Source organism: Micromonospora sp. GCM10011541 (genome assembly GCF_042650725.1).
In the GTDB taxonomy this organism is placed as follows: domain Bacteria; phylum Actinomycetota; class Actinomycetes; order Mycobacteriales; family Micromonosporaceae; genus Micromonospora; species Micromonospora sicca.
Window position 1 is genome coordinate 169,392 of sequence record NZ_JBHSBP010000049.1, and the last position, 111,485, is coordinate 280,876.

Below are 111,485 nucleotides of genomic sequence, written 5' to 3' on the forward strand. Positions count from 1 at the left end.
TGCTGCTGTCGGCCAGCAAGGCCGGACCCGCCTCGGCGCACGCCTCGATCTGGTGCCGGTAGACGGCGACGATGAGGTCGGCTCGCGTCGGGAAGTGGCGGTAGATCGTGCCCACGCCGACGCCCGCCCTGGCGGCGATGTCGCGCACGGGCACGTCGACGCCGGAGGCGACGAACGCCGCAGCGGCAGCGTCCAGCAGGGTCTTCTCGTTGCGCCGCGCGTCGGCCCGCTTGCGCGAGGCCGGTCGCTCCGAGCCGCTGTCGATGTCGGCCAAGGCCCCGTTACCTCCATCACACCGCTTGGCATCCGGAACGCCGTTCCGTATCTTGGTTATCGGAACACTGCTCCGCTTGTTCAGCATACTGATCAGGCGCGCCACCACCAAACGATGCAACGCTGCACGGTTTCCAGGAGGAACAGTCATGCAGTACCGCACCTTGGGCCGCACGGGTGTGCAGGTCAGCACCCTCGTGCTCGGCGCAATGAACTTCGGCAAGATCGGCAACACCACCCAGGAGGAAGCCACCGCCATCGTTGACGCGGCGCTCGATGCGGGGATCAACCTCATCGACACCGCCGACGTCTACAGCGGCGGCCAGTCCGAGGAGATGGTCGGCAAGGCCATCGCCGGCCGCCGCGACGATGTCGTGCTGGCCACCAAGGCGACCCTGCCGATGGGCGACGAGCGCAACCACCGGGGCGGTTCGCGCCGCTGGCTGGTCACCGCGCTGGACAACAGCCTGCGCCGCCTCGGCGTCGACCACGTCGACCTTTACCAGATGCACCGGTGGGACCCGACGAGCAGCGACGAGGAGACGCTGTCGGCGCTGACGGACCTGCAGCGCGCCGGAAAGATCCGCTACTTCGGCTCCTCGACCTTCCCGGCCTACCGCATCGTCCAGGCGCAGTGGGCCGCCCGGGAGGGGCACCTGAGCCGTTACGTGACCGAGCAGCCGAGCTACTCGATCCTGCAGCGTGGCATCGAGACCCACGTGCTGCCCGTGACACAGGAGTACGGCATGGGCGTGCTCGCCTGGAGCCCGCTGGCATCGGGCTGGCTGTCCGGCGCGATCCGTGCCGGCCAGGAGATCAGCACGAACCGCTCGGGCTTCATGCAGCAGCGCTACGACATCAGCATCCCCGCCAACCGCGCCAAACTCGACGCCGTCGAGCAGCTCGCCAAGGTTGCCGACGAAGCCGGCCTCAGCATGATCCAGCTCGCGCTCGGCTTCGTCACCGCGCACCCGGGCGTGACCAGCGCGATCATCGGCCCCCGCACGATGGACCACCTCCGCTCGCAGCTCGCCGCCGCGGACACCGTTCTCTCCACCGACGTGCTGGACGCGATCGACGCGATCGTGGCTCCCGGCGTCGACCTCGCCGCCCACGAGAAGAACGACACCCCGCCCGCCCTGCTCGACCCGGCGCTGCGCCGCCGCTGATCACTTGGCACGTCAGTGACCAGGCGGCAGACGGGCGGCGGCTTGCGCGTCCCCCTGCCGCCTGACACGCCGCAAGGCCATGCCTTCCCAGGCTCACGTCGAAAGGACGATCGGACCCATGCCACTCACACCCCGGCCCAGCTTCGGGATCATGACCGCCCCGATGCAGGTCGGCTACCACGACATCCTGCGGGTCTGGCGCGAAGCGGACGCCATTGCCGACATCGAGCACGCGTGGCTGTTCGACCACCTCATGCCGATCGTAGGCGACCTGAGCGGACCGACGTACGAAGGCTGGACCCTGCTCTCCGCCCTCGCCGCTCAGACCGAGCGGCTACGCCTTGGCGTGCTGGTGACCAGCAACCGCTTCCGACCACCCGCGATGCTGGCCAAGATCGCCACGACCGTCGACATCGTCTCCGGCGGGCGCCTCGATTTCGGCATCGGCGTTGGTTCGCGGCCCGGTCACCCACTCGCAGCGCGTGAGTACGCGGCGCACGGCCTGCCCTTCGCCGACACTGCCGACGCCGTGGGCAGCCTCGCCGAGGCGCTCACGGTCATCCGGCGGCTATGGACCGAGAACGAGCCGTTCGACTTCCACGGCACGTACGTCAACCTCACCGGAGCGTTCGGCAGCCCCAAGCCCGTGCAGCGCCCTCACCCGCCGATCATCATCGGTGGCCGCTCCGCCGCGACTCTGCGGGTGGTCGCCGAACACGCGGACGTATGGAACAACCCCAGCGGCGATCTCGACGACGCCGTTAGCCGCACCGCCCTGCTGGAACGCTACTGCGCCGAGGTCGGTCGCGACCCCGCGTCGATCACCCGCTCGATCAACCTGCCCGTCTCCTACAACCAGCCGGGCATCACGAGGGATGCCATCGGCAAGGCGATCGACGCCGGCTTCGGGCACATCGTGCTCGGGCTGCCGGCGCCCTACCCCGACGGCGTCGCGCACTGGATCACCGACGAGTTCATCACCACGTCGGCCTGACAGCGGCGCCCAGGCCTGGCGTTCCGTGGCGGCGCTCGCGGCCCGGCAGAGCATCCCGGCGGCGGTGAAACTGTCACTGATGCACTCGTACAGGCCGTGCCGGCACGCTCGCCGTACATTATCCCCACTGATCGCACGCGCGACGGCCGTGGCGGCGAGGGTCAGAACTCCCAGTGATCACTAGGCGTAGGAACCTTCATGATCACTGATGTCTGTGCCCGTCTCCTACCCGCCCAATCCTCACTGACCTATTTGCGCGGCCTCCAAATATGACTCTCAGGCATATCGCTTGTGGGGTGGTGTGCTTGTCCCGAGCGGGCGCGCGGGACCTCGTGGCCCGGGCCCCCGGCGTCATGTCGGTGACATGAAGCCACGCGGCCATCGCTGGAGGAACGGCCGCGGCACCGTTCAGGGGTGGGGAAGTGGGGCCGGTGCGCCGTCGCCCAGCAGGCGGAAGGCGTCCTCGCCGACCGGCTCGACCAGGCCGTCGGTGACCAGCCCGGCGAGCGCCCGGGACCGCTGCACGTCGTCGGTCCAGACCTGGTCGAGGCGCTGCCGCGGCACCGGTCCGGTGGCCTCCCGCAGCACCGCCAGGAGCAGGCCGCGGACCTGGCGATCGGTGCCCGCGTACCGCTGAGGGCGGCGGCTCGGGCCGGCGGGCGCGACCTGGCCGGAGGCCCGCCAGGCGCAGACCGCTTCCACCGGGCACACCGCGCACCGGGGCGAGCGGGCGGTGCAGACCACGGCGCCCAGCTCCATGAACGCGGCGCTGGCCAGCGCCGCGGCGGCCGGCTCGACGGGCAGCAGCTCCTCGGTGGCGACCAGGTCGGCCGGGCGGGTGGCCGGACCGGCGTCCGGTTCCCCGGCGACGGCCCGGCAGACCACCCGGCGGACGTTCGTGTCCACCACGGGGTGCCGTTGCCCGTGCGCGAACGCCGCGACCGCCCGGGCCGTGTACGTCCCGACGCCGGGCAGCGCGAGCAGCTGGTCCAGCCGGTCCGGCACCTCGCCGCCGTGCCGCTCCACGATCGCCACCGCGCAGTCGCGCAGCCGCACCGCCCGGCGGGGGTAGCCGAGCCGCCCCCACATCCGGATCGCCTCGGCCGGGCTGTCCGCCGCCAGGGCGGCCGGCACCGGCCAGCGGGCCAGCCACGCCTCCCAGGCGGGCAGCACCCGGACCACCGGCGTCTGCTGGAGCATGACCTCGCTGACCAGGATGGCCCACGCGCTGGTGCCGGGCTTGCGCCACGGCAGGTCGCGGGCGTTCTCCTCGTACCACCGGCTGACCAGGGTGGCGAAAGTGGGCTCAGACATCGCGCTGCCGATGATGTCACGGGCCGGATTCCCGCAGGATGGGCGGCCGGGCCGGGGCGCGCGGACGGCCCCGGGCGGGCGGGGCAGAATGTCCGGATGAACGAGCTCGCGATCACCGTCATCGGCCGGGACCGGCCGGGCATCGTGGCCGACGTCGCCGAGGCGCTCGCCCGGCTCGGCGCGAACCTCACCGACTCCACGATGACCCGGTTGCGGGGACACTTCGCGATGACGCTGATCTGCGTGGGACCGGCCGCCGCCGATGTCGAGGCCGCGCTGGCCCCGCTCGCCGCCGACGGCCAGCTGCTGGCCACCGTGCGCGCGGTCACCCCCGACGGCGAGACCACGGCGGCAGGCGAGCCGTACGTGCTGGCGGTGCACGGTGCCGACCGGATGGGCATCGTCGCGGCGATGACCCGGGTGCTGGCCGACGCCGGTGGCAACGTCACCGACCTGAGCACCCGGCTGACCGGCTCGCTCTACGTGGTGGTCGCCGAGGTGGAACTGCCGTCGGGCAGCTCCGACGAGGTGGCCGGCCGGCTCGCGCGTACGGCCGCGGAGCTGGGCGTCGGGGTCAGCCTCCGCCCGGCGGACACGGACCTGCTGTGACGGCGGAGTACGTCGGCCTCGACGACTGGACCCCGGAGGTGCTCGCCGTGCCGGGCGAGGTACTCCCGGTGGTCTCCGCCCCCGACCCGGTGCTCAGCCGGCCGGGGCCGGAGGTGGACCCGACCTCGGACGAGGTGGTCCGCCTCGCCGCCGACCTGGTTGCCACCATGCGCGTCTCGCCGGGCTGCGTCGGCCTCGCCGCGCCGCAGGTGGGGGTGAGCGCGCAGGTGTTCGCGGTGGACGTCGCCGGCCACCCGAAGGCGGTCACCGTGCACAGGACCTTCGTGCTGTGCAACGCCCGGGTGGTGGAGGCCAGCCGGTGGAAGGCCGGGCGGGAGGGCTGCATGTCGGTGCCGGACTTGACCGGTGACGTGAAGCGGGCCAGCCGGCTGGTGGTCGAGGGCGTCCTGCCCGGTACGGGCAAGCCGGTGCGGCTGGTCACCGACGGCTTCGAGGCGCGGGCGCTCCAGCACGAGATCGATCACTGCGCGGGGCTGCTCTTCCTCGACCGGGTCGCCGGCGCGCACGCCATCTACCAGCGCAAGGTCTACCTCTGACGTTCTGCGGGGGTGCCGCGCCGTTCGGTGACCGGCCCGGCCGGCGGGGCCGCCGATTGTGGAACGTCGGTCAGGGCGCCGGATCCCGCCCCGGCGCGTCGCACCCCCGCCCCGTGCGGTACGCCGCTACGGTGAACGCATCATGCGCATGACGGTCGGCCCCCTGCCACCCGCTGTTTACTGGCGGCGTCGCGTTGTCGTACTCGGAGCGGGGCTTCTCTTCCTGATTGTTCTGCTCTACTCCTGCAACGGCCCGGAGCCCAACACCGGCGCGACACCGAGGTCCGCGTCCTCGCCGGCGAGTTCCGCACCGTCGGCGAACTCGCAGCCGTCCGGACCGGTGCTGACTCCGCAGACGGACGATCCGTCCGCCGCGCCGGATGATTCCGGCGGCGGATCCTCGGGCGGCCCGGCGGGTGGCGGCACGGTCGACGCCCCGGCCGCGCCGGCGGCCCCGGTGGTCGACGACGGGACCTGCACCGACGCGGAGATCCTGGTGACCCCGGTGGCCCAGCCGGCGACCGCGCAGCGGGGCACGGTGGTGAACCTCCAGCTGAAGATCAAGAACAAGTCGCAGCGCACCTGCAGCCGGAACGTTGGGGCGGACCTCCAGGAGCTGTTCATCAAGTCCGGCGCGGAGAAGATCTGGTCCTCGGACACCTGCGGCACCGGCAAGGGTTCCGACGTGCAGTCGTTCACCCCCGGCTTCGAGCGCCTCTACGAGCTGGGCTGGAACGGCCGGGAGGCCAACCGCTGCGCCAACGGCCTCGCCAACGGCGACTACGCGCCGATCGGCTCGTACCAGGTCTTCGCCCGGGTGGGCACCAAGCTCAGCGAGCCGGTCAAGCTGACCATCACCGGCTGAGGGGCGGCCGGACCGGCCGGCTCAGACGTACCGCTCCAGGATGGACGCCTCGGCGAGCCGGGAGAGGCCCTCGCGGACGCCCCGGGCGCGGGCGTCGCCCACCCCCTCGACCGCCTGGAGGTCCTCCACGGTCGCGCCGAGCAGCCGCTGGAGGCTGCCGAAGTGCACCACCAGCCGGTCGACCACCGCGACCGGGAGCCGGGGCACCTTGGCCAGCAGCCGGAAGCCGCGCGGGCTGACCGCCGCGTCGAGCGCGTCGGACGCGGACGGGTAGCCGATCGCCTTGGCGACCGCCACCAGGTCGATCAGCTCGGTGGCGCCGAGCAGGTCCAGCTCGACCAGGGCCTCGTCGAGGGTCCGCGACTTGCGGCCCACCGGCAGGTAGTCCCGGATGACCAGGGTGCGGTCGGCGTCCACGCCGGCCATCAGCTCGTCGAGCTGGAGGGCGAGCAGCCGGCCGTCGGTGCCCAGCTCGACGACGTAACCGGCGATCTCGTCGGCGATCCGGCGGACCATCTCCAGCCGCTGCACCACCGCCACCGCGTCCCGGACGGTGACCAGGTCCTCGATCTCCAGGGCGGAGAGGGTGCCGGAGACCTCGTCGAGGCGCAGCTTGTAGCGCTCGAGGGTGGCCAGGGCCTGGTTGGCGCGGGAGAGGATCGCCGCCGAGTCGTCCAGCACGTGTCGCTGGCCGTTCACGTAGAGGCTGATGATCCGCATCGACTGGCTGACCGAGATGACCGGGTAGCCGGTCTGCCGGGCCACCCGCTCGGCGGTGCGGTGCCGGGTGCCGGACTCCTCCGTCGGGATGGACGGGTCGGGCATCAGGTGCACGCCCGCCTGGACGATCCGGCTGCCGTCGCTGGACAGCACCACCGCGCCGTCCATCTTGCACAGCTCGCGCACCCGGGTGGCGGAGAACTCCACGTCCATCGGGAAGCCGCCGGTGCAGATCTGGTCGACCACCTTGTCGTAGCCGAGGACGATGAGCGCGCCCGTACGGCCGCGCAGGATCCGCTCGAGCCCGTCGCGAAGCGCGGTGCCCGGCGCCATGAGAGCGAGATTTGCCCGCAGCGGGTCGCCGCCGGCCCCGCCGACGCTCCCGGTCACGCTGACACTGATCGGACGGGCGGGCGAGCCCACCGCGCCGGTGCGGGCGTGCGGCGTCGCCGCGGCGGCGGGCTTGGTGGCATCGCGGTCGATCGGCACGGGCACAGTCTACGGACTGCGGTGCAATGGGTGCTCTCGTGGTTACTGTGATGTGTCACGATGTCCGGCTTCCGCAGCCGCTGACGGGTCGGTGAGCTGTCCGATATCGCCCAGCCGGTCCCCTCGCGCGGTCACCCTGGGTCATTCCGCCGATGCCCGGGCGGCAGCCTGGAGCGCCGCCCGAACATCGGTGACCTCGATCACGCGCATGTTCTCCGGGGCCGTCCCGCTGCTGCCGGGGCCGCAGCCGGGCGGCACCAGGGCCAGCCGGAACCCGAGCCGGGCCGCCTCGGCGAGTCGGCGGGGGACCGCCCCGACCCGGCGCACCTCGCCGGTGAGGCCGACCTCGCCGATGGCCACCAGATGCGGGGCGATCGCGAGGTTGAGACCGCCGGACGCCACCGCGAGGGCGACCGCCAGGTCGGCCGCCGGCTCCACCACCCGGATGCCGCCGACCGTCGCGGCGAAGACCTCCCGGTCGTGCAGGGTCAGCCGCTCGGTACGCCGCTGGAGCACGGCCAGCACCATCGCAAGCCGGGCCCCGTCCAGCCCGGACACCGTACGCCGGGGGGAGCCGGCCACGGTCGCGCCGATCAGCGCCTGCACCTCGGTCACCAGGGCCCGCCGCCCCTCCATCGCCACCGTGACGCAGGTGCCCGGCACCGGCTCGGAGTAGCGGGTGAGGAAGAGACCGGACGGGTCGGCCAGGCTGCTGATGCCGCCCTCGTGCATCTCGAAGCAGCCCACCTCGTCGGCGGCCCCGAACCGGTTCTTGACGCCGCGGACCATCCGCAGCGAGGAGTGCTTGTCGCCCTCGAAGTGCAGCACCACGTCGACCAGGTGCTCGAGCACCCGGGGACCGGCGACCTGGCCGTCCTTGGTGACGTGGCCGACCAGCACGGTGGCGATCCCGCGCTCCTTGGCGACCGCGACCAGGGCGGCGGTGACGGCGCGCACCTGGGTCACCCCGCCGGGAACGCCCTCGGTGCCGGTGGTGGAGATCGTCTGCACCGAGTCGAGCACCAGCAGCCCGGGCTTGACCGCGTCGAGGTGGCCGAGCACCGCCGACAGGTCGCTCTCGGCGGCCAGGTAGAGCTGGTCGTGCAGGGTGCCCATCCGCTCCGCGCGCAGCCGCACCTGGCTGACCGACTCCTCGCCACTGACCACCAGCGACGGGCTGCCCGCGTTGGCCGCCCACTGCTCGGCGACGTCGAGCAGCAGCGTCGACTTGCCCACCCCGGGCTCGCCGGCGAGCAGCACCACCGCGCCCGGGACGAGGCCGCCGCCGAGCACCCGGTCCAGCTCGCTGACCCCGGTCGCCCGGGCCCGGGCCGGGGCGGCGCTGATCGTGGCGATCGGCCGGGCGGGCTCGGCGGGCATCCGGGAGCTGACCACCCGGCCGGAGACCAGCGGACCGGTGACCGTGCACTCGACCACCGAGCCCCACTCGTCGCACTCCGGGCAGCGCCCGACCCACTTGGGCGGCTGGTGGCCGCAGGCGTCGCACTCGTAGGCGGGGCGCGGCTCGCGCGCCGAGCCCCGGGCCCGGCCGGCGGTGGACGCGCCGCGGGGGGAGGTCGAACGGGACGTGGTCACCCCAGGACGCTAACCGGGCGGTACGACGAAAACCCAACCGGAAACGAGAACACCGTCGGCGTGGCGGTCGCCACGCCGACGGTGCTGTCGACGGTTGGTCCCGCGGGTCAGCCGGCCTCGGTGCCGCCCTCATCGCCGCCGCCACCCTCGCGGCTGATGATCGGCGAGGCCGGCGCGGCCGGGGTCAGCGGGACGCCGATCGGGGCCGCGGTCTTGATCGTCTTGCCGTTGCCGAAGTCGAAGACCAGGTTGACCTGCTGGCCGGGGAGCAGCTTGTCGTTCAGCCCGACGACCTGGAGGCGCTGGCCGTTGCCGCCGGTGAGCTGGGCGTAGCCGAGGGCCGGGATCTCGATCCGGGCCGGCTGGCCGGCCGGGGCCGACTCGCTCGCCGAGGCGGACGGGCTGGCCGAGGGGGACTTGCTGGCCCCGAGCGACCGGCTCGGCGACGCACTGGGGTCGCTCGCGGTCGGCGACGCGGAGGCGGGCTCGGTCGCCGACTGGCTCGGGCTCGCCTGGGCACCGCTCGGGGTCGAGCCGGCGAGCACGACCTCTCGGGCGCTGTCGGTGGTGACGGTGACGGTCACCGGGGCCTTGCTGTCGTTGTAGATCACGACGTTCAGGAGGGCGTTGCCGCCCGCCTGGTAGCCCGCGGCGCCCGGGTACTGCACGTAGAGGCCGCGCACCTTGTAAAGGCTGTCGGAGGTCTGGACGTTCACGCCCTGCACCGACGGGTTCTTGTTGGCGGTCTCGGCCACCTGGCCGGCGCCACACCCGGACAGCAGCAGGCTCGCCGCCGCGGCCGTACCGGCCAGCAGCAGGGCCGCCCGTCCGGAACCCCTGATCGAGCGCGTCACGTCGGTCCTCCTCGTCACGATCCCCACCCGGCCGTACCCCGGGCACGGTGGTCATACCCGCGCAGACCGCGCTCCAGGGTAGTTGGGGCTGATCGACGGTCGCACGCCGACCCGGCAACGCCACCTACCCGGGGAGCGGTCACACCACCCGGCCGCTGGCCACCAGCAGGACCACGTCGATGAGCGCCACCACCATCACCGCCCGGAAGGCGGCCACCGGCCGGCCACCGGCCCGGGTCGCGGCGCGTCCGCCGTACCCGCCGACGGCCGGCACCAGGACGGCGGCGGCGACCGCCGACAGCCCGGCCCACGACGGCGGCCCGGGCGGCCCGAAGACCAGCGTGACGGTCGCCGCGAGGAGCAGCCCGGCGGCGGCCGCCCGGCTGCCCGCCGGACCGAGCCGGTGCGGCAGGCCGCGCACCCCGGTCCGGGCGTCGTCGGCCAGGTCGGGCAGCACGTTGGCGAAGTGCGCCCCGGCGCCGAGGCAGGCCGCGGCGGCGACCAGCCAGACCGGCGGCGCGGGCGCTCCGGGCAGCGCCAGCACCACGAAGGCCGGCAGCGACCCGAAGGAGACCGCGTACGGCAGCACCGAGACCGGGGTCGACTTCAGCGGCCAGTCGTAGAGCAGGGCCGAGAGCAGGCCGGCGGTGGCCCAGACCGCCGCCGCCGGGTTCGTGGTCAGCGCCAGCACCGGCGTGGCCAGCGCGGCCAGCACCGCGGCGAGGCCCGCGACGCGCCGCCGGAGCGCGCCGGTGGCGACCGGCTTGTCGGTACGCCCCACCGTGGCGTCCCGGTCGGCGTCGAGCGCGTCGTTGCTCCAGCCGACGGCGAGCTGGCTGGCCAGCACGGTGAGCACCACGGCGGCGATGCCGGCCGGCCGGTGCCCGACGCCCCACGCCAGCAGCCCGGCCACCGTGGTGACGGCCGCGGCCGGCTCCGGGTGGCTCGCCCTGACCAGCACTAGCACCGTTGACGACATGAGGGAAGTCTGGTCGTTACCGGGGAGTCGTGCCACGCTCGGTCCATGCGAGACGCGGCCCCGGTGACCATCCCACCCCGCGTGCTGCCGCCCAACGACCCCCGCCAGTACGACGACCTCGTCGACGAGTGGTGGCGGCCGGACGGCGCCTTCGCGATGCTGCACTGGCTGGCCCGGGCCCGGGCCGCACTCGTCCCCCCGGCGTCCCGGCCCGGCGCGGTCCTGGTCGACCTCGGCTGCGGCGCCGGCCTGCTCGCGCCGCACCTGGCGGGGAAGGGCTACCGGCACGTCGGGCTGGACCTCACCCGGTCCGCGCTGGCGCAGGCCGCCGCGCACGGGGTGACCGCGGTCAACGCCGACGCCACCGCGGTACCGCTGGCCGACGGCTGCGCCGACGTGGTCTCCGCCGGCGAGCTGCTGGAGCACGTGCCGGACTGGCGGCGCGCGGTCGCCGAGGCCTGCCGGCTGCTGCGCCCGGGCGGCCTGCTGGTGCTGGACACGCTCAACGACACGCCGCTGGCCCGGCTCGTCGCGGTGGAGATCGGCGAGCGGCTGCCCACCGTGCCGCGCGGCATCCACGATCCACGGTTGTTCGTGGACGCCTGCGAGCTGGTCGCCGAGTGCGCCCGACACGGCGTCGAGCTGCGGCTGCGGGGCATCCGCCCGGAGCTGCGGGGCACGCTGGGCTGGCTGCTGCGGCGGATGCGCGGTGGACCCGCCGGCCGTCCGGTGGGGACGGACGGAGGCCGCGAGCCGCGGATCGTGCCGACCCGCTCCACCGCGGTGCTGTACCAGGGCCGTGGGCTCCGGGGCGGGTAACCGGGGCCGCCCGGGGTAAAGGGGACGCCAAGAAGGGGGCTACATGACTGTGCACGCGCTGGAGGCGGCCCGCCGGTTGGCGCCGCGACTGGCCGCCCGGGCGGCGGAGCACGACCGGGAGGGCTCCTTCCCGGTCGACGACTTCGCCGACCTGCGGGAGGCCGGGCTCTTCGGGCTGATGGTGCCCCGCGAGCTGGGCGGGGCGGGGGCCACCTTCGCCGAGTACGCCGCCGTCGCCACCGAGCTGGCCCGGGGCAACGGTGCGACCGCCCTGGTGTTCAACATGCACGCCTCGGTCACCGGCGCGCTCGGCGCGGTCACCGAGGAACTCGCCGAGGCGCTGGGCGTACCGGAGGAGGCGCTGGCCGCCCGGGACCGGCTGCTCCGCGCGGCGGCGGAGGGCTCCTGGTACGCGGTGGCGATGAGCGAACGCGGCGCGGGCGCCCGGTTGTCCCAGCTCAGCACCGTCTACGAGCCGGTCGACGGGGGCGGCTGGCGGCTCAAGGGCAGCAAGACGTTCTGTTCCGGCGCCGGGCACGCCGACGGCTACCTGGTGGCCGCCCGCAACGTCGCCGACCAGTCGGTGGTCTCCCAGTTCCTGGTGCCGGCCGGCGTCGGGCTGACCGTGGAGCCCACCTGGGACTCCCTCGGCATGCGCGCCACCTCGTCGCACGACCTGCACCTGGACGTCACCGTCCCGGGCGACCGGCTGCTCGGTGGGGTCGAGGGGCTGGCCCTGGTGGTCGCCCAGCTGATGCCGCACTGGCTGGTGGCCAGCTACGCCGCCGTCTACGTCGGGGTCGCCCGAGCGGCGATCGACGCCGCCGCCGAGCACCTGAACGCCCGCAACCTCGCCGGCCTGCCGGCGGTCCGGGCCCGGCTGGGCCGGGCCGACGCGGCGGTCGCGGCGGCCGGCCTGGTGGTCGCGGAGGCGGCCCGCCGGGTCGACGAGGCGCCCGGCGACGCGGAGACGAACCGCTGGGTGTGGCGGGCCAAGCTGCTCGCCGGCACCACCGCCGCCGAGGTGGCGGCGTCCATGCTGGAGGCGGCGGGCACCTCGGCGACCCGCCGGGGACACCCGCTGGAACGGCTCTACCGGGACGCCCGGTGCGGTTCGCTGCACCCGGCGACGTCGGACGTCTGCGCCGACTGGCTGGGCATCGCAAAGCTGGGCGGCGACCCGGACCGCGACGGCTCCGCTCCTCGTTGGTGAAGCGTGAGGGTGCAGGGGGAGCACGACGAGAGGTGGGGGAGATGGCCGTGCCGGTGATCGCGGGTCTGGGTACGGCGCAACCGCCGGCCGCCGCGCAGGACGAGCTCTGGGAGGGTTTCTTCGCGAAGCACTTCTCCGGCACCACCCGGGCGCTGGCCGAGCGGATCTTCGCCAACTCAGGGGTGTCCCGGCGGCAGGCGGCGGTCAATCCGCTGCTGGAGGACGTCTCGGACTGGCCGACCGAGCGACGGATGCGGCGGTACCAGGTGGAGGCCCTGCCGCTGGGCAAGGAGGCGGTGGGCCGGGCGCTCACCGCGGCCGGTCTGGACGCGGGGGACGTCGGGCTCTTCGTGGTCTGCTCCTGCACCGGGTACGCGACCCCGGGGCTGGACATCCTGCTCGCCCGGGACCTGGGCATGGCCCCGGACGCCCAGCGGATGTTCGTCGGGCACATGGGCTGCTACGCGGCCCTGCCGGGGCTCGGCGCGGCCGGCGACTTCGTCACCGCCCGGGGGCGGCCGGCGCTGCTGCTCTGCGCCGAGCTGACCAGCCTGCACATCCAACCCGCCGGCGCGCGGGTGGACACCCAGCAGATCGTCTCGCACGCCCTCTTCTCGGACGCCGCGGTCGCCGCGGTGGTCGTTCCGGGCGGCCGGGGGTACGCGCTGCGCGAGGTCGCCTCGGTCACCGACACCTCCACCGCCGACCACATGACCTGGGACGTGACGGACACCGGCTTCCGGATGGGGCTGTCGCCGAAGGTCCCGCAAGTGCTCTCCCGCCACGTGCGGGGCCTGGTCGACGGCCTGCTGGCCCGGCACGGCCGGACGTCGTCCGAGGTGGACGGCTGGGCGGTGCATCCGGGCGGCCCGCGCATCCTCAACGTGGTGGAACGGGAGCTGGCGTTGCCGCCGGAGGCGCTGGCGGCCTCCCGGGCCGTCCTGGACGAGCACGGCAACTGCTCCTCGCCGACGGTGCTGCTGATCCTGGACCGGTTGCTCCGGGCGCCCGCGCCACCGGACCGGATCGTGATGCTGGCGTTCGGCCCCGGCCTGACGCTGTACGCCGCCCTCCTCGAACGCGACGCCTGACCCCGCCCCGGCCGGCGAGCCCGCTGTCCGTGGCGGGACGCTCCGCCCGGGGTCCCCGGGCCGACCGGATCGCGCCGGGCGGATCGACCCTGGTCGCTGCCAGTGGCCGGACGCGGGTCCGACCGGAGACTAGGCTCGCCGCATGGACGCGCGGACGGACGACCGGTGGCGGGGTGGGCTGCTGGCCGGGCTGGCACTGGCCGCCGTGGTCGCCGGGGCCTGGTGGTGGCGGCAGGCGGCGCCGGCCATCGGCCCGGTGTCGGCGGCGGTCAGCTCGGCGGCACCCAGCCCGGCCACGGCGGGGTTGCTCCGGGTGGTCGTCGATGCCGAGGACGGTCACCTCGTGGAGGGGCCGGTGGCCGACCCGGACCAGCCGCTGGTGTTCCACCGGGAGTCCGGCGCGGCGGGGGCGCCCGAGCGGTCGGAGACCATCTGGGCGGATCGGTCCCACCTGTCGCAGGGCGGCCCGCCCCTGGTCCGGCAGACCGGGGCGGAGATGGGCGGCCGGTACCTCCTGGTGGCCGGTTGTGTCGGCAGCGGCCCGGTCACGATCCAGGTCGCGGGAGCCGACGGTGCGCCGGAGGAGCGCGCCGACTGCGGCGGACCGCCGGTGCTGCTGCGACTCACCGCCGTGGGCGGAACACTCGAGGTGCGGTTCACCGCGGACGACGGTCCGGCCGACCTGGATGCCCACCTGTCCGTGCTGTCCTGAGCCACCGGTCAGCCGGCGAGGCGAGCCAGGTCGGCGCGGTACTCCTCGACGCTGTTCAGCACCGGCACGACCCGCACCAGGTTGCTCTCCCGGTCCACCAGCAACGCGGTGGCGGCGCCGGGGCGGGCGGGCAGGTGGAGGTACGCGCGCAGGCCGCCGGCCGGGTCGGCCAGGGCGCGTACCGGCGCTCCCGCCGTCGACGGGGCGGGGCGGACGTCCTGGCCGCCGGCCACGGTCACCACGGTGACGCCCGGCGACACGGCGCCGGCCGCCTCGGCGATCCGTTCGGTGCAGGTGCAGGCGTCCACGAGGAGGATCACCGCCGGCAGCAGGGCGCGCAGCGGCACCGGCGAGTCCTCGGCGTCGACCAGGTCCAGCGCGGGGAGCGGCCCGACCGGCCCCGGGGCCGCCGTCGGGTAGGGGACCACCGTCGGGCTTCCGCCGGAGCGGGACGACCGGTGCCAGGTGACTGCGGCCAGCCCGCCGAGGGTGGTCAGGACGGCGACCAGGAGGATCAGCACCGGGAGGCCGAGCGCGGGCAGGCCGTCCGGGCTCCGGGTGAGGCCCGGCCGGCGGTGCCAGGCGGCCCGGCGCCGGGACCGGCGCAGCTCGCGGCGGAGCTGGCGGGCCTCCTCGGCGAGCGCCGAGGCGTCGTCCGGTACGACCACCCGACCCCACTCCGGGGGCAGGTCGGGCAGCCCGTCCGATGGCCCGTGGCCTTCTGCGTCAGGCATGCCCATCGGACCCCCAGGAACCGTCGCGGTGAGCGGACGTCGTGTCCACCTCCAGCGTCCCGCACCGACCGGCGTACCGCTACACCTGGGCGCAGCTTGGATCGGCGGGATACCATGGAGGAGCGCATTGCCCTAGATATGGACGCTCCGATCACCCGTACCGGGTTGTCATCCGTTGGTCACGGAGCGTGTTGAAACCATCGGTTTGACCGCCTGTCAAGCTGAAGAAATACCTCTCACAGGGCCCCTGAGCTGCGCCAACGGTCAGGACAGCGGTGAGACATCGGTGCCTGAGCGTGTTACCCTAGACACAGCGAAAGGGGTTTCGAACCTATGGTTTTCAGTGTCGGCGAGACCGTTGTTTACCCCCACCACGGGGCCGCACTCATCGAGGCAATCGAGACTCGGGTCATCAAGGGCGAGCCTAAGCAGTACCTCGTCCTGAGGGTCGCGCAGGGTGACCTGACGGTCCGGGTGCCCGCCGAGAACGCCGAGATCGTGGGTGTGCGCGAGGTGGTCGGCGAAGAGGGCCTGGGTAAGGTCTTCGACGTGCTCCGTGCACCGCACACCGAGGAGCCGACCAACTGGTCGCGGCGTTACAAGGCGAATCTGGAGAAGCTGGCCTCCGGTAACCCGCTGAAGGTCGCCGAGGTCGTCCGCGACCTGTGGCGCCGGGAGCGGGAGCGGGGCCTGTCCGCGGGCGAGAAGCGGATGCTCGCCAAGGCCCGCGACATCCTCGTCGGTGAGGTCGCGCTGGCGGAGAAGAGCACCAAGGACGAGGCGGAGTCGCTGCTGGACAAGGTGCTGGGCGAGGCCTAGTCCCCGCAGCATCGTCGTACCCACCCCGTAGCAAAGAAATCCGAGGACCGCGACGTGACCGCGCAGCTCAATCCGCGCGGTGACGTCGCGGTCCTCGTTCCTGCGGCGGGCGCCGGCGTACGCCTCGGCCCGGGCGCGCCCAAGGCGCTCCGGCCGCTGGCCGGCGAGCCGCTGCTGGTGCACGCGGTACGCCGCATCGCGGCCGCCCCGTCCGTGCACACCATCGTGGTGGCCGCCCCGGCGGCCGACGTCGAGTCCGTCCGGTCGATGCTCGCCCCGGTGGCTCCGGTGATCGTGGTGCCCGGCGGCGCGGAGCGGCAGGCCTCGGTGGCGGCCGCGCTGGCCGCCGTCCCGGCCGGCCCGGAGATCGTCCTGGTGCACGACGCGGCCCGCGCGCTCATCCCACCCGACCTGGTCGAGTCGGTGGCCGAGGCGGTCCGCTCCGGGCACGACGCGGTGATCCCGGTCCTGCCGGTGGTCGACACGATCAAGGAGGTCGACGCCGGTGGGCGGGTCCTCGGCACGGTCGACCGGTCCGCGCTGCGGGCCGTGCAGACGCCACAGGGCTTCCGCCGGTCCGTGCTGACGGCCGGGCACGCCGCGGCGGGTGACCCGCTGACCGACGACGCCGGCCTGGTCGAGAAGCAGGGCGTCGCGGTGGTCTGCGTGCCCGGCTCCGAGCACGCCCTGAAGATCACCCGACCGTTCGACCTGGCCCTCGCGGAGCATCTGCTGGCGGCCGGGGCCTGACGCGTACCCTCGGATCATGATCGTTCCTCGGGTGGCCATCGGCACGGACGTCCACGCCTTCGAGGCCGGCCGACCCTGCTGGGTCGCCGGCCTGCACTGGCCGGGCCAGGACGGCCTGGCCGGCCACTCCGACGCCGACGTGGTCGCGCACGCCGCCTGCAACGCGCTGCTCTCCGCGGCCGGCCTCGGCGACCTGGGCGCCAACTTCGGCGTCGATCAGCCCGAGTGGGCCGGCGCGTCCGGGGTGGCGCTGCTCACCGAGAGCGCCCGGCGGGTCCGCGCGGCCGGCTTCCGGATCGGCAACGTCTCGGTCCAGGTGATCGGCAACCGGCCGAAGATCGGTCCGCGCCGCGACGAGGCGCAGCGGGTCCTCTCCGCGGCCGTCGGCGCCCCGGTCACCGTCTCCGCCGCCACCACCGACGGGTTGGGTTTCCCCGGCCGCGGCGAGGGGCTCACCGGCATCGCGGTGGCCCTGGTGTACGAGGCGTCGACGGTCTGACGCCGGGGATCCGGTCACCCGGGCCCCCGACCGTCCACACGGCTCAGTCCACGTCGGTGCAGACGTTGTGCGTCGTGCCGTGGAGCATGGTGATGGTCTTCCGATCCGCGCCGGTTCACCGTCCGGACCTGCCCGGACGAGCGCTGCGGCTGGCTCTTCCTGGACGAGAGCGGCCTTCGACGCTGGCGCAGCCTGGGCACCTGCGGTCGGCCGGTCGCCCAGTCGCCCTGCCACAGCGCCTGACCGATCTGCACGGGGGGCCCGGACGCGGTCCGGCCGGACCGGCGGTGGTCGGCGTTCCCCGGGGAGGCCAGCTAGGCTCGCCGGGATGTCGAGTGACGCGTCCCCCGACCAGTCCGCCGCCGACGGCTACCTCCAGCGCGCGCAGCTCCTCGCCGAGCTGAGCCGCTACGACGAGGCGGCCGGTGAGCTGGGCTTGGCCATCGCCATGGACCCGGCGAACGGCGCGTGACCATGCTGGCCCGGGTGCACCTGGCCGCCGACCGGTCCGCCGAGGCGCTCACGGCTGCCGAGGCCGCCGTCGCCGCCGCCCCGGGCGCCGTACCGCCGCTGGTCGCGCGCGGGCTCGCGCTGGCCGACCTGCGGGAGTTCCGGGCCGCCGCGGGGACCGCCGACGAGATCCTGGCGCTCGGCCCGACCGACGCGTACGCGCAGCGCAGCGCCGCCGCGATCCTGGCCGGCTCGCGCAACGGGCAGCAGGCGCTCAACGCCGCCTGGCGGGGCGTCGAGCTGGCCCCGGAGGAGCCGCAGGCGCACCTGGTGCTCGGTCTGGTGGCGGCCCGGCTCGAGGTGTACGACCTCGCCGAACGGGCCTACCGGGAAGCGCTGCGGCTGGACCCGGAACTGGCCGTGGCCCGGCACGACATGGGCGTCATCCGGCTGGAGCAGCGCCGCTACGCCGAGGCGCTGGAGCACCTGGTCGAGGCGGCCGTGATGGATCCGGCGGGGACGGACTCCGGGCGTACGATCGCGGACGGCCTGCGCCGGTTGCTGCTCTACGGCGCCGGCTGGTCGCTGGTCGCCACCGTGCTGGTCGCCTTCCTGGCCCCGGGCGGGCCGGGCCTCTCCCGGGTCTTCGCGGCGGTGGCCGCGCTCGGCGGGGCGCTGGTGGTGTGGCGCCACGCGACCCGGGTGCCCGGGCTGGTCCGGGCGATCCTGCCCGGCCTGCTGCGCTCCGACCGGACCCTGGCGTGGGCGCTCTATGCGGTGGCCGCCGGGCCGGTGCTGCTGCTGCTCTACGCGCTGGTCGGCACGCCGTGGCCGCTGGTCGCCGCGATCGTCGCCGCTTCATTGGCCGAGCTCGCGGTCTTCTCCCGTTCCCTGCGCTGACCGGTGGCCGAGAGCAGCCCTGGACGGCGACCGACCTGGGGACGGTGACCACCCCGACCGCGACTACGCGCGTCGCGCCCAGGTCCAGGCGTAGCCGTCGTCCTCGCAGGCGGACGCCGCGTCGCAGAGGTCGAGGGGCCGGAAGGTGTCGACCATGACGGCCAGCTCGTCGAAGAAGTCGACGCCGATCGAGCGCTCGGCGGCGCCCGGCTGCGGGCCGTGGGTGAAGCCGGACGGGTGCAGCGAGATCGAGCCCTGCTCGATGCCCGAGCCGCGCCGGGCCTCGTAGTTGCCGCCGGTGTAGAAGAGCATCTCGTCGGAGTCGACGTTGTGGTGGTTGTACGGCACCGGGATGGCGTCCGGGTGGTAGTCCACCTTGCGCGGCACGAACGAGCAGATCACGAAGTTCGGGCCCTGGAAGGTCTGGTGCACGGGCGGCGGCTGGTGGATCCGGCCGGTGATCGGCTCGAAGTCGTGGATGGAGAACGCCCACGGGTACAGGTGCCCGTCCCAGCCGACGACGTCGAACGGGTGGTTGGCGTAGACGTACCTCGTCCAACCGCGACGGTGCCGGACCAGCACCTCGACGTCGGTGCCGTCGACCAGCAGCGGCGCGTCCGGCCCCCGGACGTCCCGCTCGCAGTACGGCGCGTGCTCCAGGAACTGGCCGCGTACCGAGAGGTAGCGCTTGGGCGGGCCGATGTGGCCGGTCGCCTCGACGGCCAGCAGCCGGGTCGGCTCGTCGCCGGTGGGCACCAGCCGGTGGATGGTCGAGGTGGGGATGATGACGTAGTCGCCGGCCACCGCGTCCAGCACGCCGAACGGGGACTCCACCCGCAGCGAGCCGGACTCCAGGTAGAGGCAGTGGTCGCCGGTGGCGTCGCGGAACAGCGGGGAGGGCCGGTCGGCCAGCACGTACGCGATCCGGACGTCGTCGTTGGCGAGCAGGTACTGCCGGCCGAGCACCGGGTCCGCGCCGGCCCCGTCGAGCTTGTGGGTGCGCAGGTGGCGGGGCTTGAGGGGCAGGTTGGGCACCCGGGTGAAGGCGGGCGGGGTGAACTCCTCGGCGGCGGTGATCGCAGTCGGCGCGTGCCGGTGGTAGAGCAGGGACGAGTCGGAGGAGAAGCCCTCCTGACCGACCAGCTCCTCGGCGTAGAGGCTGCCGTCGGGCTGGCGGAACTGGGTGTGGCGCTTGCGCGGCAGCTCACCGACGCTGCGGTAGTACGGCATCTCGCCTCCCGATATGTCCCGTTCTCCGGCCGATTGCGTCCGATAATCGGACGCTGTTGTCCGTTCCTTGTAGCGTCCCGTAAGTTCTTGTCTCGTGTCAACGCACGTGCCCCGACTCTTCGCCGGTCTCGTCGACGACGCCGCCGTCTTCCCGCCCGGCAGCGCCGCGCTGCCCGACGCGGTGGGCGCCCACCGGCGGCACCGCACCGCCTGGTACGCCGACCTGGTCGGCCCGCTGCTGCTGCCCGCCTCGACCCTGCCGGAGCTGCCCGACCTGCTCGGCCCGGACGAGCCGGTGGCGGTCGGCGTCATCGGCGACGTGCCGATCGGCCAGCTCGACGCGGCGCTCGCCGAGGCCGATCCCCGGATCACCGTCCGCCAGGTCGAGGCGGCGGTCGCCAAGCGTGGCGAGGACCCGCAGCCGGGCCTGGCCGAGCTGGTGAAGCTCGCCGAGCGGCTGGGCGCCATCCCCGTGTACGCGGAGATCCCGCTGACCTTCGGGCTGATGGGGGCGCTGGACGCGGTCGCCGGGGCGCGGGCCGGCGGGCTGCGGGTCGCGGCGAAGTTCCGCACCGGCGGACTGGCCGCCGAGCTCTTCCCGACGCCGATCGAGCTGGCCGCGGTGATCTGCGCCTGCCGGGACCGGAAGCTGCCGTTCAAGCTGACCGCCGGGCTGCACCACGCGGTGCGGCACCGGGACCCGGAGACCGGCTTCACCCACCACGGCTTCGTCAACGTGCTCGCCGCCACGCTCGCCGCCACCGAGGACGCCGAGGTGGACGTCGTGGCTGAGCTGCTCGCCGCCACCGACCCGGTCCGGCTGGTGGAGCGGGCGCGGGCCGACCGCGAGACGGAGCGTCCGCTCTGGATCGGGTACGGCTCGTGCAGCATTGAGGAACCACTGACCGATCTGATCCGGCTGGGGCTGGTGAACGGGGGATACGACGAATGACCTGGGTGACGGGTGCCGACGGTTCGCCGTACGGGGTGCGGAACCTGCCGTACGGCGTGTTCCGGCGCGGCGGGCAGGAGCCGCGGATCGGCGTACGCATCGGGAAGTTCGTGCTGGACCTGGCCGGCGCCGAGGCGGCGGACCTGGTGCTGGCCGCCGGGGCGCTCGGCCGGCCCACGCTGAACGACTTCATGGCCCTCGGCCGCCCCCAGTGGACGGCCGTCCGGCAGCGGGTCACCGAGCTGCTCACCGACGAGACGCACCGGCCGGCGGTGGAGCCGCTGCTGGTCCCGCTGCGCGAGGTGGAGCTGCTGCTCCCGTTCGAGGTCGCCGACTACGTCGACTTCTACTCGTCCGAGCACCACGCGGCCAACGTCGGGCAGATCTTCCGCCCCGGCCAGCCGCCCCTGCTGCCCAACTGGAAGCACCTACCGATCGGTTACCACGGCCGGGCCGGCACCGTGCTGGTCTCCGGCACCCCGGTCGTCCGCCCCCGTGGCCAGCGGGCCAGCGCGCAGGGCCCGACCACCGGCCCCTCCGTACGCCTGGACATCGAGGCCGAGGTGGGCTTCGTGGTCGGGATGCCGAGCGCGCTCGGCGATCGGGTCTCCGTGGCCGACTTCGCCGACCACGTCTTCGGTGTGGTGCTGGTCAACGACTGGTCCGCCCGCGACATCCAGGCCTGGGAGTACCAGCCGCTCGGCCCGTTCCTCGGCAAGTCCTTCGCCACCTCGGTCTCGGCCTGGGTGACCCCGCTGGACGCGCTGGCCGACGCCTTCGTGCCCGCCCCCGACCAGGACCCACCGGTGCAGGAGTACCTGCACGACACCCCGCACCTCGGGCTTGATCTCCGGCTGTCGGTCGAGTGGAACGGCGAGCGGGTGAGCCGGCCGCCCTTCGCCACCATGTACTGGACGCCGGCGCAGCAGCTCGCCCACCTCACCGTCAACGGCGCGTCGCTGCGTACCGGCGACCTCTACGCCTCCGGCACCGTGTCCGGCCCGGACCGCGGCCAGGTCGGCTCGTTCCTGGAGCTGACCTGGGGCGGCGCCGAGCCGGTCAAGTTCGCCGACGGTGGCACCCGGACGTTCCTGGAGGACGGCGACACGGTCACCATCACCGCCACCGCGCCGGGCCCGGACGGCACCACGATCGCCCTGGGCGAGGTCACCGGGAGCATCCTCCCCGCCCGCTGAGCCGGTCCCCGTCGTCCACCGTTCCCCGGTCGCCCCCGGTCGCACAGCGGGTGCGACCGGGGACCGCGCATTCCGCGTTGATCGTCGCGGACTCCGACGCCACGCCGAGCCGTCCGCGGCCGGTCGTGGCGCGCGAGCGGACAGGAGGTAACGAGGATGACCGAGCTCACCGGCGCCGTCTGGCGCACCAGCAGTCGCTCCAACGACCAGGGTCTCTGCGTGGAGGTGGCGGCCAACGTGGTCGCCGTGCACGGAGTGGTCGGGGTACGCGACTCGAAGGACCCGTCCGGGCCGACGCTCGCGGTCAGCCCACCGGGCTGGACGGCGTTCGTCAGCGCGATCCGCGCCGGGGGGTTCCGGCGCTGACCGACCCGTTCCCCGGTGCCCCGCCCGGGGCGCCGGTGGCGGAAATGTCACCGAGGGCTCCCCGTTTCGCGTTCACGCGCCGTACCGTGGACGACACGGGAGGTGCCATGTCGACGGTGACGGTTACCGCATTCATCGAAGCGCGGGACGTCGACGTCTGGCGGCTCCTCACCGACCTCTCCGCCCGGGCCGACTGGCTCTCCGCCGTCGGCGCGGTGGAGGTGCTCACCACCGGGGCCCTCGCCGCCGGCACCGCCTGGCGGGAGACCCGGGTCCGCCCGGGCGGCGACGAGCAGTCCGAGGAGTTTCTCGTGGTGGAGGCGGTCGCGCCGCACCGGCTGGTGCTCAGCTCCCGGGGGGCCGGCGTGGACTACCGGATCACCTGGACGCTGCGGACGGTCGAGCGGCGCCGACGCGGCTGCACCCAGGTCACCGTCGAGCAGGAGGCCGTGCCGACCGCCCCGTACGGCCGGGTGCTGGCCCTGATCCTCGGCGGCCTCGCCGCCCGCGCGGTCGAGGGCGCCCTCCGGCGTGACCTGGCCGACCTGACCCGCGCCGTCACACCGGCCTCCTCCGCCGAGGCCGCCTGACCCGCCGGCCCCGCCTGGCGGCCGCCCGACCCGCCGACGCGGCTCCGCCGGCTCGACCTGACCGGGATGCGGGGGGTCCCGCTGGGTAGGGTGCCGGGCGGAGGTGCGGCATGGGGTTGCCCGACGGGCGGCGGCGGATCACGGTGGCGGTCGCGGCGGTGCTCACCGTCGCGGTGGTCGCCGCCATCGTCTACCGCGTGCTTGCTCCCGCCGAGGTGATCACGCCGGCCCGGGCCGCGTACCCGCCGGCGGCGACCCCGCCCGTGGGGGTGATCGGCCGGCTGCCGGTGGCGCCGCTGATCGTGGACGGCCGGCTCCGGGTCTACGCCGGGACCCGCCAGGTGTACGCCGACCAGCCGGTCGACGGGAAGCACCGGGTCACCCCGTTCTGGTCGTACCGGCGCTGGCCGGCCAAGCTCGTCGGCGTGCTGGCCAGCGGGGTGACCGTGGTCAGCCGCTGGTCCGACGGGAGAGTGGTGGCGCTGGACGCAAGGACCGGGCGGGTCGCCTGGCGGGCGGACGGGCCGGAGCCGGGACCGGTGTCGAAGCCCCGGCGTACCTTCGCGTCGACGGTCTGGGACCCGGCGGGGCTGCACGTCACGCGTACCGCCGACGGTCGCGCGGTGCTGGTGGCCGCCGGTCGGCGGCAGGTGGGTGGGTACGCCCTGGCCGACGGCCGGCAGCTCTGGCGGGTCGACGCGGGCGACTGCCGTACCGACGTGGGGACCACGGCCACCGGCGCGCTGATCGCGGTCGACGGCTGCGCCATGCCGACGACGGTCGAGTTCCGGGACGCGGCCACCGGAGCGGTCCGCACCCGCTGGCACCCCCCCGGCGGCGGGAGGGGGCTGGTGGTGACCCCGGTGGGCTGCGTCGACGGGCACTCGGCGTGCCGGGGGCTGCGGACCGCGGGGTCGGGGGACGACGCCGGCCGGGGCTGGCTGGTCGGGGCCGGCGACCCGGTCGCCGCGCCCGGCCTGAACGGGCCGGACGCCGAACTCGCCGGCGAGCGGGCCGTCGGCAGCACCGGTGGGGTGCTGACCGGCCGGTCGGCGCGGACCGGCGAGGACCTGTGGCGGCGGGCCGACCTGGGCCTGGTGCGGATCATCGCGGTGCAGCCCGGTCGGGTGCACCTGCTGACCGAGCGGAACGACCTGGTCACCCTCGATCCGAGCACCGGCGCCGAGCGGTCCCGCTTCGCCATGGACATCGGCCACGACGGGGTGGCCTGGGTGCCCGGGCGGGCGTACGCGGCGGACGGCTACCTCGCCCTGGAACGGCTCCGCAAGGGCGCCGGCCCGGACTCGGATGACCAGGCGTACTTCCTGACGGCCGAGCCCGTGCTGCTCGCCGCGACATAAGGTCGCGGCGAGCAGTGGGGATGTCAGGCCAGCGCCGACTCGGCGGCGGCGAGGAAGGCGTCGTTCTCCCCCGGGGTGCCGATGGTGACCCGGACCCCGTCGCCGGCGAACGGCCGGACGATCACGCCGCGCGCCTCGCAGGCCTTGCCGAACTCGACGGCCCGGTCGCCGAGCGGCAGCCAGACGAAGTTGGCCTGGCTGGCCGGCACGTCCGGGACGAACTTGCGCAGCGCCTCGGTGACCCGGTCCCGTTCGGCGACCACCAGCGCGCACCGGCGCTCCACCTCGTCGGCCTGGGCCAGCGCCGCAAGGGCGCCGGCCTGGGCGGCCATGCTGGTGGAGAAGGGGGTGACGACCTTGCGGACGGCGGCGGCCACCTCCGGGGCGGCGACCAGGAAGCCGATCCGCAGCCCGGCCAGGCCCCACGCCTTCGACAGGGTGCGCAGCACGACGACGTTCGGCCGGTCCAGGTAGGTCAGGCCGTCCGGCACCTCCGGGTCGGTGACGAACTCCCGGTAGGCCTCGTCGATCACCACCAGCACGTCGTCCGGCACCGCGTCGAGGAAACGGTCCAGCTCGGCCTTGCGGACGGCGGTGCCGGTCGGGTTGTTCGGGTTGCAGACCAGGATCATCCGGGTCCGGTCGGTCACCGCCGCGGCCATCGAGGCCAGGTCGTGGCCGTGCCCGGCGTCGTTGGGCACCCGCACGCTGGTCGCGCCGCTGGTCGCCGCGATGATCGGGTACGCCTCGAACGACCGCCACGAGTAGAGCAGCTCGTCGCCGGGGAGGCAGGTGGCCCGGACCAGGTGCTCGGCCAGCGCCACCGAGCCGCAGCCGGTGGCGATCCGGTCGGCGTCCACGCCGTACCGGTCGGCCAGGGCCTGGCGCAGCGCCACCACGCCCATGTCCGGGTAGCGATGCGAGCCGGCCACCGCCTCGGCGACCGCCTCCACCACGCCGGGCAGCGGGCCGTACGGCACCTCGTTGCTGGCCAGCTTGATCGCCTCGGGCAGGCCCAGCTCGCGGGCCAGGTCCGCCGGGCTCCGGCCGGGCACGTAGTTCGGCAGCGCGTCGAGGTCGGCGCGGGTCAGCCGCAGCGGCGGCTGGTGACGTCCGGTGTCGGTCATGGTGTGTCTCCCGGGTGGTTGGCGCGGTCGTGCGGGGCGGTACGGGTGTCGGGCGTGGCGCGGGGCACCTGCACGACGACGGTCTGCGCCCGCTTGTCGTGCAGCGCCTGGCGCAGCGGGTGGTCGAAGAGCGGGGAGACCGCGTCGACGAACTGGAGCAGCAGGCCGAAACCGCAGCAGTACCAGAGCAGGGTGGGCAGGCCGAGGGTGCTCCACCGCCGGGTCGCCCGGCCGAAGCCGAGCGGCTGGTCGGCCTCGATCGGGACCGCCCGCACCCGCATCACCCGCTTGCCGAACGTCTGGCCCTGGGCCGCCATCGACGGCACCTCGTAGGCGAACCAGAGCGCGGTGGCGATCAGCAGGATGGCGATCTGCAGCCCGGCGGCCTGCTCGCCCGGCTGGGGCAGCCCCTCCGTGGAGGTGTTGCCGGAAAGCGACCGGCGCACCGACTCCCGCAGGTACGGCGAGATCTCCTCGACGTACCGCCAGACGAACCAGCCGTTGACCACGGCGTTGAGCAGGAACACGGCGCCGAAGTCGATCAGGCGGGCGACCAGGCGGACGCCGTACGAGGCCAGCGGCAGCCCGTGCGGCCGCGGCTCGGGCGGCCGCCCCGGCCAGGTCGGGTACGGCCAGCCGGGCGGCGGCCCCTGCGGGTGTCCCGGCCCGGGGGCGTACCCCGGGCCCGGCCAGCGCCCCGGGCCGGGCTGCGCCGCTCCCGGGTGACCGGGGTGCGGTGCCGGGCCGGGGGGGACGGGGGCCGGGACCGGTGGGGCGGCCGGGGGCGCCGGGGCCGGTTCGGCCGGCGGCGGGCCCTCGGGTGGGGTGGCGTCGACCGGGATCGGCGCGCCGATCCACCCCTCGCCGTCCCAGTACCGCCTGGTCTCGGGCGCGGCGGGGTCGACGTACCAACCGGGTTGCACTGTCACGGCGCCCTCTCGAATCGCGGCTGCGGGGCTCGCAGACCCGGCTCACTCCTCACGCTCACGGTGCAACCTTAACGACGACGGTGCCCGCGAACTTGTCGTGCAGGCACTGCTGCCAGGGCTTGTCCCAGAGCTGCCAGAACCCGTCGACGTAGTTGAGGAAGGGGACCAGCGAGCCGGCGACGAACTCGACCAGGTACCGCCGGCCCAGCACCCCCCGGGTCAGCGTCCCGGCCGGGTCGGCCGGCACGATCCGGATCTTCATCAGCTTCTTGCCGAGCGTCTGGCCCGTCCGGCGCGCGTACTCCACGTGGTACAGCCAGTAGAAGACGAAGAGCACCAGGATCAGTCCGGCCTCGGCGAGCAGCAGCGGGACGACGAAGTCGCTCATCATCCGCGCCGGGTCGGGCTCAGTCATCGTCCCGTCCGGGTTGACCTTCACCATCTCGGTGAACATGCGGTACCAGATCCAGGCGGCGAAGGGCACGAAGAGCACCGTGGCCAGCAGGCTCGCCACGGCGGTGTCGATCATCCAGGCGAGCAGCCGGTCCGTGAAGGTGGCCAGCGGCTGGCCGTTCGGGGCCAGTGGCGGGGGCGGGTAGCCCGGGTACTGGTAGCCCGGGTGCGGCGCCCAGCCGGGCCCGGGGCCGGGGTAGGGCGGCAGTCCGGCGTACGTCGGCGGGGTGTGCTGCCCCGGCACGGCGTACCGCAGGGGGGCGGCGCCGGTGGGCGGTGCGAAGCCGCCGCCCGCGGGCGGGGGCCCGGCGGGCGGCGGCGTGCTGTTCGGGGAAGGCTGCGTCACGCCGACAGTGTTACAGGTTGCCGCGCGCTTCCTGCTCCCGCTCGATGGCCTCGAACAGGGCCTTGAAGTTGCCCTTGCCGAAGCCGAGCGAGCCGTGCCGCTCGATCAGCTCGAAGAAGACGGTCGGCCGGTCCTGCACCGGCTTGGTGAAGATCTGGAGCAGGTAGCCGTCCTCGTCCCGGTCGACCAGGATCTTGCGGGCCTTCAGCTCCTCGATCGGCACCCGCACCTTGCCGATCCGGGCGCGCAGCTCCGGGTCGTCGTAGTACGAGTCCGGGGTGTCGAGGAACTCGACGCCCGCGGCGCGCATGGCGTCGACGCTGGCCAGGATGTCGTTGGTCGCCACGGCGATGTGCTGGGCGCCCGGGCCCTGGTAGAACTCCAGGTACTCGTCGATCTGCGACTTCTTGCGGGCGATGGCCGGCTCGTTCAGCGGGAACTTCACCTTGCGGGTGCCGCTGGCGACGACCTTGCTCATCAGCGCCGAGTAGTCGGTGGCGATGTCGTCGCCGATGAACTCCGCCATGTTGCTGAAGCCCATGACGCGCTTGTAGAACTCCACCCACTCGTCCATCTTGCCGAGCTCGACGTTGCCGACCACGTGGTCGACCGCCTGGAAGAAGCGCTTCGGCTGGATGCCGGCGTCGATCATCGGCTGCCGGTCCACGATCGCGCCGCGGGCCACGAAGCCGGGCAGGAACGGGCCGGTGTAGCGGGACCGGTCGACCAGGGTGTGCCGGGTGTCGCCGTACGCGGCGATGGCCGCCAGCCGGACGATGCCGTGCTCGTCGCTCACGTCGTGCGGCTCGACCAGGCCGGTCGCGCCCTGCGCGGTGGCGTGCGCGTACGCGGCGTCGACGTCCGGCACCTCCAGCGCGATGTCGGAGACGCCGTCGCTGTGCTTGGCGACGTGCTCGGCGCCCTCGGCGTCGGGGCGGACCGCGCCGGTCAGCACGAACCGGGCCGAGCCGCTGGTCAGCACGTACTGGGCGTGGTCCCGGTAGCCCTGCTCCGGCCCCCGGTACGCCACGCAGGTCATGCCGAACGCGGTGGAGTAGTAGTGCGCGGCCTGCTTGGCGTTGCCGACCAGGAAGTGCACGTGGTCGAGGCCCTTGACCGGGAACGGGTCGCGGCTGATGTCGTGGTCGACGGCGCCGACGAGCGCGTCGACGTCGACCTCGTCCGTCGGTCGGTCGATCGCCTGGGTCATGGTGGCCTCCCTTGCGTACCGGCCGGCCTCGTGGGCCGCCGTTGGTTGCTCCTGTGGCGAGGATCGCTGCGTCCCGCCTGGTTGGGCAACCCTTCGCCGAAATGCTGGTCAGGTTGCGCATTCGGTAGGGTGTTACCCCATGAACGCTGGTCAGGATGTACAGCTCGACGAGCTGGACGTGCGGTTGATCGAACTGCTCGCCGCGGAGCCCCGGATCGGGGTGCTGGAGTGCTCCCGGCGGCTCGGGGTGGCCCGGGGCACCGTCCAGGCCCGGCTGGACAAGCTGGTCGAGCGGGGGGTGATCGGCGGCTTCGGGCCGGACATCTCCCCGGCCGCGATCGGCTTCGGGGTGACCAGCTTCGTCACCCTGGAGATCAGCCAACGGCACGGGCACGACCCGGTCACCGCGCACCTGGCCGCCATCCCCGAGGTGCTGGAGGCGCACACCATCACCGGCTCCAGTGACCTGCTCTGCCGCATCGTGGCCCGCTCGAACACCGACCTCCAGCGGGTGATCGACCAGATCGTCTCCTCGGCGGGCATCACCCGCGCCTCCACGATCATCGCCCTGGCCGAGCAGATCCCGTACCGCGCGCTGCCCCTCGTCCGCTCGGCCGTGCGCGGGGGCCCGTCCGGCGCATGACACGGCGGCGGGCGAAGAAAGCGCGGCGACACGGCACTGCGGGGGGTCGGGCGGCCGGTGATCGTCGCTACCGTGTGCGGTGTGAAGGGCCTTGGCGTACGCGGCTGGTTGCTGCTGGGGCTCATCACCGTGGTCGTGCTCGCCTCGACCGGGGTGTGGAACCCGTTCCCGGCCATGTGGGACTGGGTCGACCGGAGCCAGCCGATCTCCGAGCCGGACGTGGTCTGGCAGCAGCGGGTCGGCGGCACCCCGAAGAGCGTCACCATCGCCGCCGACACCGTCATCGTCGAGCAGCGCACCCGGGTGGAGGCGCGCAGCCTGGCCACCGGCACCCAGCTCTGGGAGCACAAGGCGGACTGGTCCGCGGTGGCCGGCGGCGACCGGGACCCGGTCGTCGCCGTGGGCAGGCTGCTGGTCAAGGGGTACGAGCTGCTCGACCCCACCACCGGGGCGGTACGCCGCCGGGACGGCGACGCGGTGGCGGTCTGGACGTACCGCAACGCGATCCTCGACGTCCGCTGCGTCGAGCCCACCGACTGCACGCTGAGCGCCTGGGACCCGCGTGGCACCCGGCCACTGTGGACCGCCTTCCTGCCCGGCGTGCACAGCGGCCTGCTCGCCGACAACCCGGACCTGCTCGGCACCCGCCGGCTCACCGCGCCGCGCATCGACGGCGGGGTGGCCGGCCCGGAGTCCGTCCCGCCGCTGCTCGGCTTCCCGGTCGACGGGCGGGTGCACGTGGTGGACACCGCCACCGGCCGGGTGCTGCAGAACGTCCAGCCCGGCCGGGAGGAACGGCTGGCGGTGATCGGTGGCCGGCTGCTGCGGATCACCGCGACCTCCCGCGACGGCACCTGCTACTTCACCGTCGCCGCCCAGGACCCGGCCACCGGGCAGGAGGTGTGGCGGCGCGCCGGGCTGAACCTGCGCACCGCCGAATACGCCGGGTGCGTGCAGCGGGAGGACCCCCAGGGCGCCCGCAACGTGCTGATCGGGGTCGGCCCGGACGGCCGGGAGGCGGTGCTCGACGGGTACGACGGCCGGCTGCTCCAGGTCGGCGGCGACGGGGAGAAGCTGCTCGCCGTCGACGACCGGTACGCGCTGGTGCGCAGCGCCGACAAGCGGTCCGTCCTCGGCCGGGAGCTGTCGGTGGACCGGACCAGATGGACCCGGGCCGCCGGTGGCAAGAGCGGCGCGGCGCTCACCCCGTACGCGGCGGTGATCGCCGAGGAGAAGCCGTCCCGGCTGATCGCGGTCGACCCGCGTACCGGCCGCGAGCTGGCGGTCCTGCGGACCTCGGCCAACGCCCTGGCGGTCGGCCGCACCGGCATGATCATCGGGGAGGGGCGGGAGATCGGGTACGTCCGCTGGGGCGCCGGCAGCTCCGTGCCGCCCCCGCCGGAGGAGGGCGGCAGCCTCCCGGGCCCGAACCCGGGCGGCACCTGGCAACCCCCGTCCGACGAGGGCAGTTGCGGCCCGAAGCGGGAACTCTGCGCCGGGGCCGACGGCAGCCGGTGAGAGCGGCGTCCCAGGACCCACCCGGCGGGTGCCACCGATCGACCGGCCTGCCCTAGGCTTTTCGTCCATGAGCAGTGCCGCCGCGTTCTCGTACGCCCCCTTGCTGCCAACCGGTCCCGACCAGACGGAATACCGCCTGGTCACCGACGAGGGCGTCGATGTCGTCAACGGCCCGGGGGGCCGTCGATTCCTCACCGTGGAGCCGCCCGCGCTGACCGCGCTGACCGCCGAGGCGATGCACGACATCGCCCACTTCCTCCGTCCGGCGCACCTGGCCCAGCTCCGGTCGATCATCGACGACCCGGCGGCCTCGCCGAACGACCGGTTCGTCGCGCTGGACCTGCTGCGCAACGCCAACATCGCGGCCGGCGGGGTGCTGCCGATGTGCCAGGACACCGGCACCGCGATCGTGATGGGCAAGCGTGGCCGGCACGTCCTCACCGACGGCGCCGACGCGGAGGCCATCTCCCGCGGCGTCTACCAGGCGTACACGAAGCTGAACCTGCGCTACTCCCAGCTCGCCCCGCTGACCATGTGGGACGAGCGGAACACCGGCAGCAACCTGCCCGCCCAGGTGGAGCTCTACGCCGAGGACCCGGACGGGCACCCCGACGCGTACAAGTTCCTCTTCATGGCCAAGGGCGGCGGCTCGGCCAACAAGTCGTACCTCTACCAGGAGACCAAGGCGCTGCTGAACCCGACGCGGATGATGCAGTTCCTGGAGGAGAAGCTGCGGCTGATCGGCACCTCGGCCTGCCCGCCGTACCACCTGGCCATCGTCATCGGCGGCACATCCGCCGAGTACGCCCTGAAGACCGCCAAGTACGCCTCGGCGAAGTACCTGGACGCCCTGCCCACCGCCGGCTCGATGAGCGCGCACGGCTTCCGGGACCTGGAGCTGGAGGCCGAGGTGCTGGAGCTGACCCGCAACTTCGGCATCGGGGCGCAGTTCGGCGGGCGGTACTTCTGCCACGACGTGCGGGTGGTCCGGCTGCCCCGGCACGGCGCCTCCTGCCCGGTGGCGATCGCCGTCTCCTGTTCGGCCGACCGGCAGGCGGTCGCCAAGATCACCCCGTCGGGCGTCTGGCTGGAGCGACTCGAAACCGACCCGGCGCGCTTCCTGCCCGACGTCACCGAGACGCAGCTCGACGCGACCGAGGTGGTCCGGGTCGACTTGAACCGGCCGATGGACGAGATCCGCGCCGAGCTGTCGAAGTACCCGGTGAAGACCCGCCTGTCGCTGACCGGCCCGCTCGTCGTGGCCCGGGACATCGCCCACGCCAAGATTGCCGAGCGGCTGGACGCGGGCGAGCCGATGCCGCAGTACCTGCGCGACCACGCCGTCTACTACGCCGGCCCGGCGAAGACCCCCGAGGGCTACGCCTCCGGCTCGTTCGGCCCGACCACGGCCGGCCGGATGGACGCGTACGTGGAGAAGTTCCAAGCCGCCGGCGGCTCCCAGGTGATGCTGGCCAAGGGCAACCGGTCCGCCCAGGTGACCCGCTCCTGCCAGCAGCACGGCGGCTTCTACCTCGGCTCGATCGGCGGCCCGGCCGCCCGGCTGGCCCAGGACTGCATCAAGCACGTCGAGGTCCTGGAGTACCCGGAGCTGGGCATGGAGGCGGTCTGGAAGATCGAGGTGGAGGACTTCCCGGCCTTCATCGTGGTCGACGACAAGGGCAACGACTTCTTCGCCGAGGTCACCAAGCCGGTGCTGACGGTCGGCCGCCGCTGAGGCCCGCGGATGCGAAAGGGGCGCCGGGCAGCAGACCCGGCGCCCCTTCGTCGTCTGGTGCCCATTCGACATCGGTGCGCCCGGGCCGGGTGATTCGGCCGGGCGCACCGCCCCCGTCGGATGTCGTCACCGACAACCCGGCACGAGTGTCGACTCCGCCGCTGTCGATTCGCTATCACATCGCTATCGCCTGCGCGGGGCGATCAGTTACCGGCGGGTTACGCTGCTGGAATTTCCACAGACGGGGTGCGGGGGCGCAGATGCGGTTCGGGATCCTGGGACCCTTGCGGGTCGGCGGTGGTGAAGCCACCGTCACCGCAGGCCGGGACCGGGTCGTGCTCGCCATGCTGCTCCTGCGCGCCGGTCGGGTGGTCTCCTCCGAGGAGCTGGTCGACGCGGTCTGGGAGGAGCAACCCCCGGCCACCGCCCGGGCCCAGCTCCAGATCTGCGTGTCGCGATTGCGACAGCGCCTCGCCGCACTCGGACTGCCGCCGGAGATCATCGTCACCGACCCGGTCGGGTACGGCGTCCGGACCGAGCCGGCCGACCTGGACGCCGAGGTCTTCGCCCGGGAGGTCGAGGCCGCCCGGGCCGCCGTCGCCGCCGGGCAGCCGACCGAGGGGCGCCGGCACTACCGGGCCGCGCTCGCCCTCTGGCGCGGCCCGGCGCTGAGCGGCATCCCGAGCCGGAGCGTGCGCCGGCGTGCCCAGCTGCTCGACGAGCAGCGGCTCTCCGTGCTGGAGGAGTGCGTCGACGTCGAGTTGCGGCTGCGACAAGCCGCCGACCTGATCGACGAGCTGACCGAGAGCGTCGACCAGAATCCGCTGCGGGAGCGGCTGCGGGGCCAGTTGATGCTCGCCCTCTCCGCGGTCGGTCGGCAGGCCGACGCCCTCGGCGTCTACCGGGAGGGTCGCCGGATCTACGCCCAGGAACTGGGGATCGAGCCCGGCGGGGCGTTGCAGGAGCTGCACCAGCGGGTGCTCGCGGGTGATCTGGCCCTGACGGGATCCGGGGAGGCGCCCGTCGCGGCGGTCCGCTGCCTGCCCCGGGCGATCAGCGACTTCACCGGCCGGCAGCAGGCGGTGGCCCGGCTGGTGCAGGAGATCGAGGAGGACGCGGTCCGGATCCAGCAGATCGACGGCATGGCGGGCAGCGGCAAGACGACCCTCGCGGTGCACGTCGCCACCGCCCTGGCACCGCGCTACCCGGACGCGCAGCTCTTCATCGACCTGCACGGGCACAGCGAACGCACCCCGCTGACGCCGGCCGCGGCGGTGGCCACGCTGCTGCGTCAGCTCGGCGTGCCGGCGGAACGGGTGCCGCTCGACCTGGACGACCGGCTGGCGCTCTGGCGTACCGAGCTGGCCGGCCGGCGGGCGCTGGTGGTGCTCGACAACGCGGCCAGCACCGCGCAGGTGATGCCGCTGCTGCCGAACGGGCCGGACTGTCTGGTGCTGATCACGAGCCGTCGCCGGCTGGTCGGACTGGACGAGGGCCGGCCCTCGTCCCTGCCGGTGCTCGACGCCGACGAGGCCGTGCAGCTGCTGGGTCGGGTCGCCGGCGAGGAGCGGGTGGCCGCCGAGCCGGAGGCCGCCGCCGAGGTGGTCCGCCGCTGCGGTCACCTGCCGTTGGCCATCCGCCTGGCCGGCGCCAGGTTGGCGCACCGGCCCCGCTGGCGGATCGCCGACCTGGCTGACCGGCTGGCCTCGAGTCGTGACCAGCTGGCGGAGTTCGTGGCCGGGGAGCGCTCGGTGGGGCAGGCCTTCACCCTGTCGTACGCCCAGGTCTCGCCGTCGGCTCAGCGGGTGTTCCGGCTGCTCGGCCTGCATCCGGGCGTACGGTTCGACACTCCCGTGGCCGCCGCCCTCGCGGAGCTTTCCCTGCCCGAGGTGCAGGACGTGCTCGAGGAGCTGGTCGACGTGCACCTGGCCGAGGAGGTGGAGCCGGGCCGGTACCGGCTGCACGACCTGATCCGGGAGTACGCCCGCGGGCTGCTGGCCGACCCCGAGCGGGCTGACGAGCGCCAGGCCGCCCTGCGCCGGCTGCTCGACCATCACCTGGACTCCGCCGCCGCGATCGCCTGGAGGATCGAGTCGGCGGCCAGCCGCAACTCCCTGCGACTCACCGCGCCCGCCCGGCCGGACCTGGTCGCGGCCGCCATTCCAAATGGGCTTGGCTGGTTCGAGGAGAACCGGGCCACGCTGACCGCTCTCGTGCGGTTGGCCGAGGCGGAGGGCCTGCCGCGGCACTGCTGGCAACTCGCGCGGGCCTGCTGGCGAGCCAACTTCGACGGCGGGCACCTGGACGAGCTGATCGAGACGCACACGATCGGGCTCCGCGTCGCCGAAGGGCTGGGCGACGACCCGGCGGCGGCCGTGATGTTGAATTACCTCTCCTCGGCGTACTACCGGTTGGCCCGGTTCCCCGAGGCGATCCGGTTGATGGAGGTGGCGCTCGGCCTGCGCCGCCGGCTCGGGCTGGGCCGGGAGGTACGCAGCACGCTGTGGAACCTCGCCGCCTCCTACGCCGCCAACGGTGACTACCGTCTTGCCAAGGAGAACTTCGACGCCGCCCTGGCCCTGATCGGCGGTCCGGACGAGTCCAACGAGCTGACGAACCTTCTGAACAACTTCAGCTTCGCTCTGCTCAACTGGGGCCGATACGACGACGCCCTGCGCACCGGCCGACAGCTTCTCCTGCTGGCCCGCCAGACCAACGACATCCGGCAACTGGCGCACGGGGTCGCGAACGTGGGGATGACCCGGCACCGGATGGGCGACGCCGGGCCGGCCCGCCGGTTGCTGCGGGCGGCGCTGTACCTCAAGCGCAAGTCGGGTAGCCGCGCCGGCGTGGGCGAGTTGCTCAACGAACTGGGCATGATCGAGCAGGAGGAGTCTCGTCCCGCACGGGCCGCCGTCCTGCACCAGGAGGCGCTGGTGGCGATGAGCGACGCGGGTGACCGGATCGGGCAGTGCGCCTCGCGGAACCTGCTGGCCCGGGCCATGCTCCACCAGGGGGACGCGGCCAGTGCGCTGGACCTGCACCGCCGGGTGCTCACCGACGCCACCCGGCTGGGCGTCCGCTATGAGCAGGCCCGGGCGCTGGACGGGATCGCCCGCTGTCTGCGGGACACCGATCCGGCCGCCGCCCGGTCGCACTGGCTCCGGGCGTTGACGCTGTTCCGGCAGGTCGAGTCGCCGGACCGGCACGAGGTGGAGCGGCTGATCGCCGCGCTGGACTGAGCGATCATCTGCGAGCCCGCGACGGGCGCGGCAGGATGGTACGCGTGACGACTCCAGAGGCAGCGGGCTACCGGATCGAACGTGACTCGATGGGCGAGGTGGAGGTGCCCGCCGAGGCGCTGTGGCGGGCGCAGACCCAGCGCGCGGTGCAGAACTTCCCGATCTCCGGCCGGGGCCTGGAACCGGCCCAGATCAAGGCGCTGGCCCAGATCAAAGGCGCCGCCGCCCAGGTGAACGGCGAGCTGGGCGTGATCGACGCGGAGGTGGCCGAGGCGATCGCCACCGCCGCCGCGCATGTGGCCGCCGGCGGGTACGACGACCAGTTCCCGGTGGACATTTTCCAGACCGGCTCCGGCACCTCGTCCAACATGAACACCAACGAGGTGATCGCGACCCTGGCCAGCCGGGAGTTGGGTCGCCCCGTGCACCCGAACGACGACGTCAACGCCTCGCAGTCCAGCAACGACGTCTTTCCCACGTCGATCCACCTGGCCGCCACCCAGTTCGTGGTGGAGGATCTGATCCCCTCGCTCCGGCACCTGGCTGGGGCGCTGGAGGAGAAGGCGGTCGAGTTCGAGACCGTGGTCAAGGCCGGGCGGACCCACCTGATGGACGCCACTCCGGTCACTCTCGGGCAGGAGTTCGGTGGCTACGCCGCGCAGGTCCGCTACGGCGTCGAGCGGCTGGAGGCGGCGCTGCCCCGGCTGGCCGAGCTGCCGCTGGGCGGCACCGCCGTGGGCACCGGCATCAACACCCCGCTCGGCTTCGCGGCGGCGGTGATCGAGCGGCTGCGCGCCTCGACCGGCCTGCCGCTGACCGAGGCGCGCAACCACTTCGAGGCGCAGGGCGCCCGGGACGCGCTGGTGGAGACCTCCGGCCAGCTCCGTACCGTCGCGGTGGGGCTCTACAAGATGGCCAACGACATCCGCTGGATGGGCTCCGGTCCCCGGGCAGGCCTGCGCGAGCTGCGCATCCCCGACCTCCAGCCCGGCTCGTCGATCATGCCCGGCAAGGTGAACCCGGTGGTCGCGGAGGCGATGCGGCAGGTCTGCGCGCAGGTGATCGGCAACGACGCGACGGTGGCCTTCGCCGGCTCGCAGGGCGACTTCGAGCTGAACGTGATGCTCCCGGTGATGGGCCGCAACCTGCTGGAGTCGATCCGGCTGCTGGCCGCGTCGAGCCGGCTCTTCGCGGACCGCCTGGTGGTCGGCCTGGTCGCGGACGCCGAGGTCTGTCTCGCGTACGCGGAGGGCTCGCCGTCGATCGTCACCCCGCTCAACCGCCATCTCGGGTACGACGAGGCCGCCTCGATCGCCAAGGAGGCGCTGGCGAAGCAGATCTCCATCCGCGAGGTGGTCATCGCCCGCGGCCACGTCGACTCCGGCAAGCTCTCCGAGACCCAGCTGGACGAGGCCCTCGACCTGCTCCGGATGACCCATCCCTGACCGCTTGATCCACGCCCGATGCGGGAGGTCGCGGTTTCCGGCCCCCGGGACACCGCCACCTGCCGCAGACCGGGTGAATCACGCGGTCAGGAGCGGGTCGCGGCCTTGCGGGCGCGGTAGGCGCTGACGGCGGCCCGGTTGCCGCATCCGGCGTCGCAGAACCGGCGGGACCGGTTCTTGGACAGGTCGACCAGGACGTTGTCGCAGTCCGGGTGGTCGCAGATCCGCAGCCGGCTCAGCTCGCCGCTGCGGACCAGGTCGGCCAGCGCCATCGCCGCCTCGACGGCCATCCGGATCGCCAGCGGCGCGTCGCGCGGCACGGCGTGCAGGTGGTACGGCTGGTCGTCGTGCCGGATGAGCTGCGGCAGGGCGTTCGACTCGCGGAGCAGCCCGTTGACGATCGCCACCACCTCGTCGGGGTCCGCGTGCCAGATCCGGCGCAGCCGCGGCCGGAGGTCGCGGACCGACCGCAGCTCCGCCTCGGTGTGTTCGTGCCGGCCGGTCCAGGAGTGCGCGGTGAAGAAGTCGTCCAGGGCGGCCACGTCGGGCAGCCCTTCCCGGTCGGGGCCGGCGGTGTTGACCAACGCCGCCGTGGCGGTCAGCCCGCATTCGGTGTCATGGGCGAAGAGCAACTTGACTCCTGTCAGGGTGCCAGCCTAGCGTCATGAGCGTAACCCAGTTGAGTCATGACCGGCCGGCGGGCCAAGGAGTGTACCGATGCGTGAACGGCCCGGAGTCGGCCTCGGCCTGGCCCTGCTCTCCGCTCTCACCTTCGCCACTTCGGGCACCTTCGCCCGCCCACTGATCACCGGGGACTGGTCGGCCGAGGCGGTGGTGGTGGCCCGGGTCGGCATCGCCGCGCTGGTCCTCGCCGTGCCGGCCCTGCTGGCCCTGCGCGGCCGGTGGGACGTGCTGCGCCGCAACGCCGGCACCGTCGTCGTGTTCGGACTGCTCGGCGTGGCCCTCGCCCAGGCGTGCTTCTTCAACGCGGTCCGCTACCTGCCGGTCGGCGTCGCGCTGCTGCTGGAATACCTGGGCATCGTCCTCGTGGTCGGCTGGATGTGGCTGGTCCACGGCCAGCGGCCCCGGGCGCTGACCGTGGCGGGATCGGTGACCGCCCTGTGCGGGCTGGTGTTCGTGCTGGACCTGGCCGGCGCCAGCCGGCTCGACCCGGTCGGGGTGCTCTGGGGGCTGGGCGCCGGGGTCGGGCTGGCCGGCTACTTCGTGATCGCCGGCCACGTCGACGACCGCCTGCCGTCGGTGGTGATGGCCAGCGGCGGGATGGCCGTCGGCGCCCTGGTCCTGCTCCTGCTCGGCGCGGTCGGGGTGCTGCCGCTGCGGGCCGGCCTCGCCGACGTCAGCTTCGCCGGGCACCGCATGAGCTGGCTGGTGCCCATCGCCGGCCTGTCGCTGATCGCCGCGGTGGTCGCGTACCTCACCGGGATCGCCGGGGCGCGGCTGCTCGGGGCGCGGCTGTCGTCGTTCGTCGGGCTGACCGAGGTGATGTTCGCCGTGCTCATCGCCTGGCTGGTGCTGAACGAACTGCCGACCGTCGTCCAGCTCGTCGGCGGCGCGTTGATCGTCGCCGGCGTCGCCGTGGTCCGCGTCGACGAGCTGCGCGCCACGCCCGAGCCGGAGCGGCCCGGGCACCCGGCCGAGCCGGCCCTGGCCACCGAGCGGTGAGCATGCCGCCACCCCGTCCGGCGGCAGCCGGCGAACCGCCCCTCGACCCGCCGACCGCCGTCGTCTTCGACGCCGACGAGACCCTGCTCGACCTGCGCCCGGCGGTCACCGGCGCGCTGGTCGCCGTACTGGAGGAGATGCGGCGGCGGACCCCGGCGGCCGCCGCGGTCCGGCTCGCGGACCTGGAGGCGGACTGGGGTGCCGTGTTCGGCGCGCTCAGCGCCGCACCGGTGCAGGAGATCCGGCGGGCCGCGCTGGCCCGGTCGCTCGCCCGGGCCGGGCTCGACCACCACCTCGACGAGTTGGCCGCCCTCTTCTTCGCCCGGCGCTTCGCGCTGACCCGACCGTTCCCCGACGCGCTGCCGGCGCTCGCCGCGTTGCGGCGGCGCCACCTGCTCGGCTTCGCCACCAACGGCAACAGCCGCGCCGAACGCTGCGGGCTCGCCGGCGAGTTCTCCTTCGAGCTGTACGCGCACGAGAACGGCCTGCCGAAGAAGCCGGCGCCCGAGTTCTACGCCGCGGTGGTGGCGGCCGCCGGGCTGCCCCCCGACCGGATCGTGTACGTGGGGGACTCGCCGGAACACGACGTGGCCGCGGCGCAGCGGGCGGGACTCCGGGCGGTCTGGCTGAACCGACCCGGGCTGCCCCGACCGCCCGGCCTCGCTCCGGACGCCGAGGTGTCCACCCTGGCCGCCCTGCCCGAGGTGTTGGCCCGTCTCGTGCCGGCGAAAGCCTGACCCGGCGTTCACGGTCGGGCACGCACGCCTTTTCGGCGACATGGCGGCATCTGGGCGCACTGATACCGCCACGTCGCCGAGGTGTCGGCCAGCGAGCACCCGCTCCGTCAGCCGAGGGCGGTGGCGATGGTGGTGGCGGCGGTGGTGACCTGGGCGCCGACGACCTCGACGTCGAGCGGCGCCAGCGATACCACGCCGACGCTCGCCTCCAGCCCGGGCACGCCGAGCACCGGCGCGGCCACCCCGTACGCCCCGGACTGCAGCTCCCCGCTGGTGCTCACCGGGCCGGCGGCGCCCGCCCGCCCGGCCAGGATGGCCCGCCCCGCCGCCCCGCGTTCCAGCGGATGGCGGGACCCGGTCCGGTACGCCACGTGGTACGAGGTCCAACTCGGCTCCACCACCGCCAGGGCGACCCCCTCGCCGCCCTCGACGACGGTGAGGTGCGCGGTCGCGCCGGCCTGCTCGGCGAGCCGGCGCAGCGCGGGCAGTGCCCCCTCGGCGAGCAGCGGCTGCGCGCGCCGGGCCAGGTGCAGCACCCCGGCGCCGAGGCGGAGCCGGCCGGCGCCGTCCCGGCGCAGCATGCCGTGCCCGCTCAGCGCCCCGACCAGCCGGTAGACGGCGGCCCGGCCGATGCCCAGCCGGTTCGCCGCCTCGGTGACGGTCAGCCCGCCCGGCGCCTCCGCGACCAGGTGCAGCAGGCGTAGTCCCCGGTCCAGGGTCTGCGCGGTCTCGCCGCCGCGTCCCGGCTCGGGCGTCCCGGCCGCCGTCGCCCCTGGCCGGGCGTCACCCGTGCCTGCCGCCGTGTCCACAGCACGCAGCGTACGACCCGGCTCCGGCCAACCTCGAAATGCATGGACGGCTACCCTTGTACGGTGACGCTACGCCTGTATGACACCGCCACCCGATCGGTGCGGGACTTCGTCCCGCGGGAAGCCGGCAAGGTGGGGGTCTACCTGTGTGGTCTCACCCTCCAGGCCCCGCCGCACATCGGTCACCTTCGCTCCGGCGTCACCTACGACGTGCTGCGCCGCTGGCTGCTGGCCGCCGGCTTCGAGGTCACCTTCATCCGCAACGTGACCGACATCGACGACAAGATCCTGGTGAAGGCGGTCGAGCAGGGCCGCCCCTTCTGGTCGATCGCGTACGCGAACGAGCTGATCCTCGCCGATTCGTACCGGGCGCTGAACGTGCTGCCGCCGACCTACGAGCCGCGCGCCACCGGGCACATCCCCGAGATGCACGAGCTGATCACCCGGCTGATCGACACCGGTCACGCCTACCCGGCCACCGACGGCTCGGGTGACGTCTACTTCGACGTGACCTCGTGGCCCGCCTACGGGTCGCTGTCGGGGCAGTCGCCGGACGACATGCAGTCCGCCGGGGACGCCCCCGAGCGGGGCAAGCGGGACCCGCGTGACTTCGCCCTCTGGAAGGGTGCCAAACCGGACGAGCCGGCCGACGCCTACTGGCCGTCGCCGTGGGGCCGGGGCCGCCCCGGCTGGCACATCGAGTGCTCGGCGATGTGCTGGCGCTACCTGGGCGCGGAGTTCGACATCCACGGCGGCGGGCTGGACCTGACCTTCCCGCACCACGAGAACGAGATCGCCCAGTCGCAGGCGGCCGACCTGCCCTTCGCCCGGTACTGGGTGCACCACGGGTTGCTCGGCATCGGCGGCGCCAAGATGGGCAAATCGCTCGGCAACGCCCTCGACTTGGCGTACGTCGAGTCGCTCGGGGTGCGCCCGGTGGAGTTGCGCTACTACTACGCCTCGGCGCACTACCGGTCGCTCATCGACTACTCCGAGGACTCCCTCCGCGAGGCCGCGGTGGCGTACCGGCGGATCGAGGGGTTCGTGCAGCGGGCCGCGGAGCGGGTCGGCGCCGGCGAGCTCGGCGTACTGCCGGCCGGCTTCGCGGCGGCGATGGACGACGACCTGAACACCTCGGCCGGGCTCGCCGTCCTGCACGATCTTCTGCGGGACGGCAACAGCGCGCTGACCAGCGGCGACGATGTGACCGTCCGCACGGTGCTGGCCGCCGTCCGCAGCATGCTGGATATCCTCGGGGTCGACCCCCTGGACCCGGCCTGGACCGGTGGCGGCCGCGCGGAGGACCTGCGCGGTGTGGTGGACTCCCTGATCGCGCTCGCCCTCGAGCAGCGCGCCCAGGCCCGCAACCGCAAGGACTGGGCCGCCGCGGACGCCGTACGCGACCAGCTCAAGCAGGCCGGCGTGGTGGTCGAGGACACCCCCCAGGGCCCGCGATGGACTATTGGAGAGCAGGACTGATGGCCGGCAACTCGCAGCGCCGTGGCCGGCGACTGAGCCCGAAGGCCGGAGCCCCGAAGGGCTCCGGCGGCAAGAACAAGGACTCGCTCGCCGGCCGGGGCAAGACCCTGCCCGCCGACGAGCGACCCTGGCACAAGGCGTACTCGGGCACCGAGAAGCTGCCCCAGCGCACCGCGTGGAAGCAGGACAAGGAGCGCCGCGCGGCGGCCGAGGAGGGGCGCGCCCCCAAGATCGGCCAGCCGGGCAGCAAGGACACCACCTGGGGCAAGGGCGGTGGCCGGGGCGTCCCGGCGGGCCGTGGCGGCGCCGGCGGTCGGGGCGGCAGGCCCGTCGGCCGATCCGGCCCGCGGGTCGCCCCGGGCCGCAAGTCCAACCCGGCCAAGGACACCCCGGAGCTGCTGGTCGGCCGCAACCCGGTGCTGGAGGCGCTGCGCACCCAGGTGCCGGCGACCGCCCTCTACACCGCCCAGGGCATCGACATGGATGACCGGGTCAACGAGATCATCCGGACCGCCGCCGACCGGGGCATCGCCATCCTGGAGATCAGCCGCGCCGAGCTGGATCGGATGACCGGTGGGGTGCTGCACCAGGGCGTCGGCCTCCAGGTGCCGCCGTTCGCGTACGAGCCGTTCGAGGACATGATGGCGGCCGCGCTGGAGCAGCCCGCCCCGCTGCTGGTCGCGCTGGACGGGGTCACCGACCCGCGCAACCTGGGCGCGGTGATCCGCTCCGCCGCCGCGTTCGGCGCGCACGGTGTCTTCGTACCCGAGCGGCGGGCCGCCGGGATCACCGCGACCGCCTGGCGGACCAGCGCCGGCGCGGCCGCGCGGGTGCCGGTCGGCCAGGTCACCAACCTCACCCGGGCGCTCAAGGCCTGCAAGGACGCCGGCTTCATGGTGGTCGGCCTGGACGCCGACGGCGACACCGACCTCTACGACCTGGAGGCCGCGGTCGGGCCGCTGGTGGTGGTGGTCGGCTCCGAGGGGCGCGGGCTGTCCCGGCTGGTCGGGGAGACCTGCGACCTGACCGTCAGCATCCCGATGATCTCCGAGGTCGAGTCGCTCAACGCCAGCGTCGCCGCCGCGGTCACCCTCGCCGAGGTGGCCCGCCGCCGCGCCCAGGAGATCTGAGCAACCGGGAAGGCCCCTGCCCTGCCGCGGTCGCGGCGGTGGCAGGGGTCTTCCCGCATTCCTAGATCTGGTGGGTCCAGGCGACGAAGAGCAGTGCCCCGGCCAGTGCGATCAGCAGCGTGACCGGGATCAGCCAGGGCGCGGGCCGCGCCCCGTCCAGGCCCCGGGTCAACCGCTGGTGCACGGCGGCGATCCCGACCAGCGCGACCAGGCCGGCGGCGGCCATCGGCAGGCCGACGAGGAAGTGCGCCAGCCATGCGCCGGCCCGGGTCGGGCCGCCCCACGAGTGCGTGTACGGACCGGGGTCGACGATGCCGTACAGGACGCCGCGCAGCACCATCAGCAGTTCGACGCCGAGTGGGACCAGGGCCGTGACGCCGAGCAGCAGGCTCAGCAGTCCGTGCCCGGCGACGGCCACCGGGCCCGGCCGCCGGCCGGGACCGGCGACCGGTGGCGCCCCGAGCAGCCCGGTGCGTAGGGCCCGCCACCGCGCCGCGGCGGCGTCGGACCGGCCGACCGGCGCGGCCACCAGGGCGAAGACGGCGACCGGCGCCAGCGCCGCGCAGTAGGCCAGGCTGCGGCCGGCCAGGCGGATGATCCGGTACGCCCGGGAACGCGGTGACGGAAGGCGGGTGGCGGTGTCGGGCAGGGTGGTCACGGCATCTCCTCGAATCGGAAGTTGCCGTGACGCTACGAGCGGAGTACGCCGTACCGGATCACCCCGAGGAGCCACTTCTCCCGTGGCTCCCAGGTATGCCATGCCCCAGCTACGACGAGAGGGGCGGCCCGCCGCAGCGGACCGCCCCTGTCGTGTCGCGTACGTCAGATCCGGGTGCCGGTGGCGGCGTGGAAGACGTGGCTCTGGCCGGTGCGCGGCTTGACGAAGATGGTGTCACCCATGTTCGGCATGCTGCGGCGGTCGGTGCGGACGACGAAGCGCTCGTTGAGGCCCTCGAGCGCGGCGTGGCCGTAGACGTTGGCGTCGGAGCCGAGGTCCTCGACCAGCTCGACCACGACCGGCATGCCGCCCTCGGTCGGGCTGACCATGTCGCAGTCCTCCGGACGGAAACCGACGGTCACCTTGCCGTCGCCGCCCTCGGCCTGGGCCGCGGCGATCTGCTCCCGGGTCAGCGGGATGTGCATCTCGGCGAAGGCGGCGCCCTGCTCGGTCAGCGGCACGGTCTTGATGTTCATCGCGGGGGAGCCGATGAAGCCGGCGACGAAGACGTTGGCGGGGGTGTCGTAGAGCGCCCGCGGGGTGTCCACCTGCTGGAGCACACCGTCGAGCATGACCGCGACCCGGTGACCCATGGTCATGGCCTCGACCTGGTCGTGGGTGACGTAGACGGTGGTGATGCCCAGCTTGGCCTGCAGCGAGGCGATCTGGGTACGGGTCTGGACGCGGAGCTTGGCGTCGAGGTTCGACAGCGGCTCGTCCATGAGGAAGACCTGCGGCTCGCGGACGATCGCGCGGCCCATGGCCACCCGCTGACGCTGACCACCGGAGAGCGCCTTCGGCTTGCGGTTGAGGAACTCCTCCAGCTGGAGCAGCCCGGCCGCCTCCTTGACCCGCCGGTCGATCTCCGACTTCGAGGTCTTGCGCAGCTTGAGCGCGAACGCCATGTTCTCGTACACCGTCATGTGCGGGTAGAGGGCGTAGTTCTGGAAGACCATCGCGATGTCGCGGGCCTTCGGCGGCAGGTGGGTGACGTCGCGGTCGTCGATGTAGATGGCGCCGTCGTCGACGTCCTCGAGACCGGCGAGCATCCGCAGGCTGGTGGACTTGCCGCAACCCGACGGGCCGACCAGGACGAGGAACTCCCCGTCGCCGATCTCGAGGTCGAGCTGGTTGACCGCGGGGCGTTCGGTGCCCGGGTAGATCCGGGACGCCTTCGCGTAGGTGACCGTAGCCATGGTGAAGCGCTTCCTTTCACCGGCAGGAACGTGCCGGACGATCCGAGTGAAGGAGCGACCGGCGCCGTACGGTGCCGGCCAGCGGGCGTCGCCCGGGCAGCCGAGGCCGGCCGGACTGTCGTCCGTGTCACTGCACGGTAAACGGGTTTTCCGACCCTGCCAAGACGAGGGGTGCGGGTTGGGATTGACGGCATTGCGCATTCCGGTCACACCGGCACTCCCGGGCATCAACCCCCTCGGCGGTGGACGACGTCCGGCGTCGATCCGTCGGCATCGAGGTCGGGAAGTTGACGTTTCCCATGCTCGGGAGGCCTGCCGAGCGGGAAATTCGGACGCCGGTCGCTATGCTGACCACGGCACCACTCGCCCCTGTAGCTCAGCTGGCCAGAGCACTCGCCTTGTAAGCGAGATGTCGCCGGTTCGATCCCGGCCGGGGGCTCCAGTTTCCCCCGGCGCTCTGAGCGCGTACGACGCGGGCGAGGGCGTCGGCCCGCCCCCGCCCGCGTGGCCGGCGTCCTCGTTCAGCCCCAGTTCTGCGGGGCCAACTGGCGGGTCGTGGCGTTGAGCCGGTTGAAGAAGTTGGTGGTGGCGAGCCAGAGCACCAGCGCCGCGAGTTCCTTCTCGTCGAAGTGCCGGGCTGCCTCGTCCCAGATCTCGTCCGGCACCGGGTCGGCCCGGTCGGCGAGGCGGGTCGCCGCCTCGGCGAGCGCCAGCGCGGCCCGCTCGGCGTCGGTGAAGTAGGACGTCTCCCGCCAGGCGGCCACCGCGAAGAGCCGTTCCTCCGTCTCGCCGGCCTTGCGCGCGCCGCGGGCGCCCGAGTCGACGCAGGCGCTGCACCCGTTGATCTGGCTGGCCCGCAGGTGGATCAGCTCCAGCGTCGTGGTGGGTACGCCGGCGGAGTGCGCCGCCTTGTAGAGCAGGTTGATCGCCTTCATGGCGTCGGGGAGCATCATGGCCGGGTTCTGCATCCGTGCCTTCATGATCGTTCCATCCATTCTGTCCTGTTAGGCTGGCCGGCGTCCGCCGTGCCGTACCCGTCCTCGTCCGTCGCCTGGATGTCGACGGTCGGGATGGGTGTGTGACAGATGTGACGGCGATCACTTGCTGGTCCCGGGGGGAAGGCCATGGGCGAGACCGACCTGCTGGCCCGGCGCTTCGAAGAGCAGCGACCCCGCCTCCGGTCGGTGGCCCAGCGGATGCTGGGTTCCGGGGCCGAGGCCGACGACGCCGTGCAGGACACCTGGTTGCGGCTCAGCCGCGCCGACGTCGACGTCATCGAGAACCTGCCCGGCTGGCTGACCACGACGGTCGGCCGGGTCTGCCTGGACCGGCTGCGCTCCAGCGCCGCTCGGCACGAGCAACCGGCCGACGTGACCGGGGACGAGCCGGCGACGACCGGCCCGGGCGCGGACGATCCGGAGCAGGCGGCGCTGCTGTCCGAGTCGGTCGGACAGGCGCTCCACGTGGTGCTGCGGACCCTCGCCCCGACCGAGCGGCTGGTGTTCGTGCTGCACGACATGTTCGCGGTCTCCTTCGAGGAGATCGCCGCCGTGGTCGACCGCAGCCCCGCCGCCGTACGGCAGATCGCCAGCCGGGCCCGCCGCCGGGTGCAGAGCCGCTCGGCCGGGCCCGAGACGGACCCCGCCCGTCAGCGCCGGATCGTCGAGGCGTTCCTCGCCGCCTCCCGGGACGGCCGTTTCGAGGACCTGCTCACCCTGCTCGACCCGCACGTCGTCATGCGCGCGGACGCTGTCGCCGCCCGGCTGGGCTCCTCCGCCGCCGCAGTGCACGGGTCGTCCGTCGTGGCGGATTTCTTCTCCGGGCGGGCCCAGGGCGCGCTGCCCGCGTTCATCGACGCGGCGCCCGGCGCCGTCGTGGTCGTCGACGGCCGTACCCGCATCGCGATCAGCTTCACCGTCACCGACCGCATCATCGGCATCGAGGTGGTGGCCGACCCGGACCAGCTGCGCACTCTCGACGTGGTCGTGGGCTGATCGGCGCCGCCCAGCTCGAGCGGTAACCTGGCGGCGATGAGTCGTGCCGTGGAGGTGTCCAACCGGGCGATGCTGCGCGCCCGGGACGCCATGGACCGGTCGTACGCCGAGCCGCTCGACGTGCCGGCGCTGGCCCGGATCGCACACGTCTCCGAGGCGCACTTCATCCGGACCTTCCGCGCCACCTTCGGCGAGACCCCGCACCGCTACCTGCAACGCCGCCGGGTCGAGCGGGCGATGTACCTGCTGGTGCAGACCGACCGGCCGGTCACCGAGATCTGCTACGCGATCGGGTTCGGCAGCCTCGGCACCTTCAGCCGCACGTTCCGCGACATCGTCGGCGAGTCCCCCTCGGCATACCGCAGGCGCAAGGCCGCCGGCGTGGCCGCCGTGCCGAGCTGTTTCGTGAAGGCGTGGATGCGGCCGAGTGCCGCCCGCTGAGCCGATCAGCGCCGACGCATCGCCAGCTCAGCAGTTTTGGATAAGCACCAGGTCAGGCCGGGGTCTAGCGTCGTCGGCATGACGATTAACTCGATTTCCCGCTCCCAGATCTACGTCCTCGACCAGGACGAGGCCCTCGACTTCTACGTCGGCAAGCTCGGCCTGGAGGTCAACACCGACCAGGACCTCGGCTTCATGCGCTGGCTGACGGTCAACGTCCCCGGCGACCCCGAGCACGAGATCCTGCTGGAGAAGCCCGGCTCGCCGGCCCTCGACCCGGCCACCGCCGAGCAGGTGCGGGAGATGCTGAGCAAGGGCGCGACGGGCGGCTCGCTCTTCTTCACCACCGACGACGCCCGCAAGACGTACGAGGACCTGGTGGCCAAGGGCGTCGACATCTACGACGAGCCGACCGAGCGCCCGTACGGCATCGACTTCGGCATCCGGGACCCGTTCGGCAACATGATCCGCATCGGCCAGATGCACCCGAAGGGCTGAGGAGCGGACCGATGACCCAGGCCGTTCCCTTCCGGGTACGTCCGGCCGCCGTCGGCCGGGACCGGGCGCTGCTGGCCGGCGGCGCCCTCGCCGGCCCGCTCTTCGCCGCCTCCGCGCTGGTCCAGGGCCTCACCCGGGACGGCTTCGACTTCCGCCGGCACCCGGTGAGTGTGCTGAGCAACGGCGACCTGGGGTGGGTGCAGATCACCACCTTCCTCGCCAGCGGGCTGCTCGTGCTCGGCGCCGCCGCCGCACTGGGGCGCCGGGACACCGGCACCCGGTGGCTGCCCAGGCTGCTCGCCCTCTACGGGATCGGGCTGGTGCTCGCCGGGATCTTCCGGGCCGACCCGGCCGACGGCTTCCCGGCCGGTACGCCGAGCGGTCCCGGCCAGATCAGCTGGCACGGCGGGCTGCACTTCCTCGCGGCGGCGATCGGCTTCGTCGCGCTGATCGTCGCCGCGCTGGGCGCCGCCCGTCGGGCGGCCCGGCGGGGCGAGCGCGGCTGGGCCGCGTACAGCCTGGCCAGCGGGGTCTGCTTCGCGGCGGCCTGGGTGGCCCTGATCGTCCGGCCGGCGCCGCCGACCATGGTCGGCTTCGGCCTGGCCGTGGCGATCGGCTGGGCCTGGGTCACCGGCATGCTGTGGCGGGCGGACCACGGTCGGAGCGTCTGAGGCCGGCACGATCGGGAGGCGCGGGCTAGGCTCGCGCCTCCCGATCAGTGTGAGGTGACGGATGGCGAGCCGGTTGCTCTACCTGGCCCGGCACGGTGAGCAGCACCGGGCGGAGGACGAGGCGCCGGACATCGGGCTCTCCGACCGGGGCCGGCGGCAGGCGACCCTGCTGGGGGAGCGGCTGCGCGGGCGGCCGTTCGACGCCGTCCACCACGGACCGCTGCGCCGGGCCGTCGAGACCGCCGAGCTGGTCGCCGCCGTGCTGCCCGGCGTGCCGGTGCACGCCGCGGAGATGGTGGGAGACCACCTGCCGCACGACACGGACCGGGCCGCCCTGCCCCCGGCGTACGCGACCTTCCTGGCCGGCTTCGACCAGCGCGAGCGGACGGACGGGCCGCGCCGGACGGCGGAGGCGGTGGCCCGGTTCGCGCGGCCCCCGGCGGACGGGGACGTCCGCGAACTGGTGATCACGCACAACTTCCTGATCGCCTGGTTGGTCCGGCACGCGCTGGACGCCCCGGAGCGGCGCTGGCTGGGCCTGAACCACCACAACTGCGGCCTCACCGTCATCCGCTACGGCTCGGGCGGGCCGCCGAACCTGATCGCCCTGAACGACGTGGCCCACCTGCCGCCCGAGCTGCGCGGCACCGGCCTGCCACCGGACTACGTCGTCTGACCGCGCGGCCCAGGCAGGTCAGGCGGTGACGCGGGTGAGCAGGTCCACCAACGCTGACGTGGCCGGCGGGCGGGTGGGGCCGGCGTCGCAGTCCACGTAACCGGTGGTCCGGGTGTCCACGGTGAGCCGGTAGGCGAAGGCGTCGGCGCAGTCGCCGGGGTCGGCGGTGGCCGCCGTCTCGGTCGCCAGCCGTGGGTCGGCCGTCAACTTCCGCAGGCGCGCCAGGTCGGCGGGACCGAGCCGGCCGCTCCGGGTGCCGCCGGCGCGGTCCACCCTGGTCCAGCGGCCGTCGGGCTCGACGGTCAGCGTCTCCCGCGTGCCGGCGATGCCGCCGGTGCGGACCAGCACCACCCGGGCGGCGGCGTCCGGGGTGCGCGGGGCGGTGGTCGTCGGTCTGGCCGGGGTCGTCGGGGTGGCCGGGGTCGCGGTGGTGGGGGAGGCCGCGGCGGTCGGCGTGTCGGTGGCCGCGGACGAGGGACCGGCGACGGTCGGGTCCGTCGACGTGCAACCGCCCAGGACGGCGAGCAGGGCGGCGATGGCGGCCGCAGCGGCGGAGGTCGATCTCATGTCGGTCGGACGCGCGCGGGTGCCGCCCGGTTCCCGTCACCTGGGCCGCCTCACCCGAACGGCCAGTGTCCCCGGCAGGAAAGCGCTCGGCCTCTTCCCCTTTCCCCGATGTATCGCTATATCTACATGCGTGACTATCCCCGTCACACTTTCCCCCGTCAGGAGGGCCCGTGAAAAGACCCCTCGCCGCAGTCGGCGCAGCTCTGCTCACCAGTGGCGTGCTGACCTGCGTCGCCACCACGGCGCACGCGGCAACCCCCAGCGCCCCCGCCGCGGAATCCTCCGCCGCAGCCCGCGCGGACAACCTGCTGCGCGCCAACCCCGGCACCGTGCAGGGTGCCGGCGGTGAGGCGTACCAGGTGGTCCGTACGAAGGTGGATGCCAACGGCGCCGCGCACACCAGGTACACCCGGACCTACCACGGCCTGCGCGTGTACGGCGGTGACTTCGTCATCCACACCGCCCCCGACGGCAGCTACGCCGGCACCTCCGTCGGTCTCGCCGCGCCGCTGACCCTGGGCACCACCGCCAAGGTCGGCGCGGCCGCCGCCAGAGCGAGCGCACGCAAGGCCTTCTCCGGCTCGCTCACCTCCGTCGGCGCCCCGGAGCTCTTCGTCGACGCCAGCTCCGGCCGGGGCCGGCTGGCCTGGGAGACCGTCGCCGCCGGCTGGCAGGCCGACCAGCAGACCCCGTCGAAGCTGCACGTCATCACCGACGCCACCAGCGGCGCGGTGATCGGCTCGTACGACGAGATCGAGACGGTCGCCGGCACCGGCAACAGCATCTACTCCGGCACCGTCAGCATCGACACCACGCTCTCCGGCAGCACGTACCAGATGATCGATCCGTCGCACGGCAACGGCCGCACCTGCGACATGAACAACGGCACGTTGACCTGCACCACCTTCACCGACGCCGACAACACCTGGGGCACCGGCGCGAACTCCAACCGGCAGTCCGCCGGGGTCGACGCCCACTTCGGCGCCGCCAAGACCTTCGACTACTACAAGAACGTGCACGGCCGCAACGGCATCTTCGGCAACGGCACCGGCGTGCCGAGCCGGGTCCACTACGGCAGCAACTACGTCAACGCCTTCTGGGACGGCTCCCAGATGACCTACGGCGACGGCTCGAGCAACTCCCGTCCGCTGGTGGCGCTCGACGTGGCCGGCCACGAGATGAGCCACGGCGTGACCGAGAACGTGGTGCCCGGCGGCCTGACCTACTCCGGCGAGTCCGGCGGCCTGAACGAGGCCACCAGCGACATCTTCGGCACGATGGTCGAGTTCTACGCCAACACCACCGCCGACCCGGGCGACTACCAGATCGGCGAGAAGATCAACATCAACGGCAACGGCACGCCGCTGCGCTACATGTACAACCCGTCGCTGGACGGCTCGTCCGACAGCTGCTGGTCGACCAGCACCAAGAACAAGGACGTGCACTACTCGTCCGGTCCGGCCAACCACTTCTACTTCAACCTGGCCGAGGGCACCGGCGCCACCGCGTACGGCACCTCGCCGGTCTGCGGCTCCGCCCCGGCGGTGACCGGCATCGGACGGGCCAAGGCGGAGAAGATCTGGTTCCGCGCGCTCGACGTCTACTTCACCTCGAACACCGCGTACGTCAACAACACCACCCCGTCGAACACCGCCCGCGCCTACAGCCTCCGGGCGGCGACCGACCTGTACGGCAACTGCTCCACCGAGTACAAGGCCGTCCAGGCGGCGTGGACCGCGGTGAACGTGGCCGGCAGCGACGCGCCCTGCTCATCGACCGGCAACGACTTCTCCGTGGCGCTCTCGCCGACCTCCGGCTCGGTGACCGCCGGTGGTTCCGTCTCCACCACCGTATCGACCGCGACCACCAGCGGGACCGCGCAGACCGTGACGTTCTCCGCGTCCGGCCTGCCGACCGGCGCCAGCGCGTCGTTCAACCCGACCTCGGTGACCTCGGGCGGCTCGGCCACCCTCACCATCGCCACCTCGGCGAGCACCCCGGCCGGCACGTACACCGTGACCGTCACCGGTACCGGCGCGGTGAGCCACTCGGCGAGCTACACGCTGACCGTCAACGGCACCGGCGGCGGCTGCACCAGTCCCGGGCAGAAGCTGGGCAACCCCGGCTTCGAGTCCGGCAACACGGTGTGGGCGTCCACCTCCGGCGTCATCGGCCAGTACGGCTCCAGCGGCCAGCCGACCCACGGCGGCACCTGGAACGCCTGGCTGGACGGCTACGGCACCAGCCACACCGACACGCTCTCCCAGTCGGTGAGCCTGCCGGCCGGCTGCACGAGCTACAACTTCAGCTTCTGGCTGCACATCGACTCGGCCGAGACCACCACCGGCACGGCGTACGACACGCTGCGGGCGCAGGTGCTCAACTCGTCCGGGACGGTGCTGGCGACCCTGGCCACCTACTCGAACCTGAACAAGGCCGCCGGGTACAGCCAGAAGTCGTTCTCGTTGGCGGCGTACGCCGGCCAGACCGTCACCCTGAAGTTCACCGGCGTGGAGGACATCTCGCTCCAGACCTCCTTCGTGGTGGACGACACCGCGGTCAACGTCTCCTGACGTAGCCGTCGCCCCGGCGGGCCCGGCGGCCACCCCACGCGGGTGGTCGTCGGGCCCGCGCCGTTATGGTCGGCCGGACGGTCGCCGGGCCCCGGTCGCCGTCGGCCCGGAGGGGGAGAACATGTCGGACGCGGAGCTGACCGTCGAGGTGACCGGCCCGGTGGCGACGGTGGTGATCCGGAACCCGGCCCGGCGCAACGCGATGACCGCGGCGATGTGGCGTCAGCTCCCGGTGCTGCTGGACGGGCTGGAGGCGGACCCGGCGGTGCACGCGCTGGTGCTCACCGGCGCCGACGGCACGTTCTGCGCCGGGGCCGACCTCGGCGACCTGGACGAGCTGCTGGACGCCGGGGACGCCAGCATCGCGGTCGCCGCCGAGGAGCGGCTGGCCACCCTCGCCAAGCCGACGGTGGCCGGGATCCAGGGCGCCTGCGTCGGCGGTGGCTGCCAGCTCGCGGTCGCCTGTGACCTGCGGATCGCCGCCACCGACGCCCGGTTCGCCGTACCTCCGGCGCGGTTGGGGCTGGTCTATCCCGCGCCGACCACCCGCCGGCTGGCCCGGCTGGTCGGGCCGTCGGCCGCCAAGCACCTCCTCTTCACCAGCGAGCTGATCGACGCCGAGCGGGCGCTGCGGGTCGGCCTGGTCAACGAGGTGCTGCCGCCCGACGCCCTCGCAGCCCGGGTCGCGGCGCTCACCGCCGCCATCGCGCAGCGCTCCCGGCTGACCGTCGCGGCGGCCAAGGAGATCGTCGACGACCGGGCCGACGAGGAACGGATCGCCTGGTGGCACGGGCAGGTCCGGGCCAGCGGCGAGGCCCGCGAGGGGGTTGCGGCGGCCAACGAGCGCCGGCCGGCCCGCTTCGGCTGGGCGCCGCCCGCCGACCGCTGACCCTCGCGGCTCAGCCTCGCGTCGGCGCTGCCGCTCGCCCTCGCCGGTGCCCGGTCCCTTCCACCGTCCGGCATCTCGGGCGCGCCGAGGCAGGGTGGTTACTGAGCGATATGCCTGAGCGTCATGTGCCCGCGGGGCGGGTGCCCGTGGGCCGGGGGCGGAGTTCGACAGGCCGCCGTGGGTCCGCCAACGTGGGCCCGCCGCAGTGGCGGGCCGAGGGCCGGCGGGCGCCGCGCCGGGGGCGTACCCCCGACGCGGCCCCCTGTGCCCGCCGGCCGGTCCGTCACCGCCCGGCGAGCGCCGCCCAGCTCGGCGTCACCGGTTCCCGCCGCAGCGGCATGCCCGCCTCGGCCGGGGTCCGGTCGCCCTTGCGCTGGTTGCACTCGTAACAGGCGGCGGTGGTGTTCTTCCAGGTGTTCCGGCCGCCGCGCGAGCGGGGCAGGATGTGGTCGATGGTGCTGGCCGGGTCGTCGCAGTACGCGCAGCGCCGGCCGTCGCGGCGCAGCACCCCCGCCCGGGACCAGGCCGGGCCGGCGCTGAACCGCCAGCGGGTGACCACGTACCGGACCAGGCGGACCACCCGGGGCAGCGGGAAGACCCCGATCAGCTGGTCCGGCTCGGCCTCGTGGATCTCGGCGACCCGCCGGCAGAGCATCCGGATCGCGTGCTGGACGGTGACCCGGTGCAGCGGGCCGAGGTCGGCGTTGACGACGAGGACGGCGTCCACCGGGCACTCCCTTCTCACGACGGTGGTAGGCGGTCCGGACAGCGAAAAGCCGCCCGGTCCGGCGATCGGACGGGCGGCGGGCACGCGTGCGGGCACGCGTCAGTCGGGCCACCCGACGATCGGACCTTCCGCTCGGCAACCGTCGCTGGGCAGCCACGACGGCACGGTGGTGACGTGCGGCTTCGACATCGACGGCTCCCGGAGCGGTGGTTGACCTTGCCCGGTCACGGTAGATCCGCACCGGTGCGGCGGGCAACGCATTTCGATCCGCCGTCGGCCGGCCGGCGGTGGCTCCGGGTCAGCGCCGGCCGGCGAGCAGGCCGCGGGGGCGGATCGAGCGGACCGGCTCGGCCGCGCCGCCCTCGGAGCGCAGGATGTGGTTCGCGGCGATGATCCCGGTGGCCGCCGAGCGTTCCATCAACGCGCTCGGGAAGTCCGTCCGGATGCCGTCGCCGGCCAGGTAGAGACCGGCCGCGTCGGTGCGTACCCCGGGCCGCTGGGCATGACCGCCCGGGGTGAACGCGGGCGCCTGCGCCTCGACCCGGGCACGCAGCTCCCGGACCCGCAGGCCGGCCGCCTCCGGCCAGAGCCGGGTCAGCTCCACCCGCATCCGCTCGGCCAGCTCGTCGGCCGGCACGTCCGGCTCGCAGGCGTACGCGTGCAGTTCGACGACCGAGCCGCCGGTGCGCTCCGCCCAGCGGCGCGGCTCGTGCTCCAGCCGGTGGTAGAGGGTCACCGAGTCCAGCGTGGGCTGCCGGGACACCCCGCTGAACACCGCCCGGTCCGGGTGGACGTCCCCGTCCATCCAGTAGCGCGCCACCGCGTACGGCGGACCGGGCGGGCCGAAGGCGGGCATCCGCGCCACCAGCTGCGGCGCCGCCGCGGTCAGGCCGGGGGAGCCCGCGACCAGCGCGGCGAGCGCGGGCGGGTCGACGGCGAGCACCACGTGCCCGGCGGGGTACGACGAGCCGTCCGCGGCGGTCACCCGCCAGCCCCCGGGCTGCCGGTCCAGTCGGGCGGCGGCGACGCCGGTGACCACCCGCCCGCCGTGCTTCTCGACGTGCCGGGTCAGCGGCTCCCAGATCGCCGTGGCGTAGTCCTCGTCCGGGCAGTCGAAGGCCAGCCCCTCCGGGTTGCCGAGCAGATAGAAGTGGAACTGGGCGATCATCTCGGCGGCCGACATCTCCGCCTCGTGGTTGAAGAACGAGTGCGAGAAGACCTCGAAGAGCATCGCCCGCGCCCGGTCCGGCAGCCGCAGCGAGGCGAGCAGTTCGTCCGCCGTCATCCGGTCGAACTCGGCGTAGGTGCGCACCGGGTCGTAGCTGAGCAGCGGCAGCGCGGCGTCCCGGTCCATCGCGCGCAGGTCGGCCAGGCGCAGGCTCGGACTGCGCAGCAGCAGGGCGAGCAGGTTCGCCGGCGGGGCCGGCGGCAGCCTGCCGAACTCCTCGGTGGGCCACTGCTCGCTCAGGATGGGGTAACCGGGGACCGGCCTGAGGAAGCCCAGGCCCGGGTCGACCCGGCGGAGGATGGACCGCCAGTTGTAGTACTGCCGGAAGACCGCGTGGAAGCCGTGCTCGTTGCGCTGCGTCCCGTCCGCCAGGGCCTCCGGCCAGGCGCCCAGCCGACCGCCCAGAGTCGGCGCGGCCTCCAGCACCGTCACCTTCACCCCGCGCTCGACCAGCACCACCGCCGCCGACATGCCGGCGATCCCGCCACCGACCACCACCGCCGTCGTCGGGCGCGGCACGCGGGACGCGCCGCCGCCGCCCGGGTCGACCACGTGCTCGCGTACGCCGATGAGCCGGCCGACCACTTGCGACAATGGCATGGGCACCTCTTCGACGGCGGCGTGTGTCCAGTCTGCCCGGTCACGCCTCCGGCGGCAGCAGACAGCGCCGCTCGCGGTCCGAGGCCGGCCAGACGTACTCCAGGTCGAGCGGGATCTCGCCGAACCGCGGGGCGTAGTGCGCGGGGTCCTTGCGCAGCAGCGAGGAGCGGTGGCTCAGGTGCAGGTCGGCGCGGCCCAGCCAGGGCGGCAGCTCGCCGGCCTCGGCCAGCTCCGCCTGGGTGCGGACGGTGGTGACGCCGCAGGCGGTGGCGAGGTCGGTGACCATGGTGCCGGCGCAGGTGTCCGCCCGGCCCGGCTCGCACCAGACCGCGCACATGTCCAGGCCGTACCGGGTGAGCGCCTCCTCGTAGCCGGCCCACATCTTCACCGCCGGGTGGTTGCGCCAGCCGTAGTCCGGGCGGGTCAGCCCGCGCAGCACCTGGATCGTCTCCACCCGCTGCTTGCCCAGCCGCTTGACGTCCAGCGTCCGGGCGCTGGCCAGGAAATCCGGGTACGGGAGGAACGTCTGCATGCCGCTGCTCTACCCGTCCCGGGGTACGCCATTCCTTCATGATCGCGGGGCTGCGCGCGCTGCGAGCGGTTGACTACCATCCGGGCATGGCCGAGCCCCTGCGCGACCGCGCCCGCCGCGCGACCGGCTGGCGGCTCCGGATGAACGGCGACGACCGTCCGCACTACGTGGTCTGCGGCTCCGACCCGCTCGCCTACTGGGTGGTCAGGTCACTGCTCGCCACCGAGTCGCCCGCCGGGCGGGTCCGGGTCACCCTGGTGGTGCCCGAGCGGCGCCGCTCCGACGGGCCGGACGGCCGCGACATCGAGGGCGTCCAGGTGATCCGGGCCGACCGGCTGGACGAGACGGCCTTCCGCCGGGCCGGGCTGGCCGGCGCGGCCGGGCTGGCCCTGCTGCATCAGGACGACGTGGGCAACATGCACGCCGCGCTCTGCGCCCAGGAGGTCGAGCCGCGGCTGCGGCTGGTGGTACGGATGTTCAACACCAGCCTCGCCAACGGCGTACGGCAGATCTTCCCCGACTCGGCGGTGCTCTCCGACGCCTCCATGGCCGCCCCGGCCTTCGTGGCCGCCGCGCTCGGCGAACTCGCCCCCACCCACTTCCGGCACGCCGGGCGCACCCTCTACGTGGCCCGGCGCGCCGACGTACGCACCGAGGACGTGGTCTGCGGCCTGGCCGTCACCACCGACCCCGACCTGGTGCGGGTCCTCCCGGCGGACGAGGCGGCGGCCGACGTGGTACTGGCCGAGGCGACCGGGCAGCCGCCGGGCACCGAACTCGCCGCCCGCCGGCTGGTCCGGGCCCGGCGCCGGCGCCAGCCCGTCGCGGTGCTGCTCCGCGCGGTCCGCAGCTTCGCCACCCGCAAGATCGGCGTCGCGGTGATGCTGCTGCTGGCGGTGATCGCCCTGCTCGGCTGGCTCAACGGCCGCGCGGTGGACGTGAGCTGGACGGAGGCGCTCTACCTGACGCTGGTCACCACGCTGAGCGGGCAGGACCCGGACGTCGGCAAGCCGGCCGCCGCGCAGATCATGCAGGTGGTGCTCAACCTCGCCGGGCTGGCGCTGATCCCGTTGATCACCGCGGTGGTGGTGGACGGCATCGTCAACGCCCGGCTGGCCCTGCACGCCGGCCGGATCCAGCCGGACCGCTCCGGGCACGTGGTGGTGGTCGGGCTCGGCAACATCGGCACCCGGGTGATGGCCCAGCTGCACGACTTCGGGGTCGAGGTGGTGGCCATCGACAAGGTCCCCGACGCCCGCGGCGGGGCCCTCGCGCACCGGCTCGGCGTGCCGCTGGTCGTCGGCGACGCGGGGCTGGAGGAGACCCTCCGGGCGGCCTCCGTCGACACCTGCCAGGCGCTCGTCGTGGTCTCCACCGACGACGGGACCAACCTGCGCGCCGCGCTGAACGGCCGGGCGCTCAGCGCCGAACTGCGCGTGGTGCTCCGGCTCTTCGACGGCGACTTCGCCGAACGGATCCAGAGGGCGTTCGGCATCGGCATCTCGCGCAGCGTGTCGTACCTGGCCGCGCCCTCGTTCGCGGCGGCCCTGCTGGACCGGGCGGTGATCGCCACCATCCCCGTCGGCCGGCACGCGCTGCTGGTCACCGAGGTGCCCGTGGTCGCCGGCTCCGCGCTGGACGGTCGCCCGCTCGCCGCGGTGGCCCGCCCCGGCGAGGTACGCCTGCTCGCGCACACCCGGAACGGGCAGAAGACCGACTGGACCGCCGATCCCCGGATGGTGATCTCCGCGGGGGACCGGCTGACGGTGGTGGCCCGGCGGGCCGGGCTGAGCGCGCTGCTCCGCGAGACCGCCCCGCCTCCGGAGCCGGCCCCGGCGGGCGCGCCGGTCCCGCGGCAGCCCGACGAGTGAGCCCGGGTCAGGCGCGCGGGGCGCGGGCGTGGCGGAGGGCGTACCAGGCGGCGCCGAGGGCGAGGACGCCGAATCCGGCGAGCACGCTGGCCGGCGGGAGGCTGACCGCCAGCACCAGGCAGCCGACCAGCCCCAGGGCGGCGAGGAGCTGCACCGGGACCTTGCGGCCCGGCTCCCGGCCGAGGGTGAGCGCGGCGGCGTTGGCGATCGCGTAGTAGACCAGCACCGTGCAGCTGGAGAAGCCGATCGCGCCGCGCACGTCGCCCAGCGCGACCACCACGATCACCACGGCGGCGACGGCCAGTTCGGCGCGGTGCGGCACCCGGTGGCGAGGGTGGACGGCGGCGAGCGCGGCGGGCAGGTCGCGGCGGCGGGCCATCGCCAGCGTCGTCCGGCCCACCCCGGCGAGCAGGGAGAGCAGCACCCCGGTCACCGCCACCGTGGCGCCGGCCCGGACCAGCCAGGCCAGTCCGGGCAGCCCGGCGGCCGTCACCACGTCGGCCAGCGGCGCGGCGGAGGCGGCCAGCCGCCCCGCACCGAGCACCCCGAGCGCGACCACGGCCAGCGCCAGGTAGATCGCCAGCACGACACCGAGCGCCAGCGGCACCGCGCGGGGGATGGTCCGCTCCGGGTCGCGTACCTCCTCGCCGAGGGTGGCGATCCGGGCGTACCCGGCGAAGGCGAAGAAGAGCAGGCCGGCGGCGGTCAGCACGCCCGGCACCCCGGTGCCGGCGGAGCCGTCCAGGCGGTCCACCGCGACGTGCGGCGCGCCGGTCACCGCGACCAGGGCGAGCACCGCCAGCACGAGGCCGACCAGGGCCCGGGTCACCGCCGCGGTCTTGCCGATGCCGCGCAGGTTCACCGCGGTCACCGCCACCACCGCGGCGACCGCGACGAGCCGCGCCCGCCCCGGCCACAGGTATGCCCCGATGGTCAGCGCCATCGCCGCGCAGCTCGCCGTCTTGCCGACCACGAACCCCCAGCCAGCCACGAAGCCGGCGAACGGGCGCAGCCGTTCCCGGCCGTAGACGTACGTCCCCCCGGATTCGGGGTAGCGGGCGGCCAGCCGGGCCGAGCTGGTCGCGTTGCACCAGGCGATGAAGCCGGCCAGCGCCAGGGCGACCAGCAGCCCGGCGCCGCCGGCCGCCGCGGCGGCCGGGGCGAAGACCACGAAGATGCCCGCGCCGAGCATCGACCCCAGACCGATGACCACCGCATCGGGTACGCCCAGTCGCCGCCTCAGTCCGTCCATGGGCGCAGGTTAGGGGACCGAGGTGAACGGGCGGTCCCAGGTGCGTAACCGGCCGGGCAGCGGAAGGTGGTCCCAGGGCGCCCGGCGCAGCAGCCGGTCCAGCAGGAGCCCGAGCAGCAGCCCGGCGACCGAGTCGGTCAGCCAGTGCCAACCCAGGTAGGTGGTGGTGCAGAACACGATCACCGGCGGCAGCACGCGGACCGCGGTGATCAGGTGGTCCGGTACAGGGCGGTGCAGGGTGCGCAGCAGCGCGGGAAGCAGCAGGGCAAGGATCCCGTACCAGACGATCGAGTTGGCCACGTGCCCCGACGGGTAGGACACCCCGTACGGGCCGTCGGTGTGGAAGATCTGGACGGTGTCCGGTTCCGGCAGGTAGGGCGGCTTGACGCTGGCGGTGGGTGCGGCCCGGTCGGACCAGAGCTTCAGCGGCCCGATGGTCAGGACCGTCAGCACGAACGCCGCCACCGGCGGTAGCACCGGCCGGATCGACCGGAGGCGGACGGCCACCAGCACGCCGAGCCCCGCCGCGAGCAGGGTCAGCGGCGTCCCCTGGCCGAGATAGTTGAGCACCCGCGCCATCCGATACGCCGCCGCCGGCCGGTGCGCGTCAGCCCAGTCGGCGACCGCCCGGTCGAGGCCGAGGAACTGGCCGGCGGCGAGCGCGACGGTCAGCCCGACCAGGGCGGCGAGCAGCAGCGCGTCCCACCACCAACCGGCCGGCCGGACCGGTCGGAGCCGCACCTGGCCGCGTACCCCCGTGGTCTCCCGCACGCGACCACGCTACCGGCCGCGGACGGCGCCGGACCGGCGCGGGCGTCGGTGGCTGTGTGCCCAGCCACGAAGGGAAGCGCTCGGGCGGGGCGGGCGGCACACTTGTCCCCGTGCGGATCACCTCGGCCCTCGTCGACCCGGCGCTGCTCGACCTCCCCTGGTCGACCCCGCTCGAGGAGTGGCCTGCCGAGCACCTGGTCGCGCTGCCCCAGGGCATCTCGCGGCACATCGTGCGCTTCGTCCGCCTCGGCGAGTACGTCTACGCGGTGAAGGAGACCGGCGAGCGGGTGGCCGAGCGGGAGTACGACCTGCTCCGCGCGCTGGAACGGATCGACTTCCCGTCGGTCGAGGCGATCGCGATCGTGGCCGACCGGCAGACCGACGACGGCGAGCCGCTGGACCCGGTGCTGATCACCCGGCACCTGCAGTTCTCGCTGCCCTACCGGGCGCTGTTCTCCCGCACCCTGCGGCCGGAGACGATGAACCGGCTGCTCGACGCGCTGGCGGTGCTGCTGGTCCGGATGCACCTGACCGGCTTCTTCTGGGGCGACTGTTCGCTGTCCAACACGCTGTTCCGCCGGGACGCCGGCGCGTTCGCCGCGTACCTCGTCGACGCCGAGACCGGCGCCCTGCACAGCTCGCTCTCGAACGGTCAGCGCGGTGAGGACCTGGAGATCGCCCGGGTGAACATCTTCGGTGAGGCCCTCGACCTCGAGGCCGCCGGGCTGCTGCACGAGTCGATCGACCCGGAGGTGGTCTGCGACGAGGTCGTCCAGCGCTACGAGCGGCTGTGGCACGAGATCACCTACGAGCAGCAGATCGAGCGGGAGGCCCGGCACGACATCGAGGGCCGGATCCGCCGCCTCAACGAGCTGGGCTTCGACGTCGCCGAGGTGGCCATGTCGACCGCCGACAACGGGCGCTACCTGGTCCGTCCCAAGGTGGTCGACGCCGGGTACCACACCCGGCGGCTGATCCGCCTGACCGGCCTGGACGCGGAGGAGAACCAGGCCCGCAAGCTCCTCAACGACCTGGACGCGTACCGGGTGGAGAGCGACCTGACCGACGAGCAGCAGGCGGCGCACCGCTGGCTCACCGAGGTCTTCGAGCCCGTGGTCCGGGCGGTGCCCGCCCACCTGCGCCGGAAGCTGGAGCCGCAGGAGCTCTTCGCGCAGATCATCGAGCACAAGTGGCTGCTCTCCGAGCGGGCCGGCCGGGACGTCGGCATGGGCCCGGCGGTGCAGTCCTTCCTGTCCGATGTGCTGGTGCACCGCCCGGACGAGCAGGCCGTCCTCGGCGTCGAGGTCCCCGCCGCCGGCTGACGCGCGCCCGCGGCGACCAGCTCGGGCTCGACCGTCCGTCCCGGCCCACCCGAAGGTGGCGGTCCGGTGCCTACGAAGCTGATGTCGTGAATGGATCAGACCGGTCCGGACGGACGGTGATTCACTTGCGACATCAGCTTCGTAGCGTCCGAGCGGTAGGTTCCCCGCTCGGTGCCCCGCAGCGAGGCCCGGGTCACTCCACCCAGGAGCCGGCGCGCATCACCCGCACCACGTTCAGGTCGTCGTCGAGGACCACCAGGTCCGCGCGGAGGCCCGGCTGGAGCGCGCCGACCCGGTCGCCGAGGCCGATGGCCCGGGCCGGGGTGGTGGCCACCATCCGGCAGGCGTCCGGCAGCGCGACGCCGGCCGCCACGGCGTGCCGCAGGGCGGCGTCCATGGTCAGGGTGCTGCCGGCGATCGCGCCGCCCCGGGCCAGCCGGGCCACTCCGTCGGCCACGGTGACCTCCTGACCACCGAGCTCGTACTCGCCGTCGGGCATGCCGGCGGCGGCCATCGCGTCGGTGATCAGGGCGGCCCGGTCCGGGCCGGCGACCGAGGCGGCGAAGCCGAGCATGCCGTCGTGCAGGTGGACACCGTCGGCGACCAGCTCGCAGACCACGTTCGGCGCGTCGAGCAGGGCCACCACCGGCCCGGGCTCCCGGTGGTGCACCGGGCGCATGCCGTTGAACAGGTGCGTGCCGACGCTCGCCCCGGCCGACACGGCGGCCCGGGTCTGCTCCCAGGTGGCGTCGGTGTGGCCGACGGCGGCGACCACGCCGTGCGAGACGAGCAGCTTGATCGCGTCGAGCGCGCCGTCCCGCTCCGGCGCCAGCGTGACCATCCGGACCGCGCCCGCGCCCACCTCGATCAGCTCGGCCAGCTCGTCGGTGGACGGGTCGCGGAGGAACTCCGGGTTCTGCGCCCCGCAGCGGTCCGCCGACAGGTACGGCCCCTCGAAGTGGATGCCGGCCAGCACACCCGCGTCGACCAGCGGGCGGTAGGCGGCGGTGGCGTCCCGCATCAGCGCGAAGGGGGAGCTGACCAGGCTGGCCAACAGCGATGTGGTGCCGTGCCGCAGGTGGAACGCGGCGGCCGCACGGGCCAAGTCCGCGTCGCCGGTGGTGAAGCTGTGCCCGCCGCCGCCGTGGGTGTGCATGTCCACGAAGCCGGGCACGATCCAGTGCCCGTCGCGCACCGACGGGTACTCGGCGACCGCCCGGATGCGGTCGCCGGCGATCTCCACGCAGCCCTGCCGGATCACGCCGTTCGGGGTCACCACCTTGCCGTTCACCCGCAGGTTCATCAGGTCTCCTCCTCAGTCCGGGTGGGCGGGTCAGGGCCGGGGTCGGGCGTCCAGGGCCAGCAGCGCGGCGCCGAGGCAGCCGGCCTCGTCGCCCAGGGCCGCCGCGACCAGGCGTGGCTCCCGGTGGAACGTCAGTCGCTCGCGCAGCGCCCCACGCAGCGGGTCCAGCAGCCGGGGACCGGCCTGGGCCAGCCCGCCGCCGATCACGATGGTCGCCACGTCGAAGAGGGCCTGCCCGGTGGCCAGCCCGTCGGCGAGCGCCTCGACGGCCTCCCGCCAGACCCGGCCGGCCAGCGGTTCACCGGCCGTGGCCCGGTCCGCCACCTCGGCGGCGGTCGCCGGCTCACCGGCCAGTTCCGCGTACCGGCGGCCGATCGCGGCGGCCGACGCCACCGCCTCGAGGCAGCCGGGGCGGCCGCAGCCGCAGCGCGGGCCGTCGGGGCGTACCAGGATGTGGCCGATCTCCCCGGCGGCGCCGTGCGCGCCGACGGCGGCCGACCCGTCGACCACGTGGGCGGCGGCGATGCCGGTGCCGATCGCGACGAAGAGCACGTGGCCGCTGCCCTGCCCGGCGCCGAGCCGGGCCTCCGCCAGGCCCCCCACGCGCACGTCGTGGCCGAGCGCCGTCGGCAGGCCGAGCCGCGCCTCCGCCAGCTTCCGCAGCGGTACGTCCCGGAAGCCCACGTTCGCCGACCAGACCGCCACCCCGCGGGCCTCGTCCACCACCCCCGGTACGGCAATGCCGCAGGCCACCGGCGTCAGCCCGTCGGCGCGGGCCTTGCCGGCCAGCCCCTCGGCGACCTCCAGGACCGTGTCGACCACGGCGTCCGGGCCGCGCCCGGCGTCGGTGGGGTGCCGTTCGGCGTGCACCACCGCGCCGTCCGGGCGGACCAGGGCGCACTTCATCCCGGTGCCGCCCACGTCCAGCGCGACGACGACCTGGGTGGCTGCGGTCACGCGAGGACCACGGAACGGGTCAGGTGGCGGGGCGCGTCGGGGTCGAGGCCGCGGCTGGTGGCGAGCGCGACGGCGAACCGCTGGGCCAGGATCAGGTCGGCCATCGGGTCGACCGGGGTACGCCCGGCCGCCCAGCTGGTCAGCACCGTGTGGCAGCCATGGGTGCGGCTGTGCACGAACGCGGCCCCGGTGGCGGCGACGTCCTCGGGCAGCCCGTCGGGGATCGGCCCGAACGCCCAGACCAGCCGGCCCGGGGCGGCCACCGAGATCGGGCCGTGCCGGTAGTCCATCGCCGGGTACGCCTCGGCCCAGAAGGTGGCCGCCTCGCGGCACTTCAGCGCGGCCTCCTGGGCCAAGCCGACGGTCCAGCCCCGACCGAGGAAGGTGACCTGCTCGATCCCGGCCGGGTCGATCGGCAGCGGGGCCCGGACGGTCACCTCGGCGTCGGCGGCCAGCGCGCCCACGTTGTCGCCGAGGTGGGCGCGGAGCAGCGCCAGCGCGGTGGTGGCGAAGCGGGTCTGCACCACCGACCGCTCGTCGGCGAAGGGCATGGTCACCGCCGCGTCGGCCAGCGCGACCGCCGGGGAGCCGGGGTCGCCGACGAGCACCGTGGTGGGCACCTGGCCGCGCAGCGCGGACAGCAGCTCCAGCACCTCGGTGGTGGTGCCGGAGCGGGTGATCGCGATGAGCCGGTCGTAGCGGCGGCCGGTGGGGAACTCGGAGGCCTGGAAGGCGTCGGTCTCGCCCTGACCGGCGTGCTCGCGCAGCCCGGCGTACGCCATCGCCATGAACCACGACGTGCCGCAGCCGACGACGGCGACCCGCTCGCCGGGGCGCGGCAGGCGGTCGGCGACGGCCGGGGCGAGCTGCGCCGCCTCCCGCCAGCAGTCGGGCTGGCTCGCGATCTCCGCGTGCACGTGTGCCATGACAACTCCTCGCAGGGGAGACCGTTGCGCAATACGGCTCGTTATGGCCGTCTTTCGCGCGTTATTCTGCGCGAGCCCGGGTGGCCCTCGCAACCAGCTCCCAGATCGCGCAGCCCAAGGTTTTGCGTACCGGCAGTTTCGCGCACTACTGTGCACGCAATCAATCACCCTTCGTGCAGTTTCTCTGGAGGCCCCGCGGTGGACCGCTACGCCCGATGGAACGCGCTGCTCGAGATGCTGACCGACAGCGGTCGGGTCACCGTCGAGGAGGCAGCCGGGCGCCTGGACGTCTCCCAGGCGACCATCCGGCGTGACTTCGACCAGCTCGCCCAGCAGCAGATGATCACCCGGACCCGGGGCGGCGCGGTGGCCAACGGCGTCTCGTACGACCTGCCGTTGCGCTACAAGACCGCCAAGCACTCGGCCGAGAAGCAGCGGATCGGGGCGGCCGCCGCGGCGCTGGTGATCCCCGGGACCGTGGTCGGCCTCAACGGCGGCACCACCAGCACCGAGGTGGCCCGGGCCCTGGCCGTCCGGCCGGATCTGAACACCAGCGCCGAGGGCGCCCAGCTCACCGTGGTCACCAACGCCCTGAACATCGCCAACGAGCTGCTGGTCCGCTCGCGGATGAAGGTGGTGGTGGCCGGCGGCGTGGTCCGGCCCAAGTCGTTCGAGCTGGTCGGCCCGCTGGGTGGGGCGCTGCTGCGCGAGGTGACCCTGGACATCGCCCTGCTCGGCGTGGACGCCATCGACCCGCAGCTCGGCGCCGCCGCCCATCACGAGGGCGAGGCGGCGATGAACAACCTGATGGTCGCCCGCGCCAAGCGGGTGGTGATCATCGCGGACTCGTCCAAGCTGGGCGGTCACGCGTTCGCCCGGATCTGCTCGGTGGACCGGGTGGAAACCCTGGTCACCGACTCCGGCGCGGCCTCCGCCGTGGTGGAGGCCTTCCGCGACGCGGGCGTGCACGTCATCTGCGCCTGAGGCGGAATCCGGGAAATCCCGATGCATACCCGGTATTGTCTCTCGCTGCATACCGCGTATGGTGTCCGCTGTCACCATCACACATCGGGGGAGGTCAGCTTGTCGGCTGTCCTGGAGATAGCAGGTCTCCGCAAGACGTACCGGAGTCGCCGGCGCGGGGTACGGCACGCGCTCGACGGCTTCGACATGCGGGTCGAGGCGGGCCAGGTGCACGGCTTCCTCGGCCCCAACGGGTCGGGCAAGACCACGACCCTGCGGACGCTGCTCGGCCTGATCCGGCCGAACGGCGGCCGGATGGCGATCCTCGGCCACGAGGTGCCGCAGGCGCTGCCGGTGGTCGCCGGCCAGGTCGGGGCGATCGTGGAGAGTCCGCAGTTCTTCCCGCACTTCTCCGCGCGGGACACCCTCGGCCTGCTCGCCGGAGCGGGGCAACTGCCCCGGCAGCGGGTCGACGAGGTGCTCGAGCTGGTCGGGCTCCGCGACCGGGCCGGCGAGCGGGTGAAGACCTACTCGCTCGGCATGAAGCAGCGGCTCGCGGTCGCCTCCGCGCTGCTCAAGAACCCCAAGCTGCTGATCCTCGACGAGCCCGCCAACGGCCTCGACCCGGGCGGCATCCGCGAGATGCGCACCCTGATGCGGGACCTCGCCGCCGCCGGCATGACCGTGGTGCTCTCCAGCCACATCCTCGGCGAGATCCAGCTCATCTGCGACTCGGTCACCATCATCTCGCTGGGCCGCCGGGTCGCCTTCGGCCCGGTGGAGCAGGTGCTCGCGGAGCACTCGCAGGGCGCGGTCCGGGTCCGCGTGGAGGCGGTCAGCGACCTTCCGCAGGCCGCCGAGGTGCTCACCCGGGCCGGGGTGCGGGTCGCCGCCGAGCCCGACCACCTGATGCTCGCCGGCGTCGACAAGCCGGCCACGGTCAGCCGCCTCCTCGCCGAGCAGGGCCTGTACGTCAGCGAGCTGGCGCCGGTCGCCGTCGACCTGGAGAGCGTCTTCCTCGAACTGACCGCCACCGCGCCGGTACCCGGCCAGCACCGGCAGGTCGACCAGTCCACGAAGGTCGGTGAGCCGGGCGTCGGCGGCACCGGGGGAGGTTTGGGCGCATGAGCCTGTACGTCACCGAGCTGCGGCGGCTGGCCAAGCGCCGGCTCACCCGGCTGCTGCTGGTGCTGCTCGTCCTCGGGCTGGCCGGCATCGCCACCGCCTTCAGCTTCTCCAGCCACAAGCTCTCCCCCACAGTGGTCGCGGAGGCGCAGGCGAAGTCGGACGCCGACTACCGGCAGGCGGTGAAGGACTGGGAGAAATCGGTCGCCGACTGCGACGCCGCCGTCGCGCGCGGCGAGAAGACCGAGGACCGGTACGGCCCCGACTGCGGCCGGCAGTGGCAGCCGCAGCCGGAGATGTTCGACCCGAAGTGGAACCTGCCGTACCAGTTCGACTTCCGCGGCGAGTTCGGAAACTTCATCGCTGTCTTCGCGGGCGCCGTCGCGCTCTTCGCGTTCCTGGTCGGCGCGTCGTTCGTCGGGGCCGAGTGGAGCTCCGGCGGGATGATGAACCTGCTGCTCTGGCGCCCGAAACGACTGGCCGTGCTCGGCACCAAGCTGGCCGCCGTGCTGACCGCCGTGCTCGGCGTGAGCGTCGTGCTCGGGGCGCTCTGGACGCTGGCCTTCTGGCTGATCGGCACGTACCGGGGCAGCACCGCGAAGATGACGTCCGGGGTCTGGCAGTCCACCGCCATCAGCGGCGTCCGGGCGCTGGCCCTGGTGCTGGCGGTGGGCGCGGTGGCCTTCGCGCTCGCCTCGCTCGGCCGGCACACCGCGATGGCGCTCGGCGCCGCGGTCGGCGTCGGCGTGATCAGCGAGGTCGGCATCCGGATCGCCGTCGCGATGGCGGGGGTGCGCTTCGGGGACCGCTACGTCCTCTCCACCTACGCCCTGGCGTGGTTCCAGAAGCAGTGGAAGCTGATCGACTACCGGTCCTGTGACTTCGCGCAGGGGCAGTGCAATCCGAAGGAGATGCTGATCACCTGGCAGGACTCCGCGCTGGTGCTCGGGTTGGGCGGTGCCCTGGTGCTGATCGCCGCCTTCTGGACGATGCGCCGCCGGGACATCACCTGACGGTGGTCGCCGCGGACGCCGCGTCCGATGCGCTCGGGGCGGGCCCTGGTTAGGCTGGGGTCCCCCCGGTCGGCGCCACCGCGCCGGCCCCCGCCCTCCCGAGGAGCGCCATGTCCGCCGACGCCTCCGCGGCCGCCACCGACCGGCCGGAGCCGTCCGGGCGCGTGGACCTCGAGCGGCGGCGGGGCGGGGTGGCGGTCCCCCCGCCGCGGTCCGCCCCGGCCGTGGAAGCGGATCCGGCCCCGGCCGTCCCGACCGGGAGCGAAGCGCCCACGCCGCCCGACGAGCGGTCGGGGGCGACCGAGGGCGTGCCTGCCGACGTGGCGGCCGGGCCGGCGGCGGAGGCCGGGCCGGCCGACGGGCTGACCGAGCGGGAACGGGGGATCCTCGCCTTCGAGCAGCAGTGGTGGAAGCACGCCGGGGCCAAGGAGCAGGCGATCCGGGACACCTTCGGGCTCTCCGCGACCCGGTACTACCAACTGCTCAACGCGTTGCTCGACCACCCGGCCGCGCTGGCCGCCGAGCCGGTGCTGATCGGCCGGTTGCGCCGGCTGCGCTCCTCACGCGCCCGCAACCGGCGTCGCTGACCGGCTCACTTCTCGTACGTGCACAGCGGGCGCCCGCATGGCCCCGGCCGGTCCGGGTAGGCGGGCGGCGACGGAGGGAGCGAACGGATGGGGGCACCAGACCGCCGGTACCCGATCGGGAGCCGGCCGACGCGGCCGGTCGGGGTGGCGCCGACGATGCGGGTACGCTCCGCCTCCGCCGCCGCCCCGGGTCGGCTGGAGAACGAGGACGCGGTCTTCCGCCTCGGCCCGCTGGTCGGGGTGCTCGACGGGGCGACCGTGCCGGAGGGCTTCGACACCGGGTGCGTGCACGGGCCCGCCTGGTACGTCCGGCACCTGGCCGCCCGGATCGGCCTGGCGCTCGCGGCCCGACCGGCGGCGACGCTGATGAGCAGCCTCGCGGCGGCCATCCTGGCGGTCCGCGCCGACCACGGCGGCGACTGCGACCTCGACCACCCGGGCACCCCGTCCTCCACCGTCTGCCTGCTCCGGGAGGGCGGCGACCAGGTGGACTACCTGGTGCTCTGCGACAGCCCGCTGGTGCTGGACGCCGGCGGCCAGGTGAGCGTGGTCTCCGACGAGCGGCTGGACACCGCGATGGCGGAGCTGCGCCGCACCGCCGCCGACCTGCCCGGCGGCGAGGTCGATCCGGTGACCCGGTTCCGGCAGGCGGTCATGGTGCAGCGGGAGCGGATGAACCGGACGCACGGCTACTGGGCGGCCGCCGCCGACCCGGACGCCGCGTACCACGCGGTGACCGGGACGTTGCCGCTGCGCGGACCCGGGGCGTTGCGCCGGGCGGCGCTGCTCAGCGACGGCGCGTCCTGCGCGGTCGAGCAGTTCGGCCTCTTCGACTGGGCGGGGTTGCTGGACGTGACCGCCGCCGAGGGGCCGGAGGGGTTGATCGCTCGGGTCCGGGCCGCCGAGCGCGATCACCCGGACCGGTTGCGCCGGCACAAGCGGACCGACGACGCCTCGGTGGTGTTCTGCGAGTTCGACCCGGCGGACTGAGCCGGGGTGCGACAGCGGAGCGTGAGGCAGAACACGGAGGCGGTCCGACCGGCCGGTACCTTCCGCCGGACCGGCAGTCCCCGGCCAAAGGGGTGGACTCCTGCCGGTACGGGCGGCAGACTGCGGCACGTGGCGGGTGCGGTACGACTTGAGCCGGTGGACGAACGGAACCTGGAGCCGTTGCTCTCCGTAGCGGCCGCCGAGGCGGAGCCCGAAGACGTGATGCCCCCGGTGGACGCCCCGGCCGGCTGGTCGCTCGCCCGCCGGGAGGCGTTCCGCGACTTCCACCGGGCCAGCTTCACCGGCCTGGACGGCCCCACCCGCACCCGGATGTACGCCATCCTCGCCGGCGGCGAGGTGGTGGGGATGGTCCGGATGACCCGCTGCGAGCAGCCCGGCACCGTGGAGACGGGGATGTGGCTGGGGCGCTCGGCCCGGGGGCAGGGGCTCGGCGCGGCGGCGTTGCGCGAGCTGCTGAACGCGGCCGCCGCGGCCGGCATGCGCACCGTCGTCGCCGAGACGACGCCGGACAACGCGGGCGCTATTTCGGTGCTGCGGAAATGCGGTGCCCGATTGCGGGAAGACGGCGGTAAGGTGCGCGCGGAAATGTGTCTGGATTCGGCCCTGCCAGCCCTCTGATTATTTCGCTTGCCTTGTGTCAACAATCGTCTTTTAGCTGCCCAGCCGGGCCTGTCTGACCGTTTTGCGAGGCTCCTCCGCCGCCGTGGCGGCTCATCCGAATGCGCTGTGACGGACCTCGCTGGAATTGCGGGGAAACGTTTCGTGGGTGGGCCCACGGGTACTGCCCGCCGGGTCCGCTAATAACGGGATGCCCGGTCGCAGGCCCATTTCGCGCTATTCCCCGGAGCTGTTTCCGGCCTGCCCCACCATGCGGCGTCCGCGTCCCCCGGGGAGCGAAGGAGAACCGATGAAGAGCGGAGCACGGGTCGCGCTGGCGGTGGGCTTCGGGTACCTCCTGGGCCGCCGCAGGAAGCTGCGTACCGCCCTCACGCTGGCCGCCGCGGTGGCCGCGGGCCGGGCCAGCCAGAATCCCGGCGGGCTGCGGAAGTACGGCACGGACCTGCTGAACTCGTCCGCCCAGCTGGGGAACCTCACCAAGCTCGGCGGCCCCCTGGCCACCGCCGGCAAGGCCGCGGCGACCGCCGCCGCCGGCAGCGGCATCGACGCCCTCAGCGGCAAGCTGCGCGGCAGCGCGGACGCGCTGCGCCGGAAGTCCGGCGGCAACCGGCCGGACTCCGACGCCGCCGCCGGAGAGCGGTCGGCGCCCGACGAGGAGCAGGAACTCGACAACCAGCCCGAGGCCGAAGGCGCCTACGACGACGACTACGACGACGACCGTGACGACGCCGACCGCGAGGAGCGGCCGGTCGTGGCGCGTCGGCAGGGGCGGTGACCATGGCGGCCAATCCCAACCTCGCGGAAAAGGCACGCGACCAGCTCGGCGAGGAACTGCGGAACCTCGCCGGCGCGATCGGTGAGCGGGCGGTCCAGGTGGTCACCGAGCGGCTCACCGGCGCCACCGGCCGGCTCAGCGAGTACGCGAAGTCCGGCGGCGGCCCCGGCCTGGTCGCCGCCGCCACCGGCGCGCAGAAGCTCGCCGAGGGGCACTCCCCGATGAAGGCCATGTTCCATGCCGGCCTGGCCGGCGGTAAGGAGAAGCTCATGTCGGCGTTCGGCGGTGGCGGCGGCAAGGGTGGCAAGGGCGGCAAGAAGCTCAAGGTCACCAACATCGTCGAGACCATCGAGGTCGGCGTGCCGGTGCGGGTCGCGTACAACCAGTGGACGACGTTCAGCGACTTCCCGAGCTTCATGAAGAAGGTCGAGCAGGCCGACAAGGACTCCGACGAGAAGATGACCTGGAAGGCACAGGTCTTCTGGTCGCACCGGAGCTGGGAGTCGACCATCGTCCGGCAGATCCCGGACCGGCTCATCCACTGGCGCTCCAAGGGCGAGAAGGGCTCCGTCGACGGCACGGTCAGCTTCCACGAGGTCGGCCCGGACCTCACCCGGATCCTGGTCGTCCTGGAGTACCACCCGCAGGGGCTGTTCGAGCACACCGGCAACCTGTGGCGGGCCCAGGGCCGACGGGTGCGCCTGGAGCTGAAGCATTTCGTCCGGCACGTGATGACCCAGACCGTCCTGGACCCGGACTCGGTCGAGGGCTGGCGCGGCGAGATCGAGGACTCCCAGGTGGTCAAGGACCACGAGACCGCGCTCCGCGAGGAGCAGGAACAGCGCGAGCAGGAGGAGCCGGGCCGGCCGCGGGGTCGGGCCGAGGAGCCCGAGGAGGAGGCGGAGCGCGAGGAGCGCCGGCCCGCCGAGCGCCGCCGCCGTCGCCCGCCGCAGCGCCGCCGTCCCCCGGAGGAAGAGGAGTACGACGCCTACGACGAGGGCGACGACTTCGACGACGAGGAGTACGAGGCGGAACCCGAGGAGGAGCAGCCGCCGCCGCGTCGCCGGGAGCCCGAGCGGGCCCGCCGTCAGCAGCCGCGGGAGGAGCGGGAGCCGCGCGCGGAACCGCAGGGACCCCGCCCGGCCGCCCGCCGTGCCCCGGAGCCGCCGCGTCGACCGGTGGTCCGGCGGCGGCGTGAGGAGCGTGGCGAATGACGATCGCGACGACGAGCGGCGCCCAGGGCGGCGCCCTGGAACGCAGCGGAGGCGGTGGCAACGGGGGCACCCTCGCCGACGTGGTGGAGACGGTGCTGGACAAGGGCGTGGTGATCGACGCGCAGGTGTCGGTCGCCGTGGTCGGCATCCAGCTTCTGGAGATCAACGCTCGGGTCGTGATCGCCAGCGTCGAGACGTACCTCCGGTTCGCCGAGGCGGTCGACCGGCTGAGCATCACCCCGAAGAACCAGAAGGGGCTGCCCGACCTGGTGGGGGACACGGCCGGAGCGGCGACCAAGGGCAAGGCGATCTCCGGCCTCGGCAAGGCGGCCCAGGAGATCAGCGGCGCGGTGGCGGACTCGTTGGGCGACCGGGGCCCCGATCGGGAGCGGGAACGGCCCCGCCGGCGCCGGGACGAGGAGCGGTGAGCATGACCACCCAGGAGGCAGAGCCGAGCGGCGCGACCGGGCTGTTCATCTACGGCATCGTGCCGTCCGACGTGGAGCCGACCCCGGACGCGGAAGGGGTCGGCGACCCGCCGGGCGAGGTGACCGCGGTCCGGCACGGCGACCTGGCCGCGCTGGTCAGCGAGGTCGGGCTGGAGGAGCCGATGGGCCGCCCGGCCGACCTGAGCGCGTACCAGACGCTGCTGGACGGCACCGCGGCGGTCGCGCCGGTGCTGCCCGTCCGGTTCGGCACGGTGGTGACCGGCCAGGACGCGGTGGCGGAACTGCTGGAGGCACACCACGACCGGTTCGCCGCCGCCCTCGACGAGTTCGAGGACCGGCTCCAGTACACCGTGCACGGCCGCTTCGACGAGGAGGAGATGATCAGCGACTTCCTCACCGAGAACAGCGCCGCCGCGGCGCTGGCCGAGCAGGTGCGCGGCCGGCAGGAGGCGGAGACCCGGGAAAAGCGGATCCGACTCGGCGAGATGATCAGCCAGGGCGTGGAGCTGCGCCGGGAGGCGGAGAACCGGGCGCTGATCGAGGCCCTCACCCCGTACGCGGTGGCGCACGCGCCGCGCCCGCCGAGCAGCGAACTGGACGCGATGAACGTCGCCTTCCTGGTCGCGACCGACGACGAGGAGGACTTCGTCCGGGCGGTGGAGGACTTCGCCGAGCAGCGGCGGGGACTGGTCCGGATGCGGCTGCTCGGCCCGCTCGCCCCGTACGACTTCGTCAGCGCGCACCAGTTGGTGGCGTGAGAGATGGACATCCTCTGGAGCCTGCTGACCCTGCCGTACGCCCCGGTGCGGGGGCTGACCTCGGTGGTCAAGGTGATCGCCCGGGAGGCGGAGGCGCGGCAGTACGACCCGGTCAACATCCGGCGCGAGCTGGAGGAGCTGGACCGGGCGGCGGCGGCCGGCGACATCACGCCGGAGGAGCGGGACCGGGGACAGCAGGAGGTCCTGGACCGGCTGACCACCCCGGCCGGCGGCGCGGAGGTTACCCCTCCCGAGGCCGCCGGCCGGCGGCCGCCGCCGACCGGCCGGGAGACCGGCCGGCGACGGACCGCCGGTCGACGGGGTGACCAGCACCGCGGGCGAGGGGACTGAGATGACGGCAGCACGGATCCGTGGTGACGGCGACCGGGAGCGCCGGCGCGACCGGGACGCCCGCGACGACGCCGGCCGGTACGTCGACGAGGAGGAGTACGAGGAGGTGTCGGCCGCCGAGGCGGCCCGGGAGGGGCTGCGCCAGATCGTCGGGCTGACCGGCAAGGACCCGCTCGGCATCACCTCCATCCAGCCCACGGACGACGGCTGGCTGGTCGGGGTGGAGGTGGTCGAGGACCACCGGATCCCGGCCTCGACCGACCTGCTCGGCCTCTACGAGGTGGAGCTGGACATGACGGGCAGCCTGCTCGGCTACCGGCGGTCCCGCCGGTACCAGCGCGGCAAGGGGGACTGAGATGACGATGGGGCGGCCACCCTCGGTGGTGCAGAACTCGGGCCAGGTCCTGCCGGCCGGGCACGAGCCGGCGAACCTCGGCGACATCCTCGAGCGGGTGCTCGACCGGGGCATCGTCATCGCCGGTGACATCCGGGTCAGCCTGCTCGACATCGAGCTGCTGACGTTGAAGCTGCGGCTGGTCATCGCCTCGGTGGACACGGCGCGGCAGATCGGCATCGACTGGTGGGAGCACGACCCGTGGCTCAGCTCGCGGGCCCGCCCGCCGGTGGAGCCGGGGCCGCGCGACCCGGAGGAGGTGGAGGCGTCCCGGCGGCCGCGGGTGGCCGCCCGGGCCGAGCGGGAGGAGCCGAATGCGTACGACCGCTGAGACCACTCCGACGGCTGACGCGCCGGAGACCGGCACCGGCGTCTGGCTGCACGGCGTGACCGCCGACGTCGACCCGGCCACCCTCTCCGGGATCACCGGGATGGACGCCGCTCCGGTCCGCCCGGTCCGGGCCGCCGGCCTGACCGCCGTGGTCAGCGCCGCCCCGCTGGCCGAGTACGGCGAGGCGGCGCTGCGCCGCAACCTGGAGGACCTGGCCTGGCTGGAGCGGGCCGCGCGGACCCACCACACGGTGGTGGACGCCCTGTCGCGGGCGGGCGCGGTGGTGCCGGCCCGGCTCGCCACGGTGCATCGCGACGACGACCGGGTGGCCCGGGTGCTCACCGAGCGGCGCGAGGAGTTCTCCGCCACGCTGGCCCGGCTCACCGGCCGCGAGGAGTGGGGCGTCAAGGGGTACGTCGTCCCCGGCGCGCCGCCCCGCACGGCGGAGGCGGCCGGTGCCGGCGGCGGGGCCGGTGCGGCGTACCTGCGGCGGCGCCGGGCCCAGCTGACCGCGCGGGAGGAGGGGCAGCGGATCGCCGCCGACGCGGCCGTCGCCGTGCACACCGCACTCGCCGGGTACGCGGTCGCCGCCCGCCGGCACGCCCCGCAGGACCGGCGGCTGTCCGGCGCGGCCACCGCGATGGTGCTGAACGGGGCGTACCTGATCGACCGGAACGGGTTGGCGGGCTTCTCGGCGCTGGTCGGGGCGCTGGCCGACCGGCACCCGGAGCTGCGGCTCGAGCTGACCGGCCCCTGGCCGCCGTACTCCTTCGTGGCGGAACCCTCGGCCGAACCGGCGCACCCGGTCCGGGAGCCGGCGTGACCGCCGCGCGGGGGCCGGCATGGCGGTGACCTCGCTCGCCCCGAGCAGCGCCGACGATCCGCTGGCCTACCGTCCGGTGGCGCTGGTCGACCTGCTCGACCGGGTGCTCGGCACCGGCGTGGTGATCAGCGGCGACATCACGCTGGCGATCGCGGACATCGACCTGGTGCGGATCTCGCTGCGGGCCCTGGTCGCCTCGGTCGGCGCGCTGGCCCCACCGGAGCTGCCCGACGTGACCCCGGGCTCCAGCGTGGCGGTCGAGCCATGACCGAGCGGGACGAGGCGGCGGAACTGGCGGCGGCGCTGGGGGAGCCGCGGTGGGAGGCACCCCGGGTCCGCCCACTGGACCGGCGGCTCGCCGTGGACTCCGACTCGGTCGAGCGCGGCCTGGCCAGCCTGGTGCTCACCGTCATCGAGCTGCTGCGGCAGCTGATGGAACGGCAGGCGCTGCGCCGGGTCGACCTCGGCGACCTGACCGAGGAGCAGGTGGAACGGGTCGGCGCCACGCTGATGGCCCTGGAGGAGCAGATGGCCCAGCTCCGCGAGTACTTCGGCCTGTCGCCCGAGGACCTCAACCTCGACCTCGGCCCGCTGGGCCCGCTACTCCCCACGGACTGACTGGGGCCCTTCGTCCCCGCGACCCGGTCTCCCGTGAGTGACGCGCGAGGTGCCTTCCGGGACGAGATGTCGGCTGGTGCCCGTCCCCGTGCCGGGTTCCGGCCCGGTCGAGGGGCGGTGGCGTGACGGCGGCGCTCCCGCGTCAGCCGGCCCGCTGCTCGGCGTACGCGGCCAGCCAGGCCACCTGGGCCGGGTCCAGGGAGGGGCGGACGCGCCGGCGGGCGGTCCCGATGTGGGCGGCGGTGACCGTGGAGGCGGTCAGCGACTCGCGCATCGCGGCCAGGGCCGCCTCCCGGACCAGGGCGGCGCAGTCGGCGGCCGAGAAGCCGGCCAGCTCCGCGCCCAGCGCGGCCAGGTCCACATCCGGGGCGAGCGGCACGTTCCGGGACGCGGCGCGGAGGATCTCCGCCCGGGCCGGGCCGTCCGGCGGCGGCACGTAGACCAGCCGTTCCAGCCGGCCGGGGCGGAGCAGCGCCGGGTCGACCAGGTCCGGCCGGTTGGTCGCGCCGACCACCACCACGTTGCGCAGCGCCTCCACCCCGTCCAGCTCGGTGAGCAGGGCGGCGACCACCCGGTCCGTCGTACCGCCGTCGGTGGCCTGGCCACGCACCGGGGCGAGCGCGTCCACCTCGTCCAGGAAGATCAGCGTGGGCGCGGCCTCGCGGGCCCGGCGGAACAGCTCCCGGACCGCCCGTTCGCTCTCGCCCACCCACTTGGAGAGCAGCTCCGCGCCCTTCACCGAGAGCACGTTCGCCCGCCCCGAGCCGGCCAGCGCGGTGAGCAGGTAGGTCTTGCCACCGCCCGGCGGTCCGTAGAGCAGCACGCCCCGGGGTGGCTGCACGCCCAGCCGGGCGAAGGTGTCCGGGTAGGTCAGCGGCCAGAGCACCGACTCCGTCAGCGTCTCCTTCACCTCGACCAGGTCGCCGACGTCGTCCAGGGTGACCGAGGCCAGCTCCAGGGTGGACGCGGCCATCGTGGTCGGCCGGACCACCTCCAGCGCGGCGCTGAAGTCGGCCATCGCCACCGTCGGCGTCTCGGCCGTCTTCTGCCGCAGCGCGGCGCGCACCCCGGCCTCGCGGACCAGCGCCGCCAGGTCGGCCGCGACGAACCCGGGGGTACGCGCGGCCACCTCGTCCAGCCGGACGTCCTCGGCGAGTGGCACCTGCCGGGTCAGCACGGTGAGCTGCTCGCGGCGCAGCGCCTGGTCGGGCAGCGGAACGGTGATCCGCAGGGAGAGCAGGTCCGGGGCGCGCAGCGCCGGGTCCACCGCCTCCGGCCGGCTGGTGGTGCAGACCACGGCCGCACCGGCCCGGACGGTCTCGGCGAGCATCTGCCGGAACACCGTCGCCACCGGCCCGGGATCGTCGGCCGGGGCGAGTGCCTCCACGTCGGTGACCAGCAGGACGGCCGGTCCGTCCCGGCGTACCGCCGCGGCGGCCTCGCGCAGCCGGCGGGCCGCCGCGTCGTTGCCGAGTGCGGCCACCTCGGGCGCCCAGACCGGGCAGACCCGGGCGCGCACCCGGGCGGCGACCGCGCGGACCAGCGCCGCCTTGCCGGACCCGGCCGGCCCGCTGAGCAGTACGCCCAGCGAGACGGTGGTGCCCAGCCGGCCGAGCACCTCCCGGTGGTGGAAGCCGAGGTCGAGCAGTTCGGTCAGTTCCTCGGCCTGGGCCCGCAGCCCGGGCAGTTCGTCGACGCTCGGCGCCTCCTCCGGCTCGACCAGTTCGGGCCGGGACTCCGCCGGCGGGGCCCACTCGGTCCCGGCTCCCGCCGGTCGGTTCACCGGGGCCCGGCCGCCGGCCCCGGTCGCGTCGCCGGTCGACCGGCCGCTCGGGTCCTGGCCGGCCGGCCCGGAGCCGCGGGTGGCCGGTCCGTGCGCCCAGCCGACCGTGCTGTCCATGGTGACCAGCGCGCCGGCCTCCGGCTCGACGGCGGACACCGTGAGCAGGGTGCTGGTCCAGGCGTAGCCGATCGTGTTGGCCAGGCTGCGCCGGGCCGCCTCGACCAGGCTGCGGACGGAGGCGTCGGGGAGCACGTCCTGCGGCAGCAGCGAGACGTCGTCCCCGGCGGTCACCACCTTGCCGAGCAGGGCGAGGCGCAGCATCTCCGGGGAGACCGCGGCGACGATCTCCACCGGCCCGGTCAGGGTGACCCGCCGGGCGGGGGTCACCGCCAGCGGGCTCACCGTCACCTGCCCGCCGTCCCGGAGGCCAAGGTTGCCGAGCAGCAGGTCGTCGGCGTACAGCAGGGCGGTGCTCGCGGTCTGCCCGGCCGGCGCGGCGATCCCGGCGGTGACCCGCCGGCCGCTCAACCGGACCGGGTCTCCGGGGCGCAGCGCCAACGCGGTCAGCACCTCGGGGTGCAGGCGGACGACGCCGCGGCGGGCGTCCAGCGCCGCCGGCCGCAGGCACGCCGTCAGGGTCAGGTCGGGTTCCGCCACCCGCCAGACAGTAGCCGCCGGCACCACCCCATGCGGGCCGGTGGGCGCCGGGCGTCAGACCGGGCCGGTGTCCTCCAGCAGCGACGGGTCGCGCCGGATCATCTCGGCCAGCCGGGCCGCGGGGTCGCTGCGCAGCCCGTCCTGACCGGGGGCCGGCACGGTCTTCGCCGACATCGGCCAGACCGGCGGCGGCGCGAGCGTGGACTCGGCGCCGACCGTCACGTCCGGCCCGGGCCAGCAGACCCGCAGCGGGTACGCCTGCCCGTCGTGCTCCACGCGCAGGGTGACGATCAGCCCGGGGTGCTCGGCGACCACCGGGCGTACCGCCTCGGCCACCTCCTCCACCGGGTCCCGCTCGACCGGGCGGGTCCCGCCCCGCAGCCGGTACGCGCCGTGCCCGTCCCGGGGCGACTCGACCGGCCGGGGCTCCTCCCCGGCGGCCTCCTCGTCCGGACCGACGGCCCGGCGTCGCAGCGCCTCCTCGCGGCGGGCCAGCCGGGCGAGCGTCTCGTCCAGATCACCTCTCATCACGTCCACCCCTTTCCATGAAACGGGTCGAATCGGCGGTGGTTCAGGCACCCCTCTGCCGGGTCGCCCGGTGCAGCGCGCGGTCCAGGACGGCCAGCAGGGCGTCGCGCACCGAGAGCCGGTCCCGGGCGTCGAACTGCACCAGCGGGATGTGGTCGCCGATCGCCAGCGCCCACCGGATCGAAGCCAGGTCGTGCGCGAGCCGCCCGTCGAAGGCGTTCACCCCGACCACGAAGGGCAGCCCGGCGCGCTCGAGGAAGTCGACCGCGGGGTAGCAGTCGTCCAGCCGGGCGCTGTCCACCACCACCAGCGCGCCGAGCGCGCCGCGGGCCAGGTCGTCCCACATGAAGCCGAACCGCGCCTGCCCTGGAGTGCCGAAGAGGTAGAGCTTGAGGCTGCGGTCGACGGTCACGCAGCCGAAGTCCATGGCCACCGTGGTCGCGGTCTTGCCGGAGCGTACGCCGGGGTCGTCGACGCCGATGCCGGCGCTGGTCATCTGCGCCTCGGTGGTCAGCGGGGCGATCTCGGAGATCGCGCCCACCGTGGTGGTCTTGCCCACGCCGAATCCGCCCGCGATCAGGATCTTCACCGGGATCGGCGGCCGGGTGACCGGGACGTTCGCGGTCGCCCGGGCCGGCGCCGCCGGTGGCCGGTACGGCGGCGGCGCGGGCCGCGGGGCCGGCGGTACGGTCCGGCCGGCGGCCGGGGCGGGTCCCGCCGGCATCCCGTACCGGACGGCGGCGCTGTTGGCGGCGAGGCCGCCGGTGGCGGCGGGCCATTCAGGAGATCGCACGGAGCCCGTCAATCAGTCGCAGGATGATGTCGGGGTCGGCGGCCTCGGCGCCGCTCCCCTGCACGTCGAGGTGGCCGGCGGCCCGGAGGTCACCGACCAGCACCCGGGTCACGCCGAAGTGCATCCGCGTCCGGGCGGAGATCTCGGCGACCGAGATCGGGTCGGCGCAGAGCGCCACGATGGCCCGCAGCTCCGGGGCGAGCGGGCAGGACTCCGCCCACGGTCCGCTCTCCGGCCGGGCGGTCACCTGGGTCTCCAGCCCGATCGCCGGGTCGGCGCCGGCCACCCGTCCGGAGGTCAGCACGAACGGACGCGGGCCCGCCGGCTCTCCGGCGTCCTCCCCGACCTCGTCGACGGGGTACGGCGTGGAGGCGGACGCCGCCTCGGCGGCCGGGGACGGCGACCGCAGGTAGGGGCGGATCCGGGTGCCGGGTTCCGGATCCCGTTCCGCGCCGGCCACCTCCGGGATCATTGCTGAACGGCGTTCTTCAGCTCGGCGATGAGCCGTGGGCTCAGGGCGCCGCCGGCCCGGCCGGCGAAGAGGGTCATCTCGTACGCCACCGTGCCGAGGTTGGCCGACCGGTCGGCGACCACGCCCAGCACGGAACCGCTGCTGATCGCGCTGATCAGCAGGTAGCCCTCGGCCATGTCGACGATCACCCGGTTCAAACCGCCGAGCGCGTACCAGCTGGCCGCGCCGCCGGCCAGGCTGGTCATCCCGGAGACCACGGCGGCGAGCCGCTCGGCGTTGGACCGGTCCTTGATGGCGGACATCGCCATCAGCAGCCCGTCCGAGGAGACCGCGATCGCCTCCATCACGCCGGCCGTGCTGGAGGTGAACGAGTCGAGGAGCCAGTTGAAGGTGCGGGCCTCCGGGCTGAGCTTCCCGGCGGGCGGGTGGTCGACGTTGTCGTGCAGGAAGGGACTGGTCACGGTGATGATCCCTCTTCGTGGCGATGGTGGTCTGGACCGACTTCGCGCAGCGCGCGGGCGACGCCCGCCTCGAACTCGGTGATGAGGTTGCGGACCTCGGCCGGGTCTCCGGTGGGCTGGCTGGTGAGCGGCGTCTGCGGCGGGGTGACGGCCAGGTTCGCCCCGGGCACCCGCCGGCACAGCCGGGGCCGGCCGGGGGTGGGCTCGACCGGCGCGGCGGCGCGTTCGGCCCGGCGTACCCCGGCCTGGAAGTCCTCGACGAGGGCGCGGACGGCGGACGGGTCGGCGCGGGTGGCGTCGACCGGCCGGACCACCGGGGCGGTCCGCGGCAGGCCGGCGCCCGGCACCCGCTGGCGGATCACCGGCCGTACGCCGGCCGCCGCCACGCCGGCCACGGGCCCGGCGGGTGGCGCGGCGGGGCTCGGTGGCCCGGCGACCACCTCGGGGGCGGCGAACCCCGTGCCGACGAAGGGCCCGTCGACCGGCTCGGTCGCGGCGCCGAAGGCGTTCCAGGACCCGGCGGTCTCCAGGCTGCGGGTGGCTCTGAGCAGCATCGGGTCGACACCCGGGTGGTCCTCGACGGCCGCCGGGACCCCGGCGGCGGTGAGCGCCCGATGGGGGCTGGCCCGTTCGCCGAGCCCCCGCCGGTCCCGGCTCGGTACGGCGGCCCGGGCGACCGTGGCGCCGGCCCGGTCGGGCCGCCGGATCACCAGCAGCGCGGCGGGGATCTCCAGCCGGGCGGTCAATCCGCCGCCCGCGGTCGGCGCGAGGTCGACGGTCCAGCCGTGCCGGCGGGCCAGCCGGCCGACCACGAAGAGCCCGAGCACCTCGGTCGGGGCCAGGTCGAGCCGTTCCCGCCGGGTGAGCCGGGCGTTCTCCTCGGCGAGCCGTTCCTCGGTCATGCCGATGCCCCGGTCCACCACGATCAGCCGCGCCCCGCCGTCGGTCGGTTCGCCGGCCACCGCGACCCGGGTGTGCGGCGGGGAGAAGACGGTGGCGTTCTCCATCAGCTCGGCCAGCGCGAGCACCAGGTCGCCGACGGCGGCGGGCGCCGCCGACACCCCGGGCGGGACGTGCACGTCGACCCGGGGGTAGTCCTCGATCTCGCCGAGGGCCAGGCGGACCACGTCGGCGAGCTGCACCGGGGCCACGTGCCCGTCCGTCCCGGCCGCGCCGGAGAGCACGACCAGGCTGCCGGCGTTGCGGCGCAGTCGGCTGGAGATGTGGTCGAGCCGGTACAGGTGCTCCAGCCGCCCCGGGTCGGTCTCCTGCCGTTCCAGCCGGTCGATCAGCGCGATCTGCCGGCCGACCAGGTTCTGCGTACGCCGGCCGACGTGGCCGAACATCTGCGCCACGTTGCGCCGGCCGGCCACCTGCCGTTCGACCAGCCGGGCGGCGGTGTCCTGCACCCGTTCGAAGGCGCGGGCCAGGTCACCGATCTCGTCCCGGGCCCGGACGTCGACCGGGTCGAGCCGGACCGGTCGGCCGGTCTCGGACTCGTCGTCGACCACCCGGACCAGCTCGGCCTCGGCGACCCGGGCGACCCGGTCGGCGGAGCGGGTGAGGCGGGTCAACGGTCGGGCCACGGTCCGCGCGACGGCCATGCTGAGCAGCACCACGAGCAGCAGGATCAGGGTGGCCGCCCCGCCGACCAGCCAGGCCGCGGTGAGCGCGTCGCGCTGGTCGGTGGCGGTCTCGGCGATGACGTCCGCCACGATCTTCTTCTCCACGAACTGGCCGAGGGTGATCATCGAGCGGACCGACGGGAAGAGGGCGTCCAGCGGCACCGCGGCGATCGCCGCCACCGGGTCCTTGACGCTGTCCACCAGGAAGGTGGGGCTGGTCCGGGCCGCCACCGCCGCGTCGTCCAGCATCGCCAGCTTGTACTGCTCGGCGGTGATCAGGCCGCGGAATCGCTGGTTGTCCACCTGGAGCGCGGACATGCAGGCGATGTACGCGCCGGACACCTGCGGGTCGCCGGTCGCCTTCACCAGCACGATCAGGGTCGCGCAGGCGCCCAGCCCCTCGTCGGCCCGGAGCAGCGCGTCCAGCGCCAGCACCTGGCGCCCGGCCGAGGTGGTGGTGTCCACCTGGAACGGCAGCCGCAGCGCCTCGATCAGCGCCAGGTCGACCGGCCCGAAGGCGTCCATGATCTGCGTCGGCGTCGCCTGCCCGGCCAGCACGGCGGTGCGCAGGTCGGCCAGCCTGCGTACGCCGTCGAGGGCGCCGGCGACCCGGTCCGGGAGCCGCTCGGCCCGCAGGTCGGCGACCCGGTCGTCGACGGCGGTCGACTTCTGGATCAGCTCGGTCCGGGTCACCCGGCCGAGCAGCAGGCCGACCGAGAGCAGCCGCTCCTGCTGGAGGTCCTGGACCAGGCTGCCGATCCGGCTGGCGACCCGGACGGTGGCGGCGGTGTCGCCGGCCCGCTGGGCGGCGGTGACCTGGTCGACCACCACCGGCACGGCCAGTCCGGCCATGCTGAGCAGCGGAATGATCACCAGCAGGGCGAGCTTGCCCCGGATCCGGAGCCTATCGAGCAGCATCGAAGGGTCCCCACCGCTCGGGTTCGTCGGGCCGCCCCGATCCGACCGGTTGGAGCTGGCGTGGCTCGGCCGGCGGCTGCCACGTCGGCAGCGCCCCGGGGTCCTCCCTTGCCCGCCGCTCGTCGGCGGCGCGCCGGCGGGTCCGGACAGCGCCGGCCAGCATCCCGGCCAGGACGACGACGACCAGCAGGGCGGCGAGCGCGGCGGCGGCGACGGCCAGCAGGCGGTCCCGGTCGAGCCGGTCGATCCGCGCCGTCAGCAGGGCGTCGAGCTGGTCCAGGATGATCGGCTGGAGCTCCCTGGCGGCGGACTGCGCGTTGAGGCGGGCGGCGGCCACCTGGGCGGGGCCGGTCGGACCGGTGCCCGCCGTGCCGGTCGGCGCGGAGAGCGCGGCGAGCGCCTCGACGGAGCGCTGGTAGGTGTCCAGCGGGGTGAGCACGTTCGGTCCCAGGTCGGTGCTCTCCGAGTTGTCCACCGCGGCCCGCAGGCCGGCGACCAGGTCGGTGGCCGGTCCGAGGGCGGCCACCCGGACGGCGGCCAGTTCGGCGAGGGTCTTCGGGCGTTCGGCGGGCGGGCGCTGCGCGGCGAGGGCGGTCAGGTCGGCGAGCCGGCCGGCCCCGACCACGGCCTCGGGCAGGTCGCGGCCGATGGCGTCCTGGAGGAAGAAGGAGTCGGACCGCGGGTCGCGGATCAGCCCCGAGCCGTCCCGGATCTTGCGGTGCAGCGCGAGCAGCAGGTCGGTGACCTCGCCGTACGCGGTGAAGGCCGCGTCGGGGTCGCTGAGCCCCCGGTCGGGCAGCGCCTCCAGCTTGGCGCGCAGCCCGGTCCAGCGTTCGTGGCTGCGCAGGTCGTCCCCGATCGCACTGTCCACGGTGGCCGCCTGCTCGACCGCGGCGGTCAGCGCGTCGCGGGGGACCGGTCGGCCGGCGACCGCGGCGGCCTGGGCGTCCACCAGCGCGTCGGTGACCGGGCCGAGGGCGCGCAGGTACCGCACGCCGAGCCGTTCCCGGCTCGCCAGGTCGCGGTCGTCCCCGGTCAGCCGGTGCGTCTGCGCGAAGAGCAGCCCCACCGGGGCCAGCAGGGCCGCCACGAGCAGCAGGGGCAGGACACGGCCCGGTACGGAGGGCCGTCGACGGACCCGCGGCGCGGGGACGATCATGGTCTGTCTCCTCCGGCGACGGCGGGGGACTCGTCCGGTGGGCGGGGTCGCCGATGCAAGTCCCGTACACCGGACCGGAAAACTAGTCGACCCGTGTGGGGGTGTGACCGCGGTCGCTGAGTCGACTTCGCGTCACTTCGGGCGATGTCACGGTTGGTTGACTTTGTCGGTACGCAGGGTTCCGCGAGCCGCGCCTCATGCATGCATCGGATGCGGTTTACGGGATTACGTGTGAAGTCACGCGATCCGAATTCATCTCGCTGGGATGTGCTGGACCTCGCGCGGTCGATCGGACTCGCGCGCCGATCGGAGCAACCGGACGGACGTACGGCGGATCTCAGGCAACGCTCAGGGTCCGGGCCGTACCGTGTGCCGCATGAGATCACCGCTGTCGGCCGCGCGGGTCCGGCGTGCCCTGGCCACCCGCCGACGCCGGGTCCTGGCCGCGTCGGTGGTGGTCCTCCTGGCGGCGGCCGCCGTGGTCTGGGCAGCCCGGTCGGAGCGGCCCGCCTTCCGGACCGAGTCGGCGACGGTGACCGTCCGGTCCGGACCGGACGGCGACCAGCCGGTCGACCTCGACAGCACGCTCTACCTGCCCGAGGACGCCTCCGCCCAGCGGAAGGTCCCGGCAGTGCTGCTCGCGCACGGCTTCGGCGGCACCAAGGAGTCCGTCCGCGCCGACGCGGAGGACCTGGTCGAGCGCGGGTACGCGGTGCTCACCTGGACCGCGCGAGGGTTCGGGCGCAGCGGCGGCGAGATCCACCTGGACAGCCCCGACTACGAGGTGCGGGACGCGCAACGCCTGCTCGACCGGCTCGCCGCCCGCCCCGACATCCGGACCGACGCTGCCGGCGACCCCCGGGTCGGCGTGGTCGGCGGCTCGTACGGCGGCGGCCTGGCACTGCTGCTCGCCGCCCAGGACCCCCGGGTCGACGCGATCGTCCCGATGATCACCTGGAACGACCTCTCCCGCGCCTTCCTGCCGGAGAGCACCGGGAAGGCGCCCACCGAGGGCGTGTTCAAGAAGGGCTGGGCCGGCATCTTCTTCGGTGGCGGCGGCTCCGCGGGCTCGGGCCCGGCCGGCATCTCCGGCACCACCGCCGCCCAGCCGCAGGGGGCGCCCGCGTCGGCCGGTGCGCCCAGCCCGCAGCCCGGCGCGGGCCCCGGCACCGGCCCCGGGCACGCCCCGGCCGGCGCCGCCGACCCGTCCTGCGGCCGGTTCGCCGCCGACGTCTGCGCCGCGTACCTGCGGATCGCCACCACCGGGCGGGCCGACGCCGAGGCGGTGGACCTGCTGCGCCGCTCCTCCCCGGCCGGCGTGCTCGACCGGGTCAAGGCGCCCACCCTGCTGGTGCAGGGGGAGGCGGACACCCTCTTCCCGCTGGCCGAGGCGGATGCCAACGCGCGGGGGATCGCCGCCGCCGGCACCCCGGTGCGGGTCGCCTGGTTCACTGGCGGCCACGACGGCGGCGCGGGGCCGATCTCCGACTCGGACCGGGTGAAGTTCCTCACCGCGCAGTGGCTCGGCCACTACGTCAAGGGGGAGGGCGCGGCGCCGGGCGAGGGCTTCACCTTCTCCCGGATCGCCGGCTTCGACGCGCTGGACCGGGGGCTGGTGGCCACCGGGTACCGCACCGCCGACTACCCGGGGGTGACCGGGGACGCCCGCCGAGAGGTCGCGGTCGCCGGCCCGACCCAGCAGATCGCCAACCCGCCCAACGGGAATCCGGCGGCGATCTCCGCGGTGCCGTTCGCCGGGGCGCTGGGCTCGCTGCTGACCGGCGTGGCCGGCGACATCCCCGGCCAGCACGCCCGGTTCGAGTCCGCGCCGCTCGCCGAGGCGGTGGACGTGGTCGGCGCGCCGACCGTCCGGCTCCGGGCGGCGTCGCCGACCGGCGAGGCGGTCCTCTTCGTCAAGCTCTACGACGTCGACCCGAACGGCGCCGCCACGCTGCCCGACGGCCTGGTCGCCCCGGTCCGCCTCACCGGCCTGCCGAAGACCGTCGACGCGGCCCAGCCGGTCACGGTCACGCTCCCGGCGATCGTCCGCCGGGTCGAGGCCGGGCACCGGTTGCGGGTCGTCGTGGCGACCTCCGACCAGGCGTACGCCACCCCGCCCGAGCCGGGCGTCTACACGGTCGCCCCCGGCGGCGGCGCGCTGAGCCTGCCGACCGTCGACGGCGAGCCGATCCCCACCGCCGCCACGGTGTGGCGCTGGGTCCTGGTCGGGCTGCTCGCCGCGATCGCGGTCGGGCTCGTCGTGGTCGTCCTGGTCGCCCGCCGCCGGCACCGCCGCCAGGACAGCTCCGTCCACCCGGAGTACGCGGGGATCCCGCTCGCCGTCCGCCGGCTCCGCAAGGAGTACGCGGACGGCTTCGTCGCCGTCTCCAACGTCGACTTCGAGGTGCACCCCGGCCAGGTGGTCGGCCTGCTCGGCCCGAACGGCGCCGGCAAGACCACCACCCTGCGGGTGCTGATGGGGCTCACCCAGCCGACGGCCGGGGAGATCTACGTCTTCGGGCACCGCCTGGTGCCCGGCTCGCCGGTGCTCTCCCGGATCGGCGCGCTGGTGGAGGGGCCGGGCTTCCTGCCGCACCTGTCCGGGCTGGAGAACCTGAAGGCGTACTGGCGGGCGACCGGTCGGCCCTGGGACGACGCGCACTTCGACCAGGCCCTGGAGATCGCCGGCCTGGGCGACTCGGTGCACCGGCGGACCAAGAACTACAGCCACGGCATGCGCCAGCGGCTGGCCATCGCGCAGGCCATGCTCGGCCTGCCGGAGCTGCTGGTGCTGGACGAGCCGACCGACGGGCTGGACCCCCCGCAGATCGCCGAGATGCGCCGGGTGCTCCAGCGGTACGCCACCGACGGCCGCGCGGTGCTGGTCTCCAGCCACCTGCTGGCCGAAGTGGAGCAGACCTGCACCCACGCGGTGGTGGTGAACAAGGGCCGGATCGTGGCCTCCGGGCCGGTGGAGGAGATCGTCGGCGACTCGCCGAGCGTGCTGTTCGAGGTGACCGACCCGGACGCCGCCCGCACGGTGCTGGACCGGCTGCACGGGGTTCGGGTGCTGCCCGACGGCGACGGCGGGCTGGTGGTCGACACCAACGGCACCGCGCGCAGCGAGGTGGTGGCCGAGCTGGTCCGGGCCGGCATCGGGGTGGACCGGGTGGTGCCCCGGCGCCGCCTGGAGGACGCGTTCCTCGCCCTGGTGGGCGAGAACTCACGGGGAAGCGGTGACCGGTGATGGCAGGCTCTTCGGTCGGGTCGCGCGACGCGGCGGGCGCGGTCGGTCCGGGCGGGGCGGCGGCGGGCTACCGGCCGTCGGCCACCCTGCCGTTCGCGGCGGAGTTCCGCCGGCAGGCGTCGCGGCGGCGTACCCAGCTGGCGCTGGGGTTCATGGTGCTGCTGCCGCTGATCATCCTGGTCGCGTTCCAGTTCGATTCCGGCGAGGACGACCGCAACGGGCGCAACGAGTTCGGCAGCCTGGTCGACCTGGCCACCTCGGGCGGGCTCAACTTCACCCTCTTCTCGATCTTCGTGTCGGCGTCGTTCCTGCTGGTCGTGGTGGTGGCGCTGTTCTGCGGGGACACGGTGGCCAGCGAGGCGAGCTGGGGCAGCCTGCGCTACCTGCTGGCCATCCCGGTGCCCCGGGCCCGGCTGCTCACGGTGAAGCTGCTGGTCGCGCTCGCGTACTCGGCGCTGGCCCTGCTGCTGCTCGCGGGCACCGCGCTGCTCGCCGGCACCCTCCGGTACGGCTGGTCGCCGCTGCGCAGCCAGGTCTCCGCCGAGCTGGCGCCCGGCGAGGGACTGCTGCGGCTGCTGGCGGTGCTCGGCTACCTGGCGGTCGTCCTGCTGGTGGTGGCCGGGCTGGCGTTCCTGCTCTCGGTGACCACGGACGCCGCGCTCGGCGCGGTCGGCGGCGCGGTGCTGCTCTGGATCCTCTCCAGCATCCTGGACCAGATCACCGCGCTCGGCGGCCTGCGCGCCTTCCTGCCGACCCACTACAGCAGCGCCTGGCTGGGGCTGCTGTCCACGCCGGTGCAGACCGACGACGTGGTCCGGGGCGCCATCTCGGCGGTCGGGTACGCCACGCTCTTCTGGGGGCTGGCCTTCTGGCGCTTCACCCGCAAGGACGTCACGAGCTGACGCAGGCAGTAGCATGAGCCGGCGCCGGCCCCCGGGGCAGTTGCCACCGTCGGCTGCCATCCGATGCCGCGTCGTCCCGCCCTGCCGGCCCACTCGCGAAAGCCCCCGCCATGCGCGTGTCAGCTCTGCTCCGCCAAGCTATCCGAGCCGATGGCGGCACCATTTCCCCGCCCTCCCGGGACGCCTACTTCGACAACGCCAAACTCCTGGCTACCGCCCTGGTCGTCCTCGGCCACACCTGGGGCCCGCTCGTCGGCTCCCCGAACGAGATGCGCGGCGTGCGGGCTCTCTACCTGCTGGTGTACGCCTTCCACATGCCACTGTTCGTCATGATCAGCGGCTACTTCTCACGCTCCTTCGCCCAGGACGCCTCTCACCCCGGCCGGCTGCGCAGACTCCTCACCAGCACCCTGGTCCCGTACCTGATCTTCGCCACCGCATACCAGCTGTACAACAACTACCGCCTGGACGAGTCCAACCCGATTGACCTGGTCACGCCCTTTTACCTGACCTGGTTCCTGGTTGCTCTGTTCGTCTGGCGGATTTCCGCCCCGCTCTGGCTCAACCTGCGCGCACCGGTCGCGGTGGCGACCGGCGTCATGCTCGCCTCGGGCGCCGCCTCGCTCTCCGGGGAACTGGACCTGGCCCGGATCCTCCAGTTCCTCCCATTCTTCGTGCTCGGCCTCACCGCCCGGCGCGAACACCTCGAATGGATCCGTGACACCCGATGGCTGCGCCCCGCCGCCGTCCTGGTGTTCGCCGCAGCCCTGACCACCGTGTACCACTACGCCCCGCGGCTGCCCGCTGGCTGGTTCTACCGGCACAACGGGCACGCACAACTGGACGTCAGCTGGGGTACGTGGGCGGCCGGCGCACTCGGCTTGACGGCGGCCGCGCTCGTGCTCAGTGTCGCCTTTCTCGCCCTGGTGCCTTCGAACCGCAATCTGCTCACCCCGCTCGCGACCGGCACCCAGTACACCTACCTGCTGCATGGGTTCGTCGTTCAGATCGCGCTCGCCTACAAGTTCCAGAACTCGCCGTTCGTCAACTCCTTCGCCGGCGTATTGACCATCAGTGCTCTCGCCGTCCTCGCGACGGGAATCCTGGCCTCCCCGATCGTCCGCCGGCTTTTCGGCTGGGCGGTGGAACCGCAGATGAGTTGGGCCTTTGCCGAGGTGCGGGCGGAGAAGTTCGCCGATGCACGACGTCCGGTGACCGCTCCTGGCAGTACAACGGCACCGTCTCCGGCGTCAGCGGCAACGTCGACCCCGGCGATGGGAACGGCAGTCGCTACCGACTCATCACGCTGACCTACAGCTCGACGGTGGACGTCGAGGGAGAGCGTCAGGAGCGGGTGGGCGCGGTGAGGACGGCGTCGAGCAGACCGGGGTAGAGGCGGTCGAGTTCGTCGCGGCGCAGTCGCACGTACCGGCTGGTGCCGGCGGCCCGGGTCCGGGTCAGGCCGGCCTCGCGCAGCACCTTCAGGTGGTGGCTGCGGGTCGCCTTGGACACGCCGAACTCGAAGGTGCCGCAGGCGTACTCGCCGCCCTCGGCGAGGGCGCGCACGATCTGCAGCCGTACGTCGTCGGCCAGCGCCGCGAGCACGGCGGTGACCGGTACGTCGCGCAGTTCGGGTTCGTGCAGCTCCATGTGACCAGTGTAACCGTTGTTCGACTTTCGTCGAACAAGCTCCTAGTCTCGGCGACGTTGGTTCGACGATACTCGAACATTGGAGCTGTGATGCGTTCTCGTCACGCCACCTTTCCGCTCTTCGCGGTGCTCAGCTGGGGCGTCATGTTCCCCGTGCTGGCCAGCGCGCTGACCCGGGTCGACGCGCTGAACCTCACCACCGCCCGGTACGTCCTCGCCGCCGCAGTGCTGCTCGCCCTGCTGCTGGTCTGGGAGGGCGGCGGCGCCCTGCGGGCCGGTGGGCGGGCCGTCGAGCTGGTCGCGCTCGGCGTGCTCGGCTTCGCCGGGTTCAACGTGCTGACCAACCTCGCGCTCGGGCACGCCGCCCCGCAGCAGATCGCCCTCTTCGTCGCCACCACCCCGCTGGTCACCCAGCTGGTCCGCTGGGTGCGGGACGGCGTACGCCCCCGCCCGGTGCTGCTCGGGTTCTCGCTGGTCGCCCTCGTCGGCGTCGGCCTGGTGATCACCCGGGGCCGGCTCGAGGGGCTGGGCCAGTTCGGCGTCGGCGGGCTGCTGATGATCGGCGCGGTGCTCGGCTGGGCGGTCTACACCCACGGCGCGAGCCGGTTCACCGACTGGTCCCCGCTGCGCTACACCGCGCTCACCGCGGTGGCCGGCACGGCGGCCATGCTGGCCGCCAGTCTCACCGCCGACCTCGCCGGCTGGCAGCACCTGCCGGCCGCCGCCGACCTCGTCGCGGTCGCCCCGCAGCTGGCGTACGCCGTGATCGTCGCCGCCGTCCTCGCGGTGCTCGCCTGGAACACCGGGGTGCAGCGGCTCGGCGCGGCCGCCGCCGCCCTGTTCATGAACCTGGTTCCGGTGACCACCTTCGTGGTGCAGACCGTCCGGGGCTACCGGCCCGGCGCGGTGGAACTGGTCGGCGCGGCCCTGACCATCGCCGCCCTGATCGGCGCCAACCTGGCGACCCGCTCCCGCGCCGCCACCGCCCCCGGCGCGGTGCCCGCCCGGGCGGTCACCGACCGGCCGGCCGTCGTCGACCCGATCGCCGTGGTGGCGCGCTGAGGTAGGCGGAGCTGCGAGTTACGGGAAGCGGGGGCATCCGGCGGCGGAGGAGGCCTCCACTTCCCGGAAGTCGTGCGGATCCTGACGGTGGTGAGCGGGAGTGGCTCACACCGTGGGAAGCCCGCTCGGCAGGCGCGGCGCGAGTGCATAGACTCGGCGGCACAACTGCATACCTCATCCAGAGGGGCTGAGGGATACGGCCCGACGACGCCCCGGCAACCACCCGCACGCTCGACGACGAGCGAGGAGCGGGCAGGTGCCAATTCCGTCCCCGCCGCAGGGTGCGATGCGGGGAAAGATGAGAGGAACCCCTCGACATGACGTCGACGCTTCCCGCCGCCACCGGCATCGACACCACCCTCAGCCCGGCCCGCGCCCTGGTCTGCCGCGCCTGCTCCGCGCGCTACCCGCTGGCCGCCCAGCACGCCTGCTACGAGTGTTTCGGCCCGCTGGAGGTCGACTACGACGCCGCCGCGCTCGCCGCCGTCACCCGGGAGCAGATCGAGGCCGGCCCGAAGAACCTCTGGCGGTACGCGGCCCTGCTCCCCGCCGGCCAGGACCCGGCCACCCGGGTGACCCTGAACCCGGGGCTCACCCCGCTGGTCGCCGCCCCGCACCTCGCCGCCGAACTGGGCATCACCGCCCCGCTCTGGGTGAAGGACGACAGCGCCAACCCCACCCACTCGTTCAAGGACCGGGTCGTCTCGGTGGCGCTGTCCGCCGCCCGGGCGCTCGGCTTCACCCGGTACGCCTGCGCCTCCACCGGCAACCTGGCCAACTCGGTCGCCGCGCACGCCGCCCGGGCCGGGGTGCCGTCGGTGGTCTTCATCCCCAGTGACCTGGAGCAGGGCAAGGTGGTCACCACCGCGGTCTACGGCGGCGACCTGGTCGCCATCGACGGCTCGTACGACGACGTGAACCGGCTCTGCGGGGAGCTGGTGGAGACCGACGAGTTCGAGGACACCGCATTCGTCAACGTGAACGTCCGGCCGTACTACGCCGAGGGCTCGAAGACCCTGGGGTACGAGGTGGCCGAGCAGCTCGGCTGGCGGATCCCGGCGCAGGTGGTGATCCCGATGGCCAGCGGCGAGCTGCTCACCAAGATCGACAAGGCATTCTCCGAGCTGGTTGAGATCGGCCTGGTCGAGGCGCCGGCCGGCGGCTGGAAGGTCTTCGGCGCCCAGTCGGCCGGCTGCAACCCGATCGCCACCGCGCTGCACGCCGACAGCGACACCATCACCCCGGTCAAGCCGACCGGCATCGCCAAGTCGCTGAACATCGGCGATCCGGCCGCCGGCCTCTACGCCCTGGAGGCCGTCCGCCGCACCGGCGGCTGGATGGAGTACGCCGACGACGACGAGATCCGCGCCGGCATCCGGCTGCTCGCCCGGACCACCGGCGTCTTCGCCGAGACCGCCGGCGGGGTGACCGTGGCGGTGCTGCGCAAGCTGGTGGAGTCCGGCCGGCTCGACCCCACGGCGGAGACGGTCGTCTTCAACACCGGCGAGGGCCTTAAGACCCTCGACGCCGTCGCCGCCGAGGTCGGCCCCACCCACCGGATCAAGCCCTCCCTCCGCGCCGCCCGCGACGCCGGCCTCCTCGCCTGACCCCGTCCCGCCCGCGCCCCCCCTGCGGCATGTCGCGGCCTGTTCGCGCCCGGACACCGCGCCCTGCCGAAGGCGGATCGCCGGGGGCCGGCAGGCCGGGCGGCGGACGGGCGGATCGCCCGGACGGGGGATCGGGCGGATCCGCCGGGTAACTGGCTTTTCGCTGTGAGTGTGGAAAACCCGCCGCTAAGGACTTGACGGCAGGATTCGGACGGCGCAAGATGCTCCGTGCGGGAGGGCGTTTCGCCGGAGACTTTGTTCTTACGACCCAGCGCCAGAGGCGTTGTGCGATCGTCCCTCCCGACCAACGTCGCGGTCGGGGCCAGCGTTAATTCGCTGGCCCCGATCGTCGTTCCGGCGCACCCTCGCAGGCATGGGCATCACGATCACGCCGTTCGACGCCGCCGACCAGGCCGCGATCGACGAGGCGTACCGGATCGGCGCGGCGGCCAACGAGGTGGACCTGCCGGACTTCCCGCCGTTCTGCCGGCGGCGCTTCGAGGCCGCGGTCCGGCATCCGATGCCGGGCAACGCGCCGCGCTGGGCGCTGGCCCGGCTCGACGGCGTACCGGCCGGCTATCTGGGGCTGGACCTGCCGCAGCTCGACAACACCGACAACTCGACCGTCGACCTGGTGGTCCATCCGGGGTACCGGCGGCGGGGCGTCGGCCGGGCGCTGCACGAGCACTGCCTGCGGCTGCTGGGTGAGCACGGCCGCAAGCGGGTGATGGGGATGGCGGTCTCGGCGCTGCCCGGGGGAGTGGCCCGACCGGAGGCGGGCGGCGCGTTCGCCGCCGCGGTGGGCGCCCGCCCGGTGCTCGCCGAGGTGCGCCGCCGGCTGGCGACCGAGCGGCTCGACCACGCCGCGCTCGACGCCCTGGCCGCCGGCGCCCGGGCGCACGCCAGCGGCTACCGCGTCGTCCGCTGGCAGGGCGACACCCCCGAGGAGTACGCCGCCGACGTGGCCTACCTCGACGGCCGGCTGATGACCGACGCGCCCCTGGGCGACCTGGAGTGGGAGCCGGAGCAGGTGGACGTCGCGCGGCTGCGGGGCACCGAACGGGCGCTGGACGCCCGGGGCCGCCGCCGCTACCACCACGCGGCCGTGCACGAGGCGACCGGCCGGGTGGTCGCCTGGACCCTGATCGACCTCGGGCCGAGCGCCGACTGGCACGCGTTCCAGCAGATCACCATCGTCGACCCGGCGCACCGGGGACACCGGCTGGGCCTGCTCACCAAGGCGGAGAACCTGCGCTGGGTGCTCGGTCACGAGCCGGCGCTGCGGGCGATCGACACCTGGAACGCCGCGGAGAACCGGCACATGATCACGATCAACGAGCAACTGGGCTTCCGCCCGGCCGACGCCTGGACGGACTGGCAGTTGACGATCTGACATGTGACACGGCCCTACTGATCGCGGGGCTTTCTGTTGCATGATGGCGGGCATGACGGAGACCCCGCACCCCCTGTACGACAGGCACGCCGACACCCTCAACCGCGCGCTGACCGCGATCACGGAGCGGGGCTACTGGTCCGCCTACCCCGAGTCGCCCAGCCCCCGGGTGTACGGCGAGACCGCCGCCGCCGACGGGAAGGCCGCCTTCGAGGCGTACCTGAACGCTGACTTCCCCCTCGACCAGCCGGGTGACGGCGAGACCGTCGCCACCGAGACGAGCCCGTTCGGCCTGGAGCTCAACGTCCGCTACCCGCACGCGGCGGCCGACCAGCTGGTGGGCGCCGCCACGGTGGCCCTGGCGGGCTGGCGCGCCGCCGGCCCGCAGGTGCGCGTCGGGGTCTGCCTGGAGATCCTGGACCGGCTGCACAAGCACATCTTCGAACTGGCCAACGCGGTGCAGTTCACCAGCGGTCAGGCCTTCGTGATGGCGTTCCAGGCCGGCGGCGCGCACGCGCTGGACCGGGCGCTGGAGGCGGTCGCCTACGCGTACGCGGAGATGACCCGCCACCCGGGGACGGCCGGCTGGGAGAAGGCCGCCGGCAAGGGCGACCCGCTGCGGATGACCAAGACCTTCCACGTGGTGCCGCGGGGGGTGGCGCTGGTCATCGGCTGCAACACCTTCCCGACCTGGAACTCGTACCCGGGGCTCTTCGCCTCGCTGGTCACCGGCAACCCGGTGGTCGTGAAGCCGCACCCGCGCGCCGTCCTGCCGCTCGCCATCACGGTGCGGTACGCCCGCGAGGTGCTCGCCGAGGCCGGCTTCGACCCGAATCTGGTGCTGCTCGCCCCCGAGGCGCCGGGCGAGAAGCTCGCCTCCACGCTCGCCCTGCACCCGGCCGTCAAGATCGTCGACTTCACCGGCTCCACCGAGTACGGCGACTGGCTGGAGGCGAACGCCCGGCAGGCCGCCGTCTACACCGAGAAGGCCGGCCTGAACACGGTGGTGATCGACTCCACCGACGACTTCGCCGGGCTCTGCCGCAATCTGGGCTTCACGCTGACCCTGTACAGCGGCCAGATGTGCACCACCTCGCAGAACCTGCTGATCCCCCGGAACGGCATCGCCACCGACCAGGGGCACAAGAGCTTCGACGAGGTGGCGGCGGGGATCGCCGCGGCGGTCGGCAAGCTCACCGCCGACCCGGCCCGCGGCGTCGAGTTGACCGGCGCGATCGTCAACGACGGCGTGCTGGAGCGCCTCGACGAGGTCACCAAGGTCGGTGAGCCGGTGCTGGAGTCGCGTGCCGTCGAACACCCGTCCTTCCCCGGCGCGGTGGTCCGGACGCCGACCATCGTCAAGCTGGCCGCCGACGACACCGCGACCTACTCGCGGGAGTGGTTCGGGCCGATCTCGTTCGCCATCGCGACCGACTCCACCGAGCACAGCCTGGAGATCCTGCGCAGCACGGTGGGGGAGAAGGGCGCGCTGACCGCGGCGGTCTACTCGACCGACGAGGCGGTGCTGGACGCGGCCGAGGCGGCGGCCATCGACGCCGGCGTGCACCTGTCCTGCAACCTGACCGGCGGCGTCTTCGTCAACCAGTCGGCGGCGTTCTCCGACTTCCACGGCAGCGGCGCCAACCCGGCCGCCAACGCGGCGCTGACCGACGGCGCGTACGTGGCGAACCGGTTCCGCATCGTCCAGAGCCGTAGGCACGTCTGAGGTTGCTGTTGGGGTTTCCGGGGCAGCCCACCCCGCTCCAGGCGGTCAGGCTTGATCCTTCCGCGGGGCGGGCTGCCCCGGAAACCCGCCCGTGGTGCTCCACGTCGGGTGGTTCTGGCCGATTCGGTGGTGAAGAAAATCAATCAGGCGGGGCGGCGCATCTGGAGTTCGCGCAGCGTCGGGATCTTCGGGTGCGGCACCCGCACGCCCGTGTCCACGAAACCCAGCCGCTGGTACGCCCGGTAGGCGCGGTCGTTGCCGACCACCACCTCCAGCATCAGCTCGGGCCGGCCGCACGCGCGGGACCAGGCCGCCACCGCGTCGACCAGTTCCCCGAGCAGGCCGGTGCCCCGCCAGGCCGGGGTGAGGTAGACGGCGTAGATCACGGTGAGGCCGGGCTCCTCCGGGACGACCGTGCCCCCGGCGTGGCCGACGAACCGGCCGCCGAGGTCGGCGACGAACTGGGCCGTCGCGGCGCCCCGCGACACGGCGGCGATCCGGGCCGCGTAGTCGGCGTGCGGGCGGGCGGCGGCCTCCGCCACGGTCTCCAGGAAGGCCAGCGGCGCGTCGGCGAGCATCTCCAGCCGCAGCGCGCGCATCCGGGCGGCGTCCTCCGGGCGGATCCGGCGGACGGTGGCCGTCCGGGCGGCTGTCATGGTCGGCGCGCTCGTCATGTCGCATGCATACCGGAGGGACGGTCGTCCATGTCGCGCCGGGCCCGATCCTGCCCGGAATATGCCCGATTTGCGGTCGTGCGCCGTCGTCACGCCTCGTGTAGCGTGCGATTTCGGTCACCGATTCAGCGGCCGTCGCCGATCGCCGGAACGGTGGTCCGGGCGCGGGCTCGGCCGGCGTCCGGGGGTTGTGGAACGCCGCGCAGAGTGAGGAAGTGCACCGTGGCACAGGGCACCGTGAAGTGGTTCAACGCCGAAAAGGGCTACGGCTTCATCGCCGTCGACGGCGGGCAGGACGTCTTCGTCCACTTCTCCGCGATCGAGATGGACGGCTACAAGGCGCTGGACGACGGCCAGCGGGTCGAGTTCGAGATCGCCCAGGGCCAGAAGGGTCCGCAGGCCGAGCGCGTCCGCGTCATCGCCTGATCCCGTCGCCGCCCGTCGGGCGGCTTTTCCACTCCGATCAGGGGCAGCGGTGCGGGTGCGCACCGGGGAAGATCATGAGCCGTTCCAGCCATCGATGCTGAGGACGGCCCATGTCCGATCTGCCCCCGCCGGATGCTCCCCGACCCCACCCGTCGGAGCCCGCCGGCGCCGGCCCGTGGGGCGGACCGGGCCAGGGCGGGCCGCCCCGAGCGGCACCGCCCGGCTGGGCGCCGCCCGCGTACGGTGTGCCGTCGCAGCCCGCCGCGCCGCCGCCGTACTGGCCGCCGGCTCCCTTCGCCGGCCACCCGCCCCACGGCGGGTATCCGCCGGCCGGGGGCGCGCCATGGCTGCCCGCTGCCGGGTACGACCCCCAGGATCCGCTGGTCACGCCGCCGGGGGCCGGCGTCGCCGGCTGGTTCCAGCGCGGCGCCGGCGCGCTGCGCCGGAGCTGGCGCGTCCTGCTGCCGATCATGCTGATCACTCAGGGGTTGCCGGGCATCGCGATCACGCTGTTCGCGCTGCCGTTCTACCCGCACCCCACCCTCACGGTCACCGCGCCGGGTGAGCCGCCCGCCCCGTTCCCCGCCGACTACTTCCGCGAGCTGCTCGTCTTCTTCGGGGTGGCGCTCGTGGTCGGGGTCTTCGCGCTGGCCGTCCAGTGCGTCGGCTGGGCGGCCGGCACCTGGGCGGTCACCCGGCAGGCGGCCGGCGAGCCGGTGACGGTGGGCGGCGCGCTGCGCTACGGCCTGCGGCGGGCGGCGGCGCTCTGGGGCTGGATGCTGCTCGTGTTCGCGTTGGTGCTGGTCGGCGCGGTCTTCTGCTACCTGCCCGGGATCTATCTGATGTGCGCGCTCAGCCTGGCCGGCCCGGTGCTGCTCTTCGAGCGGGTCAACCCGATCGCCCGGTCCTTCAAGATCTTCCACGCCCGGTTGGGGCAGGTGCTCGGCCGGGTGCTCCTGGTCGGGCTGCTGGCGACGATCAGCTCGATGGTGGCCGTACCGGTGCAGATGATCATCAGCCTGGCCGGCGGGCCGGCCGGCGCCTTCGAGATCACCGCCGGCACCGTCGTGGGCTCGGTGGTCACCGTGCTGCTCTACCTGCCGGCCTGGCTGGCCTACCTGATCGGTCTCGTCGTGACGTACGCCGAGCAGCGGGCCCATGAGGGCCCGGTGAACTCCGCCCGACTCGCGGCGGAACTCGGCTGAGCGAGCCCATCGTGCTTGCACTCGGCAAGGGAGAGTGCTAAACAGGTCATTGGCACTCGCATACCGTGAGTGCCAATGGTCGGGGCGGTAGGGCCACGGCTGCGCCGGCGTCTCGATGGCGCCGGAGCGGCACATGGCCGGTCGTCGCGGGCTGTCCGGCCCGACCGAGGAGACGTCGCCGTCGCCAGGTGGCGACGTCCCCTAGGTGCGTACACCAGGCGGCCCATCCGGGGCACACACTCGGGTGGCCCGTGAGTGTCCAGGAGGACAACGCCGTATGGCCAAGATGATCGCGTTCGACGAAGAGGCGCGCCGCGGCCTCGAGCGGGGCATGAACCAGCTCGCCGACGCCGTGAAGGTGACGCTCGGCCCCAAGGGCCGCAACGTCGTGCTCGAGAAGAAGTGGGGTGCCCCCACCATCACCAACGATGGTGTGAGCATCGCCAAGGAGATCGAGCTCGAGGACCCGTACGAGAAGATCGGCGCCGAGCTGGTCAAGGAGGTCGCCAAGAAGACCGACGACGTGGCCGGTGACGGCACGACGACGGCGACCGTCCTGGCTCAGGCCCTGGTTCGCGAGGGCCTGCGCAACGTGGCCGCCGGTGCGAACCCGATGGCCCTGAAGCGGGGCATCGAGGCCGCCGTGGCCAGCGTCTCGGAGGAGCTGTCCAAGCTCGCCAAGGACGTCGAGACCAAGGAGCAGATCGCCTCCACCGCCTCCATCTCCGCCGGTGACAGCACCGTCGGTGAGATCATTGCCGAGGCGATGGACAAGGTCGGCAAGGAAGGCGTCATCACCGTCGAGGAGAGCAACACCTTCGGCCTGGAGCTCGAGCTCACCGAGGGTATGCGCTTCGACAAGGGTTACATCTCCGCGTACTTCATGACCGACCCGGAGCGTATGGAGGCCGTCTTCGACGACCCGTACCTCCTGATCGTCAACAGCAAGATCTCGTCGGTGAAGGACCTGCTCCCGATCCTGGAGAAGGTCATGCAGGGTGGCAAGCCGCTGCTGATCATCGCCGAGGACATCGAGGGCGAGGCCCTGGCGACCCTGGTCGTCAACAAGGTCCGCGGCACCTTCAAGTCGGTCGCCGTCAAGGCGCCGGGCTTCGGTGACCGCCGCAAGGCCATGCTGGCCGACATCGCCATCCTCACCGGTGGCCAGGTCATCAGCGAGGAGGTCGGCCTCAAGCTGGACGCCGTCAGCCTCGACATGCTGGGCCGCGCCCGCAAGGTCGTGGTGACCAAGGACGAGACCACCATCGTCGACGGCGCCGGTGACGCCGAGCAGATCCAGGGTCGGGTCAACCAGATCCGCGCCGAGATCGAGAAGAGCGACTCCGACTACGACCGGGAGAAGCTGCAGGAGCGCCTGGCCAAGCTGGCCGGCGGTGTTGCGGTGATCAAGGTCGGCGCGGCCACCGAGGTCGAGCTCAAGGAGCGCAAGCACCGCATCGAGGACGCCGTCCGCAACGCGAAGGCCGCCGTCGAGGAGGGCATCGTCCCGGGTGGTGGCGTCGCGCTGGTGCAGGCCGGCAAGACCGCCTTCGACAAGCTGGACCTGACCGGCGACGAGGCGACCGGCGCGCAGATCGTCAAGATCGCGCTGGACGCCCCGCTGCGGCAGATCGCCGTCAACGCCGGCCTCGAGGGTGGCGTGGTCGTCGAGCACGTCCGCAACATCGAGGCGGGCTGGGGCCTGAACGCCGCCAACGGCGAGTACGTCGACCTGCTGGCCGCGGGCATCATCGACCCGGCCAAGGTGACCCGGTCGGCGCTGCAGAACGCCGCGTCGATCGCGGCGCTCTTCCTCACCACCGAGGCCGTCGTGGCGGACAAGCCGGAGAAGACCCCGGCCGCCCCGGCTGGTCCGGGTGGCGGGGAGATGGACTTCTGAGTCCAGTTCCACCGAACGCCGAAAGGGGGCGGGCCGCGTCAGCGGTCCGTCCCCTTTCCGTCCGTCACGTCGGCAGCGGCCGCTGGTTGCGTCGTTTGTGCGTCCGGTTGTACGGCGGCCGGATCCGGACCGGCTCGTCGACCGGTTGCCGGGTCTCCTCGGCCGCCGGCGCGTCGGCGCCGGCCAGCTCCGCCAGCTGCTCGGCGTCGCCGTAGTCGAGCCGGTCGAACGGCAGTTGCCCGGGGAGTTCACCGACCGGTGGCCAGCTCGCGGGCTGGTCCTCGATCCGTTCGTCATCCGTGGTCATGGCTGCCTCCTCTACGGGCAACCGTAGGGGGCGGTCGATGACCGGCACGGGCGAATGGCATTATTGGCGTCTATATCCCTTTCGCCCTTTTAATTACCCGACCGGGTGCCCGTCGATCGCCTTCCGATACAGGAAGAAGACCCGCTCGATCCGCGCGCCCGCGCTGCCCGAATAGAACGGCACCGGGCCCACCCAACCGATCTGCGCCGCGCTGATTCCCGCCGCCGCCTGATCCCGCAGGCAGCGGCGCAGCAGCACCCCGCCGATGCCGGAGCCCTCCGCAGCCGGGGCCGTCCCCATCGGGCCGAACCAGCTCGGTCGCGCGGAGCCGTACGCCGCGAAGCCCAGGATCTCGCCGTCCCGCTCCGCCAGGTGCGCCCCGGCGTCCGGCCGCCCCACCGAGCCGGCCAGCTCGCCGTCCCACGTCCCGCCGAAGGTGGCGCGGGCGAAGGCGGCCAGCGCGGCCAGGTCCGCCGGCTCGGCCCGGCGTACCGTGACGCCCTGACCGGCCAGCCGGCGTTCGGCCGCCTCCGTGGAGCGCAGCGCCGGCGAGCCCTCCGACAGGTCCGCGGTCATGTTCCACGCCGTACGGTCCTGCCGGTAGCCGAGCCGCAGCGCGGCACAGACCGCCGGGGTGTAGCGCACGTCGACGCCCGGCCAGGCGTAGTACGGCGGATTCCCGGCCAGCAGCAGCTCGCCCGCGCCCAGCCCGGCGAGCCGCCGTTCCGCCTCGGCCAGCAGGGCCCGCCCGACACCCCGGCGGCGCTCCCGCGGCGCCACCGCCACCAGGTCGACGTGCCCGAGCCGCGGGTCCCGCTGCGCGACCGACCCGACCAGCACCCCCACCAACTCGGCCCCGCGCACCGCGCCGATCAGCAGCACCGGGCGGTCGGCCGCCGCCCGGGTGGTCAGGGTGTCCAGGATCGCCGGCGCCTCGGCGGCGTCCTCGGGCAGGTCGAGCGCCTGCCGGCAGAGGTCGACGACGGCGGGCAGACGGTCAAGGTCCAGCTCGATGATCTCCGCGTCCATGGTCGCCGACCCTAGGTCATCCGGCGGCCCGGCGGCACCGTCGAATCGGCCCGGTTCCGCTCACCCGGCGCGGGCGGCCCGGACGGCGGCGTACGCGTCGACCAGGCCGGCGCCGACCAGGTCAGCGTCGCCGCCGCAGCGGCGCCCGGTCGGGTCGTCCGGGCGGACCCCGGCCGGGGTGGCGGTCTCCCGCAGGATCCGCCGGGTCCGCGCCAGGTCGCCGACCAGCGCCGGGTTCGCCGACCACATCAACGCCACCACCCCCGCCACCTGCGGGGTCGCCATCGAGGTGCCGGACAGGGTGGCGTAACCCCCACCCGGGAATGCGGACAGCACGTCCGCGCCGGGCGCGACCAGGTCCGGTTTGGCCGCCCCGCCGGCCGCCGGCCCCCGGCCCGAGAAGCGGGTGAGCTGCCGCGCCCGGTCCACCGCGCCCACGGTCAGCACGTCCGGGTACGGGGCCGGCGGGTCGGCCACCGAACCGCAGTACGGGCCGGTGTTGCCGGCCGCCGCGACCACCAGGATGCCCGCCGCCGCCAGCGCGGCGGTGGCCGGCCGGAGCGCCCCGGGGTCGCAGCCCTCGATCGGCGGGCAGCCCCACGAATTGGTCAGCAGGTCCGGCGCCCGGTCCGGCCGCCCGTCGGTGAACGGGTCCCCGCCGAACGGGAAGGGCGCCAGCATGAACTGCAGGCAGTCCAGGTAACGCGCCGGGCTGCCCAGGTTGCGGTCCAGGTTGACGCAGCCCACCCAGCGGGCGCCGGGGGCGACGCCGATCCCGCCCCGGCCGACCGCGCTGCCCGCCGTGTGGGTGCCGTGCCCGCCCTGGTCGTTCGGGGTGCGGGTGTGCGCCCGCGGGTCGTACCAGGAGTCGTCGCCGCCGCGGAAGCCGGCGGCCAGCGCCGGGTGCCGACCGTCCACCCCGGAGTCGGAGGCGCCGACCACCACGCCCGAGCCGGTCACGCCCAGCTCGGACCAGACCCGGTCGGCGCCGATCAGCGCGACGTTCCAGGCCGGCCCGGCCGGCGCGGGCACCCTGCCACGAGCGGGCCGGGCCGCCGCCGGCAGCGGGCGCAGCCGCTGGCTGACCAGCACCCGGGCCACCTCGGGCCGACCGGAGAGCCAGGCCCGCACCTCCGGCCCGCCGTCCGTCTCCATGGCGTTGACCAGGTAGTACGGCGTCGGGTGCAGGCGCAGCCGGGTCAGCTCCCGGCGCAGCCCCGCCTGGGTCCGGTCGGCCGTGGCCACCAACCGCCGGTAGACCTCGGCGGCCCGGGCGTCCCGGCCGGCCCGACCGGGCGCCCCGGTCGGGATGCCGTCGAGGTCGGCCTGCTCGCGGAGCACCACCAGCAGCCGGTCGCCGTACAGCCCGGGCTGCCCGGGGACCACGTACACCACCGCGACCGCGGCGAGCAGGGTTGCGGCGGCCACCCCGGCCACCCGGCGGCGGGGCGTGCCGGCGCGCGGCCGGGCCAGCAGGACGCCGCCGACGGCGAGCAGCACCGCGACGGCGAACGCCGCGCCGGTCGCGACCGCGACCCAGAACGGCACGTCGCGGGTGGTCGCGAGGAGCACCGTGAGCTCCTCCGGGTCGGCGAGGGCCAGCGGGCCCAGCACGCCGAGCCCGACCAGCCAGCGCACCGGGGCGCGGCCGACCGACCGCCCCGCGCGGGCGGCCGCCGCGTGCAGCGCGGCCAGCGCGAAGCCGAGCGGAGGCAGCAGGAACAGGGCGGGCAACTGGGCGCCGGACTGCCCGGCCCCGGCCGCGACCAGCACCAGGACGACCCCGGCGACCAGCCCGCCGACCAGCACCAGCCGGGCCGGCCGGGGCGGCGCGCCCACGGTGAACCGCGCCCAGAACGTCGCGTCGAGCAGCACCCCGGCGAGGGCGCCGAGCGCGGCGGCGGCGAGGCCGGCGAGGAACGTCTCCAGCAGGCCGCCCAGCGCGCCCAGCCAGGCCCAGGGCAGCAGCAGGGTCGCCCCGGCCGCCACCGCGAGCAGGGTCGCGGGCCGGCCTTCCCGGCGATCGTCCGGGGCGTCCCGACCGGCCGGCACCGGGTCGCGCCGGCCGTCCTTCCCAGCGCCCACGCCGTCCTGCGGAGGCGTGCCGTCGCCGCCGGCCGCCGCCGGGGCGGCGCGGCGGTGGAGCAGCCGGCCGAGGAGGGCCGCCAGCAGGGCGGCGGTGGCGGCCAGGGCGGCCAGGTACGCCTCCTGGTGCACCGGCGGTAGGGACCGCAGCAGGGTCAACGCGCCCAGCGCCAGCGCCCCGGCCAGCCAGACCCGGCCGGTGGCCCGGACCGCCGGCGAGCGGGGGAGCAGGGCCAGCGCCAGCGTGGGCGCCCCGACCAGCAGCACCGTGCCGAGGGCGACCAGCGGCCAGGTCGGCACCGCCCGGTCCAGGCCGGCGACCAGCACCGCCTGGTCGACGGCCCAGCCGACCACCTGCCCGAGCACCGTCACCAGCGCGGTCCACCCGCCGACCAGGACCGCCGCCACCACCGGCCACGGGCCCGTCCGCTCCCGAGCGGGGGCCGGCGGCGGGCCGGGCGGACCGGCGGGCGGGCGGGGACCGATCTCCATGCCGATCACGGTACGGCCGCCCGGCGCGTGCCGCCGCGAGGCCGGGACGGTTACCGTGGACAGGTGCGCGACCCCAATGTGTCCCGATCCGCGGCCGGCCAGCTCTCCGTCACCCGCCGCGCCGACGACCTGCGCCGACTCCGCGCCGAGCGGTTCGACGTGCTGGTCATCGGCGGCGGCGTGACCGGCGCGGGTGCCGCGCTCGACGCCGCCTCCCGCGGCCTCAAGGTGGCGCTGGTCGAGGCGCGGGACTACGCCGCCGGCACCTCCAGCCGGTCCAGCAAGCTCATCCACGGCGGCCTGCGCTACCTGGAGCAGCTCGAGTTCCACCTGGTCCACGAGGCGCTGACCGAGCGGGGGCTGCTCGCCACCCGGCTCGCGCCGCACCTGGTGCGCCCGGTGCCGTTCCTGGTCCCGCTGCCCGCCGGGCGGGAACTGCGCGACCTGCCCGGCCGCTTCTTCCGGCGGTCCTACTACGGGGCCGGCGTGGCCGCGTACGACGCGTTCGCCGGCGTCTTCGGCGGCGGGCGCGGCATGCCGCTGCACCGCCACCTGACCCGCGAGGGCGCCCGCCGGATCTTCCCCAGCCTCCGCGCCGACGCCCTGGCCGGGGCGATCCGCTACTACGACGGGCAGGTCGACGACGCCCGGCTGGTGGTGACGCTGGCGCGCACCGCGGCCAGCCTGGGCGCGTCCGTGGTGACCAGCACCCGGGCCGTCGGCCTGATCCGCCAGGCCCGCGAGGTCACCGGGGTCCGGGTCCGCGACCTGGAGGCGCCCGCCGGCTCACCCGACGCCGAGTTCGAGGTACGCGCCCGCACGGTCATCGCCGCCACCGGCGTGTGGAGCGACGACATGTCCCGGATGCTCAACGACGTCGGGCTGCGCCCCGGGGTGCGGGTCCGGGCCTCCAAGGGCGTCCACCTGGTGGTGCCCCGCTCGGCGATCACCGGCGAGACCGGGTTGATCCTGCGCACCGCCACCAGCGTGCTCTTCGTCATCCCGTGGGGCGGCCACTGGATCATCGGCACCACCGACACCGACTGGCGGCTGGACCGGTCCCACCCGGCGGCCACCGCCAGGGACATCGACTACCTGCTGGAGCAGGTCAACATGGTGCTCGACCGGCCGTTGACCACCGACGACATCGAGGGCGTGTACGCCGGGCTGCGCCCGCTGCTGGCCGGCGAGGCGGACTCCACCTCCAAGCTGTCCCGGGAGCACGCGGTGGTGGAGCCGATGCTGGGGCTGCTGCTGGTCGCCGGCGGCAAGTACACGACGTACCGGGTGATGGCCTCGGACGTGGTCGACCGGGCGGTCCACCGGCTGGGCTGGACCCGGCCGTCGCGCACCGCCGACCTGCCGCTGCTCGGCGCGGACGGGTACGCGGCGACGTGGCGGGACCGGGCCGACCTGGCCCGCCGGCACGGAGTCCCGGTCGGGGTGGTCGAACACCTGCTGGAGCGGTACGGCACGCTCACCCGCGACCTGCTCGCCCTGATCGACGCGGACCCGTTGCAGGGCTCCCCGCTGGCCGGCGCCCCGGAGTACCTGGCCGCCGAGGTGACGTACGCGGCCCGGGCCGAGGGGGCGCTGCACCTGGAGGACGTGCTGACCCGGCGTACCCGGATCTCCTTCGAGACCAGCCACCGCGGCCTGGACTCGGCCGAGCACGCCGCGGAGCTGATGGGCGCGGTGCTCGGCTGGGACGAGGCGACCCGGGCCCGCGAGGTGGCGCACTACCGGGCGCGGGTGGAGGCGGAGCGCCAGTCGCAGCTGATGCCGGACGACGTGGCGGCGGACGCGGCCCGGCTCGGCGCACCCGACGTCCGGGGGTTCGCGGCGGACCGGGGTGTCGACGGCGACGCCGTCGAACTTCCGTCGTCCCCCCGGTAGCGATCCGCCGGGGCCCCGGTCGGCTCATCGCTCGGCCGGTCGGCGGGTACCGGCGCAACCTACGGTGGGGTAGGTTGCCGTGCGTGGTTCGCCCATCAAGGTCGCGCGTCCTCCTATTTTCGGCCGGTGTTCTGCTGGTGTTCGCCCTGACCGGTTGCTCGGTATTCGACCGGGCCGAGGGATCCACGGCGCCGCCGCGCGGGTCCGCACCGCCGAGCGGGGAGGCCTCCGCCCCCACCGGGACACGCCGGGTCTCGCTGGTGCAGAAGGTCGGCGCGGACGGCCCGGTCCGCTCCCTCGAGGTGGAGCCGAACGGCCGGTGGGCCTGTCAGGACTGCGCCGGCGACGGGGTGAACTCGACCGGGGAGCTCGCCCCCGACCAGGTGCAGCGGTTGCAGCGGATGCTCGCCGACCCCGCCCTGGCGAAGGAGACGGACGAGGCCCGCCAGTACAAGCTGGCCTGCATCGACGCGCTGACCTCCACCCTGCTCATCCCGCCGGGCCTGACCATCACGTCGCAGGACTGCCCGGGTGAGGAACGGCCACCGGTCGCCGGCGAGATCCTGCTGCTGCTCACCCAGGCGACGCCGGCCGAGGTCCGCGGCTGACCACGGTCCCGACCGCCCGATCCGGGCCCCCGACCGGGTCGGGTCCGGCCACCCGCCGGTGCGGACCGGTCAGAGCACCTTGCCGGGGTTGAAGAGCCCCTCCGGGTCCAGCGCCGCCTTGATCGCCTGGTGCACCCGGATCCCGACCGGGCCGATCTCCCGGGCCAGCCAGTCCCGCTTGAGCAGCCCCACGCCGTGCTCCCCGGTGCAGGTGCCGCCCAGCGCCAGACCCAGCCGCATGATCTCGTCGAAGGCCCGCCGGCCGCGCTCGACGCTGGCCGGGTCGGCCCGGTCGACCACGATGTTCGGGTGCATGTTGCCGTCGCCCGCGTGGCCCACCACGCCGATCGGCACGGCACACTCCTCGGCGATCCGGGCCACCCCGTCCAGCAGCGCCGCGAGCGCGCCGCGCGGCACCGCCACGTCGTCGATCACCAGCCCGCCGTTGCCGCCGGGGAAGGCCTCCGCGGCGTACCGCTCCATCGCCGGGTGGGCCAGCCGGCGGGCCTGGAGCAGGGCCGCCGCCTCCACCGCGTCGGTGGCCGTCCAGACCTCGTCGGCGCCGGCCGCCTCACAGACCTCGGCGATCCGGGCCAGGTCCTCAGCGGCCCGGGAGCCGGTGTCCACGGCGGCCAGCAGCAGCGCCTGCGCGTCGGTGCGCAACCCCATCGGCCGGTACGCCTCGATGGCCGCCAGGTGGACCCGGTCGAGCAGTTCCAGCAGGCTCGGGCTCAGCCCCCGCTCGGCGATCCCGGCCACTGCCGTCCCGGCGGCCGCGGTCGACCCGAAGACGGCGACCAGGGTCAGCGACTCCGCCGGGGCGGGCCGCAGCGAGACGGTGATCTCGGTGATCACCCCGAGGGTGCCCTCGGAGCCGACGAAGAGCCGCGTCAGGTCGTACCCGGCGACCCCCTTGGCGGTACGCCGGCCGGTGCGCAGCACCTCGCCGGAGGCGAGCACCACCGTCAGGCCGAGCACGTACTCGGTGGTCACGCCGTACTTGACGCAGCACATGCCGCCCGCGTTGGTGGCGACGTTGCCGCCGATGGTGGACGACTCCCAGGAGCCGGGGTCGGGCGGGTACCAGAGGCCGTGCTTCGCCACCGCTCCGGCCAGCGCCGCGTTGACCACGCCGGGCTGGACCACGGCGATCCGGCTCACCGGGTCGATCTCCAGGATCCGGTCCATCGCCACGGTGCTCAGCACCACCGCGCCGTCGACCGCGTTCGCCGCGCCGGCCAGCCCGGTCCGGGCCCCCTGCGGGACCACCGGTACGCCGTGCCGGGCGGCCGCCCGGACCACCGCGACGACCTCCTCGGTGCTGCGCGGCCGGGTGACCACGAGCGGGGTGCCGGCGGCGCACAGGTCGGCCTCGTCCCGCTCGTGCATCCGGAGCAGGTCCGGGTCGGTCAGCACGGCGGCGTCGCCGAGCGCGGCCCGCAGGTCGTCGAGGAGGGGGGAACCGGCCATGCGGGGAAGGCTAGGTCGTCGCCAGGTGATCATCAACCGGGCGACCGCGCGCTAGATTGGCCGGCATGCTGTATCTGGACCGGCCGGCTGTGCCCTGGCGGGGCCGGCTCTGGTCGCACCTGATCAGCGACGTCTCCTACGCCGAGCTGCACGCCTTCGCCGAGGCGCTCGGCGCGCCCCGCCGTGGCTTCGACCGGGACCACTATGACATCCCCGCCGAACGCTTCCCCGTGGCCGTCTGGCTCGGCGCCCAGGTCGTCCCCAGCCGCGACATCGTCCGCCTCCTCCGCGACGCCAACCTCCGCCGCCCCAAACACCTCACCCGCCCGCACGGCCCCCACCCCTCCCGCGATCTTGCACTTCGGGCCCCCGAGTTGGGCTGATTCACCCGGTTCGCCGGGTCCCCAACTGCAAGATCGACGGGGAGAGGGGCGGCGAGGGTCAGGGGCGGAGGGTTTTGAGTTCGCGGGTGAGGTTGGTGCGGGCGCGGGGTTCCCAGCGGGTGTGCAGGATGGGGAGGCGGTAGAGGGCGGGGAGGGCCAGGAGGGATTCGAGGACCCTCGCCCTTCCGGCGCGGAAGTCGGGGTCGGGGATGTGGGCGTACTCGCGGCGGACGGCGGCGACGTAACGGTCGTACACGGGTGGCGGGCTGGCCAGGACCGCCAGGTCGGCGTCGCAGAGCAGCGCGCCGTCCGGGTCGTCGGCGGCCACCACGTGCCCGGCGGTGAGCAGCACCAGCCGGCGCACCTCAGCCACCGCCGCGGCCGGCAGCCCGGCGTCGGCGAGGAGGTCGCCCGCGAGGGCCGCGCTGGCCCGTTCGTTGGCGTCGCCGCCGGCTCGCGAGTCGTAGACCGCGTCGTGGCACCAGGCAGCCAGCCGGACCAGGTCGGGCCGGCGGGCGAGCGCCGCGTGGCCGTCGACCACGTCGAGCACGGCGGTCAGATGATCCGCGGTGTGGTAGTGCCGGTGCGGCTCTCGCCAGCCGGCCAGCAGCCGCTCCCCGGCCCGGTCCACCCCGGCCGGGTCGGTCGCCCCGGCGCCCCGGACGGCGGCACGCCACCGCGCGATCAGCTCTCCCACCCGGTGCAGTCTGCCGCATGGCGAGGATTCACCGGGGGTGACGCGGGTAGTCCCCGCCATGGCCGTGGCCCGGGACCGACGACCTCCGCTCCTGCGTCGTGCCGGATTGAAGGACGGGGTGGTCGACGTCGACGCGGCCCGGATCGCCGAGGCGGCGGACCAGCTGCGCCACCGGAGCAAGGCCACGCTGCACGACCGGCTGCACCGGGTCCGGTCGGCGCTGGGCCTGGCCGTCCAGGCCGGGCTGGCCGCCGCGCTGGCCTGGGTCATCTCCCACCAGCTCCTGGGCAATCCGCAGCCGGTCTTCGCGCCGATCTCGGCGGTGGGCACGCTGGCCGCGTCGGTCGGCCAGCGGCTGCGCCGTACCGTGGAGTTGATCATCGGGGTGGCGGTCGGGGTGGCCCTCGGCGACCTCCTGATCTATCTGCTCGGCGCCGGTGGTTGGCAGTTGGGGCTAGTGGTGACGACCGCAATCCTGCTGACCATCTTCTTCGGTGCGAGCGTGGCCGTCGTGATCCAGGCCGCCGCCACCGCGGTGCTGATCGTGACGCTCAGCCCGTCCACCCAGAACCTGGAGATACCGCGCTTCGTCGACGCGTTCATCGGCGGTGGCATCGCGTTGGTGGTGACCGCGATCCTGCTGCCGCTCAACCCGCTCCGGGTGATCAACCGGGCCGCCCGGCCGGCGCTGGACCTGCTCGTCGAGCAGTTGGACGTCAGCGCCGAGGCGCTGCGCAAGCGGGACCGGCAGAGCGCCCAGCAGGCGCTGGAACGGCTCCGGGAGAACAAGGACGAGCTGGCCAGGTTCAGCGAGGCGATCGAGGGGGCCAAGGAGACCGCCACGCTCTCCCCGGCCCGCTGGCACCGCCGCGACGAGCTGACCCACTACGCGGAGGCGGCGGACCCGATCGACCGGGCGATGCGCAACAGCGGCACCCTGATCCGCCGCTCGGTCACCCTGATCGAGGACGAGGAGCCGATCCCGGAGCCGATGCCGGACTCGGTCGCCCACCTCGCCGAGTCGGTCCGCATGCTCCGGCACGAGTTCGCCGTCGGCGCGGAGCCGGAAAAGGCCCGCGAGTGGTCGCTGCGCGCGGTGAGCGAGGCCGGCCGGGCGTACGCGGAGGGGGTGGGCTTCTCCGGCAGCGTGGTGATCGCCCAGGTGCGTACCACCGCCAGCGACCTGATAGTCGCCTCCGGCATCGAGCAGGAGGAGGCGAACCGGCTCGTCCGACAGGCGTTCGGCGACACCGAACAGCCGCCGAGCGGCCAGGCCGAGCCGGAGGGCGCCCCGAAGCCGCCGACGGCGCCCCCGCTCGGGTGACCCCGTTCAGCCGACCGCGGCCAGGGCGGCGACCAGCCGGTCCACCTCCTCGGCGGTGCTGCCGAGGCCGATGCTGGCCCGCAGCGCGGTGGGCGGCAGGTCCCGCCGGCCGCTGCGCGCGGCCGCCTCGGCGAGCAGCCGCCGGGCCAGCGGGTGGGCGCAGAAGAGCCCGTCCCGGACCCCGATCTGGTGCGCGGTGGCCAGATGGGCGGCGACCTCGGCGGAGTCCCGCCCGGCCACCACGAAGGAGACGATGCCCACCCGGGGCGCCTCGGGCGCGAAGGTGCGCAGCTCCACGACGTGCGGCAGGGCGGCGAGCCCCTCCCGCAGCCGGGCCAGCAGTCGCTGCTCCCGGGCGTGCAGCGCGTCCCGGTCGGCCTCGGTCAGCGCGGCGCAGACCGCGGCGAGGGCGACCGCGCCGAGCAGGTTGGGGGTACCGGCCTCGTGCCGGGCCGGGCCGGTGGTCCACCGCACGTCGTGGGTGGCCGCGCCGACGTGCCCGGTGGCGCCGCCACCGGCCAGGTACGGCGGGGCGGCGTCCAGCCAGTCCGACCGCCCGACGAGCACCCCGGCGCCGAAGGGCGCGTACAGCTTGTGGCCGGAGAGCGCCAGGTAGTCCACGTCCAGCGCGGCCAGGTCGACCGGCGCGTGCGGGGCGAGCTGGGCGGCGTCCACCAGGATCCGGGCGGAGTGCCGGTGGGCGACCCGGGCCAGCTCGGCCACCGGCCACCGCTCGCCGGTCACGTTGCTCGCCCCGGTCACCGCGACCAGCACCGGCGGGCCGGGTCGGGCCGGGTTGGTCGCCGGGGCTGCCGACCGCGGGGCCGGCTCGTTCCCGGCGTCGACCCGGCGCAGCTCGCCGAGGGCGGCGTCCAGCGCCCGGACCGCCGCGGCGGGGCTCTCCGGCACCGGCAGCCGGACCGAGCCACGCGGCCAGGGCAGCAGGTTGGCGTGGTGCTCCCCGGCGAAGGTGACCACGGTGGTGCCGGCGGGCAGCGCCCGGGCCAGCAGGTTGACCGCGTCGGTGGTGTTCCGGGTGAAGATCACGTGGTCGTCGGCGCGGGCGCCGAGGAAGTCGCCGACCGTCTGCCGGGCCCGCTCGTAGGCCAGCGTGCAGCGTCGCGACAGCGCGCCGGCGCCGCGGTGCACGCTCGCGTACCAGGGGAGCAGCTCGGCCACCGCGTCGGCCGCGGCTCGCGCGCACGGCGCGCTGGCCGCGTGGTCGAGGTTGATCTGCCCCGGTACGCCGAGCACGCCGAGCGGGTCGGCGTCCGCCGGCCGGTCCGGGAGCGCGGGCAGCGGGCGCAGCGAGGGTACGAGGGTGATGGTCATGCCGGAACCTCCGGGGTCCAGGGGACCCCGGGGTGTGGGCACCGGGACGGGGTCCGCGCTTGCCCAGCACGCCGTTCGGGCTGGGCCCGGTCATCACCCGGGGCACCCCACCGCGAACTCGACGAGGGTTGCCGGCCAGCAAGCCGGGGCTTGACGCTGGCGCTCGTGACCTGTCGGCAGCATAGCGGCCGGAATGCGGCCGGACCAGAGGGTCACGGGTGACTACGCTGACCGCATGGCCGACACCCCGCCCGGCGGACCGCCGCCGCCGCCGACCGCGCCCGCCGCCCCGCCGCCGGGGTCGGTGACCCCCCGGATGCCGCTGCGCCGGCTCGGCTGGCGGCG

General features: G+C 74.2%; 105 protein-coding genes, 1 tRNA gene, 4 pseudogenes and 2 riboswitches (2 of these 112 cut by a window edge). Of the genes and pseudogenes, 69 read left to right on the plus strand and 41 right to left on the minus strand.

Annotated elements, in window-relative coordinates:
- A protein-coding gene (locus ACFOYX_RS17885; protein WP_236647335.1) for a TetR/AcrR family transcriptional regulator crosses the window boundary here: on the minus strand, positions 1-274 show its beginning. Its footprint begins 314 nt before the window's first position; only the first 274 of its 588 coding nucleotides appear in the window; it begins with the start codon at positions 272-274; its stop codon lies beyond the left edge, outside the window.
- Positions 275-422: 148 nt separating this feature from the next.
- Between ACFOYX_RS17885 and ACFOYX_RS17890 the strand changes: the two genes are divergently transcribed.
- Together ACFOYX_RS17890 and ACFOYX_RS17895 are read left to right on the plus strand one after the other, a co-directional pair.
- Positions 423-1,442 carry an aldo/keto reductase gene (locus tag ACFOYX_RS17890; protein WP_322442283.1) on the plus strand — a complete coding sequence of 340 codons (1,020 nt, stop codon included), beginning with the start codon at positions 423-425 and terminating at the stop codon, positions 1,440-1,442.
- Between the two features lie 118 nt (positions 1,443-1,560).
- Positions 1,561-2,436 carry an LLM class flavin-dependent oxidoreductase gene (locus ACFOYX_RS17895; RefSeq protein WP_109800357.1) on the plus strand — a complete coding sequence of 292 codons (876 nt, stop codon included), beginning with the start codon at positions 1,561-1,563 and terminating at the stop codon, positions 2,434-2,436.
- 408 nt (positions 2,437-2,844) lie between these two features.
- Here ACFOYX_RS17895 and ACFOYX_RS17900 read toward each other — a convergent pair whose 3' ends face one another.
- Positions 2,845-3,750 carry an A/G-specific adenine glycosylase gene (locus ACFOYX_RS17900; RefSeq protein WP_322442284.1) on the minus strand — a complete coding sequence of 302 codons (906 nt, stop codon included), beginning with the start codon at positions 3,748-3,750 and terminating at the stop codon, positions 2,845-2,847.
- Positions 3,751-3,846: 96 nt separating this feature from the next.
- On the opposite strand from ACFOYX_RS17900, the gene ACFOYX_RS17905 reads away from it, so the two are divergent.
- The 3 genes from ACFOYX_RS17905 (at position 3,847) to ACFOYX_RS17915 (ending at position 5,781) form a co-directional block, all read left to right on the plus strand.
- Positions 3,847-4,359: a glycine cleavage system protein R gene (locus ACFOYX_RS17905; RefSeq protein ID WP_109800355.1), complete on the plus strand. Its 513-nt coding sequence runs from the start codon at positions 3,847-3,849 to the stop codon at positions 4,357-4,359.
- Positions 4,356-4,916, plus strand: a complete 561-nt coding sequence (locus ACFOYX_RS17910) for a peptide deformylase (RefSeq protein WP_109800354.1) — start codon at positions 4,356-4,358, stop codon at positions 4,914-4,916. Before ACFOYX_RS17905 ends, ACFOYX_RS17910 begins: the two co-directional genes overlap by 4 nt.
- Before the next feature lie 142 nt (positions 4,917-5,058).
- Positions 5,059-5,781, plus strand: coding sequence for a hypothetical protein (locus tag ACFOYX_RS17915; RefSeq protein ID WP_322442285.1), 723 nt, complete (start codon positions 5,059-5,061; stop codon positions 5,779-5,781).
- Positions 5,782-5,802: 21 nt separating this feature from the next.
- Here the strand turns inward: ACFOYX_RS17915 and disA are convergent, their stop codons facing one another.
- The 4 genes from disA to ACFOYX_RS17935 form a co-directional block, all read right to left on the minus strand.
- The gene (gene disA, locus ACFOYX_RS17920) at positions 5,803-6,990 is read right to left on the minus strand and encodes a DNA integrity scanning diadenylate cyclase DisA (RefSeq protein WP_109800366.1); all 1,188 of its coding nucleotides are present in this window, start codon (positions 6,988-6,990) and stop codon (positions 5,803-5,805) included.
- Between the two features lie 141 nt (positions 6,991-7,131).
- The gene (gene radA, locus ACFOYX_RS17925) at positions 7,132-8,586 is read right to left on the minus strand and encodes a DNA repair protein RadA (protein WP_322442286.1); all 1,455 of its coding nucleotides are present in this window, start codon (positions 8,584-8,586) and stop codon (positions 7,132-7,134) included.
- Positions 8,587-8,693: 107 nt separating this feature from the next.
- Positions 8,694-9,440, minus strand: coding sequence for a hypothetical protein (locus ACFOYX_RS17930; protein ID WP_322442287.1), 747 nt, complete (start codon positions 9,438-9,440; stop codon positions 8,694-8,696).
- A 139-nt stretch (positions 9,441-9,579) separates the two neighbouring features.
- Positions 9,580-10,419 carry a UbiA family prenyltransferase gene (locus ACFOYX_RS17935; RefSeq protein WP_109800351.1) on the minus strand — a complete coding sequence of 280 codons (840 nt, stop codon included), beginning with the start codon at positions 10,417-10,419 and terminating at the stop codon, positions 9,580-9,582.
- A 45-nt stretch (positions 10,420-10,464) separates the two neighbouring features.
- Between ACFOYX_RS17935 and ACFOYX_RS17940 the strand changes: the two genes are divergently transcribed.
- The 4 genes from ACFOYX_RS17940 to ACFOYX_RS17955 all read left to right on the plus strand — a co-directional run bounded on the left by ACFOYX_RS17940 (position 10,465) and on the right by ACFOYX_RS17955 (position 14,254).
- Entirely contained in the window at positions 10,465-11,238 is a 774-nt protein-coding gene (locus ACFOYX_RS17940) for a methyltransferase domain-containing protein (protein WP_109800350.1), read from the plus strand.
- A 43-nt stretch (positions 11,239-11,281) separates the two neighbouring features.
- Complete coding sequence (locus ACFOYX_RS17945) at positions 11,282-12,451, plus strand: acyl-CoA dehydrogenase family protein (RefSeq protein WP_322442288.1); 1,170 nt, start codon at positions 11,282-11,284, stop codon at positions 12,449-12,451.
- 41 nt (positions 12,452-12,492) lie between these two features.
- Positions 12,493-13,542, plus strand: a complete 1,050-nt coding sequence (locus tag ACFOYX_RS17950; RefSeq protein WP_109800348.1) for a type III polyketide synthase — start codon at positions 12,493-12,495, stop codon at positions 13,540-13,542.
- Positions 13,543-13,684: 142 nt separating this feature from the next.
- A complete protein-coding gene (locus ACFOYX_RS17955) occupies positions 13,685-14,254 on the plus strand; it encodes a hypothetical protein (protein ID WP_322442289.1) in 570 nt (189 codons plus the stop codon).
- Positions 14,255-14,262: 8 nt separating this feature from the next.
- On the opposite strand, the gene ACFOYX_RS17960 is transcribed toward ACFOYX_RS17955, so the two are convergent.
- The gene (locus tag ACFOYX_RS17960; protein WP_322442290.1) at positions 14,263-14,994 is read right to left on the minus strand and encodes a hypothetical protein; all 732 of its coding nucleotides are present in this window, start codon (positions 14,992-14,994) and stop codon (positions 14,263-14,265) included.
- Positions 14,995-15,321: 327 nt separating this feature from the next.
- Between ACFOYX_RS17960 and ACFOYX_RS17965 the strand changes: the two genes are divergently transcribed.
- The 5 genes and pseudogenes from ACFOYX_RS17965 to ACFOYX_RS17985 all read left to right on the plus strand — a co-directional run bounded on the left by ACFOYX_RS17965 (position 15,322) and on the right by ACFOYX_RS17985 (position 18,406).
- Entirely contained in the window at positions 15,322-15,807 is a 486-nt protein-coding gene (locus ACFOYX_RS17965; protein WP_089012187.1) for a CarD family transcriptional regulator, read from the plus strand.
- A gap of 54 nt (positions 15,808-15,861) precedes the next feature.
- Positions 15,862-16,557, plus strand: a complete 696-nt coding sequence (ispD, locus tag ACFOYX_RS17970; protein WP_238454274.1) for a 2-C-methyl-D-erythritol 4-phosphate cytidylyltransferase — start codon at positions 15,862-15,864, stop codon at positions 16,555-16,557.
- 13 nt (positions 16,558-16,570) lie between these two features.
- Positions 16,571-17,056 (plus strand): 2-C-methyl-D-erythritol 2,4-cyclodiphosphate synthase, encoded by a 486-nt coding sequence (ispF, locus tag ACFOYX_RS17975; RefSeq protein ID WP_109800344.1) that lies wholly within the window; start codon positions 16,571-16,573, stop codon positions 17,054-17,056.
- 132 nt (positions 17,057-17,188) lie between these two features.
- Positions 17,189-17,299: pseudogene (locus ACFOYX_RS17980) on the plus strand (CGNR zinc finger domain-containing protein); the annotation flags it as partial.
- A gap of 85 nt (positions 17,300-17,384) precedes the next feature.
- Positions 17,385-18,406 (plus strand): annotated as a pseudogene (locus ACFOYX_RS17985) (tetratricopeptide repeat protein).
- Positions 18,407-18,469: 63 nt separating this feature from the next.
- Here ACFOYX_RS17985 and ACFOYX_RS17990 read toward each other — a convergent pair.
- The gene (locus ACFOYX_RS17990) at positions 18,470-19,636 is read right to left on the minus strand and encodes a homogentisate 1,2-dioxygenase (protein WP_109800342.1); all 1,167 of its coding nucleotides are present in this window, start codon (positions 19,634-19,636) and stop codon (positions 18,470-18,472) included.
- A gap of 94 nt (positions 19,637-19,730) precedes the next feature.
- Between ACFOYX_RS17990 and ACFOYX_RS17995 the strand changes: the two genes are divergently transcribed.
- The 5 genes from ACFOYX_RS17995 to ACFOYX_RS18015 all read left to right on the plus strand — a co-directional run bounded on the left by ACFOYX_RS17995 (position 19,731) and on the right by ACFOYX_RS18015 (position 24,101).
- On the plus strand, positions 19,731-20,588 hold the full coding sequence (locus tag ACFOYX_RS17995; protein ID WP_322442291.1) for a hypothetical protein: 858 nt from the start codon (positions 19,731-19,733) through the stop codon (positions 20,586-20,588).
- Entirely contained in the window at positions 20,585-21,784 is a 1,200-nt protein-coding gene (fahA, locus tag ACFOYX_RS18000) for a fumarylacetoacetase (protein ID WP_322442292.1), read from the plus strand. The genes ACFOYX_RS17995 and fahA overlap by 4 nt, the downstream gene beginning before the upstream one ends.
- Before the next feature lie 156 nt (positions 21,785-21,940).
- Complete coding sequence (locus ACFOYX_RS18005) at positions 21,941-22,150, plus strand: DUF397 domain-containing protein (protein WP_322442293.1); 210 nt, start codon at positions 21,941-21,943, stop codon at positions 22,148-22,150.
- 107 nt (positions 22,151-22,257) lie between these two features.
- Positions 22,258-22,740 carry an SRPBCC family protein gene (locus ACFOYX_RS18010; RefSeq protein ID WP_238454276.1) on the plus strand — a complete coding sequence of 161 codons (483 nt, stop codon included), beginning with the start codon at positions 22,258-22,260 and terminating at the stop codon, positions 22,738-22,740.
- Positions 22,741-22,850: 110 nt separating this feature from the next.
- A complete protein-coding gene (locus ACFOYX_RS18015) occupies positions 22,851-24,101 on the plus strand; it encodes a PQQ-binding-like beta-propeller repeat protein (protein ID WP_322442294.1) in 1,251 nt (416 codons plus the stop codon).
- Positions 24,102-24,124: 23 nt separating this feature from the next.
- Here ACFOYX_RS18015 and hisC read toward each other — a convergent pair whose 3' ends face one another.
- Genes hisC through hppD form a run of 4 tightly spaced genes read right to left on the minus strand, consistent with a single transcriptional unit; the run spans position 24,125 to position 28,166 of the window.
- Positions 24,125-25,228 (minus strand): histidinol-phosphate transaminase, encoded by a 1,104-nt coding sequence (hisC, locus tag ACFOYX_RS18020; RefSeq protein WP_322442295.1) that lies wholly within the window; start codon positions 25,226-25,228, stop codon positions 24,125-24,127.
- Positions 25,225-26,157, minus strand: coding sequence for an RDD family protein (locus ACFOYX_RS18025; protein WP_322442296.1), 933 nt, complete (start codon positions 26,155-26,157; stop codon positions 25,225-25,227). Before ACFOYX_RS18025 ends, hisC begins: the two co-directional genes overlap by 4 nt.
- 55 nt (positions 26,158-26,212) lie before the next feature.
- On the minus strand, positions 26,213-26,956 hold the full coding sequence (locus ACFOYX_RS18030) for an RDD family protein (protein WP_322442297.1): 744 nt from the start codon (positions 26,954-26,956) through the stop codon (positions 26,213-26,215).
- Between the two features lie 10 nt (positions 26,957-26,966).
- Positions 26,967-28,166: a 4-hydroxyphenylpyruvate dioxygenase gene (gene hppD, locus ACFOYX_RS18035; protein WP_109803964.1), complete on the minus strand. Its 1,200-nt coding sequence runs from the start codon at positions 28,164-28,166 to the stop codon at positions 26,967-26,969.
- A gap of 139 nt (positions 28,167-28,305) precedes the next feature.
- Between hppD and ACFOYX_RS18040 the strand changes: the two genes are divergently transcribed.
- The 5 genes from ACFOYX_RS18040 to ACFOYX_RS18060 all read left to right on the plus strand — a co-directional run bounded on the left by ACFOYX_RS18040 (position 28,306) and on the right by ACFOYX_RS18060 (position 36,749).
- On the plus strand, positions 28,306-28,809 hold the full coding sequence (locus ACFOYX_RS18040) for an Lrp/AsnC family transcriptional regulator (RefSeq protein ID WP_322442298.1): 504 nt from the start codon (positions 28,306-28,308) through the stop codon (positions 28,807-28,809).
- A 123-nt stretch (positions 28,810-28,932) separates the two neighbouring features.
- Positions 28,933-30,327, plus strand: coding sequence for a PQQ-binding-like beta-propeller repeat protein (locus ACFOYX_RS18045; protein WP_377534269.1), 1,395 nt, complete (start codon positions 28,933-28,935; stop codon positions 30,325-30,327).
- Positions 30,328-30,394: 67 nt separating this feature from the next.
- Positions 30,395-32,062, plus strand: a complete 1,668-nt coding sequence (locus ACFOYX_RS18050; protein WP_322442300.1) for a fumarate hydratase — start codon at positions 30,395-30,397, stop codon at positions 32,060-32,062.
- 260 nt (positions 32,063-32,322) lie between these two features.
- A complete protein-coding gene (locus ACFOYX_RS18055; RefSeq protein WP_322442301.1) occupies positions 32,323-35,304 on the plus strand; it encodes a BTAD domain-containing putative transcriptional regulator in 2,982 nt (993 codons plus the stop codon).
- Positions 35,305-35,339: 35 nt separating this feature from the next.
- Entirely contained in the window at positions 35,340-36,749 is a 1,410-nt protein-coding gene (locus tag ACFOYX_RS18060) for a class II fumarate hydratase (RefSeq protein WP_201749847.1), read from the plus strand.
- A gap of 86 nt (positions 36,750-36,835) precedes the next feature.
- Here ACFOYX_RS18060 and ACFOYX_RS18065 read toward each other — a convergent pair whose 3' ends face one another.
- Positions 36,836-37,381 carry a CGNR zinc finger domain-containing protein gene (locus tag ACFOYX_RS18065; protein ID WP_109803969.1) on the minus strand — a complete coding sequence of 182 codons (546 nt, stop codon included), beginning with the start codon at positions 37,379-37,381 and terminating at the stop codon, positions 36,836-36,838.
- Between the two features lie 85 nt (positions 37,382-37,466).
- Between ACFOYX_RS18065 and ACFOYX_RS18070 the strand changes: the two genes are divergently transcribed.
- A complete protein-coding gene (locus tag ACFOYX_RS18070; RefSeq protein WP_109803970.1) occupies positions 37,467-38,432 on the plus strand; it encodes a DMT family transporter in 966 nt (321 codons plus the stop codon).
- Positions 38,433-38,434: 2 nt separating this feature from the next.
- Complete coding sequence (locus ACFOYX_RS18075) at positions 38,435-39,169, plus strand: HAD family hydrolase (protein ID WP_322442302.1); 735 nt, start codon at positions 38,435-38,437, stop codon at positions 39,167-39,169.
- A 107-nt stretch (positions 39,170-39,276) separates the two neighbouring features.
- Here ACFOYX_RS18075 and ACFOYX_RS18080 read toward each other — a convergent pair whose 3' ends face one another.
- Complete coding sequence (locus ACFOYX_RS18080; RefSeq protein ID WP_322442325.1) at positions 39,277-39,885, minus strand: helix-turn-helix domain-containing protein; 609 nt, start codon at positions 39,883-39,885, stop codon at positions 39,277-39,279.
- A 156-nt stretch (positions 39,886-40,041) separates the two neighbouring features.
- Between ACFOYX_RS18080 and cysS the strand changes: the two genes are divergently transcribed.
- Together cysS and rlmB are read left to right on the plus strand one after the other, a co-directional pair.
- Positions 40,042-41,457, plus strand: coding sequence for a cysteine--tRNA ligase (cysS, locus tag ACFOYX_RS18085; protein WP_109804553.1), 1,416 nt, complete (start codon positions 40,042-40,044; stop codon positions 41,455-41,457).
- Complete coding sequence (rlmB, locus tag ACFOYX_RS18090; protein WP_322442303.1) at positions 41,457-42,587, plus strand: 23S rRNA (guanosine(2251)-2'-O)-methyltransferase RlmB; 1,131 nt, start codon at positions 41,457-41,459, stop codon at positions 42,585-42,587. The genes cysS and rlmB overlap by 1 nt, the downstream gene beginning before the upstream one ends.
- 61 nt (positions 42,588-42,648) lie before the next feature.
- Here rlmB and ACFOYX_RS18095 read toward each other — a convergent pair whose 3' ends face one another.
- Positions 42,649-43,245 carry a hypothetical protein gene (locus ACFOYX_RS18095; protein WP_322442304.1) on the minus strand — a complete coding sequence of 199 codons (597 nt, stop codon included), beginning with the start codon at positions 43,243-43,245 and terminating at the stop codon, positions 42,649-42,651.
- 164 nt (positions 43,246-43,409) lie between these two features.
- Positions 43,410-44,501, minus strand: coding sequence for an ABC transporter ATP-binding protein (locus ACFOYX_RS18100; RefSeq protein WP_109804556.1), 1,092 nt, complete (start codon positions 44,499-44,501; stop codon positions 43,410-43,412).
- A gap of 365 nt (positions 44,502-44,866) precedes the next feature.
- On the opposite strand from ACFOYX_RS18100, the gene ACFOYX_RS18105 reads away from it, so the two are divergent.
- A tRNA-Thr gene (locus ACFOYX_RS18105) sits at positions 44,867-44,943 on the plus strand.
- A 79-nt stretch (positions 44,944-45,022) separates the two neighbouring features.
- On the opposite strand, the gene ACFOYX_RS18110 is transcribed toward ACFOYX_RS18105, so the two are convergent.
- Entirely contained in the window at positions 45,023-45,481 is a 459-nt protein-coding gene (locus tag ACFOYX_RS18110) for a carboxymuconolactone decarboxylase family protein (protein ID WP_109804557.1), read from the minus strand.
- A 144-nt stretch (positions 45,482-45,625) separates the two neighbouring features.
- Here ACFOYX_RS18110 and ACFOYX_RS18115 point away from each other — a divergent pair, with 144 nt between their 5' ends.
- From ACFOYX_RS18115 to ACFOYX_RS18135, 5 genes are all read left to right on the plus strand, one after another.
- Positions 45,626-46,495, plus strand: a complete 870-nt coding sequence (locus ACFOYX_RS18115) for a sigma-70 family RNA polymerase sigma factor (protein ID WP_322442305.1) — start codon at positions 45,626-45,628, stop codon at positions 46,493-46,495.
- A 36-nt stretch (positions 46,496-46,531) separates the two neighbouring features.
- Positions 46,532-46,936, plus strand: coding sequence for an AraC family transcriptional regulator (locus tag ACFOYX_RS18120; RefSeq protein WP_322442306.1), 405 nt, complete (start codon positions 46,532-46,534; stop codon positions 46,934-46,936).
- Positions 46,937-47,014: 78 nt separating this feature from the next.
- On the plus strand, positions 47,015-47,434 hold the full coding sequence (locus ACFOYX_RS18125) for a VOC family protein (RefSeq protein WP_109804561.1): 420 nt from the start codon (positions 47,015-47,017) through the stop codon (positions 47,432-47,434).
- An 11-nt stretch (positions 47,435-47,445) separates the two neighbouring features.
- Positions 47,446-48,105: a DUF998 domain-containing protein gene (locus ACFOYX_RS18130; protein WP_322442307.1), complete on the plus strand. Its 660-nt coding sequence runs from the start codon at positions 47,446-47,448 to the stop codon at positions 48,103-48,105.
- A gap of 61 nt (positions 48,106-48,166) precedes the next feature.
- Positions 48,167-48,781 carry a histidine phosphatase family protein gene (locus ACFOYX_RS18135; protein ID WP_322442308.1) on the plus strand — a complete coding sequence of 205 codons (615 nt, stop codon included), beginning with the start codon at positions 48,167-48,169 and terminating at the stop codon, positions 48,779-48,781.
- Positions 48,782-48,799: 18 nt separating this feature from the next.
- On the opposite strand, the gene ACFOYX_RS18140 is transcribed toward ACFOYX_RS18135, so the two are convergent.
- The gene (locus ACFOYX_RS18140; protein ID WP_322442309.1) at positions 48,800-49,348 is read right to left on the minus strand and encodes a hypothetical protein; all 549 of its coding nucleotides are present in this window, start codon (positions 49,346-49,348) and stop codon (positions 48,800-48,802) included.
- 170 nt (positions 49,349-49,518) lie between these two features.
- On the opposite strand from ACFOYX_RS18140, the gene ACFOYX_RS18145 reads away from it, so the two are divergent.
- Together ACFOYX_RS18145 and ACFOYX_RS18150 are read left to right on the plus strand one after the other, a co-directional pair.
- Positions 49,519-51,921, plus strand: a complete 2,403-nt coding sequence (locus ACFOYX_RS18145) for a M4 family metallopeptidase (RefSeq protein ID WP_322442310.1) — start codon at positions 49,519-49,521, stop codon at positions 51,919-51,921.
- Positions 51,922-52,042: 121 nt separating this feature from the next.
- Entirely contained in the window at positions 52,043-52,810 is a 768-nt protein-coding gene (locus ACFOYX_RS18150; protein ID WP_322442311.1) for an enoyl-CoA hydratase/isomerase family protein, read from the plus strand.
- A gap of 283 nt (positions 52,811-53,093) precedes the next feature.
- Here ACFOYX_RS18150 and ACFOYX_RS18155 read toward each other — a convergent pair whose 3' ends face one another.
- From ACFOYX_RS18155 to ACFOYX_RS18165, 3 genes are all read right to left on the minus strand, one after another.
- Complete coding sequence (locus ACFOYX_RS18155; RefSeq protein ID WP_109800296.1) at positions 53,094-53,537, minus strand: HNH endonuclease; 444 nt, start codon at positions 53,535-53,537, stop codon at positions 53,094-53,096.
- A gap of 298 nt (positions 53,538-53,835) precedes the next feature.
- The gene (locus tag ACFOYX_RS18160; RefSeq protein WP_322442312.1) at positions 53,836-55,365 is read right to left on the minus strand and encodes an FAD-dependent oxidoreductase; all 1,530 of its coding nucleotides are present in this window, start codon (positions 55,363-55,365) and stop codon (positions 53,836-53,838) included.
- A 40-nt stretch (positions 55,366-55,405) separates the two neighbouring features.
- Positions 55,406-55,897: an MSMEG_6728 family protein gene (locus tag ACFOYX_RS18165; protein ID WP_238453722.1), complete on the minus strand. Its 492-nt coding sequence runs from the start codon at positions 55,895-55,897 to the stop codon at positions 55,406-55,408.
- 86 nt (positions 55,898-55,983) lie between these two features.
- Here ACFOYX_RS18165 and ACFOYX_RS18170 point away from each other — a divergent pair, with 86 nt between their 5' ends.
- A complete protein-coding gene (locus ACFOYX_RS18170) occupies positions 55,984-57,768 on the plus strand; it encodes a potassium channel family protein (RefSeq protein ID WP_377534156.1) in 1,785 nt (594 codons plus the stop codon).
- 7 nt (positions 57,769-57,775) lie between these two features.
- Here the strand turns inward: ACFOYX_RS18170 and ACFOYX_RS18175 are convergent, their stop codons facing one another.
- Positions 57,776-59,020, minus strand: a complete 1,245-nt coding sequence (locus tag ACFOYX_RS18175; protein ID WP_322442313.1) for an APC family permease — start codon at positions 59,018-59,020, stop codon at positions 57,776-57,778.
- A gap of 9 nt (positions 59,021-59,029) precedes the next feature.
- Positions 59,030-59,761, minus strand: a complete 732-nt coding sequence (locus tag ACFOYX_RS18180; protein WP_322442328.1) for a phosphatase PAP2 family protein — start codon at positions 59,759-59,761, stop codon at positions 59,030-59,032.
- A gap of 140 nt (positions 59,762-59,901) precedes the next feature.
- Between ACFOYX_RS18180 and ACFOYX_RS18185 the strand changes: the two genes are divergently transcribed.
- Entirely contained in the window at positions 59,902-61,113 is a 1,212-nt protein-coding gene (locus ACFOYX_RS18185; protein ID WP_375373503.1) for a DUF4032 domain-containing protein, read from the plus strand.
- Between the two features lie 193 nt (positions 61,114-61,306).
- Here the strand turns inward: ACFOYX_RS18185 and nagA are convergent, their stop codons facing one another.
- Genes nagA through ACFOYX_RS18200 form a run of 3 tightly spaced genes read right to left on the minus strand, consistent with a single transcriptional unit; the run spans position 61,307 to position 64,299 of the window.
- Positions 61,307-62,416 (minus strand): N-acetylglucosamine-6-phosphate deacetylase, encoded by a 1,110-nt coding sequence (gene nagA, locus ACFOYX_RS18190; RefSeq protein ID WP_322442314.1) that lies wholly within the window; start codon positions 62,414-62,416, stop codon positions 61,307-61,309.
- 30 nt (positions 62,417-62,446) lie between these two features.
- Positions 62,447-63,373: an ROK family protein gene (locus ACFOYX_RS18195; protein ID WP_322442315.1), complete on the minus strand. Its 927-nt coding sequence runs from the start codon at positions 63,371-63,373 to the stop codon at positions 62,447-62,449.
- Positions 63,370-64,299, minus strand: a complete 930-nt coding sequence (locus ACFOYX_RS18200) for an SIS domain-containing protein (RefSeq protein WP_322442316.1) — start codon at positions 64,297-64,299, stop codon at positions 63,370-63,372. The genes ACFOYX_RS18195 and ACFOYX_RS18200 overlap by 4 nt, the downstream gene beginning before the upstream one ends.
- 198 nt (positions 64,300-64,497) lie before the next feature.
- On the opposite strand from ACFOYX_RS18200, the gene ACFOYX_RS18205 reads away from it, so the two are divergent.
- The 16 genes and pseudogenes from ACFOYX_RS18205 (at position 64,498) to ACFOYX_RS18280 (ending at position 75,329) form a co-directional block, all read left to right on the plus strand.
- On the plus strand, positions 64,498-65,283 hold the full coding sequence (locus ACFOYX_RS18205; protein WP_322442317.1) for a DeoR/GlpR family DNA-binding transcription regulator: 786 nt from the start codon (positions 64,498-64,500) through the stop codon (positions 65,281-65,283).
- A gap of 99 nt (positions 65,284-65,382) precedes the next feature.
- Positions 65,383-66,390, plus strand: a complete 1,008-nt coding sequence (locus ACFOYX_RS18210) for an ATP-binding cassette domain-containing protein (RefSeq protein ID WP_109805054.1) — start codon at positions 65,383-65,385, stop codon at positions 66,388-66,390.
- The gene (locus ACFOYX_RS18215; RefSeq protein WP_109805053.1) at positions 66,387-67,400 is read left to right on the plus strand and encodes an ABC transporter permease subunit; all 1,014 of its coding nucleotides are present in this window, start codon (positions 66,387-66,389) and stop codon (positions 67,398-67,400) included. Before ACFOYX_RS18210 ends, ACFOYX_RS18215 begins: the two co-directional genes overlap by 4 nt.
- A gap of 110 nt (positions 67,401-67,510) precedes the next feature.
- Positions 67,511-67,987: a DUF3263 domain-containing protein gene (locus ACFOYX_RS18220; RefSeq protein WP_322442318.1), complete on the plus strand. Its 477-nt coding sequence runs from the start codon at positions 67,511-67,513 to the stop codon at positions 67,985-67,987.
- A gap of 87 nt (positions 67,988-68,074) precedes the next feature.
- Positions 68,075-68,977 carry a hypothetical protein gene (locus ACFOYX_RS18225; protein WP_322442319.1) on the plus strand — a complete coding sequence of 301 codons (903 nt, stop codon included), beginning with the start codon at positions 68,075-68,077 and terminating at the stop codon, positions 68,975-68,977.
- Between the two features lie 129 nt (positions 68,978-69,106).
- Positions 69,107-69,616, plus strand: a complete 510-nt coding sequence (locus ACFOYX_RS18230; protein WP_322442320.1) for a GNAT family N-acetyltransferase — start codon at positions 69,107-69,109, stop codon at positions 69,614-69,616.
- Positions 69,617-69,905: 289 nt separating this feature from the next.
- On the plus strand, positions 69,906-70,391 hold the full coding sequence (locus ACFOYX_RS18235; protein ID WP_201749876.1) for a hypothetical protein: 486 nt from the start codon (positions 69,906-69,908) through the stop codon (positions 70,389-70,391).
- 2 nt (positions 70,392-70,393) lie between these two features.
- A complete protein-coding gene (locus ACFOYX_RS18240) occupies positions 70,394-71,605 on the plus strand; it encodes an SRPBCC family protein (RefSeq protein ID WP_322442321.1) in 1,212 nt (403 codons plus the stop codon).
- A gap of 80 nt (positions 71,606-71,685) precedes the next feature.
- Positions 71,686-71,826, plus strand: a pseudogene (gene gvpJ, locus ACFOYX_RS18245) (gas vesicle protein GvpJ); the annotation flags it as partial.
- Positions 71,827-72,035: 209 nt separating this feature from the next.
- The gene (locus ACFOYX_RS18250) at positions 72,036-72,812 is read left to right on the plus strand and encodes a GvpL/GvpF family gas vesicle protein (protein ID WP_322442322.1); all 777 of its coding nucleotides are present in this window, start codon (positions 72,036-72,038) and stop codon (positions 72,810-72,812) included.
- A gap of 3 nt (positions 72,813-72,815) precedes the next feature.
- On the plus strand, positions 72,816-73,163 hold the full coding sequence (locus tag ACFOYX_RS18255) for a gas vesicle protein GvpG (protein ID WP_377534158.1): 348 nt from the start codon (positions 72,816-72,818) through the stop codon (positions 73,161-73,163).
- 1 nt (position 73,164) lies between these two features.
- The gene (locus ACFOYX_RS18260) at positions 73,165-73,518 is read left to right on the plus strand and encodes a gas vesicle protein (protein WP_109804274.1); all 354 of its coding nucleotides are present in this window, start codon (positions 73,165-73,167) and stop codon (positions 73,516-73,518) included.
- A gap of 7 nt (positions 73,519-73,525) precedes the next feature.
- Positions 73,526-73,720, plus strand: a pseudogene (gene gvpJ / locus ACFOYX_RS18265) (gas vesicle protein GvpJ); the annotation flags it as partial.
- A gap of 151 nt (positions 73,721-73,871) precedes the next feature.
- Positions 73,872-74,711 (plus strand): GvpL/GvpF family gas vesicle protein, encoded by an 840-nt coding sequence (locus tag ACFOYX_RS18270; protein WP_322443319.1) that lies wholly within the window; start codon positions 73,872-73,874, stop codon positions 74,709-74,711.
- Positions 74,712-74,730: 19 nt separating this feature from the next.
- Positions 74,731-74,979: a gas vesicle protein gene (locus tag ACFOYX_RS18275; RefSeq protein ID WP_322443320.1), complete on the plus strand. Its 249-nt coding sequence runs from the start codon at positions 74,731-74,733 to the stop codon at positions 74,977-74,979.
- Entirely contained in the window at positions 74,976-75,329 is a 354-nt protein-coding gene (locus ACFOYX_RS18280) for a gas vesicle protein K (protein WP_238454272.1), read from the plus strand. The genes ACFOYX_RS18275 and ACFOYX_RS18280 overlap by 4 nt, the downstream gene beginning before the upstream one ends.
- A gap of 142 nt (positions 75,330-75,471) precedes the next feature.
- Here ACFOYX_RS18280 and ACFOYX_RS18285 read toward each other — a convergent pair whose 3' ends face one another.
- From ACFOYX_RS18285 to ACFOYX_RS18315, 7 genes are read right to left on the minus strand one after another with little or no spacing between them, the layout of a single operon-like run.
- Complete coding sequence (locus ACFOYX_RS18285) at positions 75,472-77,769, minus strand: AAA family ATPase (protein WP_322443321.1); 2,298 nt, start codon at positions 77,767-77,769, stop codon at positions 75,472-75,474.
- Between the two features lie 54 nt (positions 77,770-77,823).
- Positions 77,824-78,297, minus strand: a complete 474-nt coding sequence (locus tag ACFOYX_RS18290; RefSeq protein ID WP_322443322.1) for a hypothetical protein — start codon at positions 78,295-78,297, stop codon at positions 77,824-77,826.
- A 43-nt stretch (positions 78,298-78,340) separates the two neighbouring features.
- Entirely contained in the window at positions 78,341-79,090 is a 750-nt protein-coding gene (locus tag ACFOYX_RS18295) for an ATP/GTP-binding protein (RefSeq protein ID WP_322443323.1), read from the minus strand.
- Positions 79,077-79,562, minus strand: coding sequence for a DUF742 domain-containing protein (locus ACFOYX_RS18300; protein WP_322443324.1), 486 nt, complete (start codon positions 79,560-79,562; stop codon positions 79,077-79,079). Before ACFOYX_RS18300 ends, ACFOYX_RS18295 begins: the two co-directional genes overlap by 14 nt.
- On the minus strand, positions 79,559-80,023 hold the full coding sequence (locus ACFOYX_RS18305; RefSeq protein ID WP_322443325.1) for a roadblock/LC7 domain-containing protein: 465 nt from the start codon (positions 80,021-80,023) through the stop codon (positions 79,559-79,561). The genes ACFOYX_RS18300 and ACFOYX_RS18305 overlap by 4 nt, the downstream gene beginning before the upstream one ends.
- Positions 80,020-82,566 carry a nitrate- and nitrite sensing domain-containing protein gene (locus ACFOYX_RS18310; RefSeq protein ID WP_322443326.1) on the minus strand — a complete coding sequence of 849 codons (2,547 nt, stop codon included), beginning with the start codon at positions 82,564-82,566 and terminating at the stop codon, positions 80,020-80,022. The genes ACFOYX_RS18305 and ACFOYX_RS18310 overlap by 4 nt, the downstream gene beginning before the upstream one ends.
- A complete protein-coding gene (locus tag ACFOYX_RS18315) occupies positions 82,553-83,725 on the minus strand; it encodes a hypothetical protein (protein WP_322443327.1) in 1,173 nt (390 codons plus the stop codon). The genes ACFOYX_RS18310 and ACFOYX_RS18315 overlap by 14 nt, the downstream gene beginning before the upstream one ends.
- Before the next feature lie 376 nt (positions 83,726-84,101).
- Between ACFOYX_RS18315 and ACFOYX_RS18320 the strand changes: the two genes are divergently transcribed.
- The 3 genes from ACFOYX_RS18320 (at position 84,102) to ACFOYX_RS18330 (ending at position 89,184) form a co-directional block, all read left to right on the plus strand.
- Positions 84,102-86,972: an alpha/beta fold hydrolase gene (locus tag ACFOYX_RS18320; RefSeq protein ID WP_322443328.1), complete on the plus strand. Its 2,871-nt coding sequence runs from the start codon at positions 84,102-84,104 to the stop codon at positions 86,970-86,972.
- Positions 86,972-87,874: an ABC transporter permease subunit gene (locus tag ACFOYX_RS18325; RefSeq protein ID WP_322443329.1), complete on the plus strand. Its 903-nt coding sequence runs from the start codon at positions 86,972-86,974 to the stop codon at positions 87,872-87,874. The genes ACFOYX_RS18320 and ACFOYX_RS18325 overlap by 1 nt, the downstream gene beginning before the upstream one ends.
- A gap of 110 nt (positions 87,875-87,984) precedes the next feature.
- A complete protein-coding gene (locus ACFOYX_RS18330; RefSeq protein WP_322443330.1) occupies positions 87,985-89,184 on the plus strand; it encodes an acyltransferase family protein in 1,200 nt (399 codons plus the stop codon).
- 34 nt (positions 89,185-89,218) lie between these two features.
- Here the strand turns inward: ACFOYX_RS18330 and ACFOYX_RS18335 are convergent, their stop codons facing one another.
- Positions 89,219-89,524 carry a helix-turn-helix transcriptional regulator gene (locus ACFOYX_RS18335; protein ID WP_109804260.1) on the minus strand — a complete coding sequence of 102 codons (306 nt, stop codon included), beginning with the start codon at positions 89,522-89,524 and terminating at the stop codon, positions 89,219-89,221.
- A 90-nt stretch (positions 89,525-89,614) separates the two neighbouring features.
- Here ACFOYX_RS18335 and ACFOYX_RS18340 point away from each other — a divergent pair, with 90 nt between their 5' ends.
- The 4 genes from ACFOYX_RS18340 to paaN all read left to right on the plus strand — a co-directional run bounded on the left by ACFOYX_RS18340 (position 89,615) and on the right by paaN (position 95,312).
- Positions 89,615-90,586, plus strand: a complete 972-nt coding sequence (locus tag ACFOYX_RS18340; RefSeq protein WP_322443331.1) for a DMT family transporter — start codon at positions 89,615-89,617, stop codon at positions 90,584-90,586.
- 171 nt (positions 90,587-90,757) lie between these two features.
- Positions 90,758-90,891: riboswitch (SAM riboswitch) on the plus strand.
- A 12-nt stretch (positions 90,892-90,903) separates the two neighbouring features.
- On the plus strand, positions 90,904-92,193 hold the full coding sequence (gene thrC, locus ACFOYX_RS18345; protein ID WP_322443332.1) for a threonine synthase: 1,290 nt from the start codon (positions 90,904-90,906) through the stop codon (positions 92,191-92,193).
- Positions 92,194-92,566: 373 nt separating this feature from the next.
- Positions 92,567-93,586, plus strand: a complete 1,020-nt coding sequence (locus tag ACFOYX_RS18350; protein ID WP_322443333.1) for a GNAT family N-acetyltransferase — start codon at positions 92,567-92,569, stop codon at positions 93,584-93,586.
- 52 nt (positions 93,587-93,638) lie between these two features.
- Positions 93,639-95,312 carry a phenylacetic acid degradation protein PaaN gene (paaN, locus tag ACFOYX_RS18355; protein WP_322443334.1) on the plus strand — a complete coding sequence of 558 codons (1,674 nt, stop codon included), beginning with the start codon at positions 93,639-93,641 and terminating at the stop codon, positions 95,310-95,312.
- A 143-nt stretch (positions 95,313-95,455) separates the two neighbouring features.
- On the opposite strand, the gene ACFOYX_RS18360 is transcribed toward paaN, so the two are convergent.
- On the minus strand, positions 95,456-95,986 hold the full coding sequence (locus tag ACFOYX_RS18360; protein WP_201749565.1) for a GNAT family N-acetyltransferase: 531 nt from the start codon (positions 95,984-95,986) through the stop codon (positions 95,456-95,458).
- Between the two features lie 222 nt (positions 95,987-96,208).
- Between ACFOYX_RS18360 and ACFOYX_RS18365 the strand changes: the two genes are divergently transcribed.
- The 3 genes from ACFOYX_RS18365 to groL all read left to right on the plus strand — a co-directional run bounded on the left by ACFOYX_RS18365 (position 96,209) and on the right by groL (position 99,517).
- Complete coding sequence (locus ACFOYX_RS18365) at positions 96,209-96,412, plus strand: cold-shock protein (RefSeq protein ID WP_013288855.1); 204 nt, start codon at positions 96,209-96,211, stop codon at positions 96,410-96,412.
- A 110-nt stretch (positions 96,413-96,522) separates the two neighbouring features.
- Entirely contained in the window at positions 96,523-97,617 is a 1,095-nt protein-coding gene (locus ACFOYX_RS18370; protein ID WP_322443335.1) for a hypothetical protein, read from the plus strand.
- A gap of 277 nt (positions 97,618-97,894) precedes the next feature.
- Positions 97,895-99,517 (plus strand): chaperonin GroEL, encoded by a 1,623-nt coding sequence (groL, locus tag ACFOYX_RS18375; RefSeq protein ID WP_109805329.1) that lies wholly within the window; start codon positions 97,895-97,897, stop codon positions 99,515-99,517.
- A gap of 64 nt (positions 99,518-99,581) precedes the next feature.
- Here the strand turns inward: groL and ACFOYX_RS18380 are convergent, their stop codons facing one another.
- The 3 genes from ACFOYX_RS18380 to ACFOYX_RS18390 all read right to left on the minus strand — a co-directional run bounded on the left by ACFOYX_RS18380 (position 99,582) and on the right by ACFOYX_RS18390 (position 103,430).
- Complete coding sequence (locus ACFOYX_RS18380) at positions 99,582-99,824, minus strand: hypothetical protein (protein WP_109805328.1); 243 nt, start codon at positions 99,822-99,824, stop codon at positions 99,582-99,584.
- 93 nt (positions 99,825-99,917) lie between these two features.
- Positions 99,918-100,853 carry a GNAT family N-acetyltransferase gene (locus tag ACFOYX_RS18385; RefSeq protein WP_322443336.1) on the minus strand — a complete coding sequence of 312 codons (936 nt, stop codon included), beginning with the start codon at positions 100,851-100,853 and terminating at the stop codon, positions 99,918-99,920.
- Positions 100,854-100,913: 60 nt separating this feature from the next.
- Positions 100,914-103,430, minus strand: coding sequence for a S8 family serine peptidase (locus ACFOYX_RS18390; RefSeq protein ID WP_322443337.1), 2,517 nt, complete (start codon positions 103,428-103,430; stop codon positions 100,914-100,916).
- A 78-nt stretch (positions 103,431-103,508) separates the two neighbouring features.
- Here ACFOYX_RS18390 and ACFOYX_RS18395 point away from each other — a divergent pair, with 78 nt between their 5' ends.
- Complete coding sequence (locus ACFOYX_RS18395; protein WP_322443343.1) at positions 103,509-105,326, plus strand: glycerol-3-phosphate dehydrogenase/oxidase; 1,818 nt, start codon at positions 103,509-103,511, stop codon at positions 105,324-105,326.
- A gap of 137 nt (positions 105,327-105,463) precedes the next feature.
- Complete coding sequence (locus ACFOYX_RS18400) at positions 105,464-105,934, plus strand: hypothetical protein (protein WP_322443338.1); 471 nt, start codon at positions 105,464-105,466, stop codon at positions 105,932-105,934.
- 69 nt (positions 105,935-106,003) lie between these two features.
- Here ACFOYX_RS18400 and ACFOYX_RS18405 read toward each other — a convergent pair whose 3' ends face one another.
- Entirely contained in the window at positions 106,004-107,404 is a 1,401-nt protein-coding gene (locus tag ACFOYX_RS18405; protein ID WP_322443339.1) for an FAD-linked oxidase C-terminal domain-containing protein, read from the minus strand.
- Positions 107,405-107,469: 65 nt separating this feature from the next.
- Here ACFOYX_RS18405 and ACFOYX_RS18410 point away from each other — a divergent pair, with 65 nt between their 5' ends.
- Complete coding sequence (locus tag ACFOYX_RS18410; protein WP_238454489.1) at positions 107,470-107,787, plus strand: DUF4031 domain-containing protein; 318 nt, start codon at positions 107,470-107,472, stop codon at positions 107,785-107,787.
- 58 nt (positions 107,788-107,845) lie between these two features.
- Here the strand turns inward: ACFOYX_RS18410 and ACFOYX_RS18415 are convergent, their stop codons facing one another.
- Positions 107,846-108,484 carry a metal-dependent phosphohydrolase gene (locus ACFOYX_RS18415; protein ID WP_238454490.1) on the minus strand — a complete coding sequence of 213 codons (639 nt, stop codon included), beginning with the start codon at positions 108,482-108,484 and terminating at the stop codon, positions 107,846-107,848.
- A 64-nt stretch (positions 108,485-108,548) separates the two neighbouring features.
- Between ACFOYX_RS18415 and ACFOYX_RS18420 the strand changes: the two genes are divergently transcribed.
- Positions 108,549-109,808, plus strand: coding sequence for an FUSC family protein (locus ACFOYX_RS18420; RefSeq protein WP_238454491.1), 1,260 nt, complete (start codon positions 108,549-108,551; stop codon positions 109,806-109,808).
- A gap of 6 nt (positions 109,809-109,814) precedes the next feature.
- Here the strand turns inward: ACFOYX_RS18420 and ACFOYX_RS18425 are convergent, their stop codons facing one another.
- Positions 109,815-111,140, minus strand: a complete 1,326-nt coding sequence (locus ACFOYX_RS18425) for an aminotransferase class V-fold PLP-dependent enzyme (RefSeq protein WP_322443340.1) — start codon at positions 111,138-111,140, stop codon at positions 109,815-109,817.
- A gap of 50 nt (positions 111,141-111,190) precedes the next feature.
- A riboswitch (SAM riboswitch) is annotated at positions 111,191-111,311 on the minus strand.
- Between the two features lie 22 nt (positions 111,312-111,333).
- Here ACFOYX_RS18425 and ACFOYX_RS18430 point away from each other — a divergent pair.
- Positions 111,334-111,485 carry the beginning of a PrsW family intramembrane metalloprotease gene (locus ACFOYX_RS18430; protein WP_322443341.1) on the plus strand. 1,336 nt of this gene lie beyond the right edge of the window, so the window shows 152 of its 1,488 coding nt (coding positions 1-152); the start codon lies at positions 111,334-111,336; its stop codon lies off the right edge, out of view.

Coding starts and splice junctions, on each gene's coding strand:
- ACFOYX_RS17890 (WP_322442283.1), top strand. CDS start 423: ATGCAGTACCGCACCTTGGGCCGCACGGGTGTGCAGGTCAGCACCCTC.
- ACFOYX_RS17895 (WP_109800357.1), top strand. CDS start 1,561: ATGCCACTCACACCCCGGCCCAGCTTCGGGATCATGACCGCCCCGATG.
- ACFOYX_RS17900 (WP_322442284.1), bottom strand. CDS start 3,750: ATGTCTGAGCCCACTTTCGCCACCCTGGTCAGCCGGTGGTACGAGGAG.
- ACFOYX_RS17905 (WP_109800355.1), top strand. CDS start 3,847: ATGAACGAGCTCGCGATCACCGTCATCGGCCGGGACCGGCCGGGCATC.
- ACFOYX_RS17915 (WP_322442285.1), top strand. CDS start 5,059: ATGCGCATGACGGTCGGCCCCCTGCCACCCGCTGTTTACTGGCGGCGT.
- ACFOYX_RS17935 (WP_109800351.1), bottom strand. CDS start 10,419: ATGTCGTCAACGGTGCTAGTGCTGGTCAGGGCGAGCCACCCGGAGCCG.
- ACFOYX_RS17940 (WP_109800350.1), top strand. CDS start 10,465: ATGCGAGACGCGGCCCCGGTGACCATCCCACCCCGCGTGCTGCCGCCC.
- ACFOYX_RS17945 (WP_322442288.1), top strand. CDS start 11,282: ATGACTGTGCACGCGCTGGAGGCGGCCCGCCGGTTGGCGCCGCGACTG.
- ACFOYX_RS17950 (WP_109800348.1), top strand. CDS start 12,493: ATGGCCGTGCCGGTGATCGCGGGTCTGGGTACGGCGCAACCGCCGGCC.
- ACFOYX_RS17955 (WP_322442289.1), top strand. CDS start 13,685: ATGGACGCGCGGACGGACGACCGGTGGCGGGGTGGGCTGCTGGCCGGG.
- ACFOYX_RS17960 (WP_322442290.1), bottom strand. CDS start 14,994: ATGGGCATGCCTGACGCAGAAGGCCACGGGCCATCGGACGGGCTGCCC.
- ACFOYX_RS17965 (WP_089012187.1), top strand. CDS start 15,322: ATGGTTTTCAGTGTCGGCGAGACCGTTGTTTACCCCCACCACGGGGCC.
- ACFOYX_RS17990 (WP_109800342.1), bottom strand. CDS start 19,636: ATGCCGTACTACCGCAGCGTCGGTGAGCTGCCGCGCAAGCGCCACACC.
- fahA (WP_322442292.1), top strand. CDS start 20,585: ATGACCTGGGTGACGGGTGCCGACGGTTCGCCGTACGGGGTGCGGAAC.
- ACFOYX_RS18005 (WP_322442293.1), top strand. CDS start 21,941: ATGACCGAGCTCACCGGCGCCGTCTGGCGCACCAGCAGTCGCTCCAAC.
- ACFOYX_RS18010 (WP_238454276.1), top strand. CDS start 22,258: ATGTCGACGGTGACGGTTACCGCATTCATCGAAGCGCGGGACGTCGAC.
- ACFOYX_RS18015 (WP_322442294.1), top strand. CDS start 22,851: ATGGGGTTGCCCGACGGGCGGCGGCGGATCACGGTGGCGGTCGCGGCG.
- hisC (WP_322442295.1), bottom strand. CDS start 25,228: ATGACCGACACCGGACGTCACCAGCCGCCGCTGCGGCTGACCCGCGCC.
- hppD (WP_109803964.1), bottom strand. CDS start 28,166: ATGACCCAGGCGATCGACCGACCGACGGACGAGGTCGACGTCGACGCG.
- ACFOYX_RS18040 (WP_322442298.1), top strand. CDS start 28,306: ATGAACGCTGGTCAGGATGTACAGCTCGACGAGCTGGACGTGCGGTTG.
- ACFOYX_RS18050 (WP_322442300.1), top strand. CDS start 30,395: ATGAGCAGTGCCGCCGCGTTCTCGTACGCCCCCTTGCTGCCAACCGGT.
- ACFOYX_RS18055 (WP_322442301.1), top strand. CDS start 32,323: ATGCGGTTCGGGATCCTGGGACCCTTGCGGGTCGGCGGTGGTGAAGCC.
- ACFOYX_RS18060 (WP_201749847.1), top strand. CDS start 35,340: ATGGTACGCGTGACGACTCCAGAGGCAGCGGGCTACCGGATCGAACGT.
- ACFOYX_RS18070 (WP_109803970.1), top strand. CDS start 37,467: ATGCGTGAACGGCCCGGAGTCGGCCTCGGCCTGGCCCTGCTCTCCGCT.
- ACFOYX_RS18075 (WP_322442302.1), top strand. CDS start 38,435: ATGCCGCCACCCCGTCCGGCGGCAGCCGGCGAACCGCCCCTCGACCCG.
- rlmB (WP_322442303.1), top strand. CDS start 41,457: ATGGCCGGCAACTCGCAGCGCCGTGGCCGGCGACTGAGCCCGAAGGCC.
- ACFOYX_RS18100 (WP_109804556.1), bottom strand. CDS start 44,501: ATGGCTACGGTCACCTACGCGAAGGCGTCCCGGATCTACCCGGGCACC.
- ACFOYX_RS18110 (WP_109804557.1), bottom strand. CDS start 45,481: ATGAAGGCACGGATGCAGAACCCGGCCATGATGCTCCCCGACGCCATG.
- ACFOYX_RS18115 (WP_322442305.1), top strand. CDS start 45,626: ATGGGCGAGACCGACCTGCTGGCCCGGCGCTTCGAAGAGCAGCGACCC.
- ACFOYX_RS18120 (WP_322442306.1), top strand. CDS start 46,532: ATGAGTCGTGCCGTGGAGGTGTCCAACCGGGCGATGCTGCGCGCCCGG.
- ACFOYX_RS18125 (WP_109804561.1), top strand. CDS start 47,015: ATGACGATTAACTCGATTTCCCGCTCCCAGATCTACGTCCTCGACCAG.
- ACFOYX_RS18130 (WP_322442307.1), top strand. CDS start 47,446: ATGACCCAGGCCGTTCCCTTCCGGGTACGTCCGGCCGCCGTCGGCCGG.
- ACFOYX_RS18135 (WP_322442308.1), top strand. CDS start 48,167: ATGGCGAGCCGGTTGCTCTACCTGGCCCGGCACGGTGAGCAGCACCGG.
- ACFOYX_RS18140 (WP_322442309.1), bottom strand. CDS start 49,348: ATGAGATCGACCTCCGCCGCTGCGGCCGCCATCGCCGCCCTGCTCGCC.
- ACFOYX_RS18150 (WP_322442311.1), top strand. CDS start 52,043: ATGTCGGACGCGGAGCTGACCGTCGAGGTGACCGGCCCGGTGGCGACG.
- ACFOYX_RS18160 (WP_322442312.1), bottom strand. CDS start 55,365: ATGCCATTGTCGCAAGTGGTCGGCCGGCTCATCGGCGTACGCGAGCAC.
- ACFOYX_RS18165 (WP_238453722.1), bottom strand. CDS start 55,897: ATGCAGACGTTCCTCCCGTACCCGGATTTCCTGGCCAGCGCCCGGACG.
- ACFOYX_RS18170 (WP_377534156.1), top strand. CDS start 55,984: ATGGCCGAGCCCCTGCGCGACCGCGCCCGCCGCGCGACCGGCTGGCGG.
- ACFOYX_RS18175 (WP_322442313.1), bottom strand. CDS start 59,020: ATGGACGGACTGAGGCGGCGACTGGGCGTACCCGATGCGGTGGTCATC.
- nagA (WP_322442314.1), bottom strand. CDS start 62,416: ATGAACCTGCGGGTGAACGGCAAGGTGGTGACCCCGAACGGCGTGATC.
- ACFOYX_RS18200 (WP_322442316.1), bottom strand. CDS start 64,299: ATGGCACACGTGCACGCGGAGATCGCGAGCCAGCCCGACTGCTGGCGG.
- ACFOYX_RS18215 (WP_109805053.1), top strand. CDS start 66,387: ATGAGCCTGTACGTCACCGAGCTGCGGCGGCTGGCCAAGCGCCGGCTC.
- ACFOYX_RS18220 (WP_322442318.1), top strand. CDS start 67,511: ATGTCCGCCGACGCCTCCGCGGCCGCCACCGACCGGCCGGAGCCGTCC.
- ACFOYX_RS18225 (WP_322442319.1), top strand. CDS start 68,075: ATGGGGGCACCAGACCGCCGGTACCCGATCGGGAGCCGGCCGACGCGG.
- ACFOYX_RS18235 (WP_201749876.1), top strand. CDS start 69,906: ATGAAGAGCGGAGCACGGGTCGCGCTGGCGGTGGGCTTCGGGTACCTC.
- ACFOYX_RS18240 (WP_322442321.1), top strand. CDS start 70,394: ATGGCGGCCAATCCCAACCTCGCGGAAAAGGCACGCGACCAGCTCGGC.
- ACFOYX_RS18250 (WP_322442322.1), top strand. CDS start 72,036: ATGACCACCCAGGAGGCAGAGCCGAGCGGCGCGACCGGGCTGTTCATC.
- ACFOYX_RS18255 (WP_377534158.1), top strand. CDS start 72,816: ATGGACATCCTCTGGAGCCTGCTGACCCTGCCGTACGCCCCGGTGCGG.
- ACFOYX_RS18260 (WP_109804274.1), top strand. CDS start 73,165: ATGACGGCAGCACGGATCCGTGGTGACGGCGACCGGGAGCGCCGGCGC.
- ACFOYX_RS18270 (WP_322443319.1), top strand. CDS start 73,872: ATGCGTACGACCGCTGAGACCACTCCGACGGCTGACGCGCCGGAGACC.
- ACFOYX_RS18275 (WP_322443320.1), top strand. CDS start 74,731: ATGGCGGTGACCTCGCTCGCCCCGAGCAGCGCCGACGATCCGCTGGCC.
- ACFOYX_RS18280 (WP_238454272.1), top strand. CDS start 74,976: ATGACCGAGCGGGACGAGGCGGCGGAACTGGCGGCGGCGCTGGGGGAG.
- ACFOYX_RS18290 (WP_322443322.1), bottom strand. CDS start 78,297: ATGAGAGGTGATCTGGACGAGACGCTCGCCCGGCTGGCCCGCCGCGAG.
- ACFOYX_RS18300 (WP_322443324.1), bottom strand. CDS start 79,562: ATGATCCCGGAGGTGGCCGGCGCGGAACGGGATCCGGAACCCGGCACC.
- ACFOYX_RS18310 (WP_322443326.1), bottom strand. CDS start 82,566: ATGCTGCTCGATAGGCTCCGGATCCGGGGCAAGCTCGCCCTGCTGGTG.
- ACFOYX_RS18315 (WP_322443327.1), bottom strand. CDS start 83,725: ATGATCGTCCCCGCGCCGCGGGTCCGTCGACGGCCCTCCGTACCGGGC.
- ACFOYX_RS18320 (WP_322443328.1), top strand. CDS start 84,102: ATGAGATCACCGCTGTCGGCCGCGCGGGTCCGGCGTGCCCTGGCCACC.
- ACFOYX_RS18325 (WP_322443329.1), top strand. CDS start 86,972: ATGGCAGGCTCTTCGGTCGGGTCGCGCGACGCGGCGGGCGCGGTCGGT.
- ACFOYX_RS18330 (WP_322443330.1), top strand. CDS start 87,985: ATGCGCGTGTCAGCTCTGCTCCGCCAAGCTATCCGAGCCGATGGCGGC.
- ACFOYX_RS18335 (WP_109804260.1), bottom strand. CDS start 89,524: ATGGAGCTGCACGAACCCGAACTGCGCGACGTACCGGTCACCGCCGTG.
- ACFOYX_RS18340 (WP_322443331.1), top strand. CDS start 89,615: ATGCGTTCTCGTCACGCCACCTTTCCGCTCTTCGCGGTGCTCAGCTGG.
- thrC (WP_322443332.1), top strand. CDS start 90,904: ATGACGTCGACGCTTCCCGCCGCCACCGGCATCGACACCACCCTCAGC.
- ACFOYX_RS18350 (WP_322443333.1), top strand. CDS start 92,567: ATGGGCATCACGATCACGCCGTTCGACGCCGCCGACCAGGCCGCGATC.
- paaN (WP_322443334.1), top strand. CDS start 93,639: ATGACGGAGACCCCGCACCCCCTGTACGACAGGCACGCCGACACCCTC.
- ACFOYX_RS18360 (WP_201749565.1), bottom strand. CDS start 95,986: ATGACGAGCGCGCCGACCATGACAGCCGCCCGGACGGCCACCGTCCGC.
- ACFOYX_RS18370 (WP_322443335.1), top strand. CDS start 96,523: ATGTCCGATCTGCCCCCGCCGGATGCTCCCCGACCCCACCCGTCGGAG.
- groL (WP_109805329.1), top strand. CDS start 97,895: ATGGCCAAGATGATCGCGTTCGACGAAGAGGCGCGCCGCGGCCTCGAG.
- ACFOYX_RS18380 (WP_109805328.1), bottom strand. CDS start 99,824: ATGACCACGGATGACGAACGGATCGAGGACCAGCCCGCGAGCTGGCCA.
- ACFOYX_RS18385 (WP_322443336.1), bottom strand. CDS start 100,853: ATGGACGCGGAGATCATCGAGCTGGACCTTGACCGTCTGCCCGCCGTC.
- ACFOYX_RS18390 (WP_322443337.1), bottom strand. CDS start 103,430: ATGGAGATCGGTCCCCGCCCGCCCGCCGGTCCGCCCGGCCCGCCGCCG.
- ACFOYX_RS18405 (WP_322443339.1), bottom strand. CDS start 107,404: ATGGCCGGTTCCCCCCTCCTCGACGACCTGCGGGCCGCGCTCGGCGAC.
- ACFOYX_RS18410 (WP_238454489.1), top strand. CDS start 107,470: ATGCTGTATCTGGACCGGCCGGCTGTGCCCTGGCGGGGCCGGCTCTGG.
- ACFOYX_RS18425 (WP_322443340.1), bottom strand. CDS start 111,140: ATGACCATCACCCTCGTACCCTCGCTGCGCCCGCTGCCCGCGCTCCCG.